The sequence below is a fragment of the Lysinibacillus sphaericus genome, assembly GCF_015844675.1.
Lineage (GTDB): Bacteria > Bacillota > Bacilli > Bacillales_A > Planococcaceae > Lysinibacillus > Lysinibacillus sphaericus_E.
On record NZ_LDGC01000015.1, the window covers coordinates 1 to 107413 of the forward strand.

At 36.8% G+C, this 107413-nt stretch carries 94 protein-coding genes, 8 pseudogenes and 2 riboswitches; of the genes and pseudogenes, 20 read left to right on the top strand and 82 right to left on the bottom strand.

The window, feature by feature from the left end; translation table 11 throughout:
• Nucleotides 1-143: 143 nt before the first annotated feature.
• Nucleotides 144-1916 carry a group II intron reverse transcriptase/maturase gene (gene ltrA, locus ABE34_RS05560; protein WP_197139928.1) on the bottom strand — a complete coding sequence of 591 codons (1773 nt, stop codon included), beginning with the start codon at nt 1914-1916 and terminating at the stop codon, nt 144-146.
• Between the two features lie 1030 nt (nt 1917-2946).
• Nucleotides 2947-4413 carry an amidase gene (locus ABE34_RS05565; RefSeq protein WP_197141024.1) on the bottom strand — a complete coding sequence of 489 codons (1467 nt, stop codon included), beginning with the start codon at nt 4411-4413 and terminating at the stop codon, nt 2947-2949.
• A gap of 131 nt (nt 4414-4544) precedes the next feature.
• On the opposite strand from ABE34_RS05565, the gene ABE34_RS05570 reads away from it, so the two are divergent.
• On the top strand, nt 4545-5276 hold the full coding sequence (locus ABE34_RS05570; protein WP_197141025.1) for a response regulator transcription factor: 732 nt from the start codon (nt 4545-4547) through the stop codon (nt 5274-5276).
• Between the two features lie 291 nt (nt 5277-5567).
• Here the strand turns inward: ABE34_RS05570 and ABE34_RS05575 are convergent, their stop codons facing one another.
• Entirely contained in the window at nt 5568-6308 is a 741-nt protein-coding gene (locus ABE34_RS05575) for a tetratricopeptide repeat protein (protein ID WP_241747198.1), read from the bottom strand.
• Between the two features lie 643 nt (nt 6309-6951).
• On the opposite strand from ABE34_RS05575, the gene ABE34_RS05580 reads away from it, so the two are divergent.
• The 3 genes from ABE34_RS05580 to nspC all read left to right on the top strand — a co-directional run bounded on the left by ABE34_RS05580 (nt 6952) and on the right by nspC (nt 9791).
• The gene (locus ABE34_RS05580; protein ID WP_197141027.1) at nt 6952-7158 is read left to right on the top strand and encodes a hypothetical protein; all 207 of its coding nucleotides are present in this window, start codon (nt 6952-6954) and stop codon (nt 7156-7158) included.
• Between the two features lie 267 nt (nt 7159-7425).
• Nucleotides 7426-8655, top strand: a complete 1230-nt coding sequence (locus ABE34_RS05585) for a saccharopine dehydrogenase family protein (protein ID WP_197141029.1) — start codon at nt 7426-7428, stop codon at nt 8653-8655.
• Nucleotides 8652-9791: a carboxynorspermidine decarboxylase gene (nspC, locus tag ABE34_RS05590; RefSeq protein ID WP_197141030.1), complete on the top strand. Its 1140-nt coding sequence runs from the start codon at nt 8652-8654 to the stop codon at nt 9789-9791. Before ABE34_RS05585 ends, nspC begins: the two co-directional genes overlap by 4 nt.
• A gap of 43 nt (nt 9792-9834) precedes the next feature.
• Here nspC and ABE34_RS05595 read toward each other — a convergent pair whose 3' ends face one another.
• The 4 genes from ABE34_RS05595 to ABE34_RS05610 all read right to left on the bottom strand — a co-directional run bounded on the left by ABE34_RS05595 (nt 9835) and on the right by ABE34_RS05610 (nt 13103).
• Nucleotides 9835-10719, bottom strand: a complete 885-nt coding sequence (locus ABE34_RS05595) for an amidase (RefSeq protein WP_197141031.1) — start codon at nt 10717-10719, stop codon at nt 9835-9837.
• Nucleotides 10720-10763: 44 nt separating this feature from the next.
• A riboswitch (cyclic di-GMP riboswitch) is annotated at nt 10764-10853 on the bottom strand.
• Between the two features lie 154 nt (nt 10854-11007).
• Nucleotides 11008-11214, bottom strand: a complete 207-nt coding sequence (locus ABE34_RS05600) for a DUF6366 family protein (protein WP_197141033.1) — start codon at nt 11212-11214, stop codon at nt 11008-11010.
• Between the two features lie 262 nt (nt 11215-11476).
• Nucleotides 11477-11965 (bottom strand): chemotaxis protein CheW, encoded by a 489-nt coding sequence (locus ABE34_RS05605; protein ID WP_053483746.1) that lies wholly within the window; start codon nt 11963-11965, stop codon nt 11477-11479.
• A gap of 25 nt (nt 11966-11990) precedes the next feature.
• Nucleotides 11991-13103: a M20/M25/M40 family metallo-hydrolase gene (locus tag ABE34_RS05610; protein WP_197141034.1), complete on the bottom strand. Its 1113-nt coding sequence runs from the start codon at nt 13101-13103 to the stop codon at nt 11991-11993.
• A 417-nt stretch (nt 13104-13520) separates the two neighbouring features.
• On the opposite strand from ABE34_RS05610, the gene ABE34_RS05615 reads away from it, so the two are divergent.
• Entirely contained in the window at nt 13521-13826 is a 306-nt protein-coding gene (locus ABE34_RS05615) for a hypothetical protein (protein ID WP_197141035.1), read from the top strand.
• A 160-nt stretch (nt 13827-13986) separates the two neighbouring features.
• On the opposite strand, the pseudogene ABE34_RS25805 reads toward ABE34_RS05615, so the two are convergent.
• The 4 genes and pseudogenes from ABE34_RS25805 to mce all read right to left on the bottom strand — a co-directional run.
• Nucleotides 13987-14182 (bottom strand): annotated as a pseudogene (locus ABE34_RS25805) (IS5/IS1182 family transposase); the annotation flags it as partial.
• Nucleotides 14183-14590: 408 nt separating this feature from the next.
• Entirely contained in the window at nt 14591-15538 is a 948-nt protein-coding gene (locus ABE34_RS05620; protein ID WP_197141036.1) for a hypothetical protein, read from the bottom strand.
• A gap of 151 nt (nt 15539-15689) precedes the next feature.
• Entirely contained in the window at nt 15690-17237 is a 1548-nt protein-coding gene (locus tag ABE34_RS05625; RefSeq protein ID WP_197141037.1) for an acyl-CoA carboxylase subunit beta, read from the bottom strand.
• 5 nt (nt 17238-17242) lie between these two features.
• Nucleotides 17243-17656, bottom strand: a complete 414-nt coding sequence (mce, locus tag ABE34_RS05630; RefSeq protein ID WP_197141038.1) for a methylmalonyl-CoA epimerase — start codon at nt 17654-17656, stop codon at nt 17243-17245.
• Between the two features lie 125 nt (nt 17657-17781).
• On the opposite strand from mce, the gene prli42 reads away from it, so the two are divergent.
• On the top strand, nt 17782-17877 hold the full coding sequence (gene prli42 / locus ABE34_RS25390) for a stressosome-associated protein Prli42 (protein WP_197141039.1): 96 nt from the start codon (nt 17782-17784) through the stop codon (nt 17875-17877).
• 20 nt (nt 17878-17897) lie between these two features.
• On the opposite strand, the gene ABE34_RS05640 is transcribed toward prli42, so the two are convergent.
• From ABE34_RS05640 to ABE34_RS05690, 10 genes are all read right to left on the bottom strand, one after another.
• Entirely contained in the window at nt 17898-18875 is a 978-nt protein-coding gene (locus ABE34_RS05640; protein WP_197141040.1) for an aromatic acid exporter family protein, read from the bottom strand.
• 551 nt (nt 18876-19426) lie between these two features.
• A complete protein-coding gene (locus ABE34_RS05650) occupies nt 19427-19867 on the bottom strand; it encodes a BrxA/BrxB family bacilliredoxin (protein WP_197141043.1) in 441 nt (146 codons plus the stop codon).
• Between the two features lie 331 nt (nt 19868-20198).
• The gene (gene meaB / locus ABE34_RS05655) at nt 20199-21296 is read right to left on the bottom strand and encodes a methylmalonyl Co-A mutase-associated GTPase MeaB (RefSeq protein ID WP_197141045.1); all 1098 of its coding nucleotides are present in this window, start codon (nt 21294-21296) and stop codon (nt 20199-20201) included.
• Nucleotides 21296-23449, bottom strand: coding sequence for a methylmalonyl-CoA mutase (scpA, locus tag ABE34_RS05660; RefSeq protein ID WP_197141046.1), 2154 nt, complete (start codon nt 23447-23449; stop codon nt 21296-21298). The genes meaB and scpA overlap by 1 nt, the downstream gene beginning before the upstream one ends.
• A complete protein-coding gene (locus ABE34_RS05665) occupies nt 23446-25137 on the bottom strand; it encodes a methylmalonyl-CoA mutase family protein (protein ID WP_430982154.1) in 1692 nt (563 codons plus the stop codon). Before ABE34_RS05665 ends, scpA begins: the two co-directional genes overlap by 4 nt.
• Nucleotides 25138-25269: 132 nt before the next feature.
• Nucleotides 25270-26613, bottom strand: coding sequence for a dihydrolipoamide acetyltransferase family protein (locus tag ABE34_RS05670; protein WP_197141127.1), 1344 nt, complete (start codon nt 26611-26613; stop codon nt 25270-25272).
• Nucleotides 26614-26732: 119 nt separating this feature from the next.
• The gene (locus ABE34_RS05675) at nt 26733-27716 is read right to left on the bottom strand and encodes an alpha-ketoacid dehydrogenase subunit beta (RefSeq protein WP_079561764.1); all 984 of its coding nucleotides are present in this window, start codon (nt 27714-27716) and stop codon (nt 26733-26735) included.
• Nucleotides 27716-28732: a thiamine pyrophosphate-dependent dehydrogenase E1 component subunit alpha gene (locus ABE34_RS05680; RefSeq protein ID WP_197141048.1), complete on the bottom strand. Its 1017-nt coding sequence runs from the start codon at nt 28730-28732 to the stop codon at nt 27716-27718. Before ABE34_RS05680 ends, ABE34_RS05675 begins: the two co-directional genes overlap by 1 nt.
• A gap of 237 nt (nt 28733-28969) precedes the next feature.
• Entirely contained in the window at nt 28970-30397 is a 1428-nt protein-coding gene (gene lpdA / locus ABE34_RS05685; protein ID WP_197141049.1) for a dihydrolipoyl dehydrogenase, read from the bottom strand.
• A gap of 108 nt (nt 30398-30505) precedes the next feature.
• Nucleotides 30506-31600, bottom strand: a complete 1095-nt coding sequence (locus ABE34_RS05690; protein WP_197141050.1) for a Leu/Phe/Val dehydrogenase — start codon at nt 31598-31600, stop codon at nt 30506-30508.
• Nucleotides 31601-32136: 536 nt separating this feature from the next.
• Between ABE34_RS05690 and ABE34_RS05695 the strand changes: the two genes are divergently transcribed.
• A complete protein-coding gene (locus ABE34_RS05695; RefSeq protein WP_079561768.1) occupies nt 32137-32373 on the top strand; it encodes a DUF2627 domain-containing protein in 237 nt (78 codons plus the stop codon).
• A gap of 136 nt (nt 32374-32509) precedes the next feature.
• On the opposite strand, the gene ABE34_RS05700 is transcribed toward ABE34_RS05695, so the two are convergent.
• The 5 genes from ABE34_RS05700 to ABE34_RS05720 form a co-directional block, all read right to left on the bottom strand.
• Nucleotides 32510-33235 carry a glycerophosphodiester phosphodiesterase gene (locus ABE34_RS05700; protein WP_197141051.1) on the bottom strand — a complete coding sequence of 242 codons (726 nt, stop codon included), beginning with the start codon at nt 33233-33235 and terminating at the stop codon, nt 32510-32512.
• Entirely contained in the window at nt 33228-34799 is a 1572-nt protein-coding gene (locus tag ABE34_RS05705; protein WP_197141053.1) for a DUF342 domain-containing protein, read from the bottom strand. The genes ABE34_RS05700 and ABE34_RS05705 overlap by 8 nt, the downstream gene beginning before the upstream one ends.
• A 365-nt stretch (nt 34800-35164) precedes the next feature.
• A complete protein-coding gene (locus ABE34_RS05710; RefSeq protein ID WP_197141055.1) occupies nt 35165-35356 on the bottom strand; it encodes a hypothetical protein in 192 nt (63 codons plus the stop codon).
• 218 nt (nt 35357-35574) lie between these two features.
• Entirely contained in the window at nt 35575-35955 is a 381-nt protein-coding gene (locus tag ABE34_RS05715) for a PH domain-containing protein (RefSeq protein ID WP_197141056.1), read from the bottom strand.
• A gap of 705 nt (nt 35956-36660) precedes the next feature.
• A complete protein-coding gene (locus tag ABE34_RS05720; RefSeq protein ID WP_197141057.1) occupies nt 36661-37221 on the bottom strand; it encodes a hypothetical protein in 561 nt (186 codons plus the stop codon).
• A 178-nt stretch (nt 37222-37399) separates the two neighbouring features.
• Here ABE34_RS05720 and ABE34_RS05725 point away from each other — a divergent pair.
• Nucleotides 37400-37927: pseudogene (locus ABE34_RS05725) on the top strand (IS3 family transposase); the annotation flags it as partial.
• Between the two features lie 56 nt (nt 37928-37983).
• Here the strand turns inward: ABE34_RS05725 and ABE34_RS05730 are convergent.
• The 13 genes from ABE34_RS05730 to nusB form a co-directional block, all read right to left on the bottom strand.
• Nucleotides 37984-38328, bottom strand: coding sequence for a hypothetical protein (locus ABE34_RS05730; protein WP_197141060.1), 345 nt, complete (start codon nt 38326-38328; stop codon nt 37984-37986).
• Nucleotides 38329-38704: 376 nt separating this feature from the next.
• Nucleotides 38705-39496: a sporulation transcription factor Spo0A gene (gene spo0A / locus ABE34_RS05735; RefSeq protein ID WP_079561794.1), complete on the bottom strand. Its 792-nt coding sequence runs from the start codon at nt 39494-39496 to the stop codon at nt 38705-38707.
• Between the two features lie 333 nt (nt 39497-39829).
• On the bottom strand, nt 39830-40777 hold the full coding sequence (locus ABE34_RS05740; protein WP_197141061.1) for a SpoIVB peptidase S55 domain-containing protein: 948 nt from the start codon (nt 40775-40777) through the stop codon (nt 39830-39832).
• A gap of 121 nt (nt 40778-40898) precedes the next feature.
• Entirely contained in the window at nt 40899-42590 is a 1692-nt protein-coding gene (gene recN, locus ABE34_RS05745; RefSeq protein WP_197141062.1) for a DNA repair protein RecN, read from the bottom strand.
• 35 nt (nt 42591-42625) lie between these two features.
• A complete protein-coding gene (gene ahrC, locus ABE34_RS05750) occupies nt 42626-43075 on the bottom strand; it encodes a transcriptional regulator AhrC/ArgR (protein ID WP_197141063.1) in 450 nt (149 codons plus the stop codon).
• A gap of 100 nt (nt 43076-43175) precedes the next feature.
• Nucleotides 43176-43994 carry a TlyA family RNA methyltransferase gene (locus ABE34_RS05755; RefSeq protein WP_197141064.1) on the bottom strand — a complete coding sequence of 273 codons (819 nt, stop codon included), beginning with the start codon at nt 43992-43994 and terminating at the stop codon, nt 43176-43178.
• Nucleotides 43994-45895, bottom strand: a complete 1902-nt coding sequence (dxs, locus tag ABE34_RS05760; protein WP_197141065.1) for a 1-deoxy-D-xylulose-5-phosphate synthase — start codon at nt 45893-45895, stop codon at nt 43994-43996. Before dxs ends, ABE34_RS05755 begins: the two co-directional genes overlap by 1 nt.
• A 164-nt stretch (nt 45896-46059) precedes the next feature.
• Nucleotides 46060-46941 carry a polyprenyl synthetase family protein gene (locus tag ABE34_RS05765; RefSeq protein WP_197141066.1) on the bottom strand — a complete coding sequence of 294 codons (882 nt, stop codon included), beginning with the start codon at nt 46939-46941 and terminating at the stop codon, nt 46060-46062.
• A 3-nt stretch (nt 46942-46944) separates the two neighbouring features.
• Nucleotides 46945-47178 (bottom strand): exodeoxyribonuclease VII small subunit, encoded by a 234-nt coding sequence (gene xseB / locus ABE34_RS05770; RefSeq protein WP_079561801.1) that lies wholly within the window; start codon nt 47176-47178, stop codon nt 46945-46947.
• Nucleotides 47179-47180: 2 nt separating this feature from the next.
• Nucleotides 47181-48533, bottom strand: coding sequence for an exodeoxyribonuclease VII large subunit (xseA, locus tag ABE34_RS05775; protein WP_197141067.1), 1353 nt, complete (start codon nt 48531-48533; stop codon nt 47181-47183).
• Between the two features lie 520 nt (nt 48534-49053).
• Nucleotides 49054-49869: an undecaprenyl-diphosphate phosphatase gene (locus ABE34_RS05780; protein WP_197141068.1), complete on the bottom strand. Its 816-nt coding sequence runs from the start codon at nt 49867-49869 to the stop codon at nt 49054-49056.
• 142 nt (nt 49870-50011) lie between these two features.
• Nucleotides 50012-50878, bottom strand: coding sequence for a bifunctional methylenetetrahydrofolate dehydrogenase/methenyltetrahydrofolate cyclohydrolase FolD (gene folD / locus ABE34_RS05785; RefSeq protein ID WP_079561804.1), 867 nt, complete (start codon nt 50876-50878; stop codon nt 50012-50014).
• 33 nt (nt 50879-50911) lie between these two features.
• The gene (nusB, locus tag ABE34_RS05790) at nt 50912-51292 is read right to left on the bottom strand and encodes a transcription antitermination factor NusB (protein WP_197141069.1); all 381 of its coding nucleotides are present in this window, start codon (nt 51290-51292) and stop codon (nt 50912-50914) included.
• A gap of 241 nt (nt 51293-51533) precedes the next feature.
• On the opposite strand from nusB, the gene ABE34_RS05795 reads away from it, so the two are divergent.
• Entirely contained in the window at nt 51534-51701 is a 168-nt protein-coding gene (locus ABE34_RS05795) for a DUF2197 domain-containing protein (RefSeq protein WP_197141071.1), read from the top strand.
• 237 nt (nt 51702-51938) lie between these two features.
• Nucleotides 51939-53108: an MFS transporter gene (locus ABE34_RS05800; protein ID WP_197141072.1), complete on the top strand. Its 1170-nt coding sequence runs from the start codon at nt 51939-51941 to the stop codon at nt 53106-53108.
• An 86-nt stretch (nt 53109-53194) separates the two neighbouring features.
• Here ABE34_RS05800 and ABE34_RS05805 read toward each other — a convergent pair whose 3' ends face one another.
• The 14 genes from ABE34_RS05805 to ABE34_RS05870 form a co-directional block, all read right to left on the bottom strand.
• Entirely contained in the window at nt 53195-53605 is a 411-nt protein-coding gene (locus tag ABE34_RS05805; protein ID WP_079561806.1) for an Asp23/Gls24 family envelope stress response protein, read from the bottom strand.
• A gap of 927 nt (nt 53606-54532) precedes the next feature.
• Complete coding sequence (locus ABE34_RS05810) at nt 54533-55255, bottom strand: hypothetical protein (RefSeq protein WP_197141073.1); 723 nt, start codon at nt 55253-55255, stop codon at nt 54533-54535.
• 775 nt (nt 55256-56030) lie between these two features.
• Nucleotides 56031-57389 (bottom strand): acetyl-CoA carboxylase biotin carboxylase subunit, encoded by a 1359-nt coding sequence (gene accC / locus ABE34_RS05815; RefSeq protein ID WP_197141074.1) that lies wholly within the window; start codon nt 57387-57389, stop codon nt 56031-56033.
• 12 nt (nt 57390-57401) lie between these two features.
• Nucleotides 57402-57902, bottom strand: a complete 501-nt coding sequence (gene accB, locus ABE34_RS05820) for an acetyl-CoA carboxylase biotin carboxyl carrier protein (RefSeq protein ID WP_197141075.1) — start codon at nt 57900-57902, stop codon at nt 57402-57404.
• A 202-nt stretch (nt 57903-58104) separates the two neighbouring features.
• Nucleotides 58105-58665: a SpoIIIAH-like family protein gene (locus tag ABE34_RS05825; protein ID WP_197141076.1), complete on the bottom strand. Its 561-nt coding sequence runs from the start codon at nt 58663-58665 to the stop codon at nt 58105-58107.
• Entirely contained in the window at nt 58666-59127 is a 462-nt protein-coding gene (locus ABE34_RS05830; RefSeq protein ID WP_241747197.1) for a hypothetical protein, read from the bottom strand. It abuts the gene before it with no gap.
• 167 nt (nt 59128-59294) lie between these two features.
• Nucleotides 59295-60206: a stage III sporulation protein AE gene (locus ABE34_RS05835; RefSeq protein ID WP_197141078.1), complete on the bottom strand. Its 912-nt coding sequence runs from the start codon at nt 60204-60206 to the stop codon at nt 59295-59297.
• 12 nt (nt 60207-60218) lie between these two features.
• Complete coding sequence (locus tag ABE34_RS05840) at nt 60219-60596, bottom strand: hypothetical protein (RefSeq protein ID WP_079561815.1); 378 nt, start codon at nt 60594-60596, stop codon at nt 60219-60221.
• A 4-nt stretch (nt 60597-60600) separates the two neighbouring features.
• Nucleotides 60601-60810 (bottom strand): hypothetical protein, encoded by a 210-nt coding sequence (locus tag ABE34_RS05845; RefSeq protein WP_012295089.1) that lies wholly within the window; start codon nt 60808-60810, stop codon nt 60601-60603.
• A 300-nt stretch (nt 60811-61110) separates the two neighbouring features.
• Nucleotides 61111-62118: an NAD(P)H-dependent flavin oxidoreductase gene (locus ABE34_RS05850; protein WP_197141079.1), complete on the bottom strand. Its 1008-nt coding sequence runs from the start codon at nt 62116-62118 to the stop codon at nt 61111-61113.
• A 167-nt stretch (nt 62119-62285) separates the two neighbouring features.
• Nucleotides 62286-62843, bottom strand: coding sequence for an elongation factor P (gene efp, locus ABE34_RS05855; protein ID WP_197141081.1), 558 nt, complete (start codon nt 62841-62843; stop codon nt 62286-62288).
• A gap of 17 nt (nt 62844-62860) precedes the next feature.
• Complete coding sequence (locus ABE34_RS05860; RefSeq protein WP_197141082.1) at nt 62861-63922, bottom strand: M24 family metallopeptidase; 1062 nt, start codon at nt 63920-63922, stop codon at nt 62861-62863.
• A gap of 2 nt (nt 63923-63924) precedes the next feature.
• Nucleotides 63925-64359, bottom strand: a complete 435-nt coding sequence (gene aroQ, locus ABE34_RS05865) for a type II 3-dehydroquinate dehydratase (protein ID WP_053483682.1) — start codon at nt 64357-64359, stop codon at nt 63925-63927.
• Nucleotides 64360-64419: 60 nt separating this feature from the next.
• Nucleotides 64420-64845 (bottom strand): hypothetical protein, encoded by a 426-nt coding sequence (locus ABE34_RS05870; RefSeq protein WP_197141083.1) that lies wholly within the window; start codon nt 64843-64845, stop codon nt 64420-64422.
• A gap of 131 nt (nt 64846-64976) precedes the next feature.
• Between ABE34_RS05870 and ABE34_RS05875 the strand changes: the two genes are divergently transcribed.
• Complete coding sequence (locus ABE34_RS05875; protein ID WP_197141084.1) at nt 64977-65948, top strand: DUF1385 domain-containing protein; 972 nt, start codon at nt 64977-64979, stop codon at nt 65946-65948.
• 111 nt (nt 65949-66059) lie between these two features.
• Here ABE34_RS05875 and ABE34_RS24985 read toward each other — a convergent pair whose 3' ends face one another.
• From ABE34_RS24985 to ABE34_RS05930, 12 genes and pseudogenes are all read right to left on the bottom strand, one after another.
• The gene (locus tag ABE34_RS24985; RefSeq protein WP_241747195.1) at nt 66060-66245 is read right to left on the bottom strand and encodes a hypothetical protein; all 186 of its coding nucleotides are present in this window, start codon (nt 66243-66245) and stop codon (nt 66060-66062) included.
• 10 nt (nt 66246-66255) lie between these two features.
• Nucleotides 66256-66822 (bottom strand): NAD(P)H-dependent flavin oxidoreductase, encoded by a 567-nt coding sequence (locus tag ABE34_RS05880; protein WP_346655530.1) that lies wholly within the window; start codon nt 66820-66822, stop codon nt 66256-66258.
• A 144-nt stretch (nt 66823-66966) separates the two neighbouring features.
• A complete protein-coding gene (locus ABE34_RS05885; protein WP_197141085.1) occupies nt 66967-67710 on the bottom strand; it encodes a LytR/AlgR family response regulator transcription factor in 744 nt (247 codons plus the stop codon).
• A gap of 9 nt (nt 67711-67719) precedes the next feature.
• On the bottom strand, nt 67720-69021 hold the full coding sequence (locus ABE34_RS05890) for a sensor histidine kinase (protein ID WP_197141086.1): 1302 nt from the start codon (nt 69019-69021) through the stop codon (nt 67720-67722).
• Nucleotides 69022-69297: 276 nt separating this feature from the next.
• Nucleotides 69298-70038, bottom strand: coding sequence for an ABC transporter permease (locus ABE34_RS05895; protein ID WP_197141087.1), 741 nt, complete (start codon nt 70036-70038; stop codon nt 69298-69300).
• 12 nt (nt 70039-70050) lie between these two features.
• Nucleotides 70051-70776: an ABC transporter ATP-binding protein gene (locus tag ABE34_RS05900; RefSeq protein WP_197141088.1), complete on the bottom strand. Its 726-nt coding sequence runs from the start codon at nt 70774-70776 to the stop codon at nt 70051-70053.
• A gap of 579 nt (nt 70777-71355) precedes the next feature.
• A pseudogene (locus tag ABE34_RS05905) lies at nt 71356-72644 on the bottom strand (ATP-grasp domain-containing protein).
• A 14-nt stretch (nt 72645-72658) separates the two neighbouring features.
• Nucleotides 72659-73847: pseudogene (locus ABE34_RS25615) on the bottom strand (MFS transporter).
• Between the two features lie 156 nt (nt 73848-74003).
• Entirely contained in the window at nt 74004-74822 is an 819-nt protein-coding gene (locus tag ABE34_RS05915; protein ID WP_197141089.1) for an SPL family radical SAM protein, read from the bottom strand.
• A 31-nt stretch (nt 74823-74853) separates the two neighbouring features.
• Entirely contained in the window at nt 74854-75387 is a 534-nt protein-coding gene (gene adaB, locus ABE34_RS05920) for a methylated-DNA--[protein]-cysteine S-methyltransferase (RefSeq protein WP_197141091.1), read from the bottom strand.
• A complete protein-coding gene (locus ABE34_RS05925) occupies nt 75371-75991 on the bottom strand; it encodes a bifunctional transcriptional activator/DNA repair enzyme AdaA (protein WP_197141092.1) in 621 nt (206 codons plus the stop codon). Before ABE34_RS05925 ends, adaB begins: the two co-directional genes overlap by 17 nt.
• A 231-nt stretch (nt 75992-76222) precedes the next feature.
• A complete protein-coding gene (locus ABE34_RS05930) occupies nt 76223-76936 on the bottom strand; it encodes a 2OG-Fe(II) oxygenase (protein WP_197141093.1) in 714 nt (237 codons plus the stop codon).
• Between the two features lie 180 nt (nt 76937-77116).
• On the opposite strand from ABE34_RS05930, the gene ABE34_RS05935 reads away from it, so the two are divergent.
• A complete protein-coding gene (locus tag ABE34_RS05935) occupies nt 77117-78025 on the top strand; it encodes a DNA glycosylase (protein WP_197141095.1) in 909 nt (302 codons plus the stop codon).
• Nucleotides 78026-78178: 153 nt separating this feature from the next.
• Here ABE34_RS05935 and ABE34_RS05940 read toward each other — a convergent pair.
• The 4 genes and pseudogenes from ABE34_RS05940 to ABE34_RS05955 form a co-directional block, all read right to left on the bottom strand.
• A pseudogene (locus ABE34_RS05940) lies at nt 78179-79960 on the bottom strand (vitamin B12-dependent ribonucleotide reductase); the annotation flags it as partial.
• Nucleotides 79961-80187: 227 nt separating this feature from the next.
• Nucleotides 80188-81069, bottom strand: coding sequence for an endonuclease domain-containing protein (locus ABE34_RS05945; protein ID WP_197141097.1), 882 nt, complete (start codon nt 81067-81069; stop codon nt 80188-80190).
• A 93-nt stretch (nt 81070-81162) separates the two neighbouring features.
• Nucleotides 81163-81957: pseudogene (locus ABE34_RS05950) on the bottom strand (ribonucleotide reductase N-terminal alpha domain-containing protein); the annotation flags it as partial.
• A 202-nt stretch (nt 81958-82159) separates the two neighbouring features.
• Nucleotides 82160-82990 (bottom strand): lipoate--protein ligase family protein, encoded by an 831-nt coding sequence (locus tag ABE34_RS05955; protein WP_197141100.1) that lies wholly within the window; start codon nt 82988-82990, stop codon nt 82160-82162.
• Between the two features lie 567 nt (nt 82991-83557).
• Here ABE34_RS05955 and ABE34_RS05960 point away from each other — a divergent pair.
• On the top strand, nt 83558-83944 hold the full coding sequence (locus tag ABE34_RS05960) for a rhodanese-like domain-containing protein (RefSeq protein WP_197141101.1): 387 nt from the start codon (nt 83558-83560) through the stop codon (nt 83942-83944).
• Nucleotides 83945-84452: 508 nt separating this feature from the next.
• Nucleotides 84453-84529: riboswitch (glycine riboswitch) on the top strand.
• A 161-nt stretch (nt 84530-84690) separates the two neighbouring features.
• Complete coding sequence (locus ABE34_RS05965) at nt 84691-86031, top strand: amino acid permease (RefSeq protein WP_197141102.1); 1341 nt, start codon at nt 84691-84693, stop codon at nt 86029-86031.
• A 166-nt stretch (nt 86032-86197) separates the two neighbouring features.
• Here ABE34_RS05965 and ABE34_RS05970 read toward each other — a convergent pair whose 3' ends face one another.
• The 5 genes and pseudogenes from ABE34_RS05970 to ABE34_RS05990 form a co-directional block, all read right to left on the bottom strand.
• Nucleotides 86198-87169, bottom strand: coding sequence for a glutaminase (locus ABE34_RS05970; protein ID WP_197141103.1), 972 nt, complete (start codon nt 87167-87169; stop codon nt 86198-86200).
• Between the two features lie 138 nt (nt 87170-87307).
• Entirely contained in the window at nt 87308-88723 is a 1416-nt protein-coding gene (locus ABE34_RS05975; RefSeq protein ID WP_197141104.1) for a M20 family metallopeptidase, read from the bottom strand.
• A gap of 16 nt (nt 88724-88739) precedes the next feature.
• Nucleotides 88740-89965: pseudogene (locus ABE34_RS05980) on the bottom strand (MFS transporter).
• A gap of 460 nt (nt 89966-90425) precedes the next feature.
• The gene (locus ABE34_RS05985; RefSeq protein ID WP_197141105.1) at nt 90426-91730 is read right to left on the bottom strand and encodes a hypothetical protein; all 1305 of its coding nucleotides are present in this window, start codon (nt 91728-91730) and stop codon (nt 90426-90428) included.
• Nucleotides 91731-92099: 369 nt separating this feature from the next.
• Entirely contained in the window at nt 92100-94964 is a 2865-nt protein-coding gene (locus tag ABE34_RS05990) for a hypothetical protein (protein ID WP_197141106.1), read from the bottom strand.
• 410 nt (nt 94965-95374) lie between these two features.
• Between ABE34_RS05990 and ABE34_RS05995 the strand changes: the two genes are divergently transcribed.
• From ABE34_RS05995 to ABE34_RS06010, 4 genes are read left to right on the top strand one after another with little or no spacing between them, the layout of a single operon-like run.
• The gene (locus ABE34_RS05995) at nt 95375-95824 is read left to right on the top strand and encodes a hypothetical protein (protein WP_197141108.1); all 450 of its coding nucleotides are present in this window, start codon (nt 95375-95377) and stop codon (nt 95822-95824) included.
• A gap of 14 nt (nt 95825-95838) precedes the next feature.
• The gene (locus tag ABE34_RS06000; RefSeq protein WP_197141110.1) at nt 95839-96051 is read left to right on the top strand and encodes a tetratricopeptide repeat protein; all 213 of its coding nucleotides are present in this window, start codon (nt 95839-95841) and stop codon (nt 96049-96051) included.
• 59 nt (nt 96052-96110) lie between these two features.
• Entirely contained in the window at nt 96111-96731 is a 621-nt protein-coding gene (locus tag ABE34_RS06005) for a tetratricopeptide repeat protein (protein ID WP_197141111.1), read from the top strand.
• Nucleotides 96724-98013 (top strand): AAA family ATPase, encoded by a 1290-nt coding sequence (locus ABE34_RS06010; protein ID WP_197141113.1) that lies wholly within the window; start codon nt 96724-96726, stop codon nt 98011-98013. The genes ABE34_RS06005 and ABE34_RS06010 overlap by 8 nt, the downstream gene beginning before the upstream one ends.
• Nucleotides 98014-98094: 81 nt before the next feature.
• Here the strand turns inward: ABE34_RS06010 and ABE34_RS06015 are convergent, their stop codons facing one another.
• The 4 genes from ABE34_RS06015 to ABE34_RS06030 all read right to left on the bottom strand — a co-directional run bounded on the left by ABE34_RS06015 (nt 98095) and on the right by ABE34_RS06030 (nt 102657).
• Nucleotides 98095-98775 (bottom strand): hypothetical protein, encoded by a 681-nt coding sequence (locus tag ABE34_RS06015; RefSeq protein ID WP_197141115.1) that lies wholly within the window; start codon nt 98773-98775, stop codon nt 98095-98097.
• Nucleotides 98776-99184: 409 nt separating this feature from the next.
• Nucleotides 99185-101461 (bottom strand): ATP-binding protein, encoded by a 2277-nt coding sequence (locus ABE34_RS06020; protein ID WP_197141128.1) that lies wholly within the window; start codon nt 101459-101461, stop codon nt 99185-99187.
• A gap of 50 nt (nt 101462-101511) precedes the next feature.
• The gene (gene comX / locus ABE34_RS06025; protein ID WP_197141116.1) at nt 101512-101670 is read right to left on the bottom strand and encodes a competence pheromone ComX; all 159 of its coding nucleotides are present in this window, start codon (nt 101668-101670) and stop codon (nt 101512-101514) included.
• A gap of 330 nt (nt 101671-102000) precedes the next feature.
• Nucleotides 102001-102657, bottom strand: coding sequence for an SMI1/KNR4 family protein (locus ABE34_RS06030; protein ID WP_197141118.1), 657 nt, complete (start codon nt 102655-102657; stop codon nt 102001-102003).
• 484 nt (nt 102658-103141) lie between these two features.
• Here ABE34_RS06030 and ABE34_RS06035 point away from each other — a divergent pair, with 484 nt between their 5' ends.
• Nucleotides 103142-104374, top strand: a complete 1233-nt coding sequence (locus ABE34_RS06035) for a DUF418 domain-containing protein (protein ID WP_197141119.1) — start codon at nt 103142-103144, stop codon at nt 104372-104374.
• A gap of 126 nt (nt 104375-104500) precedes the next feature.
• On the opposite strand, the gene ABE34_RS06040 is transcribed toward ABE34_RS06035, so the two are convergent.
• The 4 genes from ABE34_RS06040 to ABE34_RS06055 all read right to left on the bottom strand — a co-directional run bounded on the left by ABE34_RS06040 (nt 104501) and on the right by ABE34_RS06055 (nt 106973).
• A complete protein-coding gene (locus ABE34_RS06040; protein WP_197141121.1) occupies nt 104501-104968 on the bottom strand; it encodes an SMI1/KNR4 family protein in 468 nt (155 codons plus the stop codon).
• Nucleotides 104969-105051: 83 nt separating this feature from the next.
• Nucleotides 105052-105768, bottom strand: a complete 717-nt coding sequence (locus ABE34_RS25395; protein ID WP_197141122.1) for an RHS repeat-associated core domain-containing protein — start codon at nt 105766-105768, stop codon at nt 105052-105054.
• Nucleotides 105765-106526 carry an RHS repeat domain-containing protein gene (locus ABE34_RS06050; RefSeq protein ID WP_197141123.1) on the bottom strand — a complete coding sequence of 254 codons (762 nt, stop codon included), beginning with the start codon at nt 106524-106526 and terminating at the stop codon, nt 105765-105767. The genes ABE34_RS25395 and ABE34_RS06050 overlap by 4 nt, the downstream gene beginning before the upstream one ends.
• A 294-nt stretch (nt 106527-106820) precedes the next feature.
• A complete protein-coding gene (locus ABE34_RS06055; RefSeq protein ID WP_197141125.1) occupies nt 106821-106973 on the bottom strand; it encodes a hypothetical protein in 153 nt (50 codons plus the stop codon).
• A 39-nt stretch (nt 106974-107012) separates the two neighbouring features.
• Between ABE34_RS06055 and ABE34_RS06060 the strand changes: the two are divergent.
• Nucleotides 107013-107413: pseudogene (locus ABE34_RS06060) on the top strand (IS21 family transposase); the annotation flags it as partial.

Below are 107413 nucleotides of genomic sequence, written 5' to 3' on the forward strand. Positions count from 1 at the left end.
ATACAGATAGGTAAGCCTTTGAAGTTATCGCTGGCTTTTCCCCCTGTTCACACCGTACGTGCGACTTTCACCGCATACGGCGTTCCAACTAATCCAATTTATTCTTTCTATGTTTTAAGCAGCCGAGTGAAGATTTTCCAAAGTTAGATTATTTCATTGTTACATTTCAGTCGTAAGTTATTTACTTTTTCTAATTGCTTATTTGTAAGCTTTACAGCTTTTAGGAACTTTTCAATTTTTACTTTGTCTTTCAAATGTATAAGTTGATGTATAGCCTTATTCAAAACTATTAAATTTGAGTAGCTATCATCTTTTGAAATGTGAAAAGGATTAATATGATGACAATGCCAGTCGATAATACCTAATTCTTCACCTAAAATTGCACATTTGCCATACTGGGCAATAAACTTACTTATTCTGTTGTCGTTATATTCAATAGATCTGTTTGGAATGTAGTTTCTCATGACGTAAGAAAGCGTATTTTTATTGATAGCCTTTAGGCTATTGTGAATTTTTGCTCTGCCTTCGGCAGTATAGTTACATATCACTTGGGAGAAACCAAGTGTTTTTCTCCATCGTTGCGCATGGATGGGGACAAAGACCATATTTTGTATTTTAAATAGTTTGGACTTATATCCTTTGTATCGCTTCTGTAATGTCTTTGACATCTCATGAAAACTTGCCTCTGTTCGAATATTCTTTAGTTGATTGTATAACGTCTTGCGTAGATATAGATTTAACTCATTCAAGTTAATTGTAATTTGAGTTGCAGCTGAGTAATAGTTTTGGATACCCATTACAACGGTATTAAAATTCCAAACGGTCTGAATGCAGGGTTTTCTCTTGATTACTTTTATCGCTTCTTTAATCTTTTGAAAGGCATTTGCTTTAGCCTTTTTTGACATATCAGACTTTGCTACGAAACCAAATCTGGTCTTACCTTTTCTTATGGCTTTTATTGTAAATCCTAGAAACTCTGAAGAGTTTTTCTTTAAGTTCACGACCTTTGATTTTTCTTCACTCGTCTCCAAGTGTAATCTCTTTTTCAAGAATTCTTTTAATGCATAATTTATTTTAATTGCCTGTGACCTTGTTCGGCACATCACCTTAAAATCATCCGCATAACGGACAATAAAACACTCTTTCAAACTCGATTTCTTTAATTGCTGATACTTACTACCATTAGTCGAATACGTATAATTGCTTTCAAATGTTTCCCATTGGTCACTAACCCACCAATCCAATTCATTTAACACAATGTTAGATAATAAAGGTGAAAGAATACCACCTTGCGGTGTTCCTTTTGTAGGAATACCTTCTCCTACAATCTCTGCTTTTAATAACCTAGATATAATAGAAAGAAGGGATTTATCCCTAATGCCTATTGACCACATTTGTTTTAAAAGTTTGCTATGATTTACATTATCGAAGAAACCTTTAATATCTACGTCAACACAATAATGTAGTCCAGATTGGTTAATGAGAAATTCAAGTCTAGCTTTGGCATGATGAGTGTTGCGATTTGGTCTAAAACCATAACTATGTTTATGGAATTTAGCTTCACAGATTGGCTCTAAAATTTGCAGTACACATTGTTGAAAAATTCTATCCCATATCGTCGGTATCCCTAAAGGTCTAGTTTTATCTACTCCTTTTGGAATGAAAACCCGTCTAACTGGTTGTGGTTCATACCATTTGAACATACCTTGAACTTTAGCTATTACATCTACAACTGGTAAATGCAGAATATCATTAATTGTTAATTTATCGATTCCCGCAGTTTTGCTACCTGTATTTCTTTTGATGTTTCGGTAGGCAAGACGTATATTATCCTTAGAACTCATTAATTCTGTTAAGTTATAGAAATGATGACCACAAACACTTTGAGCGTAGAGTGTATCAAAACAATCTTGCATACTATAATACTCATTGTGTCTCAGTTTCTTCCGTTTCAATAAGTCGGTGACTCCTTTTGGAGTTAAACCTCTATTAGTCTCACAAGAACCTTATTAATCGATAAAGAACTGCCTTACTTGGTTGAATAAATCTTTATTAGTCTAGTGGCTATCCCTCCATGTGGATTAGACACTTCATTGGTACTGTGCCACCACTTTCACTGATATAAAGGCAAGTTATACAGTAACTAGTATCATTATTGCTTTCCTTGTCAACGTTTCTTAGGGGAGTAAGCCCTCCACGTTATCAGCTTAAAACGTTGAATTATATCTATTATAGAATGAACTTAGGTGCTTCCTCTAAGCCTGTTAGATACATACGCCTGTAACGTATCATGGATTTTCATATTAGTTAGTCTTACTCACCCACATCTAACCTCACAATTTGGTGATATACACATTTCTATGTATCGCAGTTCTAGACCCGTACATTCAGAAGTTCGTCAGCTTAACCATTTCTTTTCGGTTTATTTGCATTCTCACCATATTCATTCAACTCAAGCATCATGAATTACACCACTCCCTCGAGTAGGCTTTCGTCAGCGGACCTGGTACGGTAATTTCTCACGCCTTTTCACCGAGCTTATAACACAATCATTCTTACTAAATCCAGTGCTATTCGACTAAGAGAGAACCCTTCCGAGCGTTACCTCATCATTTGATTCTTCGATATAACCCTTCAGTTCCGAAAGGAACTGTCTAGCCTTTACCTGAGTAATGTGACCATTCTCAATTTAAACTAGAAACATTTCGCACAACTAAACTGCTCCGTTAGTTGAATAACAGATAGAAAAAGTTCCCGAGACTATACTTCTATTAAATATACTCAAACTATATCTTAAAACACACATAAAAGCTGAACTAATATCAAAATTAGTTCAGCTTAAAAATAGCATATTATAATGTTGCACATTGTATATAGATCCAGAAATATTAAGTGCATTACTTTAATTCTTGACTTTTAATAAAAAAAGTCTTGCACCTACTTTTTTTATGTTGTTGCAATTTCCACAACTTCTGCACCCACATGTACGGGTGGTTTTCGATCCTTCCATGGGGCAGATTCTTCTAATTGTTTCCCAAGCTGTAAAAGGGTTAACTCATCGGCGAAGCGTCCTGTAAATTGCAGCCCGATTGGTAAGCCAGATGCACTCATTGCAAGCGGTAATGATAATGATGGTTGACCTGTTGCGTTAAATAAATGGGTAAACGGCGCGTATGTGAATATTTGCTCTGTCCATTCAATTGCCGAGATATTAGGATTATTTGCATTTAGCTTGCCAATTTTCGCTGGTAATGTGCCGATTGTTGGACTTAAAAGCACATCATAATCTTCAAAGAATGTCGCTACTTGACGTGATACAAGTGCATTCGTATTAATGGCTTCTAAAAGTGCGCTAGCTTTTAAGTTTTTACCATATTCATAGCATTGCCAAATGGCTGCTTCAATAGTATCGCGTGAAGGAGTTTTACCTGTTAATTCTGCTGCCCCCACAATCATTTTATAAATATTCGCTGTCCAAATATTTACCGTTGCGCGTGAAAATGGTGCTTCGTCGTAAGCGGGTCGAGCTTCGACTACTTCATGTCCTAATTCTTCTAATAATTTTACGGCCTTATGTACGGCCTCGATACATTCCGGATCAACGAATGCACCAGAATTTGTTTCTGTTGTCCAAGCGATTTTCAGTGGCCGTACCTTTTGTTGAATCGCTTGACTGTAAGGCATTTCTGGGCTTTGAATAATCGAGTAGCATCCTAAGTCTGGTCCAGCTACTTGGTCCAGTAATGTAGCGGTATCACGAATGGTTTTTGTTTGTGCAAATTCAATTGCTAACCCATTTAATGCCTCACTATTATAAGGCCCCATCGGCACGCGACCACGTGAAGGCTTTAAGCCAACGATACCACTGCATGATGCAGGAATACGAATGGATCCGCCTCCATCATTACCATGCGCAATTGGAACGATACCACTTGCGACAGAAGCGGCTGCACCACCACTAGAACCACCAGGGCTATGGTCTAGATTCCATGGGTTACGTGTTGGACCATAAATGACAGCTTCTGTTGCAGCATTATAGCCGAACTCTGGTGTTGTGGTTGTACCGCTTAACACAAAACCAGCGTTTTTAAAACGTTTCATTAATTCGCTATCGACAGACATTACAGCATTTTCTGCAACACGACTGCCCATACTATGTGGCACACCTTCCGCATGGAGCACAACTTCTTTAATTAAAAATGGGACGCCTGCGAATGGTTGATTATCATTTAAAGCTGAAATCGCTTTGTCAGCCTGTTCCTTTAACACACTGGCAACGGCATTAATCGAAGGGTTAACTTTTTCAATACCTTGTAGCGCTAATTTTGTAAGTTCTTGTGGTGTCACTTGCTTTGTTTTTACTAACTCCGCTAATCCAAGACCGTCATATGATGCGTATTCCTGTAAATTCATCTGATCACCTCGTTAAAATTTTGACTTACAAATTCATCTTAAATTGAAATAAAAAAAATTGATATTACCCAAAAGGATAATTTGTTTTAAACGAGAATATATGAATCTAATAGAGAAAAGGAGGAATTATTTTGTATGAGCAAAAAGAGGTGGAGTATTTATTAGAAACAACGTTTAGGATTTCGAATATGAATATGCAACAAACAAGTGGAGACTTTAAATTGAATATGTTGCAAGTATTGAGTGAATGTTTTCAATATGAGCATACGATATTTTGGGAAGTAGAAGATGGGGAGTTAAATGAACAGCCTGTCTGTTTCAATGTGGAGACATATACGATACAAAATTATTTACAAGAATATAAATATTATGATCCTTTACACCCAGTGAATATGCAAAACCAACCCGATATTCAATTAATGCAACGAAATGAAGTAATATCAAAGAAGAAAAAGCGATATTATGTTGAGCGCTTTTTACAAAAAAATGATTTTATCGATGAAATGGTTATGTATCTGTATAATCAGCAAAAGCCAACAGCGGCTATTGGCATTTTACGAAAAGAAGGGGAACTACCATTTACAGAGCAGGATAGTCAAAAACTATCGTATGTAAAGCGGATGATTGAAAATGTTTATTTATTACATCAATATGTTCAGCCAGGCGAGTCATTGCAAATTACACAACGTGAAAAAGAGTTGTTAAAATATTTATGTAAGGGTTTTAAAAATGCAGAAATTGCTAGGTTTTTATATGTCAGTGAAAATACTGTAAAGAAGCATTTGCAAAATTTGTATCGAAAATTTCAAGTAACTTCCCGAACGCAGCTTGCATTAAAATGTTCAGAAAGCTTTCGAACATAAAAATAAGATGTTGGTAATCGATAAAAACCGAGTGCTATTTTAACCAGAATACTGCCGAACAAAGAGTAGAAGACATATTTGATATGATTCAATCAAATAATAATAAACAAGGCAAAGGTTTCATGATCAATCTCTACCTTGTTTATTTTCTTATTACGCTAATTCTATTGATATTTAGTAATCATTTCCCCACCCGTTACAGTAAATCTACCTAACAGGCTTGAATTGTACCTTTACTTCAAAAAATCTATTTATTAAGCATGCAATTTTTAGGACAACTTCTCATCCCTCTTATAGCATTTGTTTTTTCCATTGCGACAGCACGTCATTGGATTTCGCAATGTCCACTTTTAATGAAATCTGTTTATTTGAGCAACGTTTCTTAGCCTTTTCCCAAGCCTCTTCAAGAGCAGGTAAATAGCTTAAATTTTTTGTTGCTGCGACAAGCTGTAAAAAAATATTCCCTTGAATATAGTACCAGCGGGGGTTCATACTATCTAGTTGAATCGCCTCTTCAATAAGACGTAGCGCCAAGTACGGACTGCCTTCATTGCGGTTCAAAAACTGTGCGAATGCTCCCCAGTAAAGAGCTTTATTTGGTTGGAGTTTTATCGCTTCCGCATATTGCACAAGTGCTTTGTCATGCTCCTTAGCAAGAGCAAAATATTCGGCCATTGTATAGTAAGCATTCGCTTGTGCCTCAACCGAACCAGCCAGCAATTCATCTACTACTTTACCGAATTGCTTTTCATCCTCACTTCCTATGTATGCCGCGAGTACATCACGCTCTGGATAAGAACCATCTGTTCGTTCAACACTTTGCTTCATTTTTTCAGCAGTAGGAATAGGCATATTTCCATATCCGTTCGCTTCCAACAATGCGACGTGCTGTTGAATAGTTGAACATGATTCATGTTCTGAAAACGCACTATTAGCTACAAGTGCTTTGGCTAATTGATAGCTTTCTTTCACATGACCATTTATAAATAATTCATTGATCTGTTGAACTTGCTCATCAAATTGGTTGATCACTATATAAATCCTCACCTTCACAAAAGAAAAATCTTATAAGTATTTTACCATCTTTAAATCTAAAACAAACTAAATAGCAATAATTTTTCTATAATTCCCTCAATTTATAACTAATTCAGAATCTATTATTATATTGTGGTTCATCACATAACGAGCGTTGATTTCCATTCCGACTGGGCGCTTTGTTGCTGTCGCTACGCTTTCGCACAGAAAACATTTGCCGCTGACGCGAAGAGCAGAGCTTCCTGGGGGCGTCCGATGAGCCGCTTCACTCGCGATGCTCGTTCCAGGGTCTCGGGCCAACAGATGTCTTTTGCGCGAAAGCGTGAGTGCAACGTAGCGGCAGCAGCACGATGTTGGTCACGAAGGCATTATCACAGGATGTGATGCTTTTAGCCTTCGTTCCCCTATTGCTGATCCCCGAGGAGTCGCCCAGACTCCACTCCAATCAACTTATTTATTTAGCATATGTCTTAACAAATGTCATTCCGAAATTAGGGATAGGCTCCTATTTTTTAGTTCTATCAGATTTGGGTTTAAAATTAGGAAAATGAAAAGGGTTTGATAAAGTTCTGAATTATGAGATAATTGAAGTATATTTTCACTTTTGAAGGCATGTAAACTGTAAATAGGAGGGCTTACTTTGAATAGACGATTGCATTTTGTATCGCTTATTATCGGAAATTTGTTAACACTAGGAGCTATTTTCATTTATGCTATGCAAAGTCAAGTGGATGTGGCCCTCAGCACATATGCCCTTGTGATGGGGTTCTTAAGCACATCACTACTAATCTTTTTTTATTTATGGGGGGATGAAAAACAACAAATTTCGAATCGTTTTTCTAAGTAAGTCGGATGATTTAAAATTATAGTTTTAAAGTAATCCTATTTTTTGAAGCGCCCGTTGAAGAAATTATCCCCTTCTCTACATTAGTAGTTTAGGGATTTTTTTCATAAAAAGCTTCTTTTTTTGTGGTATTCCCCCCTGAATACGACTAATTATTGTTGAAATATAAAAAATTTTGTAGAAAATTTAAAAAGAATGATTGAGTAGTAATTCAATTTTCTGTATAATCAGCTTGTTTGACAATACTAATTTGAACTTGGGGGTAGACAATTGGGTAAAGCATTGATTATAGGAGCTGGCGGAGTAGCCAGTGTTGTGGTACACAAGTGTGTTCAAAATTCGGACGTATTTGAGGAGATTTGTATCGCAAGTAGAACTGTTTCAAAATGTGACGCTCTAAAAGAAAAACTAGACGGCGGAAAAACAAAGATTCGTACTGCACAGGTAGACGCAGACAATACAGAAGAGGTTATTGAACTTATTAAAGCCTTTGGACCAGAAGTTGTTATTAATGTGGCACTACCTTATCAAGACTTAACGATTATGGATGCTTGCTTAGCGACGGGTGTACACTATGTGGATACTGCAAACTACGAGCCACCTGAAACGGCAAAATTTGAATATAAATGGCAATGGGCTTATAAAGAAAAGTTCGAAAAAGCTGGCTTAACTGCTTTACTTGGTAGCGGTTTTGACCCAGGCGTAACGGGCGTTTTCACAGCTCATGCACAAAAACATGAATTTGATGAAATTCACTACATTGATATTGTGGATGCAAATGCGGGTGATCACGGTTACCATTTCGCAACAAACTTCAACCCAGAAATCAACATTCGTGAAATTACAGCGAATGGTCGTTACTGGAAAGAAGGCGAGTGGGTTGAAACTGCACCACTTGAGAAAAAAGAGGTTTATAACTTACCAGAAATCGGACCAAAAGATATTTACCTTTTATACCATGAAGAACTAGAATCGCTTGCTAAAAACATTAAAGGCTTAAAGCAAATCCGTTTCTGGATGACATTCTCTGAAAAATACTTAACTCACTTAAAAGTATTAGAGAATGTTGGTATGACTTCTATCGAGCCTATCGAATTTGAAGGACAAATGATTCAACCAATTCATTTCCTTAAAGCTGTACTACCTGATCCAGCATCACTTGGACCACGTACAAAAGGAAAAACTAACATCGGTTGTATTATTCGCGGTCTAAAAGATGGTAAGGAAAAAACTTATTATGTGTACAATGTATGTGACCACGAAGAATGCTATAACGAAGTTGGTTCACAGGCTATTTCTTATACAACTGGTGTACCAGCAATGATTGGTGCAATGCTTGTGATGAACGGTGAATGGCGTAAACCTGGCGTTTGGAATGTCGAAGATTTCAATCCAGATCCATTCATGGATGCACTAAATAAATGGGGTCTACCATGGCAAGAAAGCCATAACCCAGAATTACTTGACCTAGAGTTAGATGCAAAGGAATTAAGTCGATGAAGCCAATTGATTTCTCAAAAGTTCCGTCCCCTTCTTACGTTGTGGATGAACGATTATTAACAAAAAATCTAGAACTTTTAAAATCGATTCAAGATCGAACAGGCTGCCGTATTTTACTTGCCTTAAAAGGGTTTTCTATGCATTCAACTTTCCCACTAGTGGGCGAATATTTAGCAGGGATTACGTCTAGCTCATTATTTGAAGCGCAACTCGGCTATGAAAAAATGGGCAAAGAAGTTCACGTCTATGCACCAGCTTATGTGGAGCATGAAATGGACGAGCTACTTGGCTATGTTGATCATATTGTGTTTAATTCATTTAACCAATGGAACCAATATAAGGACAAAGTAAAATCTGCTAGTAAAACAATTGAATGTGGTATTCGTATCAATCCAGAGTACTCTGAAATTGAAACAGCACTTTACGACCCTTGCTACACGAATTCTCGTCTTGGCACAACTTTAGCCAACTTCGACAAGTCACAGCTTGACGGTATTGATGGCTTACACTTCCATGCGATGTGTGAGCAAAACTCAGATACGTTAGAGCGTATTATACAAGTTGTCGAAGAAAAATTTGGTGATGTCTTACATCAAATGAAATGGTTAAACTTCGGTGGAGGTCACCATATTACGCGTGAGGATTATGATGTAGAAAAGCTTGTGAATATCATTAATTACATTCAAGACAAGTATAACCTTCTCGTATATTTAGAGCCAGGTGAAGCTGTTGCACTTAATACAGGTTATTTAGTAGCAACTGTCCTTGATATACAGAAAAACGGTATGGACTTAGCAATTTTAGATACATCGGCAACTTGCCATATGCCAGATGTTCTAGAAATGCCCTATCGCCCAATGATTATCGGTTCAGGTCAACCAAATGAGCTAGCTCACACATATCGCTTAGGCGGGCTTACTTGTCTTGCAGGTGATGTAATTGGCGATTATTCATTTGAACAACCTTTACAACCAGGCGATCGTCTAGTATTTACAGATATGGCGCATTACTCAATGGTGAAAAATCACATGTTTAATGGTGTAAACCTTCCATCCATCGTTTCCTATAACGATGAAGAAGGCACTAAAGTCATTCGTCAATTTAAATTTGAAGACTATAGCGGTCGACTTTCATAATACCAAAGAAAATCCTCTCCAACTTATCGCTGGAGAGGATTTTTTACGGCTTCATATTCATCCAACTATCAACATGATGAATGGCCAAACCATTATAGCTCGTTTTATTGGCATACTGTTTATGAACTTGTGCTAACTGTTTATTCATATAAGCTTCTCCATCATCATAGAAGGTAATATTTTTTCCTTCATCTGAGGCTCCTGTTTCCACACCAATAACAATTGATTTATTTACTTTATTTGCATAGTTTATTTCATGTTCAACAATTTTAATAATATCTTTAGCAGCATCTCGATAAGCCATAATTGAAACACTTTCCACTTGGTCAATAACCCAGTCCGCTAATAAACCTTGACCAAATTGGTTATAGTATGAAACTTCGTCAAACCAAAATGGCATATCCACTTCTAAAGGCAATTGTAATTGCTCAGTATTTCCTTTCGCTCTAATAAGGAGCGCTTGATAAGATTCAATCGTTTTTTCTTGGTTCGAGCTCCAACCACTATTTAAGTAAGGCTCCACATCGAGATGAACTCCAGAAAATCGCTCTGTTGCTGCTGCATTTTCATTATATAATTGTATCCATTCAAATAGCTGATCCTGCATTTTATAGCCATCTGCTGATACCCAGCTTGCAGAACCATCCAACGCATATACTTTTATACCTTTTGTCGTAGCTTTATTAATAAAACTTTTGTAATCGGTACTTGCTATATCACTATTAATTTGTAAATATAATTTCTTTACTTGTTTGCCTTCTAAAAATGAGAGTAACCCTGATTCATCTTCGACAATCTTTATCGTATCCCATAACCAAGTTGCCTTATCTTGCATGGACTTTGCGTCTACCTTTCCCATTGTTAATCCTAGCATACTTACAATTACTATAAAAACAATAATTGTTTTTGATAGTGAACGACTTACCATATAATCACTTCTCCATTCTATTTGCCGAGGCTCATAGAACAGAACCTGGCAACCTGACGATCATGCACTAAAAATAGTGTTTAGACTCACGGCTTTGCGTCCTTCCCTTTCGGTGAAGTTTGCCTTTAACAGTAGATTTCTTCCCTTACATAATACGACGTTAAAACGGAGATGTCTGTAGGTATTACGCACAAATTTTAATAACAACTTTCAACTAGAAAAAAAGAACACAGGTTATTTTTACTATTTCAGCATATAACCGTAGAGAGATTATCTATACATATTCCTTTAACTAAAAAACAATTTGTACGTAATGTATCCTATAAATAACACTAAAATTAATACTAGCGTTTCTTTCCAACCCATACCATTTAAATTCCCACTATTTCCCCTATTTACACCATCGTTTAGAGAACCTGTAGGATTGTTTTTTAATTCACTTTGTCTTAAATGCTCTCTTTTTTCTTCTGGTGTTTCCTTTTTCTTTGAATCCATGTGACGAATACCTCCCAAAATTAATAGTTAATTATTTATTTACGAAAGATATCTTCTGATGATGAGGTCCTGTAGATAGAGGACCTCAAACTAAGTGCACGGCACATCTTCCCCCCTCAGTAATTGTCGGAACGGAAACCACCCTTGTATTGCTAATGAACAAAAAAAGTTAAAAAAGAGACAGAATCACATATTTGTAATTCTGTCTAGACCATCAACTTTGATGTGTATTATTGAATTAATTTCTAGCTTTAATAAAAACTCAAGCCTCTACGTTTTCTTTTTCATTTTCAAGCATTTTGTGCAAATAATTAATTATTTCACGTATACCTTCTAATGAATTCACAAGTATTTTCGGGTCAACGTAAGTAATCATACGATTTTCTAGATTTGCCACAGCTGTAAAGTAGCGTGTTTTTGAATAATTAACTAGTCCCATCTGTTTTAATACCGACTCATCAAAATCAAGAATTTCACGAGCTTCTGTGACAAGTAATCCATAATTCACTACATCCGTGTTCAACACAATAATACGTGCTGTAGCAGCATTAGAAGAACGATTATAAAGAATACGCTCAAAATCAAGTACTGGCACAAGCTCGCCACGAATTCTTGTGAAACCTAGAAGATAATTAGGCAAATGAGGAATTGGTGTTACTTGCTCTAACTTTTCAATCGAAATCGCTTGCTCCACAGGCACTGCATATTCCTCTGTACCACAAGCAAAAACTACTGCCTTCACACTTTCCATGCGGTCACATCCTTCGATTCTGGTATTATTTCGCAGATTCTTTTACGATTTCAACAAGTAAATCTGCTAATTTTTCTAATTCTTCTACTGGGATCTTTTCATTTGTTGTATGAATGTCCTCGTATCCAACAGAAAGATTGACTGTAGGGATGCCAAAACCTGCAATAACATTAGCATCGGAACCTCCGCCTGAAATACCTAGCTTTGGTGTGCGATCGATGTTCTGTGCAGCTGCCATCGCTACTTGAACAACTTTATCTGATTCTGTTACACGGAATCCAGGATACATTAGCTTTACTTCAACCTCTGCCTTTGCTCCTAATGAAGCAGCAACTTGTTCAAACGTCTCCTGCATATGCTGAGTCTGTGCATCTAACTTCGCTTTATCGATAGAACGAGCTTCTGCAAGAATCGTTACTTCATCACACACAATATTTGTTGCCTGACCACCTTCAAAGCGACCAATATTTGCTGTTGTTTCTTCATCTAATCGACCTAACTTCATTTTTGCAATACATTTAGAAGCAACCGTAATCGCTGAGATTCCTTTTTCTGGAGCAACACCAGCATGCGCTGTTTTCCCAATTATTTTAACGGAAATTTTCGCTTGGAATGGAGCTGCTGTGACAATTCCTCCTACTTTGCCATCACTGTCTACTGCAAAGCCGTATTTAGCTTTAATTTTAGAAGGATCTAATTCTTTAGCGCCAACTAGTCCACTTTCCTCACCAGCTGTAATAATAAATTCAATATCACCATGTTCAATATTTTGCTCTTTTAAGCGTTTAGCCATTTCAAATAATGCAGCGATACCAGCTTTGTCATCAGCACCTAAAATAGTTGTACCATCTGAAACGATATAGCCATCTTCACGAAGAGATGGTTTAATCCCTTTACCTGGGACAACTGTATCCATATGAGAAGTAAAATAAATTGGTTCGATATCTAATGAACCTTTTAGCGTAGCAAGAATATTACCTGCTCCATGCCCGTTTCGAGTATGTGCATCGTCTTGTTCTACTGTAAAACCAAGCGCTGTTAGTTTGTCGACTAAAACCGGCGCAATCACTTGTTCATATTTTGTTTCTGAATCGATTTGTACGAGCTCAAAAAACTCTTCTACTAAACGACTTGTCATGTTGTAGGACTCCCTTAGTTTACGTGTTTATCCACGTCATAGTTATCTTCTATATTTTAGCATACTGCTGCGTTTGGGAAAATAAAACGATTACATTGTTTTTCAATTGATGGTTGCAATTACCCGCTTCTATTCCATTCGCAAATTAAATACGGCTAAAGTCCTGACAATTGTGGAGGCACCTTTATTCAGATTGAAGGAAAGGAGCACTTAGTAAATACAAAAACAGCTGAACAAATTTGGACTGGACGGTTAGACACTGCTCACCTCAGGGGAACGAATAGGTTGAAATGTAAATCACCAAGAATTTAAAAAGTATTATTTACCTGGTAGTTAGCTTTTCAAATGAACTTTATAATGGAAAATTACGTTAAAGTATTTTATAGATTATTAACTTTAATTGAGGAGAGTGGTGACTTGAAGAAAAAAGTTATAATTATTGTTTCTTTATTGATTGTAATTATATTGTTGCATTCAACACCCAGTATGGCATTAAGAACACATATATTTTTTATGGGTTATCCAAAGGCCGCAATTTCTTCAGGAGTTATTGAAGATAAAGAACATAATGAAGTAGATAAAGATAAATTTGCCGAATTAAATGCCAAAGCCTACTCCCTAACAAAACCTCCAATAGAAAAAGCTACTCATGGCGAATTAAGAAACTTTCTTGTGAGGAAATTTGGCTTTTTACATTTTGCAGAATACTACGGTGATACTTAATAACCTTCGTCAGTCAAGAGGAGGATTTATAAAAAAACGCTCAAATTACTGAGGGCACTGAAAAACTTAAGTTTTCATAAAAACGAACCTTTTTCAGATAAAAATAAGGCACTTCTTGTTCAAATTTGAACAGGAAGTGCCTTATTTCTGTCTCTATTCCTTATTCATTTTCGTTTAGTAGCTTTAATATCCGTTTCAAATTGACAGTGAATATCGTTGTAGCACCTTGAATTCGATGCCAAATAGAACCGCAGTCAATGCCGTATCGTCCCGTGTCCGTTTTTTAATTCACTATTCTTCGCTTCTACTTTGTAGCGATTTGTGGCTAATTACTTAAATGCTTCCGTATTTTGAAATGGTTTCTTGATTTGAAATCATCGGGGGCACCACCTGCACATTAATTCTTTTATTATAAAGGAAAGCGTGACTAAAGTAATAGGTTGATACATTGCGTTGTTTGGAGAAGCATCGCTCGACTCCTGCGGGAAAGCGAGACAGACGAGACCCCGCACGAAGCGAAGCGTAGGAGGAGGCTCGGCGCTCGCCCGCGGAAAGCGAGCGGAATGCTTCGGAAAACAACAGTAGAGTCACAGTGCCAAATAAAAAAGCAAGGTATTCAACGATTTAATAGTTGAATACCTCGCAATGTGAGAAAATATAGACTTTTTCAATGCCCTCAAATTACTGAGCGTTTTTTTCTCCCGATCAACCGAACCCGTTAGAACAAAGGACAATCTTTTTACAGTTTACTTTACATCTAGGTTTTAAAAGATCGCTTCTTTTTCTTTTTGCAAAGACTGCAAATAATCATCTGCCTTGTTATGTTTATCCTGTAGACGCAAAATTGTATTATGTACATCATCTTGTACACGAGAAACCTGATCTCTTGCAGTGGATATTTTAGAATGGACAGACCAAGCTGAAAAAATATCATCAAAGAAATAGTCCGCAAATTTCACGAATCCATCTGTATCAACTTGTAATGATTTCGTTGACATATCATGTACATCTAACAGTTCGTTATGGAAGCGTTGTAACGCAATTTGAGCATTGTGAAGATAATTTTCGGTCTTATCCAATGCATCATGCTTTAAATGTGTAACAAAGAATCCTCCACCAAAAAACGTATCCCAAGTTGAATATCCATTAGCAGAATGCAAGGACTCTGCTGCTTGCCCAAGCTCAGTAAGTGCTATTTCACCAGCCGCTTCTGCTTCCTTTATCTCTATCAGTAGTTGTTTCGTAAGCATTTCCTCATGTGCTAATTGTTCAAGCCTTTTTGCCTGTTCAGGCTCATGGATTTGTAAGTAGCCTTTCTTTTTAGCATTTAATTGTCCTAAAGCTTCTTGTAACTCTTGTTCATTAATTTGAGAAAGCTTGGTGTTTATTTGCCCCAAATCATGCGTCAAATCAACATCCATCTTCTTTGCTTCATTTATTTTTAATTCAAGAATAGCTGCTTTATCAATTTTTTCTGCACGTAGCTCATCTTGTTGCCCTGTCCACGTACGAAACATATTCATAAAAGAAAAGCCTTCTAACTTATCGAGTCTCAAACGAATTTGATTGAGTGCTTTAGAATGTTTGTCAATTTCCTGTTGGGCATGCCCGATTTGCTGTTCAATTAAAACCTTTTGTTCACTTAATCTACTGGCAGTTCTTAATTGTGCATGTATTATTCCTTGCTCTTTTTGTAATTGTTTCCATTCCATTCATCTCAACTCCTCTTACATATATGTACGGATGAAATGCACATATGTTTCAATTATCTGTCACTTCTAATAAATCTTTTATTATTTAAAGTTAGTACAACTCAAAAAGAAAAGCCTAGCAATCCAAATGGATACTAGGCTTGTACAATTGTTATAGAGGAATATTTCCGTGCTTTTTCTCTGGACGTGTTTCGTGTTTGTTCGCTAACATATCTAGCCCTTGAATTAGCTTAATACGTGTATCACGTGGATCGATAACATCGTCTACCATACCGCGAGATGCCGCAACATATGGGTTTGCGAATTTTTCTTTATATTCTTCAATTTTCGCTGCACGCGTTGCTTCTGGATCTTCTGATTTGGCAATTTCACGCGCGAAGATAATATTAGCTGCACCTGCCGCACCCATAACAGCAATTTCTGCGTTAGGCCAAGCAAATACTAAATCAGCCCCAATTGATTTAGAGTTAAGTGCTACGTAAGCACCGCCGTATGCTTTACGCAGAATCACTGTAATTTTTGGTACAGTTGCTTCTGAGTATGCATAAAGGATTTTCGCTCCGTGACGGATGATACCACCATGCTCTTGTTTAACGCCTGGGAAGAAACCAGAAACGTCTTCAAATGTGATGATTGGTATATTGTAAGCATCACAAGTACGAATGAAACGGGCAGCCTTGTCTGAAGAATCAATATCTAACCCACCAGCTAATACTTTAGGTTGGTTACATACAAGACCAACTGATTCACCAGCAATACGCGCAAAACCAACAACTACGTTTTTCGCAAATTCTGAATGCACTTCCATAAATGAACCTTCGTCCACGATTTGCTCGACCACTTTACGAACATCATAAGGACGAGTTGTTTCGATTGGTACCGTATCCACGATTTCTGGACGATAGTCGTCACCCTCTGGACGTTCCTGGCGTGGAGCTTTTTCTTTATTATTTTGTGGTAAGTAGCTTAATAGTTTCTTAATTTGATCAATCGCTGTTTCTTCAGAAGGTGCGCGGAAGTGTGCGTTACCACTTATAGCGTTGTTTACTTTAGAACCACCTAAATCTTCAGCAGAGATTTTTTCACCTGTTACTGTTTCGATAACTTTAGGTCCTGTAATAAACATTTGAGATGTTTTATCAACCATTAGAATGAAGTCTGTAATTGCTGGAGAATATACCGCCCCACCAGCACATGGTCCCATGATAACTGAGATTTGCGGAATTACCCCAGAGTAGATTGCATTACGATAGAAAATATGACCATAACCATCAAGTGAAAGTACGCCCTCTTGAATACGAGCACCACCTGAATCATTAATACCGATAAATGGTGTACCATTTTTTGCTGCTAGATCCATTACTGTTGCCATTTTTTTGGCGTGCATTTCACCAAGCGCTCCACCAAACACTGTGAAGTCTTGAGAGAATAAGTATACTGGACGTCCATTAATTTTACCGAAACCAGTAACTACTCCGTCACCAGGACCTTCCATCTTGTCCATGCCGAAGTCTACTGTACGATGTGTAATGAATGGGTTGATCTCGAAAAATGTACCTTCGTCTAGTAATAATTCAATACGCTCACGAGCAGTTAATTTGCCTTTATCATGTTGCTTCTCGATGCGCTCATAGCCACCACCAAGTTCAATTACTGTCTTACGGTCATACAACTCATTAATTTTGTCGAACATATCCATACTGATCACTTATCCCCTTTTCCACTTTTATCGCATAACTCATATAACACACCGAAAGATGATTTCGGGTGCATGAAAGCAACCTCTGCACCACCAGCACCTGGTCCTGGCTCTTCTGATAAAAGACGTACGCCTTTTTCACGAAGCTCAGCCATACGCTCACGAATCCCCGTTACACCGAAAGCTACATGGTGAATACCTTCTCCACGTTTTTCGATGAATCCATGAATAGTACTTTTTTCACTCATCGGTTCTAATAACTCAATTTTTACATTACCCGCATCTATGAATGCAACACGAACCTGTTGAGATTCTACTTCTTCCACTTTTAGCAGCTTTAAGCCTAAAGTTTCTGTATAATATGTAATGCGTTCATCAAGATTGCGGACCGCAATCCCAATATGATCTACTTTCTCCATGGTGACATCTCCTTCTGTTATGGTACATAATCTATTTTACAGACTTTTTCGTCAAAACTCTACTACTTGAGAAATTTTTCAGATTTGCTAAACTATTTATAAGAAAAGAAGGAGCGAACGAGCATATGAGTAATAAAAAATTTCAAAAATTCGTAGTTTATACTATGGTCGCGATCATGGTAATTTCAACTCTAGCATTCGGCTTATCGATGATAGTGTAATGAAAGGCTAGGCGTCCGCATTACTGCGGGCGCTTTTTCTTTACCTTTAACCCCTTAAAAGACTGCTTTATTTCTAAATATCGATCCATTTCCTCAATAAATTGATAAAGTGCCGCTTGCGCTAAAAATTGCTCATGATTTTTCGGCAATGGTAATTCGGCGAAATCTATCTTTACTTGCTCTAATTTTTCTCTAAAATGACTAGCCGTATTTCCTGAATGAACATGTTCACCGAGGTCTTGTAAAAAGTCAGCAACGATCACAGCCTCTTGTACTATAACAGGAAGCGCCGTTATTTTAGGAAGAACTCTATCAATAATTTCTAGCTGCTGTTCACGCATATCAAAATACACGTAGAAGTCATTTTCTCGTCTCGTAAAATGATTTTCAACGTCTTTAAACGCTAGGGATTTTGCACTATTCAACACTTTAATCGCTTCAATAATTTCTTGCCCATCCCACAATGTATCGCCTTCTCTTAAATAGTTGGCAATTTCTAAAAAAATCTTACTGTAAAGTTCCTCAATTTTAACTCGATAGTAATTTAATTCCTTTTGAATGTCTGGCATATACATATTTATAGCTATTCCCGTACCATAACCAATTGCCATTAATGCGAATTCATTATAAACAAGCGCTAATGAAAAGCTTTTAGCTGCATATATATGCATGATAATAACTGCACTAGAGACAAAGCCATCCGCTACCCTTAATGACACAATTGTTGGTATAAAAATGAGTAGCATACCCGCTAATGCAAGTGGATGATAGGAAAATAGCTCAAAGCTCAAAAATGCATAAAACATTGCGATAATACTTGCGACAAACCGTGTATAAGCAGCATGAAGAGATTTTTTCTTCGTTGGCTGTACACATAATATTGTTAGAATACCAGCAGATGCATAAGAAGCTAATTCAAAGTATTGGGCAATGGCAATAGCGAGTGCTGCACCAAATGCCGTTTTTAATGTACGATAGCCGATTGAAAACTTCTTCAAGTCGACTGCCTCCTATCTTTTAGTACTCAAATTTTACATGCGTGTTGATTAGCCATATCTCACAAACATAGGCTCATACCATAATGTGTGGTTGATTTCCGTTCCGGCTGGGCGCTTTCCTGGGGGCGTCCGATGAGCCGCTTCGCTGCGCTGCAGGGTCTCATCTGTGACGCTAATCCCCCAAGGAGTCGCCCATCCTACACTACAATCAACAATATTCATTGAATACGTTTTACAAATATCATCAACAACTTTTGACGACAAGCGAAGTAGTCCAAGAAAAATAAAGGATTTCACCACAAATAATGCCCAATTTTGCTTATCAACACACCTGTTAATTTTATTCATTTCGAATTTTAGATTATTCATTTAGCCAATATTACAAATATTTCGAACGTCAATTGGCCAGTATATTGAAAATAAAAGGAAGCTATAACACCATGCTAATCGAGGATCAATTAGCATGGCCAAGTAGTAAGCCACCGCAGATATTTTGTAGCTGCGGGGCAACCTACTTTCGAATAGCTTCTCTTTTAACACTATGAATAAAATTAAAGTTCGTCGCAGTATTCCTCAAAGTTTGCTTGTAAGTTTGTTACTACTGACATTGGGTCATGACCTTCAATTTCATAGCGTCCAACTTCTGCTACTACTTGTCCATCCTTTAATAACACAAATGATGGAGAAGATGGTAAATGATCTTCACCGAAGTGATAACGAGCAGCTGCAGTTGCTTCTTTGTCTTGACCAGCAAACACCGTTACAAGATGATCTGGACGTTTATCGTAATGTACGCATTGTGCTGCTGATGGACGTGCGATACCTCCTGCACAGCCGCATACTGAGTTTACCATGACTAATGTTGTACCCGGACGAGCAAACGCCTCTTCAACAGCTTCAGGCGTGCGAAGCTGCTCATAACCAGCAGCCTCAATTTCTGCGCGTGCTGTTTTTAAAATTTCTTGCATAAATAAATCGTAATCCATATTCATATAGCGATAGCTCCTTTCAAATTCGCGTCATCATCATCAATCCGCCTCGGCGTAATTACGACCGGAGGCTTTAGGCCAATATGATGTTGGTCACTCAGTCGTTGCCACAGGACGTGGCGTTCTTAGACTGAGTTCCTCTATTTCAGCATGTGTTTGGACACCCGCTGGAAAGTTAACTTAAATCTGCATTCATCTCACCATCTATAGAGGTGGGAGACTTCAGCTGAAAGTAGTGAAACTTACTAGCTTTAGATATTCGACGCTCATACATCTCCTATCATAGCAGTTAGTGACGAATTTGTGCACCTACTTGCTCATATATTAGATGATATTATTTTTGTGATTGTTCATCGCTAAATAAACGATCTACACCTTGTGTAACTGTCAACTGTCCATTTAAAATTTGACGTTCTAAAAGCTGCACTTGTGCTTTCCGTTCTGGATTACCGTAAAACATATCGATTAACTGGTCGGTAATCATCGATTGGAACCAATCTCTTGTCTGATTTTGTCGTCTGATTGACCAGTAATTATTTGCCTCAACGATTTGTCTGAACTCTCCTATTGTATTCCAGACTTTGTCGAGACCACGTTTTTCCCACGAGCTTACCGGCATTGCTGTGGACATCCAACCTGGTGTTGCAGGCTGTAAGAAATGTAAAATTTGCTTGTACTCGGATACCGTTTTTTTAGCCAGACGAACATTATCACCATCAGCCTTATGAACAACAATGGCATCCGCTAACTCCATAATGCCCTTCTTCATGCCTTGTAACTCATCTCCCGCACCTGTTAAAACTAACAGCAAGAAGAAATCAACCATCCCTCGGACATACGTTTCACTTTGTCCAACACCAACTGTTTCTATTAAAATGACATCATAGCCAGCCGCTTCACAAACAAGCATCGTTTCACGTGTCTTTTTATGAACACCCCCTAGGGTACCAGCTGATGGAGAGGGACGAACAAAAGCATTAGGTTTTTTCACGAGCTCCTCCATTCGAGTTTTATCACCTAAAATACTGCCTCCCGATAAAGAAGAGCTCGGATCGATCGCAAGGACTGCCACTTTTTTCCCTAACTCACAAAGCATCGTTCCGAAAGCCTCAATGAACGAACTCTTTCCTGCACCAGGCACTCCTGTTATCCCAATGCGGACACTGTTTCCTGTATGTGGTAAAAGCTCTTGTAAAAGTTCTTGTGCTTGCACTTTATGTGTTGCATTTGAACTTTCAATGAGTGTAATAGCTTTTGACAAGTGTGTACGAGAGCTTGCACGTACTTCTTGTGCAAGCTCCTGTATGTTTAAATTGTCTGCTTTTTTCTTTCGGAACTTTTTCGGTGTACCATATTGCATTCCGTCGTGAGTTGCCTCTACTCCGTCCATAACAAATAGCGCACTTTCCGGCATTCCTTTGTTTTTGTCCATTATTCAGACACTTCCTCATAGCCTAAACGTTTGTAAATCTCTTCAATTATCTTTTGTGCCGATACAGGAATAACTGTACCAGGTCCAAAAATCGCTACTGCGCCAGCTTCATAAAGGAAATCATAATCTTGTGCTGGAATAACGCCTCCAACAATAATAATGATATCTTCGCGGCCCAGTTTTTCTAGCTCCGCCACTAATTCAGGAACTAATGTTTTATGACCTGCAGCTAATGAAGATACACCAATGACATGTACATCGTTTTCCACAGCCATTTGAGCTGCTTCTGCAGGTGTCATAAATAATGGTGAAATATCTACGTCAAAGCCTAAGTCAGCATAGCCTGTCGCCACAACTTTTGCACCACGGTCATGTCCATCTTGTCCCATTTTCGCTACTAAAATACGTGGACGACGACCTTCATTTTCAAGGAACTCCTCTGTCATTTGTTTCACTTCAGCAATTTGCTCTTCATCAGAGAAGTTTGCAGAGTAAACACCAGAGATGGAACGAATTACTGCCTTATGGCGACCTGAAACAACTTCGATTGCATCAGAAATTTCTCCTAATGAAGCACGAGCACGAGCAGCATCTACTGCAATCGCTAATAAGTTTTCTTCGCCATCTTGCGCCGCTTTTGTTAATCGAGCTAAATGTTTTTGTACTTCTGCTTCATCGCGTGCTGCCTTCATAGCTTCTAAACGTTCAATTTGTTTTTGACGAACTAATGTATTATCAATGTCAAGAATGTCGATAGGTTCTTCTTTATCTAAACGATATTTGTTTACGCCAACGATCGTTTCTGTTTTAGAGTCGATTTTTGCTTGTCGTTTTGCAGCAGCTTCCTCGACTTTCATTTTTGGAAGACCAGTTTCAATCGCTTTCGCCATACCGCCAAGCTCTTCGATTTCTTCAATTAAAGCCCATGCAGATTTTGTAATCTCGTCTGTTAATTTTTCCACATAGTACGAACCGCCCCATGGGTCAATAACTTTCGTCATAGCTGTTTCTTCTTGTAGGAACAGCTGCGTATTACGTGCAATACGTGCCGAGAAATCAGTTGGTAGAGCAATCGCTTCATCAAGTGCATTTGTATGAAGCGATTGAGTATGCCCCATTGAAGACGCATTTGCTTCGATTAATGTCCGTGTCACATTGTTAAATGGATCTTGCTCTGTTAAAGACCAACCAGATGTTTGTGAGTGTGTACGAAGTGCTAAAGTCTTCGGATTTTTCGGATTAAACGTTGACATCATTTGTGCCCAAATTCGGCGTGCAGCACGCATTTTTGCAACTTCCATGTAATAGTTCATACCGATTGCCCAGAAGAATGATAAACGAGGTGCAAAGGCATCAATATCGATTCCAGCTTTAAGCCCTGTACGAACATATTCAAGTCCATCTGCTAATGTATAAGCAAGTTCAATGTCATTTGTTGCTCCAGCTTCTTGAATATGGTAACCGGAAATCGAAATAGAGTTAAATTTCGGCATATATTTCGCTGTATATTCAAAAATATCTGCAATAATTTTCATAGACATTGCCGGTGGATAAATATATGTGTTACGAACCATGTATTCTTTTAAAATATCGTTTTGAATCGTACCTGCTAATTGGTCAGGAGTCACTCCTTGCTCTTCAGCAGCAACGATATAAAATGCAAGAACTGGCAATACTGCACCATTCATTGTCATAGAAACTGACATTTGATCCAAAGGAATTTGGTCAAATAAGATTTTCATATCTTCTACAGAGTCAATCGCTACACCGGCTTTACCAACATCCCCTGTTACACGCGGATGGTCTGAGTCATAACCACGGTGTGTTGCTAAGTCAAAGGCAACAGAAAGACCTTTTTGACCCATTGCCAGATTACGTTTATAGAATGCATTTGATTCTTCAGCCGTTGAGAAACCAGCATATTGGCGAACAGTCCAAGGACGAGCTACATACATAGTAGGGTATGGACCGCGCGTATTAGGCGCAATACCTGCTACATCATTTAAATGCTTTGCCTCTTTAATATCTTCTTTTGTGTTTATATCTTTAATTTCGATGCCTTCATTTGTCATGAATTTTTCTTCTGACGCTTGAGGCGCTTCTGCTGCTAAAACTTTTCCGATTTCAACTGCACTAAAATTTGGCTTGCTCATCGTTGGACCTCCTTCATGCTAGCGAACACTGAATTTAATTTTTCAATGATGTTCTGTCCTGCGAAAATAAAGCCGTTTAAGCCATTTGCTAACCAAGCTTCTTCTTCGTCTTTAAATTTACCTGCAACGTCAACAATTACGTTTGCTCGTTTGCCAGCTAAAATGGCTGGTACTAATTCTTTTGTATCGTCATCATTACCTGCAATGACTACATATGTTGCTTCTGTAGCATTTAACCATGCTAATGCTTCTTCAGCTGTAGCAATTGGTTCACTTTTTTCTGGTACTAAACCTACAGTATTTAAGAAACCTGATACGAAGTCAGCACGTGGTTTTGAGTTTTTTAGTGTACCTAATGCTAAAATTCCTGTTGTTACATTTGCTGCTGTCATTTCCGCACGTAAATGTTCAAAAGGTTTAGCAATGCGCTTAATTTCTGCAAAAGCTGGGTTTGTTGCGCTTTCAAGCACATCTGCTGGATTAGCATAAATATTTGTACCGATCAATGATTGCTTACGTGTTTGTACCGCTTTAATACGAGCTTGGTAGGATTTTTCTAGTTCTTCCGCAAGCTTTCCAGATGCAGTGTAAGCGTCGATTCCTCCAGCTGCTTCAATTTCTAAAAATAATGTCCAAGCTTCTTTCACAAAATCTGCTGTTAATGACTCAATAAAGTAAGAGCCACCAGCTGGATCTATAACTTTTAAAACATTTGTTTCTTCTTTTAAGATTAAAGATACATTTCGTGCAATACGAACCGATTGATCTGTTGGTTTCGTTAATGCATCGTGAGGGTGAACTGTAAAGACATCCGCACCACCAATTAAGCCAGAAAGAGCTTCATTTGCCGAACGTAATAAGTTTACATAAACATCCAGCTTCGAGAAGCTTCTTAACGATGTTTCAGCAATCGTTGGAACTTTTACGCAATTAGATACTCCATATGCAGATGAGAACGCTTTCCAAAGTACTTTAAAAGCACGGAGTTTAGCAATCTCTGTAAAGAACTGTGTATCCACTGCAAATGAAACATAAAACTTCTTCGCGAACGCTTCAAAGCTTTCTTCTTGATTTGCGTATTTTGCGGCTAATGCAAGTGCATAAGCTAACTCTTGCACTGCGTTTGCGCCTTCATTATGATAAACCGTTGTGTCCGCACCGATTGAGCGCACGCTCGGGAAATTATTTAAAGAGATAGGGTTTTTCGATACGATGAAACCTTTTACAGCTTCTCGCTGATCAACTGCTATTTTGTCGAATACTGCTAATATTGGGTCATTTGAATTTTCAACCGACATTTTAAACGAATATTCAGAGAAATAAGTCACTAATTGTGCCACTACTTCTTCAGTCCATTCAAAATTCACACGGCTATCAATTGTTACTACTTCATTGCCTCGAGCTAAGCTATCATCAAGCTGTGCGAAAAATGCATCGCTTGTTTCAGCATATATTTGCTGTGCCACTCGAAATGCTTCATTATTTTGTAGGGAACGGATCGTAGCAACTTGTTTATCAAGTTCTTCTCCAAGTTTTGCTACTAAACTTTCTTGGGTGTAAAGAGGTTCTAATGTAATACCTTCACTCGTTTTCGTTAAAAGAGACTCGAATGGTTTCCCTTTTAAAGCCTTGATTGCTGCATCTTGCCATTCTGAATAGGACGGCTTTTCAAATTCAATATTTTTCATGTTGTTTGACATGCGGACGCTTAATCAGCTTCCCCCCTTAGTAGTTTCTATTTTTTATTCTACATGACAAATTGCGACTCGCAAAGCAAAAAAAAATCGGAAACCGTTATATAACAGGCTTCCGACAAGTCATCAGTAGACTGACGTTGAAGATTTATTTGTATTTTCGAGTATTTCTTTTACTCTATTTAGGAATTTACCACAAACAAGTCCGTCGAGAACTCGATGATCTAAAGATAAACATAAATTCACAATATCTCGTGCCGCGAACATCCCACCAGGTAAAATAACTGGTTTTTTTACAATACTTTCCACTTGGAGGATAGCCGCTTGTGGGTAATTAATGATGCCCATCGACTGAACAGAGCCGAATGCACCTGTATTATTAACCGTAAATGTACCACCTTTTATATCATCCATCGACAGTTTTCCGGCACGAACTTTTCCTGCAAGCTCATGAATTTCCCTCGCAATGCCTTTAATCGATTTTTCATCAGCGTGTTTTATAACAGGAACAAATAACGCATCATCTGTTGCGACAGCAATGGAAATATTGATGTCATGCTTTTGAATAATTTTGTCCTCTGCCCACATAGAGTTCATCATTGGGAATTCCTTTAGAGCTTGAGCTACAGCTTTTACAAAGAAAGCAAAATACGTAATATTAAAGCCTTCTTTTTGCTTAAACTTAGTCTTTATGCTATCACGATATGCTACTAAATCTGTGACGTCCACTTCCATCATCATCCATGCATGTGGCACTTCATGAACGCTTCGTACCATATTATTGGCTATTGCACGGCGCACCTTCGTTACTGGAATTTCAATATCACCTGCTTGCATCGGTTGTGTAGGTGTAGCCGCTTTCGTATTCTCTTGTGCTGCATGTGTTGTAACCGGTGCTGATTGCGGAACTTTTTCATCGACTACAGGTGATGTTTCCACTAGAGGCGTTGGCACATTCCCTGTTTCAATCAGTTTCATTAGGTCTTTTCTTGTAATACGTCCACCTTCACCAGTACCTGTGATTTGATCAAGGGCAATTTCATACTCTTGTGCAAGTCGAAGAACAGCTGGTGAATAACGTACTTTATCCTGACGAACTGTTTTTTGCGATTCTCTTGTAGCTGTAGTTGGTTGCTGAGTCTCCTGTTTCTTTTGTACACCTGCATTTAAAATTGCCGTACTCACCGCTGATTTTTTAGCTGGAGGTGGTGGAGGTAACTCACTGTCACCTGCTATTTCAACGGAACAAACAACTGCACCAACCGGTAACGTTTGCCCTTCCTCTGCAAGTAGCTCTGATATGACTCCTTCAAAAGAAGATGGGATTTCTGCATTTACTTTATCTGTAACAACTTCTGCTAGTGGATCATATTTTTTTACTGTATCACCTGGTTTGACAAGCCATTTTTCAATCGTACCTTCTGTTACACTTTCGCCGAGCTGTGGCATTGTAATATTTTGAATAGCCATCATCTATTCCCCCCATCAATTATGCCTAGGTGTAATTGTATCTATCAAATTACTATCATATTTATATAAACTCTCACCATTTACCACATGAGTGGTTAACAGAAATAGATCCATTTATATTAGAATGCGGCAAGTTCTCGCATCGCACGCTCTACTTTATCAGGGTTGATCATAAAATATTTTTCCATCGTCGGTGCGTACGGCATTGCCGGAACATCAGGTCCTGCAAGACGCTGAATTGGTGCATCGAGTTCAAATAAACAATGCTCTGCAATGATTGCTGCAACTTCACTCATAATGCTACCTTCTTTATTATCCTCAGTAACTAGTAAAACTTTACCTGTTTTACTTGCCGCCTCAATGATTGCTTCTTTATCAAGCGGATAAACCGTGCGTAGGTCAAGAATATGCGCTGAAATACCATCTGCTGCTAGACGCTCTGCAGCTTGTAATGCAAAATGGACAGCTAAACCATACGTAATAACAGTAACGTCTTCCCCTTCCCGCTTAACATCTGCCTTACCAATCGGCAATGTGTAATCGTCTACTGGGACTTCGCCTTTAATAAGTCGATATGCACGCTTATGCTCAAAAAATAGCACTGGATCTTCATCGCGAATCGCTGCTTTTAATAAGCCTTTAGCATCGTACGGTGTTGAAGGTATAACAATTTTTAATCCTGGTGTTCCTGCAAAAAGCGCCTCTACAGATTGCGAATGGTAAAGCGCTCCGTGAATACCTCCACCAAATGGTGCACGTATAACCATCGGGCAAGACCAATCATTGTTTGAACGATAGCGGATTTTTGCAGCCTCAGAAACAATTTGGTTAACTGCAGGCATGATGAAGTCAGCAAATTGCATTTCAGCAATTGGACGCATTCCATACATCGCAGCACCAATACCAACACCTGCAATAGCACTCTCTGCAAGAGGTGTGTCAAGTACCCGATGTTCACCAAATTGATCGTAAAGACCTGCTGTCGCTTTGAAAACCCCACCTTTACGACCAACGTCCTCTCCTAAAATGAAAACACGCTCGTCACGTTCCATCTCTTCCTTCATCGCTAATGTAATCGCATCAATATAAGACATCACTGCCATTACATGTCACCTCCGTCCACTGGTGCATATACGTATTTCATAGCATGCTCTGGTGGTGCATACGGAGCAGCTTCTGCATAATCTGTTGCTTCATTCACCTCTGCCATGACACGTTCTTCTATTTCAGTACGCAGTTTTTCCGTCATAACTCCAGTATCCATTAGATACTTTTCAAATAACAAAATTGGATCCTTTGCCTTTCCTTCAGCTATATCCTCAGCAGTTCGATATTGACGATCATCATCATCCGAAGAATGCGCCGTTAAGCGATACGTCACTGTCTCTATTAAACTTGGACCTTCGCCTCTACGTGCACGATCAGCCGCTTCTTTCACAACCTTATAGACTTGCAACGGACATTTTCCATCAACTGTAACACCTGGCATACCATAGCCAATACCGCGATCTGATACTTTCGCACAGCCTAATTGACGTTCAACTGGCACAGAAATTGCATATTGATTATTTTCTACCATTATAATTACTGGAAGCTTATGCACTCCTGCGAAGTTCGCACCTTCATGGAAATCACCTTGGTTAGATGAACCTTCACCGAGTGTAACGAAGGTAATAAAATCTTCCTTTTGTAGGCGCCCTGCTAATGCTACGCCCACCGCGTGTGGAACTTGTGTCGTAACTGGCGAAGAACCTGTTAAAATACGATTTTTCTTATGTCCAAAGTGACCTGGCATTTGGCGCCCACCCGAGTTCGGGTCCTCTGCTTTAGCAAATGCAGATAACATCAATTCTCTCGGTGTCATACCAAAATGTAAAACAACACCCATATCACGATAATAAGGTGCAATATAATCTTTGTTATGATCAAGAGCAAATGCTGCCCCTACTTGCGCCGCCTCCTGACCCTGACAAGAAATAACAAACGGAATTTTACCAGAACGATTTAATAACCACATTCGTTCATCTAGTCTTCTTGCCATTAACATCGTTTCGAATATTGCAAGCACATCTTCATTTGTTAAACCTAAATCCTCATGCTTAATTTGAACACCTTGCATACGAACACCCCTTTCGAACGTTTCGCTTTCGCTACAAAAACACTTTCTGGATACAGATAACTAAAGCAATTATGGCTCTTCATAAAAATATGTACTTGATTGCACATTCCACTCCAGAAAGGACGTTTTCCATGAACGACGTCACCTTCCTCTTTATGAGCACTTATATCAATCTACCTGTTAATCAAGAACAGATTTTTGTTTGACCCTAGACTTTAGTTACAGAAACTACGAATCTTAAAAATGAATGGCCCGATGATCCACTGCTAACGCCGATTCCGCTAGCACCTCATTCAGTGACGGATGTGGATGAATGGCCTGACTTATTTCCCAAGGCGTTGCATCTAATAATTTAGCAAGCGATGCTTCTCCAATTAAATCTGTCACATGTGGTCCTACCATATGAATACCCAAAATATCATTCGTTTCTTCATCAGCAACAATTTTTACAAAACCATCCGTCTCTCCATTAACTAATGCTTTTCCGATCGCCTTGAACGGAAACTTACCAACCTTCAATGAATAACCTTGCTCTTGTGCATCTCTTTCTGTTAAGCCAATACTTGCGACCTCAGGGTAAGAATAAACACATTTCGGAACATTTAGAACATCAAGTCCCTCTGTTTTACCCGTTGCAATATGCTCAATAGCAGACACCCCTTCGTGTGAAGCAACATGCGCTAATTGTAAGCCACCAATAACATCCCCTATGGCATACATATGTGATTCCTTCGTTTGATACGAATCATTGACTTTGATAAATCCATTTTCTACTTCTATTTCTGTATTTTCTAAACCAATACCTTGTGTATTGGCTTCACGTCCAACACAAAGCAATAATTTATCTGCCTCAAACAATTCATCCTTATCATTTACTTTTGCAGAAATGAAAACGTTATCATTTTCAATTTTAAAGGATTCTGAATCTAAGCGAGCGTTCGTCACAATGCGGACGCCTCTTTTTTCAAGTTGCTTTGTAACTTCTTTTACAATATCCGCATCCTCTGCAGGTAAAATGGATGGCCCATATTCAATGACCGTTACGTAAACCCCAAAATCGCAAAGCATCGAGGCCCATTCAATTCCAATTACTCCTCCGCCAACAATTAACAACGACTTTGGCAGTTCTTCCATTTCCAATGCATGATCAGAATTCATCACATATTTACCATCAACCGTTAGTCCCGCCATTCCTCTTGGCTTTGATCCTGTAGCAATCACCACATTTGTTGGAACTAGCATTTCATTTTCATCGCCATTACTCATTTCAACTGAAATAGTGCCAGGCATCGGTGAGAAAATAGATGGACCTAAAATTCGCCCTAATCCCTGATAAACGTCTATTTTGCCCTTTTTCATCAGTGTATTCACACCTTGGCTCAATTGCTCAACAATAGCTTGCTTCCTTTCTTGCACTTTGTCGAATTGCAATGTAACCCCTTCAATATCAACACCATATTCAGCCGCAGTTTTATTTGCCATACGATACACTTCTGCACTTCTAAGTAAGGCCTTACTTGGTATACAGCCTTTATGCAAGCATGTTCCACCTAGTCGTTCACGTTCGACAATAGCTGTTTTTAAGCCCAATTGTGCAGCTCGAATTGCAGCTACATAGCCCCCTGTACCTCCGCCTAAAATGACAACATCATAGTTTTGAGCCATATAGATTCCCCCTTGTGAGAAAAATGCTAATCATTAATGTAATCTATTAATTTACGATAAAGTTAGAAGAAGTCGACAATGCGACTTCTTTCAACGAATAAGCGGCACTTAACGACCGTTTAAAATATTTTTTTCATTTTTTAAGAATTGGCTACGAGACTTTGATACTCGAGCGATACGTTCTTCTGCTAAACGATTAGCTGCTACATACGTCGGTATACCATCACGTTTAGAAATCGCGAAGATTTTTTCAAGACTATCGTAAATGCCTTCGACACGTTTCATTGCACGTTCACGGTTATATCCATATAATTCATCAGCTACATTTATTACTCCACCAGCATTAATTACATAATCAGGTGCATAAACTATCTCTAATTCATGTAAATAATCACCATGTCGAGAATCTTGTAATTGGTTATTGGCAGAACCTGCGATAACCTTTGCTTTTAGTTGCGGAATCGTTTCATCATTTAAAATCGCCCCTAATGCACAAGGTGCGAAAATATCAACTTCCTGTGAATAGATTTCCTCCGGTGCTACAGCAGTCGCATCAAAATCATTCACAACGCGATCAATTGCCACTTGATTAATGTCTGTAACAACAAGTTTTGCACCTTCATTATGTAAATATTCGCAAAGCTTGTAGGCTACGTTCCCTAAACCTTGTACAGAAATAGTACGTCCCTCTAATGAGTCAGATCCAAATGCTTCTTTTGCTGCTGCTTTCATCCCAAGGTAAACGCCGTATGCAGTTACTGGAGAAGGATTTCCTGATGAACCAAAAGCAGGGGAAATTCCCGTTACATAATTTGTTTCTTCATGCATTAAATCCATATCTGTCACTGTTGTACCTACATCTTCTGCCGTAATATAACGACCATTAAGCCCTTGGATAAAACGTCCTAGTGCACGGAACATTTCTTCATTTTTATCTTTAAATGGGTCACCGATAATAACCGTTTTTCCACCGCCAAGGTTTAAACCAGCTGCAGCATTTTTATAGGTCATCCCTCTTGCTAAACGCAATGCATCCTCTATCGCATTTTCTTCTGATGCATATGTCCACATACGTGCCCCGCCTAATGCTGGTCCAAGTGTTGTGTCATGGATAGCGATAATCGCTTTTAACCCTGATGCTTCATCTTGGCAAAATACCAATTGTTCATAATCATACTTTTCCATATACTTGAAGATTTCCATGAAAACTCGCCCCTTTGCTTTGGAAAGTGCATCCCCAAATGCCCATTCCAATTCAGTATAATTAGTATATCAATTATGCCTCGGCATAACTGCGTCCGGAATCGGCTTTGTGCATAGGCCTGCAGATGTTTTTTGTGCGAAAGCGCAGCGACAACACGACGCAGGTCAGTTAGCCGTTATCGCATGGATGCGATGATTTTAGGCTAACATCCTATATTGTTTTTCTTTCCGATTCTGTGACATCCGCCAGAGGCTTTAAATTCTTTTACCAGGTATTTGGACACCTGCTGAAGAATTTAAAATTGTTTAACAATGGATAATATTGCTCCATTTAATTTTACAATACTGACAATTTCACAATTTAGCAACTATTATTACATTTTCTTGTTTAAGTAAGAATTTTCTAAAGATTCAGTTATGATTATCACGTTTTGTCTTACTTGTTTTCTGGTTCATCAGTTCCATAGTTTTATAACGTTTCTTGACATTCCAATATCCACAGGTACAATTAAACTTAGGAATAAGGAGGGACGTGCATGGCTCGTTTTGCTGCATTTATAGTAATGCTTATTCCCGGTCTTATGGCTGCAGGTGGCATTAAATTTATGCGTGATACATTATTTGGTAAGCTCATTTCACCTTTCCCATTTTTATGGCTACAATTTGTCGTTGGCATTATTCTTTTTGTTATAGGCTTTGGCTTTTTCGCAGGTTTTTTACTTCACCGCGATCGGAAAAATGGAAAAGTGGCTCCGCGCTTCCAAAAAAAATAAAAATAGCTATCCTAATAAGTCTAAGGCGGACTTATTGGATAGCTATTTTTATCTTCATTCAAAATCTTCAGCTACATTTTCTATTCTGTGCGAAAGCGAAGCGACAGCAACAACAATATTGCCGAGGCGACATTGATTAACGTTGTTGTCGCTTAATCACTTTATCTGGAAAATCAGAAATCCAACCAATTACAGAAGGATGGGGATTCGTTAAAAATGCTTCATTCCCATCAATTGCATAAAAACGACATGCTTTATCACTCGCTACACAAGCCTCTAAATATCTTGGTTTATAATATCTTTTATGCATATGAACACTATCAATTGCTTTGTAATCACGAAGCAAATCCCATTTTAATTTTTTCGTTGCTATAAGTGCTGTTTCATAGTCTGGCTTATATTGTTTCACAATCTCTAAAAGCTCATAGTGAAACGAAGAAAAATGACTACCTCCAGGCAAAGTAAGCCCATGTAGCATTTGAATAAGTGCGCTTTTATTATCAAGAAGTGTTGATTTTAATTCAATATTAAGTGGGAGCTGTTGAGAATTTGCCCATGCTAAAACAACTTCAAACGTCGGAATTTTATACGTTGAAAATACTCGTCTCCACGGCTTCCCAAGTTTAAAGCTTATTAGCTCCTCTTTCGTACATTCGTTCACAAGCTTATTGATGCCTACTAATCTTGATAGCTGTGGATCATGAAACACTACTGGAATGCCCTCTTTTGAAAGCTGGATATCTAATTCAATTCCATCTGCCCCTAGCTCTAATGCCTTTTCAAAAGACTTCAAAGTATTTTCAAGTGCATACGCGGATGCCCCACGATGTGCAAATACAGGAATAAAGGATTCGCTAAGCATTTAACTCACCAAATTCAATAAGAAATTTACCCTTTTTAATCTTATTTAATAAGGATGATTTTTTGCCAATTTGAATATAGGTACCAGGATGTGCTTCCTTCGTAACAGTAATCTCCTCTTTTCCAGCATGGCGCATTTCATCCATTATGAGTTTAACCTCACGATCAATGGTCACTGCATCCGCTTTCAATTTTGTTAAAACTTGTTTTGTACCTTCAAATGTAGCTATTTGCTCCTTAGACATTTGGTTTAGGAGTGGCAGTAAGCTTTTAATTTTCCCCTCGTGCTCAGCGATTTCTGATTGCAGTTGCTTAAGCTTCTCCGCCTTCTCTTGCATAATAGAATAGCTTTCCTGTTTATTGACGCTTTCGATAATTAAATCAGTTCGACGCTCTAAACGATTTCCTGAGATGGCCGTAACGATTGTATTTTTGGCTACTGCACGGCCCCCAATAATTTTTCCTTTTCGTTCGTCCACAAAGATAGAATGGGCAGAGAGCTGGGATCCTAATGCATAAGATCCTATATGAATGCTGTCAGCTGCAACTAGATTTGCTTCATTAACATGCTTAACGAAAATATTGCCGCCTGCCTCTACAAGCGTTGATCCTAGACCAAAAATCCCTCCGCGAATATAGACGTCGCCTTCAAGGGATTTAATCAGTTTGGCACCGCTTACACCTTCGGCACCCTCAATGGAAATATCTCCAGTAGCAATGACTGTATAGCCTGATGTAACTGTTCCTTTAATGCTTAAAGAGCCATTAAATTCGAGATTCCCTGTTTCAACGCCCACGTCCCCATGAATTGGCAAATGTCTATTAACTCCGATCATGCCTTTGACATCATCTAATACACCAGCTATTTTTGAACGGATGACAGTTTTCCCATCCTCTTCCACTTCATAAGCCGATTTTTTATCATATCGTATAGGAAAATCACGACCCGGTACTGCAGCCATTATTTCTCCTAGTACATTTTCCCCTGGTTTACCTAATGTCGCAGGAATTTTCTCGCCTAGCCACGAACCTTCGGATATTTCAGAAATAAAGTTCATGTCATAATAATCAGCTTTGCCATCTTCGCGAATTACTGGCTTTCTCTCTGGTTTAGGTAAGTATGTAATTTGTGCATCTGTTCCTGCTACTGGTTGTGTACCTTGAGCAATTAAAAATGCTTTTCCTGTCTCAATGTTAGAAATATCAAAATCTAATATGCCATGAACAATTCCTTCGCTTTCGATAGTTTCCAAAATTTGTTCCGTTAATTTCTCTTTATTCTTTAGAATATAATCATGTGTTTCATAGATAAATATTGAGGCAGACATTTTATCTCGTGCAACTTCAGCTTCAACATTTGGAAGCCAGCGTCCAATTTCAACAGGGCTTGTGCTTTCAGTTGCTAAGACATTTTTTAATATTGAAAAATTTGACAATTTAAGTCGGGGATGACTTCGTAAAATACTATCAAATTCTTTTAATGGAAAACCGGCACTGAAAGTAAGCATATACACTTTGCCATTTTCTTCTGTTATTTCGAATTTATCATTTCGAACTAGAATCAAGCTACCTCCTCCTTCCCTCTAACTGTAAGTATATACAATCTATTTACATTTGTTTAGAGACAATTGTCACTACTCAGAAAGAAGATACACATACTTTATAAGCAATATTCACATCCAATATTTTCATTTTCATATGATAATTAGGTGATTTATACTATACAAAAGTAATATTTTACTCAGTTCTTCAAAATCTCACTGTCCAAATTGTATAAATTTCACTATTAACAATCAGGAAATTTACTAAATCTTCAACTAACTAAAAAAACAGATAATATATCTGTCTTAATTTTCATAATTTTACTTAGGCCTTCAATACTAAATACATATCCCTCGGAAACCATTTATACAGAGTTGAATGATGACTCTTAATCTTCCTCCAGAATAGACTCAATGCGCAAATGAGCGCCTAGTTGATCAAAATTCAAGAGCTGCTCACGTGTCATGTAGTAAACGCTAATGCTTCCATTCATTCCAAGCCGCACTTCAAATAAATTATCTTCTATCTGCGTTATTTCTAACGAGTTTTTTTCGTCAAGCTGTATGTTTACGCTTTTCACCTGTTATCACCCCAAATCAATTATACCTCGGTATAATTGTGTCCGGAATAGGCTTTGGGCCAATCCGATGTTGATCACTCAATCTTGTGTTGCTGTTGCACAGTCAAATTGCCACAGTACGTGGCGTTCTTAGACTGAGTTCCTCTATTTCAGCGGTTGTTGGAGACATGCTGAAATAAGTTATAAACGATCAACAGCATTGTCGATCGTTTAATTAATTACTTTCCTAATACATGTTCCGCTAATACACTTTGAATTTTATATATGTTAGTTGATTTATTAAAGCTTTTCTGTATCGGTAATTCATTACCTGAAACCCAAATTTTCAACTCTGCATCTAAATCAAATGTCCCTGCCGTTTCAACTGAAAAATGAAGAATACTTTTATATGGAATTGAATGGTATTGCGTCTTCTTTCCAGTCACTCCTTGTTTATCGATTAAAATAAGTCTTTTATCCGTAAAAATAAACGTGTCTCTAATAATTTTGTAAGCATTCTTAATTGTTTCATTAGGTGTTAATAAGCCTTTAACTTCTTCCTTTAACTTTTCTAGATTAACTTCACTTGCATTACCTATTATTCCATCAAATATCCCCATCTTTACTCCCCTTCCTAATGTCCATCCTTCATTTAGAATATGAGATTATTTTTCCATAAATTACGTGTGCAATTTTCAAAAATTTTATTTCCTTCATATAGCTATACAAATAACGATTAGGTAACTGTGAAACTGAGTTCCTGCTTAATGTAATTCTTAAAGAGCGTTATAGTCAGTTCAAAATACTTCCAAGTCTTTAGTGATAAATATTTAACGTCATAGTGCAACTCGTAAAGGAATCTAATTTAATAATCGTACTCTTATCGAACGTAAAAAAGACATCCTTTCAATCATAAAGTGTAATACATTTAGCTTGAATTGAACTGAGTAAGCCTGTTTTGTTACTATTCTACGTAATCAAACCTCTCCAAATTAAAATAGACCTCTCAAACAGTCGGTGTAGACTGTCTAAAAAGGCGTTATAAAATATAGAGTAAAATTGCTATAAATAATAATTTTCTAATCATTCTCCGCTAAGTCAAACCTATAACCACGATTAGCTCGCGATCATAGCAAATGAATTCGCTATTTGTCGTAAGGGAATGTAAAAATTTTAAATGTTGATACATAGGGGTTTTTTGAACATATTTTATTTAACTAAAGTTTCATTCATTTATCGGTCTGAAAATCTGTTGGTATTCTTCTATTGTATGGTAGGGTGTGGGTGATTCAAAAAAAACAACCTACTCAAAAGAGAGTACGCTGTTATTCTTCAATTCCTTTTGCTCTAATATCAATCATCTTTAATGCAATATCAGAAACTAAAACTGTATTAGCCTTAATAATTTCTAAGTCATAATCATTAGGCTCATCTATATACTTTTTAAGTGCTTGAAACCTTATATCTTGGTATTTTTTCAGTTCTTCAAATAGGTATGCAATCTTTTTATCACCTTCAGTAATAGTATTTAATTTGATAATATACATACTTTCTTCAACTGATTCACCAGTTTCGATTAACTCTTTCATTTGATAATCCTCTAATGGCAAATTGGAAGTGCCTAACAAATATTCATTCAAGTTTTCTTGATGTTCAACTAGGATGATATTGAAATCTTTCATAATTATATCGACTTCTGCACTTAAATCATTTTTAGGTTGTGGGTCAATAACCTCTTCTTCCATTTCTTTTGGTGCTACTTCAATTTTCTCTTTAGGTTCAGTTTCTGATACATTATTAACATCAGTCTTCACAGATTCATCCTTACCGCACGCCGATAGAATCATTATAAAACCAATTAGAGTTAACCATTTAATTTTCCTCACTTCACAACACCCCTATTTTCACTACTTACAGTTATATATTACCAATGATATAATTGTAAAGGAATACCTATTTTTTTATGAGCTGTGAGAATGGTTATGGTAGCGTACAAAATAAACAATTAGGGGTTCCCACTTCTTGTAAATACTTTTCCAATCTAATTCATATTAATCCTTGTGAGGCATGGTCAGAAAAATTGCCCCAAACATATTACAACGCGATTTTACAGCGAAAAAATGAACGAGAAATGGGTAACAGACGTGATGGAGTTCCATCTATTTGGTGAGAAACGTTACTTATCACCCGTCCTTGATTTATGTAATGGCGAAATCATTGCATACACAGTAATGAATCGTCGCCTGTATAAGCTGGTCCATGATATGCTAGAACAAGCATTGGGGCGCCTTCAATCAGGTGATCAAGTCGTTCTTCATTCGGACCAAGGTTGGCACTATCAAATGAAAAAGTATCAACGAACATTAATACAACATGGGATTACGCAAAGTATGTCCCGTAAGGACAATTGTTTAAATAACGCAGTCATTGAAAATTTCTTTGGCTTATTAAAATCTGAACTCCTGTATCTATAAGAATTTGAATCCAAGGTACATTTTGGAAAGTGATTTGAGGACTATCGTCACTTTTACAATCACAAACGAAGACCTAAGCCCGGTAGAGTACCGAACTCAGGTCTTAGAAGTTGTTTAACTAAATATGCCTAACTTTTATTGGTCAGGTCATTAACGCCTATGCTTTATCAAAAATTAATGTGACATCGTTATTCTTTGACAAGCTATTTTTGCCGCTGGCGTTCCAACACCAGCATCAAGTGCTGCATCTACTGATTCTCCCCAAGAACCACTGTTAGCCTTTATTTCGTTCCCTGCTGTAAAAATTCCCTCCGCTACAATTTGAACACAATCAAAATAGTCTGGGTTAGGATTACTTTCAAGATACTGTGCAGCTAATTCGTCTGCTTTCTTTTGTATTGAAACTCGACCTTGTTCAGCCAATGAACTAAAAACACTCTCAGCTTGCCCACCAAAGTGTACTATTACGTCGTTAATGTCTTGACCAGTACGATGTATATCTCCCATTTCAGATGACATATTTATTCCTCCCAATCCTTGAAATTTGAACATGTTTTTAAGTTCACAAATATTTTCTCCAACAGAGATTGTTCTTATCCATCAACAACTATCCTAAATAATCCTCAATTTCCACTAAAGTAATTTAACTCCACAACTACATATTCACTAATATTCCCCAGCATCAAACATCCTTTTTGCGTATAGCTTTAAGGTTTGACTTCATTTTCAATATCAGTCAAAAAAAAAACACCTCCATGAACGGGATTTTCCCCATAAATGAATGTGTTTCATAATTTAATTCAATTAATTAACATTAGTTTTATGATATGAACTCTGTAGTTAGTCTGTATGAATTCTCTCTAAATAAGTCCTGTAATCCTTTGTAGCTCTAACCTTAGCTCGCCATCATATCAATGCGAATCTTGTCAGCGATCATGGCGATGAATTCGCTATTTGTCGGTTTCGACTTCAAATGATGTACCGTATAACCAAACATCGACGAAATCGATTCATAATTGCCACGGTTCCATGCGACTTCAATGGCATGACGAATCGCACGTTCAACGCGTGATGGTGTTGTATTGAATTTTTTAGCAATTTCTGGATATAAAATTTTCGTCACAGATCCTAATAACTCGATATCTTCGAATACCATCTGAATAGCTTCTCTCAAATAAGAGTAACCTTTTATATGTGCAGGAACGCCAATTTCTTTAATAATGGCCGTAATTGTGCTATCTAATTGATGTTGATTTAATTTTTGAGGTGCCGTCGGTTGTAAAACACTTGTCTTTTTAGGAAGTGTTGCTTTCTGTCCAGCACAATGTAAGATTTTTTGAACCAATTGATCAAATTCAAATGGCTTTAGCATGAAATAGGATGCACCTAAGTCTACAGCTTGTTTCATCACATCTTCTTGACCAAATGCAGTTAACATTATAACTTGAATTGATGACATTTGTTCATTTTGATACATCGACTCTAAAACAGCTAGCCCATCAAGATGTGGCATAATAATATCTAGCAGCAAAATATCTGGTGTGAATTCCTCAAGCATTTGTAAACAAACTTTACCATTTGAAGCAGTTGCAATGATTTCAATTTCTGGATGTCCTTGAAAATACTGCTCCATCGTTTTTAATAACTCACGATTATCATCTGCAATCGCTACTTTAACCTTTGTCATTTAAAATTCCTCCTTCTGAACTGTGCTTCGAATATCCCGTTACCTACCCCAATGCTTTTTTTGCACACTGTGGAATTTTCGACATTTTTGTTTTAAAAACCTTTTCAATTTCCAAAAATGAGTATGTAGTCCGATACTTTCTTTTAATATCGACAAGTTATGATAAATAACTGACAAAGCTTCGAATGCTTCTACCATTTATTTTAGTGAAAAAATGGAGATAAAACTACAGTTTTTTATAAGTATCGCTAATCACTTCATAAATAAACGAAATACATGGTGAACAATATATTTTCATGAAAAAAAGGAGCCACCTTTTGGCAGCTCCTTCGTTTAAGATGATTTTTTTAACATTTCCGCTACAGTGATGGCTGCTCCTTTTTTCGGCTCCTCCACAAACATATGCGTAACCGCACCTACAAAACGACCGTCTTGAATGATAGGACTGCCACTCATTCCCTGCAAAATACCGCCTGTTTTTTCAATGAGCTTTTTGTCAGTGACTATGAATTCAAGGCGTTCATTTTCAACCTTTATAATTTCAATTGAAAAAGTTTCCACCTTACTGCCTTTGATCGCTGTATAGATTTCTGCTTTTCCTGCTTTTATATCCTTTTCATGCATAATTTCAATTGCTTTAGGCAAACTTTGTTGATAACCGTCTTCCCAACGGCCGAAAATTCCATAAACTGTATTTTTATCTATACTCCCTAATCGTTCCTGATGTTTTTCAATGGAGGATATTTTATAGCCAGGTTGGCCAGGTATACTTTTACGAATTTGTTGAATCGAAGCTAAAAAAATGGAGCCAGCATGGAAATTAGGGGCTTCTTGTAAGGTTGAATCGACGATCTGGTGGCCTAACGCACCGTAATTTTTTGTCTCTGGATCAATGTATGTCAATGTTCCTACTCCATCTGTTTCATCTTTTAGAAAGGAAATAACATGTTCAGCTTCTTGCTCCTGTAACTCAAGTGTCACTTCTTTTCCTTCATTTTTTATCGTCCATTTCTGTTGTCCTTGTCGAGCAACAGCTTTTTTGGCATCTGCAAGTGTTTTTACTGTAATATCATTTATTTTTTCAATTACAGCGCCTCCTTTCATCCACTGATTGGAGGCTAATAGCACATCATGTGCTACAAATACATGTGATAGCTGAAGTTGAATACCAATTGCTTCGCCCATCGGAATTAGCTTTTTTGCGGCAAAAGCCTTTACGGGCATGAATAATAAAACGATGAGCATAGGCAAAATGACAAATTGACGCCAACGACGATACATACGACACCTCCTTTTTATTTTTGTCTTTATACTATGTGTTGTTGTGGCGTTCTTATAAGCGGTAAATATTTGCGCAAAAAGAAAAAACCCAGAAACAACGAGCTGTTTCTGGATTCTTTTGCTATCTCATTTGTTTTTTTCGTTCATTCGCCATTTTTAAAAGCTCTGTTGCGTGCTGCAATGTTAAATCTGTAATTTCCGCTCCAGATATCATGCGACTGACTTCTTCGATACGAGCATTCGTATCTATTTCCAGCAATGACGTAAATGTTCGATCATGCTCAACTTCTTTTTTAATAAAATAATGATGATCAGCCATCGCAGCTACTTGTGGTAAATGCGAAATACATAAAACTTGAGAGTTAATGGATACTGCTGCAATTTTTTCTGCGATTGCTTGCGCTACGCGACCACTTACACCTGTGTCTACCTCATCAAAAATAATAGAGGTGATGCCATTTGACGATGAGAAAATCGTCTTTAACGCAAGCATCATACGCGATAATTCTCCACCAGAAGCAATTTTCGGCAAAGATTTTGGCGGCTCGCCCACATTCGTAGAAATATAAAAAATTACTTGGTCTTTTCCGTTTGCATCAAAGAAAGGTAATTCATCAAAATTCACAATAAATTTTGCTTTTTCCATATGTAATTCACGCAGTTCGGCCATAATAGCTTCACTTAAATTATGTGCAGCATCCTTTCGTACAGTAGAAAGTTCTGCAGCAAGCTCTTCAAGTACCGTTTCCATCTCCAGCACTTTTCGTTCTTTCACTTGCAAAATTTCGTCTCGATTTAAAAGCTCATTTAGCTCATTTTTGATTTTATCGTAATACGCTAAAATCTCTTCAACTGTTGAGCCATATTTGCGCTTCAAATTTTGTAATAAGGCTAAACGTTGCTCAACCTCATTTAATCGAGCGGGGTCAAATTCTAATTCGTCCAACACATTTTTAACCTGATACGCAGCATCTTGTAACGCATAAAATGCAGTCGTAACAGATTCGGATGCCTCTTTAAATTGTTCGTCAATAGTGGCAGCATCCTCTAAGGCTCCCATTGCATTGCCGATCCAGTCAAGGCCTTTCGATTCACCTTGAATGGCTTCATATGCTGCACTGGAGCGTTCAAAAATCTTATTGAAATTCATTAGACGACGGCGTTCATCAAGAAGCTCATCTTCCTCGCCAAGCTTTAAATTTGCATCTTCCAGCTCTTTCATTTGGAATTGATACAAATCAATACGTTGTGCCATTAACTGCTCATCAATCGAAATCGAAGCTAACTCTTTTTTTAGTGAACGATATTCATCATATTGAGAACTGTATGCCTCTTGAATTGGTGTAAGTTGTTCCTCGGCAAAATGATCAAGTAAAGAGATATGCTGCTTCTCATCCATTAATTCTTGATTTTCATGCTGACCATGAATATCGATAAGGCTAGCCCCAATATCACGTAAAACAGATAATGGCACAAGTTTACCGTTTACTCGACAAACACTTTTTCCAGAATCATTTAAATCACGGCGTAAAATAATGGTATCTTCTTCAATTTCAATGCCTGCCTCTTCAAGTTTCTTATGTACAGGATGCCCAGAACTTGAAATTTGAAATAAACCACCTAATTCTGCCTTTTTAGCTCCATGACGAATAAATTCGGTATTTCCTCGTCCTCCAGCAAGTAAATGCACTGCATCGATAATAATGGATTTCCCTGCTCCTGTTTCACCTGTTAAAACAGTTAAACCACCTGAAAAACTAACAGTTAAATCCTCGATGATGGCAAAGTTTCTTATACTTAGCTCTCTTAACACAAAATGTCACCTCTGTATCAAATTACCCTGCTATTTTATAGCATCTCTAATAAGCGATTTTTAGTATTTTCACGCTCATCTTCATTACGACAAATAATTAAAATAGTATCGTCTCCAGAAATAGTTCCTAAAATTTGAGGCCAATCTAAATGGTCAAGTAATGATGCAATAGCATTGGCATTACCAGGAAGAGCCTTCATCACTAAAAAGTGTGATGCACCATCAATGCTGACAAAAGCATCAGCTAACGCACGATGTAATTTTTGTATAGGATTGAATCGTTGGTCTGCGGGTAGGCTATATTTATAGCGTCCATCTTGTAAAGGTACTTTAACAAGATGAAGTTCTTTAATATCACGTGATACTGTTGCTTGTGTCACATTATAGCCTGCATCTTTTAAAAAATCGACTAAATCATCTTGTGTTTCGATTTCATGATTGGCTATAATATCCCGAATTCGTATATGTCGTTGTCCTTTGTTCATCTCGGTCACCTCTTATAAATAGTTGAATATTTGTATATTTACACTACCATTTAAAACATAAAAGCACAAGAAAAAACACGGCTCTGTAAACGAGCACGTGTTATTTTAGTGCACTATGCGCTTCTTCAACGAGTGTATTAAAAGCTGTATATGCAGAGACATCTTCATCACCAATAGGATTCACTAAATGGAATAAAAATTCAATATTCCCCTCGCCTCCTGTAATTGGTGAAAACGAAGCGTCTTTAACGACAAAGCCAACCTCTGTCGCCATTGCTGCTGTCTTTTCTAAAACTTCTAAATGGACCTTTTTATCACGAACAATACCTTTTTTACCGACTTTCTCTTTCCCAGCTTCAAACTGAGGCTTTACAAGTGCCATTACATCGCCACCTGGCATTAACAATGTTTTTAAGACAGGTAAAATAAGTGATAATGAAATAAAGCTGACATCAATAGTTGCAAAGTCTGGTAAGCCCTCTGTTAAATCTGGCGCAGTAGTATAACGGAAATTTGTTTTTTCCATGACAGTTACACGTTCATCAGAGCGGATTTTCCACGCTAGTTGGTTGGAACCAACGTCCAATGCATAGCAATGTCTTGCACCATTCTGTAATGCACAATCGGTAAATCCTCCTGTAGAGGAGCCAATATCTAACATTAGCTTCCCCTCTACAGACATATCAAAAATTTGTAGCGCTTTTTCTAGCTTCAAGCCACCACGGCTAACATATTTTAAATCTGAGCCTTTTACTTGTAGTGGTGCATCAATAGCGATTTTTTCCCCCGCCTTATCGATGCGAATTTCATTTGAAAAAACAAGCCCTGCCATAATAGAGCGCTTTGCTTTTTCTCGCGTTTCGCATAGCCCACGCTCTACAAGTAAAATGTCTACACGTTCTTTTGGATGTTTTGTCATTATTTATTCAAACCTACTTGCTGTTTTTGTTGAAGTAACACATGCATTCGTGCCACTGTATCTTCAGCCGTCATATGAATTTCAGCGAGAAGTTGGTCTACATTACCATGCTCAATAAAATGATCTGGTATACCCATACGATCAATCAATGCACTTAAATAGCCATGGTCATGGGCAAATTCTAATACACCACTACCAAAACCACCTTGTAAAACCGCCTCTTCAATCGTTAATATCGGTTTGCGGCTTGATAATATACGATGAAGCATATTCTCATCCATTGGTTTAATGAAACGAGCATTGACTACTTCTATCTCTACACCTTGCTGTGCTAAAATACCGGCTGCTTCCATTGCCATTGGAATCGTCGTACCAAAGGTTAAAATCGTAGCATCCTTACCTTCACGCAGCACTTCCCAGCTACCAATCGGTAACGTCTTAAGCTCATCATCTAACGGAACGCCTATACCATTACCTCGTGGATAACGTAACGCAATTGGACCGCCATCATAGTCAATGGCTGTTTTCACCATATGTTGGCCTTCATTTTCATCTTTTGGCATCATAATTGTCATATTTGGAATATGACGAAGGAATGCAATATCAAATACGCCTTGATGTGTTTCACCGTCTGCGCCAACTAGGCCTGCACGGTCAATTCCTATAAATACATTTAAGTTTGGACGTGCAATATCATGTAATACTTGGTCATAGGCACGTTGAAGGAATGTTGAGTAAATAGCTAAAAATGGTTTCATTTTTTGCGTCGCTAGACCTGCTGCCATCGTAGCTGCATGTTGTTCGGCAATCCCCACATCAAAGAAACGCTCTGGGAAATCCTTTTGGATCCCTTGTAGTTTTGAGCCCACCGGCATTGCAGGTGTAATTGTGACGATTCGTTTATCCTCATGAGCAATTTTACGAACAGTCTCTGCAACCAAACTACTCCAAGCTGGACCTTTCGCTTCTGATTTTACAAAGGCACCGTTTTCAATTTTATAAGGACCTGTCCCATGCCAATTACCGATTGTATCATCTTCAGCAGGTTTATACCCTTTACCCTTTTTCGTAATCACATGAACGAGCACTGGACCTTTTACTTTTTTAGCTTGTGATAAAGTTGCCTCAAGAGCTTCGAAATCATGTCCATCAATCGGTCCTAGATATTTAAAGCCTAACTCCTCAAAGAACACACCTGATACCACTAAATATTTTAAGCTATCCTTTAAGCGTTCAGCAGTTGAAGCAAGCTTACCGCCTAGCACAGGAATCTTATTCATAAGTGATTCCAGTTCTTCTTTTGCTTTTGAATATTCCTTGGCTGTACGAAGACGTCCCAGTACATTGTGTAACGCTCCGACGTTTGGAGCAATTGACATTTCATTATCGTTTAAAATGACAATCATATTCGTTTCAGCATGACCGATATGGTTTAATGCCTCTAGTGCCATACCACCTGTTAAAGCTCCATCTCCAATAATTGGTATCACGAAGTTCTTTTCATTTTTAATATCACGTGCTGCTGCCATACCCATAGCTGCTGACAAAGATGTCGAGCTATGCCCCGTCTCCCACTCATCATGTTCACTCTCAACATGCTTTGGAAAACCACAAAGTCCTTTGAACTGACGTAATGTATCAAATTGACTTGCACGACCCGTCAAAATTTTGTGCACGTAAGCTTGGTGGCCAACATCCCATAAAAACTTATCTTGTGGACTGTCAAACATTTTATGGAGCATAATCGTTAGCTCCACAACACCTAGGTTCGGCCCGATATGACCACCTGTGACAGAACATTTTTCGATTAAGAAGGCACGAATTTCTTGCGCAAGTCGCTCAAGCTCCTTCTTATCTAAGTTTTTTAAAAAGGCTGGACTAGTTATCTTATTTAAATCCACCTTTCTCACACACCTTTTCAATAAATTATTCACCGTAATTGTGTTTCCACCATTATAACAGTGTTATCAATATGCTAAAAGTACGAACACTTTATTGTTTGCACATTGGCAAACGCCCTCACCTATTCTAGCATACTCTATGCCTTTAACGCCTCGTTTTTATCCTAGTTTTTACGATGAACAATATAGGCTGCAAAATCACGTAATAAGCTGGCATCCACTTGCAATTTATCTAGTGCGTTATTGGCATGCTGATAATGCTCAGCAAGCTTTTCCTTTGCCCCATCTAAAGTTAGCAGAGCTGGGTATGTGCTTTTATCACTTGCTACATCTTTACCTGCAGTTTTCCCTAGTTCTTCTGTAGTTCCCTCAATATCTAAAATATCGTCTTGAATTTGGAAGGCAAGACCGATATGATGCGCATATTCTGTTAAAGTTTCGCGCTCTTTTTGCGATACATCAGCTAACACCGCTCCCGCTTCAATACTAAATCGTAGTAAAGCACCCGTTTTATTAATATGGACATGCTCAAGCTCAGCTAAGTTCAACTGACGCTTTTCACCTTCTATATCGAGTACTTGACCCCCAACCATACCTTCTGCACCAGCTGCTTTACTTAACAGATTGACAAGTTCAATACGTTTTTCAGCTGATACATCCATGCGTGCTAAAATGCCAAACGCAAGTGTATTCAATGCATCACCAGCAAGCGTCGCTAATGCTTCGCCATAAACTTTATGGTTTGTCGGCTTACCTCGGCGGAAATCGTCATTATCCATACTTGGTAAATCATCATGGATTAACGAATACGTATGGATGATTTCAATGACTGACCCTACAGTTAAACCATGCTTTAAATTTTGTTTGTATAGTTCAAGAACAGCCAAAACGAAAAGAGGGCGAATACGTTTACCTCCAGCTTTTAATGAATACAGCATTGATTCTTTTAAATTGGCTGGTGCGTCAATTTTCTCAACTAGTGCAAACATTTCAGCTTCAACTTGTGGTATGTTGCTTTCAATAAAATGCTTTAATTGCTCATTCATTTCTTAGTTCTCTCCCTTTAGTGGATCAAATGCTGTCGTTTCACCTGTCTCTTGGACAATTGAAATTAACTGCTCTTCAGCATTTTGTAGCTTGCTATGGCAAAATTGCGAAAGCTCCATGCCTTGTTTATATAAATCAATCGCATTTTCTAGCGGCACATCACCTTGCTCTAGCTGACGGACAATTTCCTCTAGTGCCGTCATTGCTTCTGCGAAAGTTTGTTGTTTCTCTGCCACAATTATTCCCCCTCATTTTTAGGCAAGATCTTTACCACATCAGCAATAACCTTTCCATCATGGAAAGAAAGTGTTAATTGATCCTGTGGCTTAACATCAGCTGCTGATTTCAACATTTGTTGATCTTTATAAGCTACCGTAAAGCCCCTTGTTAAAATGGCAAGCGGATTCAATGCTTCTAAAGTTCTGACGGTTGCCTCAAATTGTTGTTTTTGCTTCGTTACATAGTGCGTTGTAGCACGAGTTAATTGTTGGACATGTGCTTCTAGCTCTCGTTGGTGGAAAGCTAATGCTTTTTTCGGTGAGTGCTGCTCTACAGCACTACGTAATTGTTGAAACTGCGCTGTTTTCTTCATTAAATCGACCTGCATTGCTTTTTGCAATCCCGACTCAAGTTGTGCTAGCCTTTCCGTAAATGGTCGATATAGACGTTCTGGCATTGACAGCGGATAAGATTGTTGGAGCTTATTTAGACGTTGCCGTTCTGCCATAAGTTGCGCTCTTACAATTTGGTGGAGCTGTGATTTTTGTGTAAGCACCCGCTGAAATAAATCCTGTTGATCAGGTACAGCCATCTCAGCCGCTGCTGTTGGTGTAGGTGCACGCAAATCAGCTACATAATCCGCTATAGTCGTATCTGTTTCATGACCTACTGCACTAATAATAGGGATACGACTTTCAAAAATCGCTCTTGCGACAACTTCCTCATTAAATGCCCACAAATCCTCAATCGATCCACCGCCCCGTCCAACAATCAGTACATCGCAACTCGCATCAATATTTGCGCTCTCAATATTGCGAACAATATTTGGCGCTGCTTGTGCTCCCTGTACTAGGGTAGGGTAAATAATAATTTCAGCAAGTGGATAGCGTCTCTTTAATGTTGTACAGATATCTCGAATGGCTGCACCTGTTGTCGACGTTAAAACACCGATTTTTTCAGGAAACCTCGGAATTGGTTGTTTCCACTCAGGTTTAAAAAGCCCTTCTTTTTGTAACTGCTCTTTCAGCTGGTTAAAGGCAACAAACAAGCTACCGATTCCATCTGGTTGCATTTCCTGTACATATAGTTGATATGTACCGTAGCCTTCGTAAACGTTTACATCCCCACGAATAAATACTTGCATACCTTCCTTAGGTTCAAACGCCAACTTTCCGGCCGCTGATTTAAACATTGTAGCCGCAATCCGTGCTCCATCATCTTTTAATGTAAAGTAAATATGCCCCGATTGATGAATCTTGACATTGGATAGCTCTCCCTTTACATAGACTTCACGTAAATGCGGATCAGCATCAAATTTCCGTTTAATATATTTTGTTAATGCTTTTACAGTTAAATAAGAAGCAGATGTCATTTTTCCGGCTCCTTTACTAAAATCAAGTTTTTCACAAAACTACACCTATCATAACATTTTTTATCGTGCCTGACGTGCCAAAATGCAGTTTCGCTTGAAAAAACGACTGTCTTTCATAGAATTGAAAACCTTACTATAACATATCTTAAGACCTCGTATTAGATAAAGTATATCTTTTCGACGAAATAAGGGGTGGAGTTGCGTTTCGACTGAGCGCTTTTCTGGGAGAGCGGATAATAGAGGTGGGGTGGCGGATTGAAACGACAGAATGACGGTAAGAGGACGGAGTGAGGGAAAAATGCAGCTTGGACGACGGATGGATCTGCCGGAGCGACGGATAAAACTGGTCAAGTGACGGATTGAACCACCAGAGCGACGGTATGAAGAAGAAACGACGGATGGATCTGCGGAACGACAGACACAATCGTCGAAATGTTGGATAGAAGTCGAATACCTACCATTTCATTTTCCCAACAAACAAGAAAGCCTCACAACTAATTAAAGTTATGAGGCTTTTAAATTAATAAAATATTAAAAGAAGCGTACCTACAAGAAAGCAATAATATGTAAAGTAGCTAAGCTTCCCGCTTTTCATGATTCCCATAAACCAACGCATTGCAAAATAAGTCATAAATAATGTCGCAATAAATGTCGCAGCATAAGGAATTGCTAATGCACTTTTATTTGGCTCATCTAAAAAATCAGAAATCCCAAGGACAACCCCACCAAGACTTACAGGAATATAAAGCATGAAGGAAAATCGTAAAGCAGTTTCCTGTTTCATACCAACCGCAATGGCTGAAATAATCGTTGCTCCTGAACGACTAATACCAGGAGTTAATGCTACAGCTTGACCAAGACCTACGATGATTGCGTCTTTCGCAGTCAAATCCGCATCCCTTTTCGTACCACGCATATTACGGATTAGCCATAAGGCAATACCTGTCACAAATAACATAAGTGCAATCGTTGTCATACTAACATTATCCGCAATAACATCACTTAATAAAACACCTAAAATACCCGCTGGAATAGAACCGATCACAATGAATATGGAAAAACGGAAATCCGCTTTATAACGATTCTCTCCCGTTTTAAGATAAAGGAAAAAATTTGTGATGAGTCGGATAATATCCTCTCGATAAATATAAACAATAGCTAGTAAAGAAGCTGTGTTCGTTAAAATAGCAAAAGTAAATCCTTGCTCACCAAGACCAAGAATTTCACTTGCAATCATAACATGCCCGCTTGATGATACAGGAATTGGCTCGGTAAACCCTTGGACAAGACCGATAATAATATGTTTGAAAATCAATATTAAATCTATGTTTTCCATAAAAACCTCCCTATTCATATGTATGACCCAAACGTTATATTAGACGTTAAAAACAACGTAAAAGTTCTCGAAATACTTAATCATACAAAAAAGCTACCTCAATTAAAAATTGAGATAGCTTTTTATAAAGAGTCATTCAAAATTATAGCTTAACGATATGTTCAAGCTTATTTTCTGCTGCTTGAACTGTGTTGAATAGTAACATCGTAATTGTCATTGGACCTACACCGCCTGGTACAGGTGTTATATGAGACGCAATTCCATCAACCTCATTGAAGTTTACATCACCGCAAAGCTTGTTGTTTTCATCACGATTGATTCCAACATCTATAACAACTGCGCCTTCTTTAACATGCTCTTTCGTAATAAAGTTCGCACGTCCAACTGCCGCAATTAAAATATCTGCCTGTTTAGTGAACGAAGGTAAATTTGGTGTTTTGGAATGCGTATATGTCACAGTTGCATCCTTTTGTAGTAGAAGTTGTCCCATTGGTTTCCCAACGATATGACTACGCCCTACGATGACCGCATGCTTTCCTGCTATTTCGATTCCTGAAAATTCAAGAAGCTTCATTACGCCAAACGGTGTACAAGGCAAAAATGTTTCTTGGCCAAGCATCATTTTCCCAACACTTACCGGTGAGAAGCCATCAACGTCTTTTTCAACAGCAATTGTGGCAATAACAATATCCTCATCAATATGTTTTGGGAGTGGTAATTGTACTAAAATACCATGAATATCTTCACGATTATTTAATAATTCAATTTGTGCTAATAATGATTCTTGTGTAGTTTCTTCTGGTAGTTTGATTAGCTCTGAAAACATACCGATAGCTTCACAAGATTTTTGCTTATTTCTCACATATGTAGCCGAGGCTTGGTTGTCTCCTACTAAAACAACCGCTAAGCCTGGTGTTAATCCTTGCTCTTTTAAACGCGTTACTCGCTCTGCTACTGAATTACGAATTTCTTGACCAATTTCTTTACCATTAATAATTGCACTTGACATAGACCTTAGTTACTCCTTCCAATTCAACACATGTTATTGTTCTGTAAATTTAGAAAGTACGCCATTAACAAATTTAGACGAACCATCGTCGCCAAATGTTTTGCATAACTCGATTGCTTCATTAAGTACTACTCTTTTTGGTGTTTCTGGCATGTATAAAATCTCGTATACAGCTAGACGTAAAACCGTTCTTTCAATTTTAGGTAAACGGGCAAGCGACCACTTTTCAAGATGCTGTTCTAAAGCAGCATCGATTTCCCCCAAATGTTCAACTGTTCCAGTAACAATCTTTTCATAGAAGACATTTGTTGGTTGGCCTTTAATATGACCCATTGCTTCTTCTACTGTTAGATCGGTATTGTCTAGCTGAAACAAAACTTGCAACGCTTTTTCGCGTGCTTCATGTCGTTTCATGTAAAGCTCTCCTTCTTAAGTGGCATTAAGGTTTATAATAGCATAAATTCGTAAGAGAAACACGAATTCAAGCAAGTTTTAAATAATCTGATACCTTTTTCAAGCAACTTTTCGCTTATTTTAACACCCTGCATTTAACTTTACTAAGAAATATATTGAAATTTAAAATTAACCTTTATTATTTAAATACCAAGAATGTTATAATTAAGGAAATTAATTATCATCTTTTGAGGTGTTTATTATGCAATATGAAGTTATATGTACAAGCTGCAAAAGAACTTTCAAGTTATATGAAGGCGAGGAACAATATAAACAATTCAAAGAACGCAAATCGCACCTATTTTACTGCGATGATTGTAAACATAAAATTCGATTTGATGCGATACGAAACTTCTTTAGCTCTTACTAGTAAACAACGGAGCGTTAAAGAAATAAAAAACACTTTGTATAGCCGCGAACGAATACTTCCACACTATAAAAATTAATTAAGCATAGGAAATTGCACCCGGACCGGCTGAAAGAAGTTAAAACAAATCTTTTGAAACAAATCTTTTGACCCTATAGTTACTATAGGGTTTATTGTATTACGTGGAAATATTCTAGTAGATTTTGATTCATGTATCGTGAAAGATTGAAGGAGAACAGTATGAATAAGAAACAACTTTTAACCTTAAGTATTTTATTATCGAATTTATTCATTGCCTTTTTAGGTATTGGTTTAGTTATACCTGTGCTACCAACACTCATGAATGAGCTAAAAATTTCAGGCTCTGTCGTTGGCTATATGGTGGCCGCATTTGCTATCACTCAGCTTATCGTCTCACCGATTTCCGGTAAAATGGTGGATACCATTGGCCGTAAAATTATGATCGTTGCGGGTCTATTTATTTTCGGTTTTTCAGAGCTATTATTTGGTCTTGGACGCTCAGTTGAAATGCTCTTTATCTCACGTATGTTAGGCGGTATCAGTGCTGCTTTCATCATGCCTGCGGTAACTGCATATATCGCTGATATTACAACCTTGTCACAACGTCCAAAGGCTTTGGGTTATATGAGTGCAGCGATTAGTACTGGCTTCATTATCGGACCTGGTATCGGTGGATTTTTAGCCGAATTCGGAACGCGCATCCCATTTTATGCTGCCGGTATACTTGGGTTTTTAGCAGCGATCTTGTCATTTATTTTACTAAAAGAACCGACACGTGCTGATGATGATGAACAGTCTGCACCATCAATTTTAGGCAGTGTGAAGCGTATTTTTAGCCCACTATACCTTATTCCATTCGTGCTTATTTTCGTACTATCATTTGGTTTAGCTGCATTTGAATCGTTATTTAGTCTATTTGTGGATCATAAATTCGCATTTACACCTTCAGATATCGCGATTATTATTACGGGAAGCGGAGTAGTTGGGGCTCTTGCTCAGCTAGTATTATTCGATTGGCTGACAAAGAAAATGGGCGAGATTAATCTTATCCGTTATTCACTCATCCTATCTGCTGTTTTAACATTTGCTATGACATTCGTAAGCCACTATTTCGCAATATTATTTGTCACATTCTTTATTTTCGTCGGTTTCGATTTAATTCGTCCTGCCGTTACCTCTTATTTATCTAAAATCGCTGGTAATGAACAAGGATTCGTTGGTGGCATGAACTCCATGTTTACAAGTCTTGGAAATATATTCGGTCCTATTTTAGGTGGTGTATTGTTCGATATCAATTTGAACTATCCGTATTACTTTGCAACAATTGTTTTAACACTCGGCGTTATCCTTGCTCTGTTTTGGAGAAAGCCAAAACAAATTGAAATATAATAAAGTAACTATACTAATCACTGCTGAACAATTTCCGTGAACAACGTAAAAAAGAAGGGTTACCTTTTACAGGGCAACCCTTCTTTTTATTCTTGCACAGCTACTTCTTCTTTTTCAAAGAGAATGCCAGTAATATGGACATTCACTTCAGCTGTTTCAAGTGCAGTCATATTAAAAATCGCTTGGCGAATTTGAGTTTGAACTTCCTTCGCCACTTTTGGGATTGTATAGCCGTATTTTACAGAGCAAAATACATCAATGGCAATCTCACCAGTTTCAGTAACACCCGATTTAATGCCTTTATTGTGAACTTTTTTACCGAAGCGTTCAACTACGCCCGTAGCAATATTACCGCGAGTTGCAGCGACCCCTTCTACCTCGTTCACTGCGATTCCAGCAACAACCTCGATTACTTCCGCTGCTACTTCAATTTTCCCAAGTTCTTCTTTACCAGAAGGCGTTGGTTGTACGAAAGATTGTCCTACTTTCTCTGCCATACAAATATCATCCTTTCCCTTACACATCACAAACAAATGCTGTACTTACGCTTATTATACTATAAAAAGGAAAGTTTGGCTTCGTAAAGACGCTTTAATTTATTTGGATCTAGTTTATGTCGATAAATTAAAGAAATTGGGTGATAAATAAAAAAAGTTAGGCGATAAATCCAAAGTTTTATTCGATAAATTAACGAAGTTTATCGATAAGGCGAAGATTATAAAGATTTCTTCGCCATTTTATTTGCGTTTCTTTTTAGAATAAATCACAAACCAGATAAAGTATAAGATTGTAACTAGTGATAAACCTAATGAAACATATCTACTTTGCTCATTAGGCAAAACAATAGTAAGGACAATAGTTAAAATAATTGCAGGTAGCATCGTACAAAACCAAACTCGTACTGCTTTATTTTTAAATGAAAGGTCAAAACCCTCCAGCAATTGAAGATAACTTTCATCGAGAAGCTCATGAGGCGATAGAATGTGTTGATATATACCCTCAATAGTCCATTGTCTCTATCCAGCCAATCGCATTTGATCTTAAACGATGAGAAACCCTTAAAGAGCAAGAATTATACGGATATTTAAGAATAGAATGATTTCATAACGCAATACTATCATCTTCTATTAAATAAAATAGTAAATAACAGTGATGTGTATTTGTTGCACCTCACACATTCATCCCGCACAACTTTCCAAATACGTCACAATCCGATATGCAAACAATGCAGGATATTCTAGATTTCAATTATTTTTTTACATTAATAGTTAGGAAATGCACATGACGCTGCATTAAAGCAGTCGGCCAATTTTTCATGGCTTCGGCAATGTGTCTTGTAGAGTGACTGTAAGCTTTTGGCACGGCATTAAAAAAAGATAGAGCGATTCACTCTATCTTCAAATTATTTTAACTACATTAAATTTTTAATCTTGTATTGTTACCAATATTCCATCTTCAAAATACAAATATTTCCCGTAATCTGAATACACCCATTGCTCTGACGTATGGTTAGAAGTAATCGTTCGGTTAATATCGTCAGGTTCACCCCAATTGGTATTGAGAACTTGCTCTTTTGTCATTCCTATGTAAATACGATTTGCTTCACGTTCTGCTTTAACGTTTGCATATCTTTCATGATTTTCAGCTTTTTCTTTTTTTATAGATGCTTCAAGTTCTTCTATATCTGTTGAAAATTTTTGATATATAAATGATTTAACTTCTTCACTTAAATCACCATTATCTAAAGGTAAAATTTCGTAATCATAGATACTAAACGTTTCCTCTCCTTCAAAATACCTTTGAACGGCAAGATTATAAAGTTCAATTGTTTTATCTGTTGGTTTGATTTCTAAATCAGGACTTTCAATAAACGACTCTTTATAATAGGGAATTACATCCCAGTAACTTTCTTCATCTATAAGCTTAATTATATGTTTTTCAATATTTTTAGCTTTTTCTTGACGCTTTTGGTCTTCAACTGATTTTTCTTCTGTTTGCTTTGTTTCATGTAATTTTCCATTTTCATTTAACTTTTTCGTAGTTTCTTGATTAGTACAACCGACAAGAGTTAATAAACATAATGTTGACATTAGGAACTTTTTGTACTGATTGCTCACTTTCACAACATTAATTTCTTTTTTCTGCATCTTGATTCCCCCAAAACTAATACTACAGTCTATAAAACCATTTTACTACACTTATGACTATATTAGTATATTTTTAATACAAAGCTAATTTTACAGACCATAGTACACGGTTTGTCAACTTAAGTACCATTGTCATTGATTTAAAAAGGAGACTTTTCTCTTGAATAAAATTGAATACCTTACATTCGGAACTGTAGTAAAGCGAGTTCGCAAAACCCTAAAGATTTCACAAGAAGACTTCGCTCATAGAAGTAGTATAGATAGAACCTTTGAGCGAAACATTAAGTAACCAACCATCACTACTTTTTTTATTAGCTCAGGCACTTGATATGAAGCCCTCTGAATTTGTTGGTTATAATTAAACGAACTACGGTGTAGCTACATATGCTCAAGCCCCACGAACACCCTAAACATGATTATCCCTTATAGTCGTTTCTATCGCTACCGTTGCTCATAGGTTTTGTATGTCATGTTCAACTGCAACACCACTATGATTAGTAGTGCATTAGCGACTTTGATTCCCTTCTTTCACCTCGGTTACATCCACTAAAATTTCCGGTGGTGCAATTAGCTCTGTGTCATCCTGTTGAAATGCTCCATTAAAGGTCGGAAGCTATATAATTACTGAAATGTTATTCAAATCAAATATGCCTGTTCTTTGCTTATTTTTAGCCATAAAAAAACCTCCTAACTAATAAAAGTTAGAAGGTAATAAAATTGCAAACTTTGATAGGTGTTCTATTCCCTATTCTATTCCCAAAAACCACGAAACCAATTACTTACTTGTCCCCAAAACATCATTCTCTTCTAGGAACTTCGTATTAAATTGTGCTGATTTGAAAACGTCATTGTTCATCAATGCTTGGTGGAATGGAATTGTTGTATTGATCCCAGGACCAGATACTTCGAATTCGCTAAGCGCACGATTCATTTTGGCAATCGCTTCTTCACGTGTATTGGCATGAACAATTAGTTTTGCAACCATAGAATCATAGTATGGTGGGATTGTATAACCAGCATAAACTGCAGAGTCAATACGTACACCGTAGCCACCTGGAGTTACATAAGTATCTACAGTACCAGCTGATGGCATGAAGTTTTTATAAGCATTTTCTGCGTTAATACGGCATTCAATCGCCCATCCATTTAATTGAATATCATCTTGAGTGAAAGGAAGTTTTTCACCAGATGCAATTTTTAATTGTTGTTGTACAAGATCAACACCAGAAATCATTTCAGTTACTGGGTGTTCTACTTGAATACGAGTATTCATTTCCATGAAGTAGAATTTATCTTCTCGATAGTCATAAATAAACTCGATTGTTCCAGCACCTTCATAGTTACAAGCTTGTGCAGCTTTAACGGCAGCCGCACCCATCTCAGCACGACGCTCTGAAGATAGCGCTGGAGACGGAGCTTCCTCTACTAATTTCTGCATACGACGTTGAACTGTACAGTCACGTTCACCTAAATGTACAACGTTACCATAGCCATCCGCTAATACTTGGATTTCACAGTGACGGAAGTACTCGATGAATTTTTCTAAATATACGCCAGGGTTACCGAATGCTGCAGCAGCCTCTTTTTGCGTAATTTCAATGCCTTTTACAAGGTCTTCTTCTGTACGTGCTACACGGATACCTTTACCGCCACCACCAGCAGTTGCTTTGATGATCACTGGGTACCCAATTTTAGCAGCCCATTCTTTACCTGTTTCGATATCTGGAACAATACCAGTACCTGGAACAAGCGGTACACCTGCTGCTTCCATTGTTGTACGTGCAACATCTTTAATACCCATAATTTTAATTGAATCTGATGAAGGTCCAATGAACTTAATACCTGCGTTTTCACAAGCTTCAGCGAAGTCAGCGTTTTCAGATACGAAACCGTAACCTGGATGGATACCGTCTGCACCTGTTTTTTCTGCTACGCTCAGTAAAGCTGGGAAGCTCAGATATGAATCTTTCGATAACTTTGGTCCGATGCAATATGCTTCGTCTGCTAATTTCACATGTAATGCGTCTGCGTCTGCTTCTGAATATACGGCAACAGATTGAATGCCTAACTCTTTACAAGCACGAATGATACGCACAGCGATTTCGCCGCGGTTTGCAATTAAAACTTTTTTCATAATGTGCACTCCTTACTCAGCTTTTACAAGGAATAACGGTTGTCCGTATTCTACTAATTCACCGTCTTTAACAAGTACTTCAACGATTTCCCCTTGAACTTCTGCTTCAATTTCGTTGAATAGTTTCATAGCTTCTACGATACATACGATTGTTTCATTACCAACTTTGTCCCCCATTTTAACGTAAGCTGGTGAATCTGGGTTTGGAGATTGATAAAAAGTACCGACCATCGGAGATACAATTTTATGTAACGATGGGTCGTTATTTACTGGTGCTGCAGCTGGTGCTTCTTCAGCTTTTGCTGGAGCAGCTGGTGCTACAGGAGCTGCTGCTGGTGCAGATTGTTGTACAACAGGTGCCGCTACTTCTTTTTTAGGTGCTACAGTTTCAGTAACAACAACACCATTCTTTTTTAATTTAACTTTTGCCCCATCTGCTTCATAAACGAACTCGTCAATTGAAGAAGAATCTACCAATTTAATGATTTCACGAATTTCTTGAATTTTGAACATTTTCCTAACTCTCCTTATGAAATAAAATCTACTACAAGCACTATTCTATATTTTTTTCGAACAATTTGAAATACTTTAATGCAAATTAAGTAAATATGAACAAAACAAAAGGCTTTCTTTTACTAAACGAAAGCCTTTTCATGATACTGATATATAACAATGATTTCAAATAAACAGAATATTAGTAGTTTTCTTGTTATTTTTAATTGCTACTATTTGCACTGAATTTTACTAGGACGTCATTTGCGCCTTCCATTTCTGTTCTCACTAAATAAATAATTTCATTCGCTTGAGCTTTTGATAGCTCCTCCGCCATAACAGTTACCTGTACTTTATCACCGTCTGCTCGTACAAATGCATCGGAATAACCTAAAGATTTAATAAGCATTTCTAACATTGCTTCAGAGGATTCTTGTTTTATAAGGCTATCCATCTCATTATAAGCTTTACTTTTATCTTCTGCTGAATAATCTTGTGAACCGATTTTTTGTTCTAATTGCGAACGAAGCTGGCTTCTTTCATCACTAACTTGCATGCGCATCTCTTCAAATAAATGGCTTGGAGAAGATACTTCCTTCGTCTCTCCATCTTTCGTTGCTTCTTGATCAGTCACACCTGTTACTGCAGTTTGCTGTAATGCGTCATCTGTGAAAATAGTTAGTCCATTAAATTGTTTTGCTGGATCAACCAAATAATACACTGAAATAACCGCTACTAGACTTAATAATGTCATAAACCAAACTGTTCTTCTACGTACGCGCATTTACTTTTCCTCCTTATTTTCCATTGGAACGATAATAATTCTATGAATCGGTAATTGCATTACTTGACTAACAACCGCACGAATTTCATTTTTAACAAAGATATCTGATGCTCCTTTTGAAACAATTAGTATCCCTGTTACTTCTTTCGTGCCTTGTTCAGTTCCTCGAAAATATTGACTGAAAAGTTGATTGTCATCCTTCTCATCTGTCATATCTCCGTAATAAAAATAGATTTTTACCTCCCCAACACCTTTCATAGCCTTCAATGTCTGTTCAAGTTTTTCTTCATTGGTTTTCGGTGATACTTGCCCATTCGTTGTATTCGTTTGATACATTGGTAAAATGATGAAAATTCCCACGGAGGCAGCGATCAGCATTAAGACTAAAAATGACGTTGTTTTTTTTGGTTTCTTTTCCACATCACTTGTACATTGCCTCCTTTCATCTCTTCTCTTTTTCAAGTGTATGTACGCTTGTTTCCTCCTATGAATTGATAAATGGAATCTTTAATAGCAATTGCAAAAATACTAACGTAATGACAAGCTTTGTAAGCGAAATTATTTCTTTATCGTCGGTTAGAAACACGAATATCTGACAGATAAAGAGAATTGCTAATAAAAGAATCAATTTATCTCCCTCCAGCCATAACTTGCACAAAAACGATGAGGAATAAACAAGAAAACATAAACGAAAAAGCAATTAGAAATGATACAGCACATAATGTAAATAGAGATTTGCTAACATGATCTAGAAGTTTACAAATATCATCAAAGGCGATTGGCTCTAAAATAGCAGCTAACATTTTCAACGAATAGGCAGCAACAACAAGCTGCACTGTAGGAATGAACGACACGGTAATAACCGCTATAAACGCAGTAATACTACTAATAGAAGAAGAAAATTGTGTCATATGCTGGAACATTGAAAAACTATCTACTATAAAGGAACCGACAACTGGAATATTTTCCTCTATTAATTTTTTCACAGGCTCTGCAACAGCTGCGTTGACACTAAAAGCCGCAACGCCACTCGCCGACATTAAAATGATGTAACAAATAACTGATGCAGAGACGATGCTCATAATGGTAAAACGAATCAATTCAGCAATTCTCGTAAACGAAATTTCTTTAACAATGACACTGCAAACATCAAAAACAATGGCAAGAAGAACTCCCGGAATAAGCCATTTACTACTAATAATCGTTAATACTTGTACAAAAAAAAGTAAAAAAGGCTGCCAAGAAGCAATCGCTGTAATGCTGCTTGATAAAAGGAAGCTTGAAGTAAGAATGGGATAAAATGCAGTAAAAATATGAGCAAGTCCCTTTGCAATTTCGTCTATTAATTTAAATGAATTCACAACGACCGGTCCTATTGTTGCAAGGACTATAAGAAAAAAAAGTATCCTTGTCCCTTTTTCAAATTCTGGTAAAATCATATTGATAATCAAAATAATAATGACGTAACCACATAAAATAAGCGTCATCTTCAGCAATAGAAAGAATGGATCCGTTAAAAACGAAAATATTTGCTCTAGCAATGTCTTCGCCCCTTAGTTTAGCCGTTGTAAAATGGCCGACACCTCCTGTAAAACAGCCAAAAACTCCTTAAACCAGTACAACAAAATAACAATTTTTACACCATCATAGACGATGTGCCCGAGTACTTTATAGTTTTGTTCTACCAGCAACATCGACACCCATTGCCCGATATAAAAAAGGCTAGCACTTACTACAATGGCTTTTGCATAAGGCAAAAAAGCTAATGTCTCAAGTAATTGTTTGATGAATGGCAATAAGAGTGTCGAAAACAACATACCGAAAAGCAAAAACGAAAACATTACACTAATTAGCGCATGGAGTGGCTGTATGACTTCTTTAATAAGCAATAATAAAAGCAGCATGACAACAGCAACGATGACAATTTCCATTTACCTAACCTGATGAGGTCAGCCATTGGAAGAATGTAAGGATCTCATTAAAAAATAGACGTAAAAATCGCAGTAATTCCGCTGTCATATATAAATAGGCAATGAAAAATAGGAAAAATGAAAATTCTTTCTTTCCTGTTTGATCAAAGAAGACATGAAGAAGCGCAACTACTAGTCCCACTCCCGCGACTCTTAATACGTCTTGTAATTCCATTTCATACGCCCCCTCGTGTACAGCAATATATGTCGCTACCACAAAAAAAAGACCTCCATACTTACGTATAGAGATCTTAGTATTTTTATGAAATTAATGACGCCTCGGCATCATCGCGTTCGGGATCGGCTTTGCTCAGCCCAAAGACCCCCTTCCCAATTGCGTAACAACCGCTGGGAGCTGAACTTCTTTCTGGATGTTAGACACCTTGATAAGTACTTACATTCGCTACCACCTATAGAGGAGGACGTTTTATAGCTGACGCTTCGCTTTTGTTAAGAAAACTCTTACTGAAAGAAGTTAAAGTAACTTTTCAATTATGCTTTTCACAGTACCTGGTTGTTTCACTAAATAGCTTTTTTCGCCCATCCACATCGATAAATAGTCGGCTTTACCCTGTTTTGCGCTTTCTTTACGAATAGTTGTAGTTAGATCATTTTGCAATGGATAAGGGGCTACAGTAGCATCCTTCATACGTTCGGTAAAACCATTTGCTAAGCCTCTCGCTGGTTTCCCAGAAAAAGCACGTGTAATCGTCGTTTGTTGTGCTTCCGATTGAAGCAAGGCATTTTTATAAAGAGGTGAAATTTCACACTCATCTGCTACAAGTAAAGCTGTACCAATTTGGACCGCTTGTGCACCCATCGCTAGTGCTTTGCTTACATCTTCCTTTGTAACAATGCCTCCAGCAGCAATAATCGGTATGGAAATTTGTCCTACCACTTGCTGCAGTAAATCATGCAAATCAATTAATTGCATAGGTTCAGTGAAGGAACCACGATGACCACCAGCTTCTCCACCTTGAAGAACAACCGCTTGCATCCCTGCTTGTTCTACACGCTTTGCTTCCTCTAGTGTAGTAGCTGTACCAATTACATAAACTTGGTTGTCCTTCAAACGATGAATGACATCTGCTGAAGGAATACCAAATGTAAAGGAACAAATGGCTACATTTTCATCAAGAACAGCTTGTACTTGTTCTTCAAATACTTCCTTGGACATGACACTTTGTACGGGTGATAGTCCAAGTTCATCATAAAACGGCTGTAAAGCCATTCGAGCTTTTTGAAGAACATCTATATCAATACGTGGTTCTTCTTGTACAAATAAATTAATCCCAAATGGCTTTTTCGTTAGCTTCTTAACTTCCTGAATAAAGCTTTTTGTTTGCTCACCATCTAAATAGCCCGCTCCAATCGAGCCTAAAACACCTTGTTCTGCACAGGCAGCCACAAATTTTGGCGTAGTTACACCAGCCATTGGCGCCTGTATTATTGGATATGGTATTTCAAAAGTTGTCTGTAGCATAGCATTCACTCCTTACTATTATTGTAAACAAATCTTCCAATTATGACCACATATTAAATAATAGAAACAAATTTTTCTATTATTAAAAAGGGAACTAGCTCTACTTTATATGTATATTAAAAAAACCTACCCTTTTAAAAAAAGAGTAGGTCGGATATTTTTATTCATTACCCACGAGAAACGTAAGAACCTTCTTCAGTATTGATTACTAACATGTCACCTTGGTTAACAAAGAATGGCACTTGTACAATAAGACCTGTTTCAAGAGTTGCAGGTTTTGTACCACCTGAAGCTGTATCACCTTTTATACCAGGCTCTGTTTCTGTTACTTCTAGTGTTACAGTGTTTGGTAATTCAACACCTAACATTTCACCTTGATATGATTGAATATGCACTTCCATATTTTCTTTTAGGAATTTTAATTCATATTCAATAGCAGCTGAAGAAAGTTCAGTTTGCTCATATGATTCTAAGTCCATGAAAACATGCTCGTCACCTTGTGCATAAAGGTATTGCATTTTACGGTTATCAATTTGTGCTTTTTCAACTTTCTCACCAGCACGGAAAGTTTTTTCATTTACTGAACCGTTACGTAGGTTACGTAATTTAGAACGTACGAACGCAGCACCTTTACCTGGTTTAACGTGTTGGAAATCTAACACGCGGTATAATTGGCCATCTACAACAATTGTTAGACCTGTACGGAAATCGTTTACTGAAATCATTTGTGTTCCTCCATAGTTTATAAAATAATAAGTTCTTTTGACGAATGAGTTAGCAGTTCATTACCTGTCTCTGTGATTAAAATATCGTCCTCGATACGAACACCACCGATTCCTGGCAAATACACTCCTGGTTCAATCGTTACGGCCATACCTGGCTCTAGAATCGCTTCTGAACGCATCGATAAGCCAGGGCCTTCATGTACTTCAAGACCAATACCATGCCCTAATGAATGACCAAATGCCTCGCCATAGCCCTTTTCTTTTAAGTAGTTACGTGCAATCGCATCTGCTTGAATCCCTGTTAAGCCAGGGCCAACCTTTTCAAGTGCTAAAAGCTGGGAAGCAAGGACTGCGTTGTACATATCCACTAATTTTTCAGATGGCTCGCCTACTGCAACAGTACGTGTAATATCCGAGATATAGCCATTGTAAAGTGCTCCATAGTCTAATGTGACAAAGTCGCCTTTTTCAATTACTTTATTCGTTGCTACACCATGTGGTAAAGCTGAGCGAAGACCAGACGCAACAATTGTATCAAATGAGGACTGAGTTGCTCCTTGTTTACGCATGAAAAATTCTAATTCATTCGAAACTTCAAGCTCTGTTTTACCCGGCTTGATGAAGTTTAAGATATGTGTAAATGCGTGATCAGCAATTTCACACGCAACCTTAATAATATTAATCTCTTGTTGCGTCTTAATCAAGCGAATTTTTTCAATTAGCCCAGAAATCGGTACTAAATCAGCTTGAATTTTATTTTTATATAGCTCATATGTGCCATAGCTAACAGTATCTTTCTCAAAGCCCAATAATTTGATACCCATATTTTTTACTTGCGTCGCAATTTCTTCAATGATTGTCGCCTCATGTTTGACAATGCGGAAATCCTGTATTTGCGCGGCTGCTTGCTCTGTGTAACGAAAATCCGTGATAAACACAGCATCATTTTGAGACACGATTGCTACGCCCGCTGTCCCTGTAAAACCAGTCATATAACGGCGGTTGTATCCGTTCGTAATTAAAATGCCATCGAGATTTTGTTCTTGAAGTGTCTTACGTAGCTTTTGCAATTTCAACATAATCAATTCTCCCTCTCAATAAATGTGCGTAGTGCCAGTTCATAGCCTTTCGTACCTAGTCCAGAGATTTGACCAAGGCATGCCGGAGCGAGATAAGAATGATGACGGAAAGCCTCACGTTTATGGATATTTGAAATATGTACTTCTATGACCGGCACAGAAATCCCTGCAATTGCATCATGTAAAGCTATGCTTGTATGGGTATATGCACCGGGATTAAAGATAATACCATCATATTTTTCGTCCTCCGCCTCATGTACCCAATCAACAAGTACCCCTTCATGATTAGATTGACGAAACTCGACAGTAGCACCTAAAGACGCCGCAAGATTCTGAACATTGTTTTTCACATCTTCCAATGTCTCATAACCATAAATATGGGGCTCTCTTTTACCTAGTCGATTTAAGTTAGGTCCATTCAAACATAATAACTTCACGCATATTCGCCTCTTTCTATGTACTTGCCATTATTTTATCATACAAGGAGCATACAGCAACTAATTTCCTTTTTGTGCTGTATGCTCCTTCTGATGAAAATTTGCAGTTTCAAGCAAGAAACGTAATAGACAAATAACAATGACTATAAAAGGAATCGATAATTTTTTAAAGGAAGAAGATTGTAAAGGCAAATCAAGAACAATCCATTCTAATGTGATTGACACAATAAGGCCGAGCAAAAAAGAAGAAAGCACAGCTGGGATAATATAAACATATCTCAACGTAATGTATAATATAAACCCAATCATGAATAAGACTAAAATGAAAAAGCTCCATTGAAATAGTTTTGAACTGTCTTCGAATAAATCCCACTTCTTATAAAAACCTATTGGATTCCATTTAATAAGATGAAAGTAATGAAGCCCCTTTAAACACAATGCTAAAACAAGCGCACCGACTAGCGATGTTATACTAGCTACTCTCAAGTAAAATCCTCCTAACTTGTACTACGAGTTAATTTTTAACCGTTAATCATTTCCTAAACTGTACGATTAGTGTATCCATATAGAAATTTTACTATGCGTAACTCTAGAGGTTTTTCACTAAATTTAGTACAATGGTACAGTTGAAATATATAAAGAGAGTGGTGTTAGCCTTGAGCAATTCACCTGTATACGGGGGACAAGCACAATTAGAGGGTGTAATGTTCGGAGGAAAGGAACATACGATTACTGCCATTCGCCGTAACGATGATTCCATCGATTATTATCATTTTAAAAAAATTCAAAACCCTATTTTACAAAAGCTTAAAAAAATTCCATTGATACGAGGCGTTGTAGCGCTGATTGAATCAGCTGGTTTAGGCTCTCGTCATATGCAATTTTCTGGGGACCGTTACGACGTTACACCTGGCGAAGAAGAAGAGCATAAAGAGGAAGGCTCAAAACTGCAAATGATTTTAGGGGTTGCAGTTGTAGGTATCCTTTCCTTTTTATTTGGTAAATTTGCCTTTACTTTAATTCCAGTATTTATTGCGGATTTTTTCTCTAAATGGATTGAAGGCAAAACTGGCCAAATTTTACTTGAAAGTGGCATAAAGCTACTTTTACTACTTACCTATTTATATTTTATATCTTTAACACCACTTATTAAACGCGTATTCCAATATCATGGTGCAGAACATAAAGTAATTAACTGCTATGAAGCTGGTATGGAAATAACAGTGGAAAATGTGCAAGCACAATCACGCTTACACTATCGTTGCGGTAGTAGTTTTATGCTGTTTACTGTGTTTGTTGGCATGTTTTTATATTTCTTCGTGCCAACTGATCCACTTTGGTTACGAATTGTGGACCGCATTCTATTAATTCCAGTTGTTCTTGGGATTTCATTTGAAGTACTTCAAGCTACAAATGCGTGCCGTAATATTCCCGTGTTACGCTTCCTTGGCTATCCAGGCTTATGGCTACAATTACTGACAACACGTGAGCCGAAAGACGACCAAGTAGAAGTAGCCATCGCATCATTCAATATGCTACTTCAAGTTGAGCAACAACCAGAAATCGCAGCTACTTTGAATCATGATTAACAAATCAATTATGCCTCGGCATAATTCCGTGACAACCGCTGAAAGAAGTTAAAAGGCAAGTCCAACAGATATTTTTCGTTGGACTTGCCCTTTTATGTTAGAGATTCGTTATTAAAATGGCTGTACAGAAATTATTTGTTGCTTTGCCTTCTCGTACTCTGCCTCCAATATGATGAGTATTTCACGAACAGACTCTCGTTTGTCAATATTGGTGATGCCATGTCCGGCTGACCAAATATCTCGCCACGCTTTGATATTAACAAGATGTGTTATATCAACATCTTCTCTTAGTTTCAATGTCGCTGGATCAACCCCCCTCCTTTAATAAGGATGGAATTAACACATTGACATGGACACCGCTAAAAGCATCGGTATATAAAATATCTGAAGTGCCACTTCCAATTACCATGTTTTTGTACCCCTCAGGTGCATCTCCTTCATCACAAGCTAAAAATCGAGTTCCCATATAGGCATAGTCTGCTCCCATTATTTGAGCAGCTAGTACGTCTACACCGCTAGAGATGGAGCCTGATAAAATGATCGTTCCCGTAAAGAATTTCTTAACCGCAGATACAAAGCCAAATGGATACAGTTGCCCGCCATGGCCGCCAGCACCTGCGCAAACAAGAATTAGTCCGTCTACACCTGTTGCAGCAGATTTTTCTGCATGCTTGACGTTCGCAACATCTGCATAGACCTTTCCACCATAGCCGTGTACAATGTCCAAAACTCTCTTTGGATTACCAAGCGAAGTAATGACAATCGGTGGCTGAAATTGTTCAATTAACTGTAAATCTTCTTCAAAACGTGTATTCGCCACAGGATGACATATAAAGTTAACTGCCCATTGCTCAGTTGGTAGCGCCTTTTTTATTTCTTCAAGCCACTCTGCAGTAGAGGCTTAAAGGTAACTGTCACCAGATAAGCCTTTCTCGTAGTAAAGGGAAATTACACAAAAATATAGAAAGGCAGAATAATCCCTTTCTTCAAATTAGATAATTATAGGAAGAGCATACTCTTATTCGATAACATACATTTCTAATTTTTTCTGTACAGCTTTAATCATTCGAGCAGATCCATAGCAAGTTTCTCCATTTCCCATTAGAATTTCTTTCTTTTTTAAGTCCACTTCCTGAATATTGTCGATATTTACTACGTAAGAATTATGACAACGAATGAAGCCTTCATACTCTTTTTCTATGTCTTTCAGCTTCCCATAAAACTCCACTTGACGATTATCCAAATGTAAAACAACTTTATGTAATGGGGAGGATTCAAAAAACATGATATCATCATAATTGACACTAATAATTTTATCTGCAACTCTTTGAACAAATTTTTTATTGGATGTCTTGTTCATTACTTGTTTTCTTTCATTAGTCACCTTCAAACAGCTAATAATCTTGCTCTGTACAGAATCGACATCATCTTTAATAATAAAATCCATCGCAGCTACTTTATAAATGAAATTTAAATATGTAAGTTCTGAGTGGGTTGTGATAAAAACAATATCACCTATTGGATCAATTTTTCTGATTTCCGCGCCAAGTGTGATACCATTCATCTCATGATTCAAGTCGATATCAAGAAAATATAAACCAGGTCGATTACTCTCCTTTATATAGGCTAATATTTCTTCTGGATCTGCAGTTGTTAGTATCAGTTGCATATCAAGGTTTTCAATCATTATGTAATTTGAAACATACCTGGCTATCTTTTCTCTTTGTTCCTTTTGATCTTCACAAATAAAAACATCAATCATCTCAATCCCTCACTTTAAAATGACAATTTCCTGCTTAAAAAATTCATCCTCTATAACTGTATCCAACTGTGTGTTATTTTCTTGATCAACCATTTTCTTCAGGCTAGTCAGCCCCAAGCCTCGATTTTCTCCTTTTGTTGAGAAACCTTTTTCGAAATATCGAAAGAGCTTATGCCCAGTATCTCTGAACGTATTCCAAACTACAAAGGACACGGATTGTTCAAACTCCACAAACCCCACTCGAACCATACCCTTTTCTACTTCTTCAGCTGCTTCAATGGCATTGTCTAAAATAATTCCGATGCAGCGGCACAACTGTACACTATCCATATTCAGATAATGAATTTCGTTAGGACATTCAAAAACCACATCTATCCCCTTCTCCTGCGCTGTCATCAGTTTGGAGGATACCAAACCTTTCACTTCCGGGATTTTAAGTTGGGACAATCCCCTCATTTTAAAATCATTGTCACGAATCTTTTGACTGACGCGCATAATATTGTCATTAAAATAGCTTTCTAAAGCATTCATATCACGATTGGTGATGTATTCTGACATAGAAGTCAAGATATTGACGTAATCATGTCGGAAAGTTCGCATTTCATTATAGTTTTTTTCCAATTGTTCAGTGTACATTTGTAGACTGTTTAGCTCAATTTCCTTTTCCCTCATCTCAAACTGCTTTCTGAAGGTATATACCAGAAACGACAAACTAACAGCAAAAATAACAAAATAGATAAATAAGTACAGCGTATTCATCAACACCAGCTTATTTTGATTTCCTGTTAATCGTACAAAAACAATCATTGTAAAATATACCACATATGTAAAAATACCCAAGAAAGCTGCAACTCGCATTAATTTCCCATCATCTGCATCTTTCTCAAAAATTCGGACAGTCACTTTTTTCCAAAAACCTATAAATATAAAGCCAATAGTCAATGTAATAAATTGATGAAGTACTGTCGCTGAAAAAATGATTTCGTTTGTTTCTATAAAGGTAGTACTAATCCCAAAGATTTTTACCATAATGAAAGTTGTTATATGATCAATTAGAATCGTAGCAATCATTATTGTTGATGTGTAGTACAATGCAGGTATCCACTTTAGATATGTATACCTCAACATAGCAAGAACAAACGCAAATATTAATAACGAACCAAAAATATCTAAATACGAATATAGCCCAGCCATAATTAAACTAAACAATATGGCCGCAATAATATTTTCCTTTCGAAAAAAACGTTTACCTATAATGAAACTTGCCAAAATGCAATAAAATAAAACCTGAATGAATGCTAATATTGCCATTCACTGACCCTCATTTCTATCTAGAAAACTCTACTGTATAGTATACTATAGATAAGTAAATAAACGGAATCAGGGAAGGCGTGTTAGAGGAAGGTTAGGAAATTAAAAGAAAGACAAAACCTGATTAACCTTATATTCCAGCTCTTAAAGCCATCACTTCTACAAACTCTTTCAAAAAATTCATGTCAATCACACCATTTTTAAAACAGTAACTCATTATCAAAGGGCGCAGCAGTCAATATTTACTTATAAATATTCTCACCAAATCGTTGGAACTCATTTAAATCTTTTTTTGAGCTTAATAACAACTAATGAAATGATTAGAAGAAACAATGTGTACCCGATTGAAATCAGCATATCTTGATCGAATTCAAATGTCTGATTCCAAATTGAAATATACATTTTATTTAAATGATAGAACGGATTCACATAGGATACATTTTTCACAAAATTCGGAAGACTCTCCACAGGTACAGAAAAGCCGCCAGTGAACATAACAATTTGAAACAAAACAATAGACATAATTAGTGCTGTTTTTACTTCCTTGAAGTTCGAATAAATCGCATGAGAATAAACTAACATTACCGCATTAATAAGCAACAAACTTAAATATGAAACTAAGAAATTAACAATGGAAAGTTGCAAATCATAAATAAGTATGCCAATCAATGTTATGAACACAAATCCTGCAGTTGCAATAATAAATGACTTAGCAATACTGGACATTAGAAGAATTTTATTCGTTATAGGCGTAATGAAAAGTCTTTTTTCAATTCCTTCTGCGCGATTCATTACCTGATCAAAACCAAAGGCAAAAAATACTACTGAAAAACTAATTAGGACAATAAACGATGGTGTATACATTTGAACATAGTTCATTCCTCCGCTATAGGTTGCATTACTGAACATTTGTCCCATTAAAATATATGTCACTGGCGGTACAACAACTGTGAAAACTAAATAAAATAACTCTCTAAAAAACATGATTAAGTCATATTTAATTTGTGTTAATAACATCTTTTCTCCCCCTTATTTAGAAATTTTATCAAGATAAAAGCTATTAATAGACTTATAACCTGATTTCAGTATATTTTCTGGCGTATCATATACTTCGGTTACACCGTCGTTAATGAATAGAACTTTATCACAGTAGAGTTCGATTTCGTCCATGTAATGAGTCGATAAAATCACTGTACTGTCATTTTTTTTAATATATCCTGTGATGCTTTCCCATAATATGTTCCGCATATGAGGATCCAGACCAGTAGTCGGTTCATCCAAAATAATCAAACGAGGTTTTGAAGAAAAAGCAATCGCTAGGCTAACCTTTTGCTTCCAGCCTCCAGATAAATTATCAAAAAACGTATTTAGATGCTCCTGCAATTCAAACTCTTCGATAATTTCATTTAAATCTTCTTTGCTACCATAATAGGCACGAAAAAGATCTAGTAATTCTTTTAATTTTAATTTTTTATAAAACTGTGTAGGCTGAAGTACAGCAGAAATATTACTTTTGATTTCTTCCAGTTGAGCTTGATCAATTTCCTTTAAGTTATTACCAAAAACAGCTACCTTGCCGTCATTATAATCTTTGATCGTCATTAAAATTTCCAAGAACGTCGATTTCCCAGCGCCATTTTTACCGATAACACCAATAATTTCTCCTTTTTTAGCAGTAAAATCTATCCCTTTCAGAACAGCTTTTTTCCCATAGTTCTTTGTTAATTTTTCTACCTTTACGTTGTAATCCTGCATGGTTCACCCTCCTAATTTACATACATACTATAACTCGAGAATTCTATTGTTTTTCATTCCATGCATACATTCTGCTCCTCTATACTTAGATGTCCAAAGTATTTGATTTAGGTGTTCTATTTTTATTCCTAACTGTCAACAAGATTCCTTGTGGCATCACTTGAGCTATTTGAACAGGCAGACTGCTTCAAAAGGGTGCTCAACCTATCGGATAATGTTAAAACACTGCAAAAAATAACAGAATCTAATCGTGTGGATAAAGAAATATAAAGTCTTATCCGCAGTATAAGGAGAAGTAAAGAGGTTAATGAAATTGAAACAACTTGAAAAAGTTTGCATGATTTTGTCATGCGTTTTATACATTTTTTATCCCTCTTATCTTTTCTTTTTCTTCTTTTATGTACTGTTAGCTTAACGATTCCTCTTTCATAATCCGTGAGATTTTCAAAAACACAGTTTCTAATAATTCATTTTCTTAATGCTGTGAAGATCGAAAAAAACTACCAGACATAAAGTCCAGTAGTTCAGCTAATTCAATATATACTTTTAGACACCCGGGGTTATTATGGTCTTTTTTCTTTACATAGACCAGTCATGTACCACATTACTATTTAAATATTTTTTAAAAGAAGGTTTCCATTCTGACAAATCCTGATAAACAAACGTTATATTGTCACATATTTTATCTGCGACTTCGTACATATGTTTAATATCATTAGCCGTAAATAATATATATCCTTTGCGCCCTGTACTGTCTACAATAGTTGGTATGGTGTCGCCCTCTTTTACTAATAGATCAATTAATACGATCTCGGATATGTTAGCTAACCCTTTATACTTGATTTCTTTTAAGCAACCTGTTTTTGGAATCAAGCTTAAAGACATAGCTTGACAATTTGAAGGTCACATCTAAATTCATCTATAGTCTTAGTAGCTAACGCATCATAATAGTATCCAAATTGAGATATGCCGGTTGTCAGTTCTACCATTTTCCAAATGTTACCTCCACCTATCCTCACTTGAGACTCTATGATTATTGGCTTATTTTGTTTGTCTATCTTTACCTCTGTATGTGTAATGCCATCTTCCAGTTGCATGTCGTCCAAAAATAGCATTACTTTCTCGATGATTAGATTCTTTTGATATTCATCTATAGGTGCCGGCATAATAGTATAGTTTATTAAAAACGTATCTTCCTTAAATATTTCAGCTGATATAGCTAGTATAGAATGTTTTTTGTTATAAGAAACGGCTTCGACCGTATAAACTTCGTCACCTTCCACGTACTCTTCCACTAAAATAGGTAATTGAATACCGTTATCTTTAATAAATAGCTCTACGTCATCTCCTATGTCTAGCTTAGATACACCTTTACCACCTGCGCCAATCGGGGGCTTTATAATAATACTATCTTTTTTGTTCAAAAATTCATCAATGTCTTTTATGTTGTTGCAAACTATCGAATCTATCGAAAAGTCTTTGCCTGCTAGAATTTCACGCATCATGTCTTTGTTACGGGTTATCATATTAGCGTTGTAAGAAACTCCTTTAACATTAAAAATCTTTGCAATTATGCTAGCCGTATCTAGGGCTACTTCGTTGAAAGATACAACCACATCAAACGGTTTCTCTTTGTACAATTCTTCAGCATAGTACACACAGACGGGTATGTTTGTTGTGTCTATTTCTTTTTTATAGAAACACTGTTCTAAGATCATTCCATCGAAATATATGTGTTTAGTGTAAGACCCTATATACGAAACAGCATACCCCCTATCTAAAGCATCTTGTATAGGTTTTGTCCATCCCCCTATAAATAAAATGTGTGGTGTTTTTTCTATGTCAGTTCCTTTTGATACCTTAAACATTATAATCACCTCCTCTAAATTGAACTCGTATATTCAATGTTGGTTCCTTTTGATATGCCTCGCCTTAACAACACTATTAAACACAATGTTGTTCCGAATCCCCCTATAAATAACGTTGTTTGAAGCCCAAAAATAGAAACTAAAAAAGCACTAGCAAAACTCCCTAATGCCCAAGCTCCCCAATTAAGCGTACGCTGTACAGCATTTACTCTGCCAAGCATGTGACTTGGCGAGACAAGTTGTCGTATAGTTGCAGCGTAAGGGCCAAATACACCTTCTCCCATACCATGTATGATACTTGCAGCTACTATACCGATAACGGTTCCTAAATATCCCATTATCGGTATTAAGGACAGACCGATAACTGATACAGTAGCGCTATAAACAAGCATTTTTGTATTATTAATTTGTTTACTCTTTTTTACGAGTATCGTATTACCTATTAAAAATCCCAGCGCTGCCGAACCTACAACAAAGCCTATTTCAAGTTCAGATAGATCCATTACCTTATAAAGAAATATTACTAAAATGCTATTTAGTATGTATTTTAAAAAAACCGTAAACAGCGCCACAACTTACAATTGGCTCCAATACAGGATGGTTTTTAAAATATATTAAACCTTCATATATGTTTTTATATATCGATTTTATATTTACGTTTTTTAAAGAGCCTTCTGTATGCGGTTTAAACCCTGAAATAAACAATACACACACAAAACACACAAAATACGTTACTGCGTCAACCGTGAATAAGCCTGTTAATCCAACTAGAGTAATGACAATTCCTGCTAGCATAGGACCAATTACTATAGAAAGGGACTCCGAAAGGGCTAGCTGAGCATTTCCTCTTTTTAAGTTGTTTTTATCAGTTAATATTTCAGGTAAGAAAGAAGGAATTGCAATGTTATAAAACGTAGTAAATATTCCATTTAAAAACATAAGAAATACCAATAAAGGGAACGTTATTATATTTGTTACAGTCAGTATGAATACTGATAAAAATAAAACGCCTTGACATATACTACAAATTAGCAAAACCTTTTTTCTATGAAGGACGTCTATCAAAGCAACGGCTACTAAACCGAAAATTAGGTAGGGTATGAATATAATCCCACGAAGCAAGGCAGCATTCGCCTCACTTGTTTCTAGCACCTCTAATGCAAAAAGAGGCAAAACTACTATTGTAAACTGAGTACCTAGCAAACTTATAGACTGACCTAGCCAAAGCTTGAAAAAATTAAAGTTTTTTTATTTTTCATAAGACGCCTCCAATAATTCGAATTTAAAAAGAATAAAATAAATATCGCAATATTCAGAAATTTAACGATTCTATTTATTCATACAATCACTGCCTATTTTTTACGGCTCAAACCCAGCCTGGCTCACATAAACGTGATTTTCCGGAAAGATTTCAATGAATCGGTTATATACTTTTTCAATCACATGTGGTCCATACCAATCTTCTAAACCAAGTTGGGCATATTTTTTCTCAATACCTAGTTTTCTTGTGCGTTTTCCACCACTGCCATCGCCCATGAAGTAGTCATCAATACAAATCCGATCGACGAATGGCTTCAATTTCATAGGGAAATATTCTCCACTCGGTAAGATGGGGGCTATAGCAACTTGAGTCGGTATTTCAGCAGCCACTAATTGTTCCAATGTCTTAAAGCGCGCCTGGATTGGGGGTGCCTTTGGTGTAAAATGTTTACGGATTGTTTCTGAATCTGTCTCAATAGTCATGCTTACTCGAACTTTATCTTTAAAATATTGCAGCAAATCGATATCTCGACTTACAAGTGGGCTTCTAGTCTGTACTAATAGGAAGTCAGGAGGATCTTCTACCATAACTTCTAGTAAAGATCGCGTCACTTTCTCCTTATGCTCTATGGGTTGATACGGGTCTGTACTTGATGACATAAAAATGGTTACATTCCCTTTGGCTTTGGCGCGACGAAGCTCCTTTTTTAATAAATTCGCAGCTCCTTTTTTAACATCGATCCAATTTCCCCATTCCCCTTCACGAAAAAGAGATACAGGCATTTCGCGTACATAACAATAGGAACACCCAAATGAACAGCCTGTATAAGGATTTAGTGAATGCGTATATCCAGAAAGGAAGCCAGTCCCTTTATTCAGAATCGTTTTCGGATTTTTATAGAATAATTCACTTTTCATGACGAAACCTCCATTCATTGTACGGCAATAATTACTCATTGCTTGATGAAGCTTGCTTTTCTAGATCCAGGAGTAATGTTTTCATTTCTATCCCGCCCCGATAGCCAGTTAATGAGCCATTCTTCCCTATTACACGATGGCATGGTACAGTAATTAATACTGGATTAGCCCCAATAGCCGCTCCTACAGCACGAACAGCTGATGGTTTTTTTATATCATTTGCAATATCGGAATAGGACTTCATCTGTCCATAAGGAATTTCACAAAGTGCATCCCAGACTGCTAGCTGAAATTGCGTACCTACGTACTCAAATGGAACAGTAAAGGTTTTCCGCTTCCCTTCTAGATACTGAGTGATTTCAACAACATAGGGTTCAAGCTTTTCATCATCCTCAACAAGGGGACTTCCTGGAAAGCGTTTCTTAGCCCATTCGAACATTTCCTCGAATGGTTTGTTCTGTGAACCTACAAACACAAGCCCCTTTGCAGTTGAAGCAATATAAAAATGCCAATCCTTAAACTTAAGTAAAGACCAATAAAGGGTTGTTTTATTCTTTGTTTCCATAGTACTTTTCCTCCATTTTGCTTATTTGACGAAATTGCGCTGGTGTCTGTCCAGTTTTCTTTTTAAATAAGGTAATAAAATAAGGTGTGTTAGTCATACCCACACATATGGCGATATCTCCAATCGCTTTGTTTGTCTGAATCAAATACTTTTTAGCCGCGTGTACTCTAATTTGTTGTATATACTCAACCGGCGTAATTCCTTTAATCTTTTTAAATGTTCGATGCAAATGATACGGACTCCCATGACAAATAGTTGCTATCGATTCTAGCGTTAACTTTTCTGTGAAATTTTTATCAATGTATTCAGTAATTAAATCAACCCACTCGCTATCAGGTAGATTTTCATTAGTGGGCTTGCAACGTTTACAAGGACGAAAATTTGCCCGGAGAGCTTGTTCTACGTTTGGAAAAATGCATACATTTTCTTTTTTCGGAACGCGAGATTTACAAGATGGTTTACAAAATATCCCCGTCGACTTTACAGCGTAGAAAAATTGATTATTGAACGCTGCATCATTGTTTAGTATTGCTTGCCACTTTTCATCCGGTATCATTTCTACATTATTCGACATTCTATGTCCGTTATTAATACTATCCGGCATTGACCTCACCTCTCCTTACAATATACTCCCTATAAATTCAGAATGTATAGTTCTGGGAATGTAATAGCAAGATATTGAAGTTAAATTTTTATCCCGCATTAACGGGCTGTAAGATTCCAACCTCAAAACATAGAGAAATCGGAGATGTTTAGGTGGGAGATGAACAGCCCGATTAGTTTAACTAATGTTCAGTGTGGGATGAAGAAAACCCCCACTGATCAAAGTTTCACTTTATTTAGAATCGTGAAAAATGATTCCAAAACCGTATCGTTCTCCAGAAGTAACCGTGCTTACTCCGTGACGAACCGCATTTTTGTAATATCCTTTTTTGCCCAAAACAGGTCTGTAGTTAGTAGGGAAAATCAGTGCACTGCCTTGTTCCAAAGTAATGACATGTCCCCTACTCTGAGCACGAGGAATTTGTTCCACTAATAGAGATTCTCCACCACAAAAGTCTTTTTCACGTTGATTTAATACAAATACTACTTGAAGCGGGAAAAATATGTCGCCATATAAATCTTGATGCAAACAATTAAATCCGCCTGTTTCATACTTTAATAGTAAAGGTGTAGGTCTAGTTTGTTCATATTTTCCGCAGGTGTTCAAAAAATCTTGAAGATGAGCTGGAAACTGTTCTGTTTTCTTTAAATAACCTAACCATCGATTAGCTGTTTTGGCCAACTCTACATAAAAGGACTCTCTTAAACTTTGGATGATTTCAGGTAATGGATAGGAAAAATATTTGTACTCCCCATTTCCAAAGCGATATCTCGTCATATTGATTGTCGTTCTATATGGCTCTTCCTCACAATTCAATTGTTTGAAGAATTCACATTCCTCTTTAGTTAAAATCACTGGAAGCTTTGCGAATCCTTGCTCATCTAATTCATGTTGAATTGAATCCCAATTTAAGCTCTCGACACGTGTTTTTATATTTTGGACCATTTTTATCAACTCCTATTTTACATTCTTGATAATTAACACTATAACCTCATCAATAGAAAAAAATAAGGTGTTTAGAATGTAATAGCAAGATAACAAAATTAGGTAAGATTATTTTGTGATAAAGTAAAATTACAGTCAGTGTGAGTATAAAAAATCGGAATTAGATGAGGAGAATGAAAAGTGATATGGCATGAAATTAATGATGATATTGTAATTGCATTACCTGAAAACTTCGACATGAACGTAAACCTAGGTTATCTAACAAGGGAAAAAAATGAATGCATGTACGAAATTGAGAACGATACCATTACAAAAATTATAGTCATTGGGGAAATTCGGTCCTTAGTACAGATAAGCGTAATCAATAAACAAATGGTTGTTCAATTCCTAAATAATACGAGACCTAATGAAAAGTGGAAACGGGAAGAGATTGTAAAATATATGTATGAATGGTTTGATCTTAATAACGATTTAACGCCATTTTATGAAATGGCAAATGCAGACCCATTACTTAAAATGCCTGCCCAAAAATTCTATGGGTTGCGAGTTATCGGCATTCCCGATTTATTTGAAGCTTTATGTTGGGGAGTTTTAGGGCAACAAATTAACTTAGCCTTCGCGTACTCCTTAAAGAAGCAATTTGTAGAAAGATATGGCGAATCCATTGATTGGAATGGTAAAAAGTATTGGGTGTTTCCACCGTACGAACGAATTGCACAGTTAACACCTACCGACTTAGCAGATATTAAAATGACGGTAAAAAAAAGTGAATATATTATTGGAATTGCTAAATTAATGGCAAGTGGAGAATTATCGAGAGGGAAATTAATGAAAATGAACTTTAAAGATGCTGAAAAAAACTTAATTAAAATTCGAGGAATCGGTCCTTGGACAGCCAATTATGTTTTAATGCGCTGCCTCAGGTTCCAGTCAGCTTTTCCAATCGATGATGTAGGTCTTATTAATTCGATAAAAATATTACGTAATATGGAGCGCAAGCCTACGAAAGATGAAATCTTAGAATTATCGCTTCCATGGGAAAACTGGGAGTCATACGCTACCTTTTATTTATGGCGTGTCCTTTACTGATCTTTAATTTTAAACCAAGGTGGATGCCACACCGCCAGTTCCTTGACCCTCTTTAATCCATCTCGACACAAAAACACCCCTTTAGATAAACATATCCAAAGGGGCAAAGCTTCGCGAGTTTATTTTAAACATCGCATCTTTTTTATAAACGTTTTATAGGCCACATTTTAACTGTGCTGCACAGTTTGTACATGTGTTACAGCCACCGATTTCTTCTACAGTTCCTTTACGGCATACAGGACAAGTATTCCCTACATCCGAACCAATAACTGTTGTCGATTCTAATGCTTGAATCGTATCTACTAATACAACTGGACGCTTCGTTGGTACTTCTACTAATTCTTCCTCAAATGATAGTTGATCCATATCATTTTCTTCAGCCTTTAGTGTCAGTACTTGTGAATCACGGCTACCATCTACATAGACCGTACCACCTTTAGCGCCACCTTTATATAAACGCTCGTATACTTTTTCAACTTGTTGTACTGTATAACCTTTTGGTGCGTTTACAGTTTTTGAAATAGATGAATCAATCCATTTTTGGATGATACATTGTACATCAGCATGTGCTTCTGGTTTTAATTCCATCGCCGTTACGAACCAATCAGGAAGATTATTCTCATCTACTTCCGGATGACGTTCTAAATATTCTTGTACGATTTCTGCTTTTACCTCGATGAATTTACCTAAACGACCTGAACGGTAATATGTGAACGAGAAGTATGGCTCAAGACCAGTTGCCACACCAACCATCGTACCAGTAGAACCAGTTGGAGCTACTGTTAGTAAATGCGAGTTGCGAATACCTGTTGCTAAAATTTGATCTTTAATATGCGCAGGCATTTTTTGCATAAAGCCAGTTTCAGTGAATGCTTTACGTAAACGTGCTGTCTCTTCCTCTGTTGCTCCTACAAGGAATGGGAAGCTACCGCGTTCTTTTGCAAGTTCTGTTGAAGCTTCATAAGCAGTCTCAGCAATCGTTTTAAAGATTTCATCAACTAGCTCATTACCCGCTTCTGAGCCGTATTCTTTCTCACAATAAATGAGTAAGTCTGCTAAGCCCATTACGCCTAAGCCAACACGACGCTCACCTAAAGCTTGTACACGGTTTTCTTCTAAGAAGTATGGTGTAGCATCAATAACATTATCTTGCATACGAACACCAACACGAACTGTTTCACGTAGTGCTTCAAAATTAATTGTTTGATCTTCTTTATTCGCAAACTGTGCTAAGTTCACAGCTGCTAAGTTACACACAGAATATGGTGCAAGTGGTTGTTCCCCACATGGGTTAGTCGCTACAACGCTTTGACCATAAGCTTTTGCGTTAGTCATGTCATTGGCGTTGTCGATGAAGAAAATACCTGGCTCTGCAGAGTACGTTGCACAAACGTTGATTAAATTCCATAATTCCTTCGCTTTAATCGTGCGGTATGTGCGTACTTTATAGCCCATTTTCTCCCATTCGCGCACATCTCCAACTTTATGCCACTCACTGTTGTAAATAGCCATTTCTTCTTTTGTATATTCTTCAACAGCTGGGAAACGAAGCTCGAATTCAGCGTCATTTTCAACTGCTTCCATAAATTCTTTTGTTAATGTTACAGAAATATTCGCACCAGTTAAAAACTCTGAATTGTGAACAGTATAAGTTCCGCCATCGCGTAGTTTGTTTTCCGCTTCGCGAATAATAGCTGTATCAAAACCACCTAAGCCTTCGATACCTTTATAGTTAACAATACCTTGGTACATAGCTTCCTCTTGAGATGATAGAGGTTTAAAGTTTAATTTTTCTTTTGCTAGACGAATAATTGTTTTATCCGTTGTATTTTCGATTAGGTATCGTAGAATACGTGGATTTTGCATTTTCGAAATAATAAATTCCACGATATCAGGATGCCAATCTGCCAGCATAATCATTTGTGCCGATTTCTTACGCGGGTTCGCTACACCCACTCTCTATGTCGCCATAGAAGTTGAGACCATATCTTACATCTTAATAGATGTCCTCGCACTTCGGAGTGGCTTCACTCCTACTCTACTCACTTCCGCTAACTAGCGTGTTTTCGATGGTCGTTGAACCTTCCTCTATGTAAGAGGCTTGGCTGCTGATTGTCTTTATCCCACTGCTATTTTCAAGCATTCACGCTTACCGTTTCCAGTTACGTTGTAGCTAGCAGTGCATTTATAATGCGTTTTTTAACATTTTCAAAATCATTTTTTATCTCATCTTCCCAGAAACGGAGTAATGTATATCCATGCGCTGCTGCAATTTGATTTTTTTCGATATCCCTAGCTTTTACCCTCTTTTGAACATCATAAAAGGAGGAATAGAACTTTGGATTTCCATGCCAAAAATCGCCATCACATTCAATTAGAATATTTGTCCCAACTAGTAAAAAATCAAATTGTGCACCTTCAAATATAAAGGAATATTTATAAGGGATTGATTGTTCAACTAAGAAATGCTCGAGAGCTCTTTCAATACTAGTTTTTCTAAATGTTTCCCTCTCTAATTGTTTTAATGCAGCTTGCCGAATTTTTTCTATTGTTTCTTCACTATAAACCCCTGTCTTACCGCTGTTCCATGAAGGAGTTCCATTCATTTTTCTAGTTTTAGCTGTTTTTGAAATGATATTTTCAAAATGAACCTTCTTTTGTTCATTGGACATGTCATTATGCCAATTTCCTGTATTTTGTGATCGCAGCCTACTCGCACACTCTTTACTACAAGTTTTAGTCTGCCGATGTTTTTCATCGAATAGTTTTCCACAAATTACACAAGTTAAAGGCTTACCTTTTCCTCGACAGCTTCTACTACAAAACTGATTGGGAATACCACGCCTCAATTTAACCTTTTTATTACATAAAATATATTGGCAGGTCACCATTTCTACTGGATAAAAATAAGATATTAAATAATTATCTAATGTTAAGCTATGCTCATTTTTCAAATGAGACGTAAACCTTCCTTGTTTATTATGATCTATTGTAAAACCACATATCAAACAAGTTTGTGGCTGTTTCGCATCATAAACATCCATAATTCCCACCTCGATTAAAGTGACAATATTTCCGTTAAAGAGTTCCCAGCAATTCACGAGGTTTGTTTACGCAGAAGCACCTAGATTATGCTTACCTCTGCGGCTACCACCTTGTTCGACAAGATGAGTCAGCTTCGCAATATCATCTAACCATGATACAGAGCCAGATGATTTACCATTTACACCACGTGCTAAAGTGTTACGTGGACGCAATGTTGAACCATTTGTCCCTACACCACCACCGCGGCTCATAATTTCCATCACTTGCTTACGGTGATCACTTATTCCTTCACGTGAATCTGCTACAAATGGCATTACGTAACAGTTGAAGAAAGTTACATCCGTTTCAGATCCTGCTCCGTAAATAACTCGTCCAGCTGGAATGAATTTTAATGAAACTAGCTGCTCATAAAACTTCTCAAACCATTCTTGGCGTTTCTCTTGTGTTTTTTCAACAGAAGCAAGTCCTGTTGCATTTCGTTTTGCGATTTGTTCATAAAATATTTCAAGAGGCTTTTCTAGCACGTCAATTGAACGCGTAATCACACCCGTTTCTTGCTCTTTCGGATCATCTATAGCACTACGGTAATCTTCCTCAATCAAAATTTCTGCTGTTTTCGTAGACATATCAAGCTTTTGGATTGTCCCTAAACCACGTGCAGGGAATTTTGGATCTGCCTTCACTGTTAATACGACGAAATCACCGGCTTTTAACGTTTTCTTTTCCGTATCTTTAAACGAGTAGCGATCGATCATTACAAGTCTTGATACACCTTTATGCGTAATGTGCATATCAGGTGTTACAGGATGAACCTGCGGAAATTGTTCAATATCTTTGTTTAACTGTTCAAATTTGTTTACTTCGGGTTGATGATTTGTGAGTACCATCGTTTTGCCTCCCTTATTTTCTGCTTTACAAATATAAATACACAATATCATGTGTCGTTAAACACTACATATTGTGTATATTTCTTTTAAAACGATACTATATATAGTTTTTTAATTCAACTCTTGCAATTTCGAACAGAATGCGAACTGCTTGTTATCACAAGGATCGAACGATAAAAAAATATTTTTCTTATACCATTTTTTATTTTTTGAAGTTCCAATCATCACATGCATATTTTTTTTCTTCTAGTGAATGTACATATTCTAATTGCTCCTCAGAAAGTGTAAATGGTTTTAAATCAATTTGCAACGATTTTGCAAAACCATCTCTAAAAGCTATCACACATTGTTCAATAGTCACAGGTTCTTTAACAAGGTTATTGATAGCAACCGCTTTTTCAGGCATCTTTCTACGCATACGTGCCTTCGCCTCTTCACTTGAAAAATTGAAGACAGATAATAATTTTTCTTGATCTAAATCAAGTAAAATAGCTCCGTGCTGTAAAATAACACCTTTTTGACGAGTTTGTGCACTACCTGCCACTTTTTTACCTTCCACTACAAGCTCATACCAACTTGGCGCATCAAAGCAAACTGCACTTTTAGGTTTCTTTAAGTCCGCTCTTTGTTCTTCAGTATTAGGCACACTAAAATAAGCATCCATACCTAGATTATGAAACCCTTGCAATATCCCTTCACTTAACACTCTATATGCCTCTGTCACTGATTCAGGCATATCTGGATAGCTTTCTGAAACAATGACACTATAAGTCAATTCATGTTCATGTAAAACGGCTCTACCACCTGTTGGACGACGAACAAAGCCTAGCCCTTGTTCTCGCACCGCTTCTAGATTAATATCTCTTTTCGCTTGTTGAAAATAGCCAATCGAAAGAGTTGCTGGCTCCCACTCATAAAAACGAATAACCGGTGGAATTAAACCTTCACTATGCCAATCAAGTAATGCTTCGTCTAATGCCATATTGAAAGATGGGCTACATTTCCCTGAATTTAGAAAATACCAAGTTGTCATATTTTCATCTCCTACAATTAATCATTTATGCCTCGGCATAAATGCGTCGGGAATCGACTTTGTGCTTGCACAAAGAAATCCTTTTCGATTCCGTGACATCCGCCGGAGGCTTTACCTTTTGCGAACGTGTACAAAATAAGGCTCATTGCTATAGCAAGTGGTTGATTTCCGTTACGGCTAGGCGCTTTCCTGGGGGCGTCCGATGAGCCGCTTCGCTTCGCTGCAGGGTCTCATCTGTGACGCTAATCCCCGAGGAGTCGCCTAGCCTTCACTCCAATCAACCTATATAGGACATACATTTTAACAAATTTCATCCTACTCTTAATGATGAGCCAAAAATAGTGCTTCTCAAATTTTGACACTTTTCGTTTAATTCTATTCTTTATTGGAAAAATCCCCACACTAAACCAAGAAATTAGTGTATGATTCTGTGGCCTTTCACTAAAACATTCATATACAAAAGATAGATTAATTCTAGCCACAATCTAATTAATTTTATCAAACTCATTGGACTATCGCTAGCGCATCTTTTATAATAATAAAGAAGATAGAAAGGGGTAAGAAATTTTGTTAAACATACTTATCACAATCGGTGTTATTTTAGTAGTCGTAATTGCATATATCGGCATCAATGCCCTACGACTAAAAAAAGCCGTAACAAACCTAACACAAGAACAATTTATTGAAGGTTATCGTAAAGCGCAGCTTATCGACGTACGTGAGCAAAAAGAATTTGATGCAGGTCACATTCTTGGTGCACGTAATGTTCCTTCAACAACTCTACGTCAACGTCACAAAGAAATCCGCCCAGATTTACCAGTATATTTATACTGTCAAAATACAGGCCGTAGCGCACGTGCTGCTCTATTTCTTAAAAAACGTGGCTACAACCAAATTTACCAACTTCAAGGCGGCTTCCGTACTTGGACGGGTAAAGTAAAGTCTAAAAAATAATTTCAAAAAACCGTTAAGGCATAAGTGACTACTATAAAATTTATTTATATATACCTATATCACTTTGTTTTAAACAGGAAGAAACCATCTCAAATGACTATGAGATGGTTTACTTTTTGCAAAAAAATTCTGAGTTTCTACTATATTATATTTATTGTTTAACGTCTGACAACTTATGGAACAGAAAAAAGTAGAACGTGAGGCAATATACTGCTCACATCACATTCAACTTCCTTCACCAAAATTCTAGCTGCTTCCCGCACTCGTCCCTCGCCTTTTTAACCCTTTATACTAACCATTAAACATGATCCATATTTTAACGTATGTCTAAAAATACTATTTTTCGTATAATTTTTACCTAGAGGAACTCCAATCTTCTTTTTTTCTGAAAAAGACTGAAATTTACCCTTGAATAATTATGGTAGCACTGATAGGATGTATAATATCTTAAAATAATGTCATTAAGACATACAATACAAGCTATGAATGCTATGGATAAAACTATAGCAGGAGCAGTTCTGGAGAGAGCGCATTTTGCGTCGCCGAAGGGTTCACTATCTCAGGCAAAAGGACAGAGGAGTAATATTAACTTTCATCATGAAAGCTATACCACACGAATGTTTTCTTTTTTACATACAACATTCGCTATCGGTATTTGTTATTCTGTCGTTTACGAGACTAGTGTCACTACTAGTCTCTTTTTTATTTCCAGTCATAGTTTTTACGTATCTTTGAGGGGGAGCAACGTGGAACAACAACAACAATTAAAACGTGAATTAAAAAATCGCCATGTGCAGCTCATTGCGATTGGCGGAACAATCGGTACTGGTTTATTTTTAGGCTCCGGTAAAGCGATTGCTTTAGCAGGACCTTCCATCATCTTCGCCTATCTAATTGTCGGAACCGCCTTATTTTTCGTCATGCGGGCTTTAGGGGAACTGTTATTATCGAATGCTGGCTATACATCATTTACTGATTTTGCATCCGAATACATAGGACCTTGGGCAGGTTATATTACTGGCTGGACATACTGGTTCTGCTGGATTATGACCGCTATGGCAGATATTATTGCTGTCGGCGTTTATGTACAATATTGGTTTGATATACCGCAATGGGTCCCTGCAATTGGCTGTTTAGTCCTGTTGCTAATGTTGAATCTATTAACTGTAAAACTATTTGGCGAACTAGAATTTTGGTTTGCACTAATAAAAGTCATTACTATTGTGGTATTGATTGCGATCGGACTATTCATGTTATTTACAGGCTTTCAAACAAGCTCTGGCACAGTTTCTGTTGAAAATCTTTGGGCACATGGCGGGTTATTCCCGAACGGCCTACATGGGTTCTTAATGGCATTCCAAATGGTTGTTTTCGCTTTTGTTGGTGTCGAGCTAGTAGGGGTTTCTGCTGCTGAAACGGCCGATCCTAAAAAAAATATACCTTCTGCCATTAACAAAATTCCATTACGCATTTTATTATTTTACGTAGGGGCGCTATTTGTTATTTTATGCATTAATCCTTGGAATGAAATGTCTGCCACTAGTAGTCCATTTGTACAAGTATTTACACTAGCCGGTATTCCAATTGCTGCAGGGATTATTAATTTTGTCGTTCTAACATCTGCCGCTTCGGCTGGTAATAGTGGTTTATTTTCTACAAGTCGCATGCTCTTTAATCTTGGAAACAACAAGCAAGCTTCGCCAACCTTTGCAAAGCTTAATAAAAACAGTGTCCCAAGCAACGCACTTGTTGTGTCGGCAATTGTTGTATCTGTTGGTGCATTACTAAGTAAATTAATGCCTGAAAACGCCTTTAGTGTTGTGACAACGATTAGTGCCATTTGCTTTATTTGGGTATGGAGTATTATATTAATCTCTCATATCATCTATAAACGTAAAAATCGTGCACTTCATGAAGCATCAATTTTCAAGTCACCTTTTACTCCGTTCGTGAACTATTTAGTACTTGCCTTCTTTGCATTTCTATTAGTAGTGATGTTCATTTCAGAGGCAACTCGTACCGCATTACTATTGACACCAATTTGGTTTATATTGCTGCTGATTCTTTATAAGAAAAAAAGAAAGTAATACGCTAAATTACATTGACCTGGATAGTGACACTTTAAGCAAAGTGAAGCTATTCAGGGCTTTTTTTATTAAAAATTAGCGGTATTTTCTTGGCGGATGTTTAGAAATCCGCGGAAAGAAGTAAAAAAGATGACTTCATTTACTGAAGTCATCTTTCTTTAATTGATTAAAAAATATTCATATTCCATTCGGTAGCGATATGTTTAAGTAAATTCACGCCGGCTACGCTGTTCCCGATGTCATCAATTGCTGGTCCATATATGCCAATACCGCACCCAGCAGGAAAAGGTGAATCTAAGCCTGCATGACTTGGTACAGCCGCCAAAATCGCTCCGGAAACACCACTTTTTGCGGGTAACCCGATAAATGCAGCAAATTTACCAGAAGCATTATACATACCACAAGTAACCATCAATGCCTTTGCTAATTTTGCTACTTGCTTAGGAAAAAGTTGTGTTTTTGTTAGAGGATGATAGCCATCATTGGCGATTACTAAACCAATCATTGCTAAATCTGAAACATTTACTTCAATCGCACATTGTTTTAAATAAACTTCCAATGCTTCCTCTACAGGACAGTCTAAAAAGCCAGAATCCATTAAATAATAGGCTAATGACCGATTTCGATTTGCAGTTTGCCACTCAGATTGATAAACCTCTTCATTCACCTTTAATTTCTTGCCAACCATTTGCTCTAAAAAACAAAGGATTTTTGAAACCTTCTCTTGCGGAGAATTTCCGTCAAGCATAGAGGATACTGTAATAGCTCCTGCATTAATCATTGGATTAAAAGGTTTTCCAGGCTGATGGCTTTCTAGACGAATGATTGAATTGAAGGTGTCACCTGTAGGTTCAACATCTACTCGTTCTAAAACATATGGTAACCCTCGTTCCATACACGCTAAAATAAATGTAACGACCTTTGAAACACTTTGCAGCGTAAATAATTCAGTTGTCTCTCCGGCTTTCATTTCGTCATTATTAGTGCCGATAATCGAAATCGCTAATTGATTTGGATCTTTTTCAGCTAAAGCAGGAATATAACTTGCGCATTGCCCCTCTTTAGCAAAAGGACGAAACTGTTCCACCCATTCTGCCGCAAGTTGATGATTATTATGATTGTTATGTTCTGTCGGCATTTTGTAATCTCCTTTCAAAAAACGGCATTTTACGCCATAACTACTCAATAAGTACACTTAACTAAGAAAAAACTTAATAATAGGCAAAAACAGAGTCTCCATAGTTTACCCTACGAAGACTCTTTTTGGTATACTTTTTTAAAATTTAGGAGGCTTAGTACCTTCTGGAATTAGCGAAGCATAAGTCTCCCCGTCTAGACGTTCCTTCCATTCTTTTTTAGCTTCTTCAATCAGTGCTGGATTATCAATTAGATCCACAGCAGTGCAAGCCATAATTTTTGCTGCCTGTAACATCCCCTTATGTGCTATTGGCATAACACCCTGTGATACAACCTGCCAAGTATGAAGTGGTGTACCTAGTGCCATACATACAGTTGTACATTGAACAGTTGGGACATTCCAGCTTACATCTCCAACATCCGTTGATCCACCTAATATAAATTCAGGTAGGACACTTGGAATGTAGTCAGCAATAACTTTACCTTGTAACTGCTTAGCATCATCTTTTTTTAGACCCACTAATGCTGATGCCTGGATTTCAGGCGTAAATGTATTAAAAATAGCTTGGGCATGCTGTTCATCTTCTCTTGTATAAGTAGGCATTCCTAAATCAATTATTTGTTTTTGCATCGCACCATAAAGTGTTTTATTTGGAATAAGATTGGACGCTGCTCCCTCAAAGGCGATTTCTAACGATGTTTCAGTCATCAATGTTGCACCTTTAGCAATATTTTCAACACGTTGATAAATCTCTTGTACTTGATGCTTTTTAGGTGCTCTAATTAAGTACGTCACCTCTGCATACGGTTGAACGACATTTGGAGATGATCCTCCTGTGTTTGTAACCGCATAATGCACACGCGCTTCTGGAATGATATGTTCGCGTAAATAGTTTACCCCAACATTCATGAGTTCAACTGCATCTAATGCACTTCGTCCCAAATGGGGCGCTGCTGCCGCATGTGCACTTTTTCCCGTAAACTTAAACGTAACTGCATAGTTTGCAAGAGAAGTGCAAGTCATTACAGTTGTAAAAGTACCAGGATGCCAAGATATAGCAATATCGACATCATCAAAAACACCAGCCTTCGCCATATAAGCTTTCCCTGAACCATTCTCCTCCGCTGGGCAACCGTAGAAACGAATTGTCGCTGATTGATTATTTTGCTCTAAATAATCTTTCACCGCAACAGCCGCGGAGAACGCTCCTGTACCTAATAAGTTATGCCCACAACCATGGCCACTTCCTCCGTCCTCTAAAGGTTCAAAATGAGTAGCCCCTCCTTTTTGACTCAAACCGGGGAGTGCATCATATTCCCCGAGAAAGGCAATAACCGGCTTTCCAGATCCATACGTTCCTACTAGTGCTGTATCAAGTCCTGCAATGCCAAGTTCTGTTGCAAAGCCCTCTTTTTCTAAAGCTGCCTTCATATATTGAACAGATTTCTTTTCTTGAAAGTGAAGTTCAGGTACTGCCCAAATAGCATCACTTAATTGAATACTAACATCCCTTTTTGACTCGACTAATGAAGAAATTTTTTCATGTACACTCATCTTTTTATACCCCCTATTATGAATTCAAAAGACTTCCTTTTTGATCATTTAACGTTAAAAGCGAAATAATACAAATAACTGCAAATCCAATTAACATCCAAAATGCTGCATCGAACGAACCGTTAAAAGCATCTACCATAAAACCGATTGCCATTGGCGTTACAAATCCAGCTAATTGCCCGCCTGTATTAGCAACTCCCATTGCAGAACCTGTAATAGAAGAAGGTAATTTCTTTAACACAATGGCAGGTAGTAATGTAATAACAAATGCAATAAATAAAGTAACGACCGTTTGATAAGCAATAAACATCGTTACCGACTCTGCTGTAAACATGAAGTACAATAAAATACCAATTACTCCACATGAAATTGACCCTAAGATTTTATCCATTCCTCGTGGTAACTTATCAATGAGATAACCACTACCATAAATACCGATAATAGTAGTGATAGCTGGAATTGTTTGCGCCCAACCAATCGACATTAAATCGAGTCCACGATTTTTTTGAAGGTATGTTGGAATCCAAGAAACTAATCCCCAGTTCACCGCATAAATACAGAAATAAGCAATCATTAAATTCCACATAAGCGGTGTCTTAAAAAGTTCCTTAAAGTTTACTTTCGTAGAAGTATTTTCTTTACCATTACTACTTTCCACTACTTCCTCTTGTGGAAGTTTGATATATTTCCAATATAAAAATGCAATAATGGCACCGATTGCACCAATTACAACAAACATCGTACGCCAGCCAATTGTTCCTAATAAATAAGCTGCGAGTAAAGGTACGATTAACGAAACAATGCCTCCAGAGGAAAGCATAATTGACATCGCTCGCCCTCGTTCTTCCCTCGGAAAAATCGTTGCAATAATTTTAGAGCTCGATGGTTGGAACCCACCTTCCCCAATACCAAATAAAAATCGAATGATAATCATTGCAACTAAAGACCAAGCTATTGCCGTTAAACCTGTGAATATCGACCACATGATTACAGAAAAAAGTAAGATTTTTTTAGCGCCAAATCTATCAGCCAACCAACCGCCAGGTATTTGCATAATCGCATAGCCTAAAAAGAAAGCGCTTAAAATAATTCCAGTAGAAGAAGCATCTAAATTTAAATCACCCGTAATCGATACTACTGCATAGTTCATAATGTAACGATCTAGATTCCTAATGACCAACCTAAAAATAAAAGTGCAAGGATTAAATTTCTGGATTTTTTGGTTACTGCATTCGTTGTCATTACTATCCCTCCCATGTTTAAACTGCCTTGCTGCAATTGATCGTATTAAAGGAAAAAGACATTCAGTTACTCGAATATTGCGACAACTAAAACTCTTATTCTTCCATCTCGATATCTTTTGCAACTTTTCTATACTATTTTTCATCTCTCCCTATTTATTAAAATCGGCTCGTATATATAGCGACACTTTCGTTATATATACGTATAATAATCGACTTTTTATGAATTGACAATATTATTTTGAAAATTTCCAATAAATAATCGCATAAAAAATGGTGTCAAACATACGTCATAGAAACTTGGAAACCGTTGATTTATCTACACTTTTTAAACATTTATCGAAAACAAATAATAACTAAAAAAATTCTGTACTTTTCTATTTGCGAACATTTCCGCCAAACAAAAAATGCCCTAATAACCATTCATTGGTTTAGGACATTTTATATTTCATATGCTTGACCTACATCACAAGCTGGTATATTTTTATTGGTCTACCACGTGTATGCTGTAATTCTTCTCCACAAATTTCCGCTAAACCTACACTACATAAATCAGCCACAATGCGCTGTGCATTTCGTTCACTCATTTGAAGCTGGGCGGCTAAATCCTTTGTCGTAAAATGCTTCCAACTCATTTTTTGAACTAGCGCTTGTATTCTTGTATAGTTTTTAATACTAACATTGCCTTTTTTTAATTTTTCAAGGATAGTAGGATCCTCAGCTCGATAGGAATATGTTAGCTCCTCCCTATTTCCGACAGATTCAATCATTGTACCATCATCTTGAATCATGACAATATCAATCGATTCATGTTCCTTCGTTTGACGTAAAGCTCTATGTGCATTTAATTCGGCATTAAATACCGTTTGCGCAAAACCTATTCCTGTTGTAACCTTTGTCTCCACTTCAATGGACAGCTGGTACATTTTTTCCTTGATGAATTGAATCTGCCCTTCGATCGCTCCCCTCGTACTGAAAATTGTATATCTCCCATTCCCTTCCTCGATTAAGGAGCCATCAATCTGTTCGCATAACTGCAGTAAGTTTTCCTTCATGCGCAATTCTAAATATTGAATACGATATCCTTGCTTCATTCTTTCCTTCAATGAATCAAATTCTTTTATTTCGAGCATGACAGCACCTATTTGCGTTTCTTTATAATACGACGTTTTAATTTTTTCGGTAAATAGCTGAACGGTATGGTAAATTTCTGTTTTTGTAGGCGACACCCAATAGGAGGGAACCCCTCTCTTTTTCAGCTCTTCATCGACAGATGGGTAACATGTGATCGCAAAATCGATTTTCCCCTTCAGCCATAGGTCATAATGGAAATCAAATAATTCTTTCGGATCAATGGCCACATCAAATTCCTTTACATACATGTTCCTTACATTCTTCTCGATCTCCGTCAACCCTTCTGACGCCATTTGTGCAGGTGATGAGATAATATCAATACTGACATTTTCAATAACTTTCCCCATTTTATAGGATTGCTCAAAAAAACCTTTGTAAATGGCCGCTTCAGAAAAGATGATATGTGCTAGCTTATCCTGTGAGACACTTGTCTGACTAGCAATTTTATAAGGTATGTATCCCGAAAATAGCCAAAAATCAACATCTTGATTATAAGTTTCCACAAGATGTTTCGTTTCTGTAGCAATCGAATAAATATACGGGATAAATTCCATATCCTGTTCGATTTCATGTGCTAACTCGATAATTTTTTCTACTGATTTTATTGGGCCAACAACACCTATTTTATACATCTTTAGTTCCTACCTTCTATGTCAAACTACTTTTTTGCTATGACAAACAATTCTCAATTATTATACAGATTAACTATAAATAGTATATCGAAGAATTGATATTCTACACAAATAAAAAAGATACATTTAACCAGTGGGCTTTATATCAATGAATTAAATGTGTCAAATTCAGCGAGTTGCTTTTCTGGGGCGTCGGGCGGCAGAGGGTTTTTTTGCGCGAAAGCGTAGCGACAGCAAATATTTTCAAGTTTTATCGCCCAACTTTTGAATTTTATCGATAAACTTTTATGTTTTATTACCTAACTATGCCAATCGCGCATACTAAAACCCCGAATAATATCGTTATTCGGGGTTTAGGCTTAAACAGTTTTATAAATCATTTGCATACATTTTCTTATATAAAATTTCTAATTTTTTTGAGAGCTTACCATAGGCAGTTTGCCAAGTTTTACGAGCCGCTTCATTTTCTTCTGTAGAAGGCACATAAAGAGCATGTACATCAGCTACCTTTTTCAAATCACTCTCGGCCTGAGTTAGCTTAGAATAATTTTTTACGACGCTCTTTTCAGAAGAACTAAGACCATCATATGTTGTACGAATTTCTTTTACTTTCGTTTCCAAGTCATCAATATATTCACCATTTACGAGAAGTGAATTAATTGCTTCAACTAATTTCAAAGCACTTTCATTAGACTGTTGTTGACCTTTATCCTTATCGATAATGGATTGTCGTATTTCTGGACTAACTAAACTCATTTGTTTTGAAGTTAGCTTATTAAAAGCTTTAATAACAGTTGTTGGATTACTAGTAAATGATTTTTCATACGTCTTCATAAATGACTCTACTTTTTTAACATCGGAAACCGCTGTTGTTAAGATCGACGCATTCGTAATACGTTTTTTATCACTAGAGCTTAGCTTTTTATATTCATTTGAAAGCTCATTAATCTTTTCTATTGATACTGTATACGTATCATTATCATTTGAGACAATTTTTGCAATTTCATTAATTAATGTTGTGACATCTGGTGCGTCTTCTAGACGATTATTGAGCAAATCTTCATATTGCTGTTTGGCTAAATGCTGTTGATTTGCTGGTAGCTTAGCATATGCAGTTTGTACGGTTTGAATTTTTTTCGCTTGTTTCGCAGCATCTGTTTCTTGTCGTGCTGCTTGCACTTTTTTATGGAATGACTTAACACCAGAAAGATCTTTAGTCGCAGCTGTTAATAAATAATAGTTTGTAACATACTTTCGTCCACCCGAAGATAGGTTTTTATATTTTGTTGTTGCTGCATTTACAGCACTTTCGAATTGTGCAAATGTATATTTCGTTACATTAGCAAGCTTCTCAACTTCGGCTTTTAAAGCCAATGCAGCCGCTTTATCAGCAGGTTCCTTCCCATTTAAATCAACTGTAATAGTCGGTGTATTTAATAAAAAATCGTTTGCATTATAAACAAGTGACTGTTGTAAACTAGTTAACTTATTATAAGCTTTCAATACATTTGTGTAGTTCGTTTTTAACTTACTCTCAGCTACCCCTGGCGTTTCTGAAAGCTTTTGATAAGCGTCCATATCCTTAATAATTTTTTCAGCTGCTTTAAAATCCTTTTGTAAAGTTATCAAGCTATTATATCCGACAATTTTAGCCGCTGAATTTTTCGTTAAACCCTTATATTCATTAATAATACGGTTTACATTATTGACATGTCCTTGCCAAGAATCTTTTGATGGATCTATCGGGTAACTGTCATCCACATCGCCGACATAACTATCAATCTCTCTATTTAAGCTGTCTATTTGACTGTTTTCTGCGTTTTCAGCTTTAAGTAATGTATTCATATATTTTTCTGGTACAAGCTTAAGTTGTTTATAAGTTAACTTTTCAACAGCCGTACGTATAGATTTTGCTGTAGTCACCTGTTTGCTAGGTGAATCTTTTTCTGACAACTTATCGAAAAGTTTAATATATTGTTCGACCTTTTTGATATCCGATTTAGCATCACTTAAAATTACTTGGTTTTGAACAGTTGCTCGGTAATTTTGAGATAATTTTGCTATATCCTTTTCTATTGTTTCTACTGCTGATTTTAAAGATTCAATGGTAGTAGGTGCATACGTAACAAAAGAACTTTTATAGTCTAATAATGCAACAATTGCCTGATTTAGTCTTCTAACTTCTTTAAATTCATCGATATCTGTCGGATCTTTCAAAATGTTTTTAATGCTATTGTATAAGACATCATTTAGATCTAAGCTACGTTGTAATAAATCAAACTTATCATAGGCCTCTTCAATTTCTTTTAAATATTTTGACAGATCTTTTTCATTCACTTCATTAACCTTATCTACCTTCTCATTTAACTTGCTTATTAAATCTACATCTGCAGTCGCTCTCTTTAATACATCATAATTTTTCACATTCGCCTTTGCTGCAGCCGATAATGCCTCATATTTACTTTCTAATTCCGTTACTTTTGCCTTAAAAGATTCTAAACTTGTTACATTATATTTGTTGTCATTTATTAATAAAGTGTTAATTTCTTCAATCATCGAATCGGATGGTTCATTAGATACTGTTATTACCTCAGACTCATCAGATTCTGCCAAAAAAGTTCCTACCTTTGCCTGTACTTTGACCATTATATCTGTAATGCCATCTGTTAAAGCATTATTAGGAATTTTGTATGTGTCTTTAGTAGCTCCATCAATTATTGTGAAGGATTCACCAACTTTATAAAACCATTGATAGCTATATGTAATTTGATTGTTTTGTAACTTTGCCCCAGCATCATCGGTTACAATTGCTCCTCCTACTTGTACCGATTCACCAGGTACTGCATATTTTGAACTACTTTCAATTCTAGGTTTAGTTATTGAAAGTTGTAGTTCATTAATCGAACGGGGTTCACTCTTATACTTATTGCCTTCTGTTGTAGTCGCTTCCACGAAAACTGCTTTGCCTGCTGCTTCTACAGGTACTGTAAATGACGCTGTTGTGGCACCAGAGATTGGTTTATTTGTTGAATCTTTAGAGTCACCTACATAGTACCATTGATAACCTTTAACAATTGAATTTGCTGGTAAGTTTTCGATAGAAGCTTTTAACGTTTCATTTACTGTATTTTTTCCTGTAACTGTAACTGTATCAGCTCCCGCCGCTCCTGCAACTGTTGGTACAAAGAGAGCCGCTGGAATAGCCGCTGCTGTGAAAAGTAATTTTTTATTCAAATTTCCATACCTCCTCTTTCATCTATTGAATTATATCGGCTATATTTTTAATAATTCTCTTCATTTTATAGATTAATTGTAAAAAGTGTATTTCCTCCTATTCCAAAACAAAAAATAATACTATTTTGATTTCACATTGATTTTTATTTTACTTATTCCCACTTCCGTATAGTTACAGTAAATGTCGTTTACTTGAGTTAATGAGCTCCAAAACGACTACACAAAAGACGTCATCGAATGAATTTAATTCAAATATTTACCTGAACAATAGTAAGCATTTTATTAATGAGAATTAAGGACATAATAACTAAATCATTATCCTTTTAAAGGAGATGTTTCCAGTTTAACTAAATATATGTAATACAACTGTTATTAGGATATTAATAGAATGCAAGGAGCTTGATCGGATTATGGAAAATCTTTATAAACCTAGTTTAACAAGCCATGACGTAGACAGGACAAGAAGCTACGAGATTAGTAGTCTATTTTTTGTTGCTATGCTTGGTGGTATTTTTGCCATTGCCATACTAGGAATACAAAACGCTAAATGGCTAAAAATTGAAAAGAAATACATACAGTTGTTAACGATTATTAGTATTGTACTTATTATTGCGAAGCTTGCAGTCGTTTACGCAATTGGTCAACAACTAATCCCTTTAGATGAAAAGTATATTAAATTTGTCAGCCGACTATTTGGGGTTGCTTGTTTTTTCATTTTCTTCGCATTTTTAGACGAGCCATATAAAGAAGTTTTAGCAGGAGACGGTGTCGCTGAATCATTATGGAAGCCAGGGTTTATCGCAATTATCTTCTATGGCTTTATCGATGCTTTAGCTACGTTATTCTTACTAGCACTTTAGGAAGGAGATATATTATGAGTGAATTCGAAGAATATGAAGAACCATCTTTTGAAGTTATCGAACATTATTTTGATATAGGTAAATATCCGCGAGTTATTGACCTTATTAATGAGGAACTACAAGATAATATTGAAAATAGTCGGCTTTGGTATATGTTAGCTTATAGTAACTATGCAACAAACGAATTTGACGAGGCTGAAGAACAATTTCATGAAGCCATGAGATGAGGATATGATGAGGATATCATATTATATTTTCTCGGTCATTTATACATGGAAACCGAGCGATGGCACGAAGCAGAAGAACCTTTCTTGAATCACTTCGCTTAAATCCAAATGATGCAGCAACACATGCAGGCTATGCTGTTTTAATGAAACAAACAGGATATCGAAAAAAATCAAAGTTATTAATCAATAAAGCATTAGAATTAGATCCAGAAAATTCATATGTGTTACGTAAAAACTTTATTTTGCTAGGTGTACATGGAAATAAAGAACAACAAATCCTGACTTTAGAACAATATCTGAATTCAGCAGATAGCGAAGTTGCAAAATTGTTGCACCTTGGAATAAATGCATCCTTCCGAAATAATGAAAAAGAAGCGAAAGAATATTACAGACAAGCCTTTCTATTAAATCCTGAGGATCAAACATTGCTATCTATATTAGAAGAGATGGAAATTACAACCCACCCTCTGCTAGCACCTAATCGTTTTATAGAGCGTTTAGGGGGCCCATCTATCATGTGGCTCGTGGGAATTGGGCTAACCTTTTTGTTACTAGCATTAGGGTTTGAAACTATAGCTATGCTGTTTTTAAAATGCTATGTAGTACTTGCACTTTATACATGGATATCAGCTCCATTGGCAAAGGGACTAAGAAAAATAAGGGGTTATCGATATGGATAAAATTAAATGGTTACAGCAAATGGTGGAACAAAGCCCAACCGACTCTCAAGCACACTACTGGCTTGGAAAAGAGCTTGCTGAAAACGGTCGTTGGCTAGAAGCTGTGCAAGCGTATTCAACAGGGATTTCACTCTGTACAGATGATACACTACGTATGGAAATCATTCATGAATTAACAAAAGCGAGTGTACAAATTCAGCAAACAAACTCAATGGACTCTCATTCACCAGTTATTGAGCAGGTAAGTCATGACATAGATGGAAGGATCGAGACTGAAGAAGCCATTGCCGCTTCAGCAGAAGAATTGCTAGAAAAAGAAGTCAATACTGAAGAAGCCGAATCGGTTCAATTAATAGATTTTACACCTAGGTTCAAAGTTTTAGATAGTGAAGCCCCTAAAATAACAGTAAAAAAAGGTAAGGAGCAAATCACTTTTGCGGATGTTGCTGGCCTCGAAGACTTAAAAAAGACCATTAATTTACGTATTATTAGCCCATTTTATAACAAAGGTCTATTCGCTAAGTTTCGAAAAAAAGTAGGTGGTGGCGTTCTTCTCTATGGTCCCCCTGGTTGTGGAAAAACATTTATTGCTAAGGCAACCGCTGGTGAATGTAAGGCTAATTTCTACCCTGTTCATATTACAGATATTTTGGCCTCCTATACGGGAGAAAGTGAACAAAATTTAAAAAGCTTTTTTGATAAAGCACGCTTTCAAAGACCAAGTATTATGTTCTTTGATGAAGTAGACACCCTTGGATATAGTCGTTCCCTTTCTTCAGCTAACTCCAGAAGCTTAATCAATACATTTCTTACTGAGATGGAAGGGATCGATACTAGCACAGATGAAGTTCTTGTAATGGCTGCGACGAATACACCATGGGATGTTGATAATGCCTTAAAGCGTCCTGGCCGATTCGATCGTCTCATTTTTGTCGCTCCACCAGATAAAAAAGCAAGAGAGCAAATTTTTAAATTGAAGCTAGTAGGAAGATATGCTGAAGAAATAGATGTAGCAATGCTAGCTGCTCAAACAGAGTTTTTCTCAGGGGCAGACATTGAAAATGTAATTGAATTAGCTACTGAAAATGTCCTTGCTGAAATTTTAACAACTGGTAACGAGCGTCCAATCACAACTAATGACTTATTACACGTTTTAGAAGAGGCTCAACCATCAACATTAGAATGGCTGCGTACCGCAAAAAACTACGTGAAATACGCAAACCAAGCAGGACTTTACAATGATGTTGAAAAGTATCTTCGTGTTCACGCTAAGCGTATTTAATGAATAAATTCAATGAGGCATCTCAACTAATGATTTGGGGTGCCTCTTTCTAAGTTTCAAAGTATAATATTGATGCTCCATCTATTGTTTATAAAGCATATAAGTTTTTTCAAAACAATTGACGTACTGCACACGCTCTATTTCACCTGATAATGAATAAGTAAAAATCAATCGTTCATAAATCATCTCGGTTAAAAAAGCCGTTTTCGTAACGTCATGACTAAATGGTATAAGCTTTAATTTATATAAAGCTCCATACATCTTGGGGACTGTTAGATAAAGTTCTTTATTTTTAATAGTAATGGTAAGTACTTTGTCTTCATTTTCTATTACATAGTGCCCGACGATAGATTCTCTCTTTGTGAATGCTACCGGAGCTCTAGGTGCCGGTGAAGATACATTTTTATCAAAAACGATTTTTGCAATCTCTCTACTTAAATGCATGACAGGTGTAACATTCATATTACTTAAAAAGATAATCGTAACTTGATCATCAACAAATCTAAGGAAATCACTTGAAAAACCGCTAATATCTCCAAAGTGATGCACACATTTTTTCCCCATTAATTCAGAGACCATCCAACCACACGCATAAGACCCTAGATTTGGAGTCAACATTTTCTCTGTTAATTCCTTATGAAGGATTTTGGAGGATTTTAATGCCTGATCCCAAATAAATAGGTCCTCTATTGTTGAATATAAACCATAGGAGCCTAATGAAATGACATATCCGCATACGCTGCATGAATTGATTCTTCCCAATACCAAAACCCCTGTTTAAAAGAATATTCTCATTAGATGTAATTAATAAAGTACCATTCAAATAACCGTTTCGATTATAAGAATCTATCCAATTATTTAACCGTTCCTCTAATAGCATGTGAGTTTCTCCTTACTAGAAATGATTAATCATTCTTTATATTGAGGGATTTTTCTGGCCTGATGAGTTGCTAAATCCACATATCTTATGGATTGGTAAACGGCTATCCTTTTCAAATCAATTTCATTTGTTGTGATGTATACCTTAGGATCATTTCTTCTATATCCGTGAAGATATTAAGTCCGCTCTAAATAAATATACTTCAAAGCAAAACCTCCTAATCCATACTCATACTGTGAATTTTACACATTACGAAAAGATTAGGAGGTACGAAAATAGCTCATGTCTTTCTTATCCTCTACTATGAGTTGGCCTTCTATAATACATATCGTAGTCATAGGAATGAGTATGATTCCCTTCAATTACTTTAATTCGAATGGACATTCCTTCTCCTACATCAGTGTTGATAGAAAACTGACCATTAAATGCTTGTACCCTATCTTGCATTCCCCTGATGCCCATTGAATCAGCAAGAATAATCTCATCTATTTTACATCCTACACCATCATCAGAATAATTGATTTCAAAACCATCTTCTGTTTCAAATAGGTGAATTTCGACAGTATTGGCATACGAATGTTTTAAAGCATTGTTTAACAACTCTTGGAAAAGCCGATAAATCATCAAGTTTAAACGTTCATCCTCTAAATATAGTCGATCAATTGTATAAATTAAAACAAAATCAGCACGCTTATGAACTTTTTGTATAAGCTTCTCAAGCGCAGCATTTAAGCCTAATGTATCTAATAATGGCGGCTTCAAATTTTCACAGTAGCCTCTTAAATCATTTAAAGATGTAATCATATGTTCATGAATCTTAGCAAGACCCGATTGAATATCCGTCTTTTTCTTCGCGTGTATAAATACATCCATCTCCCTAGCAATATGGAGTTGCTCTTGTAAAACCGTATCATGAAGCTCTTGTGCCAATTGATATTTTTCTTGTTCAAATCGTAGCCAAAGCAGCTTATTTAGCCACGGTAACTGACTTTTATCAGCCTCTTTCATATGCTTTAACTGCTCTAATAGATCTTCCACCATTTTCGTATTTTCAATAAAATTATTTACATATAAAAGCAATAATTCAAGCCATAATAATTCCTCATCCTTTAGATGAATAGATCTATTGTGGTCTATGACTAGTATTCTTTTATAATTCATATCTTGGTGGATAAAAGCAATATAAAAATGCTCTGTCTTCTTTATATCTCCCAAGCGGAGTTGTTCAAGCTCTATTTCGTTCATTTGATTTTGAGTATATTCTTTGGATGTGCTTGTGGAAGTAATTTGATGTGTTTGCAAATCGTAGGTTAGTATGTAAACATGTTTAATCTCAAGGTGTAACGCAATTTCTCTAACAAATTTCTCAAGCAAGTCTTCAATCTTTATGACCCTTCCGATACTATCAACTGTCGTATACAATCGATGGATATAATCCCCTTTTGTTGAAAAAAGAATTTTTCGCTTATGATAATCTATTTTCTCTTTAATGTAGAAAAGTGCAATTAAAGAAAAGAATGTAAAAAAGAAAATTTCCGTCATTCTTGAAATAGACAAATCAGTAAGCCCATAAAGACCCATTAACAGCCAAATGGTAAAAACAAATGAAAAATTAAAATAATGGCGTAAACGGGTAATAAAGTATTCCATGTCAAATATACGTTCAGTGAGCTGTGTGCAAATAAAACTGTAAGGTATTAACATTAGAAATAAAGAACTAACATCCGCAGAGAGTACTTGTTTTTTGAAGATTATTTCTGGCAACGCATATAGCAACAAAAACGGTAGAAACGGAATGATGATACTACTTAATAATATTTTTAATTGTGGTGTTTTAAATTTCAAGTAACTTATTCCCAATATACCTAGAATTGCAGTTAGCAAAATAAAAAATATCCAAAGGGTTAAACTAGAGAATATAGGATTGATAAAAGGATATACAACACTGTAAATGCTTGAAAAAAAAGCAATTAAAGGCAGTAAATAAAATACTTTAATATTGTCAATAAAAATCCATTTTAAATTCATAAATAAAAAGTATTTCCTAAGAAAATGAATTAATAAGACTAAGCAAAGTATCATACTACTACGATTTATTATAATACCAAAATTATCCATCTTGCCTGACGCGCCTATACTAACATATGCTAATGAAACCGTTAGTATAAAAAATATTAGTATATTCACTAAAGGGTTATTCTTTTGTTTAAAATACAAAAATAATGAAATTGTAAGTGTAAGAAAAAAATAAAAAGTTGGTGCTATTAGTACATAATAAAATTGTTGGGGAATATCTAGTGGTTTTATGTGTATATGGATTAAACTACTATTAGATTTCTTTATCGTTAAATCATTGGCTGCTCGTAATACAAAATCATATTTGATATTAGAAATATTATTAATCTCTGTTCCATCTACATTTATAATAATATCTCCTGGTTCAATTTGTTGTTCAGTAGCCCAATCTTTGTAATATGAATTTACCACTAACCATTCTCCATTTTCTTCCTTAAGCTCAATATTTATAAAAGGCTTGCTATAAGTTACATAAAGTAAGTAAAAACCCATTATTAAATAAATACCTATAGCAAGCCAAAACCATATACTTTTAATATTTCTTAGTACCAAAGGCGATTTTCAACACACAGCTCTTCATCAAAAGAATCTAGAATCGCGTTTTGTTCAAGTTCAGTAACACCAACTAGAGAAGCCTTTTTTTCTTTTAACAAAGTTACCATCGACGGATTTTGCTCCAAATATTGAATCATGTTAATCATAAAATCTCCTCATTTCATTAGTTTTTATAGTTACACTTTCTGGAATACTTATTATAATGAGCCTAACACATTTTTGCCAATTATTTCCCAAGGGATTAATAACCATAAATGTAACTACACCTCCATTATACTATCGATTTACTTTTAATCAACAATATTTTCTACAATTCGCTAAATAAAAGATAGATTACGCACCATTTTCACACAATGTACCAATTTTCTAAATATTTCGCTTTAACACTATTTTAACCTTCCATAACTTGATATCATTTCAAAAATAAAAAAAGCTTATTCCTTCTACTCTTTTAAAGTTGGAATAAGCCAATGTTTTTATAATTTATCTTTTTTAAAAGGAACTACTTTTAGTACTTGTCCAATTTCCCCCAATGATTCAATTTGCCTTATAGCTTTATAGTAAGGGTATTCATTAACAAGTTCACAAGGAATTGTTTTAGAACATTTTAGTATATCTAAAGCAGATATTTTCAAGTGCAAAACATTTTTTATTTTGACTAAATCTTTTAATCCCCCAATGGGTAAAGCTGTTAACACAATGCTACAAGTTTCAAAAGGGTCATCTAATTCAACTTCTTCAAACTCACTAACACAACCGCTATCAATCCAACTGTTAAAGTCTGTGGCAATAATAGTTGCATTTTGTGGATTCATATCCCCGCAACCCACGACGAATATCTTACTCTCTTCGACATTTAGTCCCATTAAAAAAACATTGCCGCCACCATCATCGCCAATAGCAACGTAACCTTTTGCATACTCATTTACTTCCCAAGTTTCGTTTCTCTCAATAAGATCCTCAGTCCCATAAATCAACACACCACCATCAATGGAAAAGCCATTAGTGTTTTTTAGTAAGTTTCTATATGCAATAGGTAGTCTAATGTTCATTTTATCTTCTAGACTACCGATTTCATTCTCACTTGCTGGTGCATTTTTAATTAATTCAGCAATATTATTTAAATAAAACAAAACATTGTTCACCACCTTTTAATTTAAATCATCTGATGGATTACTATTTATAAATAGAAATTAATACATTATAGAATTTTAGATAGTTCTGTACCATTAAATTTATTCCCCCATCCTCTATTTTCTACTATAGAAGATTTTAGAAACGATTGTTTTAACGAAAGAATGAAGTTTTCTATTCTAGTTTTCTTTTAGCTTCACCTCTCATTAAGTCGATTCATTGTTTACATAAAATTTCCGTCATTCATCTTCCATCTATCTTCCAGTAACATCTAACTTAACATATCTTCTCATTAGGATACACTCTTTTTCCCACTTTATTACCACCATGGATTTCCTTTATAGAAAATATTTCACAGAAATACGATACTTTAGTTTTCCTTATAAAATCCTGATAATAAACATTTAAAGTTTCATTAACAAAGGTTTTTTCAACAGTAGCCATTTGTTGAAAGATCAAATAACAATGAAAAAGGATGATTATATGAAGCAAAAGCTTTCACCCATATCTGCCAAAGAGCGGATTGAAACACTCGATGTATTAAGGGGCTTCGCATTATTAGGAATCATATTAGCTAATATTGTTTGGTTCCTTTACCCTGCCTATATGCAGGAAGATTTAAGTTTTAAAAATGATTGGACTTCTTTTTGGAATGGCGCCGATTATACAGTTAAAACTATTCTTACTATGTTTGTCGAGGGGAAATTTGTCATGCTCTTCTCCATGCTGTTCGGTTTTGGCATGGTTATTATGCTTGAACGAGCTGCTGCAAAGCAACTAAACTTTTGGGGAATTTATTCTAGACGTCTAATTGCGTTATTTATTTTCGGTTCTATCCACGCCTATTTCATTTGGTTTGGAGATATTCTAACTGACTATGCTATTTTAGGATTTTTACTCCTTCTCATGCATAAGTTAAAACCAAAAGCTATGTTAATTATTAGCTTAACTTTATATAGCTTACTTTTGGGATCATTTACGTTTGGTGCTCTATCCTCCGATTCTACTACGACAATGACAATACCCATGTCAGAGGAAAGTCGCCAGTTCATGCAAGTTACGATCGATGCCCATCAAAACGGAAATATTCAAGAATTAATAGATGCTAATCTTATGGAAAGAACTTTTTATACAATGCGTAATGGATTGTATGTTCTTTTTTTAGGCAATCCTATATTTTTTTTATTTTCAAATCTACCGTTCCTACTAATGTTTTTATTTGGAGCAGCTGTTGCGAAGAAAAAATGGCTTCATCGTTTTGAAGAATATCGAAAAGGCTTTTTCATCACGTGGTTACTAACATTGATTTTTGGTGGGACATTAGGCTGGATATTACCTTCCCTTTCAGAAAATTTTTCTACTGTTCAATATATTAGCTCGCCACTCCTAACAATCTTTTATGCCATTAGCTTAATCTTTATTTATCACACGGTGAAAGGAAAGAAAATTTTACAGTGGTTAGCGTTCCCAGGAAGAATGGCATTCACAAACTATATCGGCCAATCTATTATATGTACATTTTTATTTGGACCATTTGCATTCGGCGTATACGGAAAACTCCACTTAACGACAGCTATCATCATTGCCATTGTCATTTTTGTTTTCCAAGTGATTTTTAGTAAGCTTTGGTTATCCAAATTCCGCTTAGGACCATTAGAATATGTTTGGAGGGCATTCACTTATTTAGGTATTAATAAGGACTCTAAAAATGCATAGCTTATGTGCTTGCGAGTTCCCGATAAAATTTAGGATTCTTTTTGATAAAATGAACTAAGGGGCTGCCAGTTGACAGCCCCTTTTCTTCCTTTTGCTGCCGTTGACCCTCATCATCAACATCCAATATCAGAATTCATCTGAATCATCATCTATCTCGTCATCCAAACATTCCTCAAGAGCATTGATAAATTCCATAAAACTATTTGCTAAAAACTCAATACATCTGTTAGTCACTTCTCCTAAATCTAAAAAAATAAGGACCACTTGCTTTGAATCAAGGTCTATACAAAAAACATTCCCACCAGCGTCATTTGCAAACGGTAGATACTTTTCAGGAATAATATTCCTGCCCTTGAAATCCAAATATCCTTTTTCCAATGTGTACCCTATATTGTTATCAAATTTAATTGGAAGGAAAACATGCACCCTAGTTTCCAAACCTGAATCCTCTTCAAAAAAGCATGGTTTATTAGGTACACCACCATTATATTGAAGATAATGATTCTTCAACTCTTGGGGAAGTTGGAAGCCTAATAAGATTTCAACCTCTTCTATATCTTTTCGTGTTAGCTGGAATGAACAATTATAAAACATTTATATAACCTCCTGAAACATGTGTTTTTTGTGGCATCAAAAAATTAATTTCTTATTTCCTTTGAAGTCAAATAAGAGATTATTTAAAATTTAGTACACTTACCCTTATTTTTCCTTCTCCTAGGTTCTCTCTGTCTCCAGCCTTTATCATAGGATGCCTTTTTCGCCTCGTATGTTTCATACTTGACTCCCAAAAACTCTTCAAACTGTTTAACAGAACCTTGGTGTGGCAGACTCGCTATATGTGCTTCAGTTTTCACCAATTGCATTGTAGATTTACCAGTACTTGGATCAAAATCAGCAACATGATACCAAGTATAAAAATCAACTGCATCTTTTCTTTTAATTCCTGCCTCTTTATAAGCTGCCGTAAAATCAGAATCATGTGACCCAGTAAGAGTAATAGTTACAATGCTGTTTGGATGAGGGAATAAATCAGGACTATTAGAAAAGTCAACTGTTTTAAATTTCCTTAAACCGAATGGATCAATTTGTAATAGCGGATTTTGAACATACCCATATAAGGTAGGATTATTTCCTGCAAGTCCAATTGGATCTATTTGAGTATAGCTACCTTGTTCTGGGTCATAGTATCGGAATCTATTATAATACAATCCTATTTCTACATCTTCATATTTTCCTTGATAACGGAATGGAATGAAATCCTTTTCACCTGCAAATTCCATCACTCGTCCATAGATATCAAACTCAGCTGACCAAACTTGCTTTCCTTTTTCGTCATAAGCTTCAACAGGCGATCCAAGAAAGTCACTAATAATACTGTAGTTGCCTTCACTCAAAATTGTACGAACCCATCATTAAATATCCATGTGACTATGTTCTCTGGTATTTCAGATTTATTCTCTGAGGAATACTCAACTGGATTTTCAAATTTATCAGAATCATTCTGCAAGAAATACTCATGTAGGATAGTATTCCCGTCCCATAAGAATTTCGTTAGCTTTTCGTTTGAACTCTTTTCAATTCGTCTACCTAGCGAGTCATACTTGAAAGTAACTTCTGCCTTGTCTGGTTTGATGACCTTCGACATCAAGCCATTGCCATAGTACTCGTACTTCCACGTGTCACAATTCTTCTCAAATTTCTGAATCAGATTTCCTTCATCATCATAAGAGTATGTTGCCTCTTGCGTTTCAAGCAATCTGCTGCCTGCACCGTAGACACGATCTTTCTTTTCTTTTGTTTCATATAAATTCCCTACATCATCGAAACTTCGGTGTAAGAAGTCAAATTGACCGCCTTGATTGGACCAGACGAGGTTACTAAATTCATCGTAACTATAGGTAACTTTTACACCTGTTAACTCGTTTACCATGCTTCGTAATTGATGATTGAGATCCCAATTATACACTCGTCTTCGTGTATCGCGATTTTGACTACTTATTCGATGGTGTGTCGGTCTACCGGTCGTATCATACTGCCATTTGCTGATGACATCTCCTGGTAAGATTCGCTCAATCTCTTGACCGAGTTCATTGTACTGCATGGATGCTATCCAATCTTCTTGCTCTGGACGAGAGGCTGTGATTCGCGACATATTACCCTTTTCATTACAAGCGACATCGATTTTTGCACCTAAACTGCTTGTTATCTGTGAACGGTTGCCTAATTCATCATAGCTACTCGCAATCCAATAGTCATTTTGCCACTCCTTAATGACTTGGCCTGATGGGTCTCGTTCCAGTTTAACTGTAACATGCTCATTTTCAGTCTCAATTAAGGAACCATTTTTGTCATAGCCAAACGTTTCCCATGTGTCATCATAATAATCGGCTCGAATGACATTTCCTAAAATGTCATGTTGATACGCTGTCCAACGATCACCTGGTCGTTAAATTCTCTGAACCAACCCTGCCAGACTGCGCTCATACGTTTTTTCTATCTCATCAAATCCGATTTCCTTAATAATATTTCCTTTCGTATCGCGTTCAAATATAAATGCTAATTTAAATATGTACATTCCTGCTTGAATAACGATGTACAAAAATGCTCATTCATTTCATACTAATACCGAGGTGTTAGTATGCATATTCAACTAGAGATTGAGACAGAATTTAAAATTAATAGTCTTTCAGATTTAGCAAATTTTAAACAAGTAATGGAGCATTTAAACATGAAAATTAATAAAAGTAAATTAGCAAGGGATATGGGAGTAGATCGACGAACAATCGATAAATATCTAAATGGCTTTATACCAAAAACAAAGCGTAATAAGCCATCTAAAATTGATGAGTTCTACCCGATTATTGCCAGCCTCTTATCAGAAGATTCTAAGCAGGTATTTTATTATCGACGCAATCTTTGGCAGTATTTAAAAGACAACCATGGTTTAGATTGTGGACAATCTACATTCCGTACCTATATTGCTAATACGCCAGAATTTAAGGCTTACTTTGAGAAAGCTGAGCGCGTATCTTCTTTGAA

Coding starts and splice junctions, on each gene's coding strand:
- ABE34_RS05620 (WP_197141036.1), bottom strand. CDS start 15,538: ATGGAATGGAAACAATTACAAAAAGAGCAAGGAATAATACATGCACAA.
- ABE34_RS05800 (WP_197141072.1), top strand. CDS start 51,939: ATGAATAAGAAACAACTTTTAACCTTAAGTATTTTATTATCGAATTTA.
- ABE34_RS06005 (WP_197141111.1), top strand. CDS start 96,111: ATGGCACGAAGCAGAAGAACCTTTCTTGAATCACTTCGCTTAAATCCA.
- ABE34_RS05975 (WP_197141104.1), bottom strand. CDS start 88,723: ATGAGTGTACATGAAAAAATTTCTTCATTAGTCGAGTCAAAAAGGGAT.
- ABE34_RS05970 (WP_197141103.1), bottom strand. CDS start 87,169: ATGCCGACAGAACATAACAATCATAATAATCATCAACTTGCGGCAGAA.
- ABE34_RS06000 (WP_197141110.1), top strand. CDS start 95,839: ATGAGTGAATTCGAAGAATATGAAGAACCATCTTTTGAAGTTATCGAA.
- nusB (WP_197141069.1), bottom strand. CDS start 51,292: ATGAAACGACATGAAGCACGCGAAAAAGCGTTGCAAGTTTTGTTTCAG.
- prli42 (WP_197141039.1), top strand. CDS start 17,782: ATGAGTAATAAAAAATTTCAAAAATTCGTAGTTTATACTATGGTCGCG.
- ABE34_RS05595 (WP_197141031.1), bottom strand. CDS start 10,719: ATGGTAAGTCGTTCACTATCAAAAACAATTATTGTTTTTATAGTAATT.
- ABE34_RS05840 (WP_079561815.1), bottom strand. CDS start 60,596: ATGGAAATTGTCATCGTTGCTGTTGTCATGCTGCTTTTATTATTGCTT.
- xseA (WP_197141067.1), bottom strand. CDS start 48,533: ATGACATCTGCTTCTTATTTAACTGTAAAAGCATTAACAAAATATATT.
- ABE34_RS05930 (WP_197141093.1), bottom strand. CDS start 76,936: ATGGTCCAAAATATAAAAACACGTGTCGAGAGCTTAAATTGGGATTCA.
- ABE34_RS05650 (WP_197141043.1), bottom strand. CDS start 19,867: ATGAATATGGATTACGATTTATTTATGCAAGAAATTTTAAAAACAGCA.
- ABE34_RS05805 (WP_079561806.1), bottom strand. CDS start 53,605: ATGGCAGAGAAAGTAGGACAATCTTTCGTACAACCAACGCCTTCTGGT.
- ABE34_RS05780 (WP_197141068.1), bottom strand. CDS start 49,869: ATGGAAAACATAGATTTAATATTGATTTTCAAACATATTATTATCGGT.
- efp (WP_197141081.1), bottom strand. CDS start 62,843: ATGATTTCAGTAAACGATTTCCGTACAGGTCTAACAATTGTTGTAGAT.
- comX (WP_197141116.1), bottom strand. CDS start 101,670: ATGATTAACATGATTCAATATTTGGAGCAAAATCCGTCGATGGTAACT.
- scpA (WP_197141046.1), bottom strand. CDS start 23,449: ATGAGCAAGCCAAATTTTAGTGCAGTTGAAATCGGAAAAGTTTTAGCA.
- nspC (WP_197141030.1), top strand. CDS start 8,652: ATGAAGCCAATTGATTTCTCAAAAGTTCCGTCCCCTTCTTACGTTGTG.
- ABE34_RS05795 (WP_197141071.1), top strand. CDS start 51,534: ATGCAATATGAAGTTATATGTACAAGCTGCAAAAGAACTTTCAAGTTA.
- ABE34_RS06020 (WP_197141128.1), bottom strand. CDS start 101,461: ATGGGTTTTTACTTACTTTATGTAACTTATAGCAAGCCTTTTATAAAT.
- ABE34_RS05890 (WP_197141086.1), bottom strand. CDS start 69,021: ATGGCAATATTAGCATTCATTCAGGTTTTATTTTATTGCATTTTGGCA.
- ABE34_RS06010 (WP_197141113.1), top strand. CDS start 96,724: ATGGATAAAATTAAATGGTTACAGCAAATGGTGGAACAAAGCCCAACC.
- accC (WP_197141074.1), bottom strand. CDS start 57,389: ATGAAAAAAGTTTTAATTGCAAACCGCGGCGAAATCGCTGTGCGTATC.
- ABE34_RS05810 (WP_197141073.1), bottom strand. CDS start 55,255: ATGCAGAAAAAAGAAATTAATGTTGTGAAAGTGAGCAATCAGTACAAA.
- ABE34_RS05850 (WP_197141079.1), bottom strand. CDS start 62,118: ATGCTACAGACAACTTTTGAAATACCATATCCAATAATACAGGCGCCA.
- ABE34_RS05610 (WP_197141034.1), bottom strand. CDS start 13,103: ATGACAAGTCGTTTAGTAGAAGAGTTTTTTGAGCTCGTACAAATCGAT.
- ltrA (WP_197139928.1), bottom strand. CDS start 1,916: ATGCAAGATTGTTTTGATACACTCTACGCTCAAAGTGTTTGTGGTCAT.
- ABE34_RS05755 (WP_197141064.1), bottom strand. CDS start 43,994: ATGACAAAACATCCAAAAGAACGTGTAGACATTTTACTTGTAGAGCGT.
- ABE34_RS06050 (WP_197141123.1), bottom strand. CDS start 106,526: ATGTCGCGAATCACAGCCTCTCGTCCAGAGCAAGAAGATTGGATAGCA.
- ABE34_RS05675 (WP_079561764.1), bottom strand. CDS start 27,716: ATGGCAGTGATGTCTTATATTGATGCGATTACATTAGCGATGAAGGAA.
- folD (WP_079561804.1), bottom strand. CDS start 50,878: ATGTCAAGTGCAATTATTAATGGTAAAGAAATTGGTCAAGAAATTCGT.
- ahrC (WP_197141063.1), bottom strand. CDS start 43,075: ATGAACAAAGGACAACGACATATACGAATTCGGGATATTATAGCCAAT.
- ABE34_RS05995 (WP_197141108.1), top strand. CDS start 95,375: ATGGAAAATCTTTATAAACCTAGTTTAACAAGCCATGACGTAGACAGG.
- ABE34_RS05895 (WP_197141087.1), bottom strand. CDS start 70,038: ATGTTATTAACACAAATTAAATATGACTTAATCATGTTTTTTAGAGAG.
- ABE34_RS05690 (WP_197141050.1), bottom strand. CDS start 31,600: ATGGAAATCTTCAAGTATATGGAAAAGTATGATTATGAACAATTGGTA.
- spo0A (WP_079561794.1), bottom strand. CDS start 39,496: ATGACAAAGGTTAAAGTAGCGATTGCAGATGATAATCGTGAGTTATTA.
- ABE34_RS05695 (WP_079561768.1), top strand. CDS start 32,137: ATGGCTCGTTTTGCTGCATTTATAGTAATGCTTATTCCCGGTCTTATG.
- mce (WP_197141038.1), bottom strand. CDS start 17,656: ATGGAGAAAGTAGATCATATTGGGATTGCGGTCCGCAATCTTGATGAA.
- adaB (WP_197141091.1), bottom strand. CDS start 75,387: ATGGAAACAAAGAATAAAACAACCCTTTATTGGTCTTTACTTAAGTTT.
- ABE34_RS05845 (WP_012295089.1), bottom strand. CDS start 60,810: ATGGAATTACAAGACGTATTAAGAGTCGCGGGAGTGGGACTAGTAGTT.
- ABE34_RS05825 (WP_197141076.1), bottom strand. CDS start 58,665: ATGCGCGTACGTAGAAGAACAGTTTGGTTTATGACATTATTAAGTCTA.
- ABE34_RS06035 (WP_197141119.1), top strand. CDS start 103,142: ATGAAGCAAAAGCTTTCACCCATATCTGCCAAAGAGCGGATTGAAACA.
- ABE34_RS05665 (WP_430982154.1), bottom strand. CDS start 25,137: ATGAAAAATATTGAATTTGAAAAGCCGTCCTATTCAGAATGGCAAGAT.
- ABE34_RS05945 (WP_197141097.1), bottom strand. CDS start 81,069: ATGGATGTTTATGATGCGAAACAGCCACAAACTTGTTTGATATGTGGT.
- ABE34_RS05670 (WP_197141127.1), bottom strand. CDS start 26,613: ATGGCTATTCAAAATATTACAATGCCACAGCTCGGCGAAAGTGTAACA.
- ABE34_RS05680 (WP_197141048.1), bottom strand. CDS start 28,732: ATGCAAGGTGTTCAAATTAAGCATGAGGATTTAGGTTTAACAAATGAA.
- meaB (WP_197141045.1), bottom strand. CDS start 21,296: ATGGACAAAAACAAAGGAATGCCGGAAAGTGCGCTATTTGTTATGGAC.
- ABE34_RS05565 (WP_197141024.1), bottom strand. CDS start 4,413: ATGAATTTACAGGAATACGCATCATATGACGGTCTTGGATTAGCGGAG.
- accB (WP_197141075.1), bottom strand. CDS start 57,902: ATGTTCAAAATTCAAGAAATTCGTGAAATCATTAAATTGGTAGATTCT.
- ABE34_RS06040 (WP_197141121.1), bottom strand. CDS start 104,968: ATGTTTTATAATTGTTCATTCCAGCTAACACGAAAAGATATAGAAGAG.
- ABE34_RS05885 (WP_197141085.1), bottom strand. CDS start 67,710: ATGATTGATGTTTTTATTTGTGAAGATCAAAAGGAACAAAGAGAAAAG.
- ABE34_RS05765 (WP_197141066.1), bottom strand. CDS start 46,941: ATGAATGAGCAATTAAAGCATTTTATTGAAAGCAACATACCACAAGTT.
- ABE34_RS05875 (WP_197141084.1), top strand. CDS start 64,977: ATGGTACAGTTGAAATATATAAAGAGAGTGGTGTTAGCCTTGAGCAAT.
- ABE34_RS05900 (WP_197141088.1), bottom strand. CDS start 70,776: ATGCAGGATTACAACGTAAAGGTAGAAAAATTAACAAAGAACTATGGG.
- ABE34_RS05600 (WP_197141033.1), bottom strand. CDS start 11,214: ATGGATTCAAAGAAAAAGGAAACACCAGAAGAAAAAAGAGAGCATTTA.
- lpdA (WP_197141049.1), bottom strand. CDS start 30,397: ATGGCTCAAAACTATGATGTTGTCATTTTAGGCGGAGGTACAGGGGGC.
- ABE34_RS05715 (WP_197141056.1), bottom strand. CDS start 35,955: ATGGGGATATTTGATGGAATAATAGGTAATGCAAGTGAAGTTAATCTA.
- ABE34_RS05985 (WP_197141105.1), bottom strand. CDS start 91,730: ATGTATAAAATAGGTGTTGTTGGCCCAATAAAATCAGTAGAAAAAATT.
- ABE34_RS05605 (WP_053483746.1), bottom strand. CDS start 11,965: ATGGAAAGTGTGAAGGCAGTAGTTTTTGCTTGTGGTACAGAGGAATAT.
- ABE34_RS05740 (WP_197141061.1), bottom strand. CDS start 40,777: ATGTATCGTCGTTGGCGTCAATTTGTCATTTTGCCTATGCTCATCGTT.
- ABE34_RS05860 (WP_197141082.1), bottom strand. CDS start 63,922: ATGTTGAAATTGCAAAAGCTACGTAAGACACTTCAAGAACAAAATCTC.
- ABE34_RS05625 (WP_197141037.1), bottom strand. CDS start 17,237: ATGGATATGTTCGACAAAATTAATGAGTTGTATGACCGTAAGACAGTA.
- ABE34_RS05925 (WP_197141092.1), bottom strand. CDS start 75,991: ATGCCGGATAGTATTAATAACGGACATAGAATGTCGAATAATGTAGAA.
- ABE34_RS05700 (WP_197141051.1), bottom strand. CDS start 33,235: ATGCTTAGCGAATCCTTTATTCCTGTATTTGCACATCGTGGGGCATCC.
- ABE34_RS05915 (WP_197141089.1), bottom strand. CDS start 74,822: ATGAAAAGTGAATTATTCTATAAAAATCCGAAAACGATTCTGAATAAA.
- ABE34_RS05955 (WP_197141100.1), bottom strand. CDS start 82,990: ATGACAACTTGGTATTTTCTAAATTCAGGGAAATGTAGCCCATCTTTC.
- ABE34_RS05730 (WP_197141060.1), bottom strand. CDS start 38,328: ATGTCATCTGAAATGGGAGATATACATCGTACTGGTCAAGACATTAAC.